This window comes from Nonomuraea sp. B19D2 (assembly GCF_040137845.1).
GTDB lineage: Bacteria > Actinomycetota > Actinomycetes > Streptosporangiales > Streptosporangiaceae > Nonomuraea.
Genome location: NZ_JBEFAK010000026.1, coordinates 1 through 112,439, shown reverse-complemented (window position 1 = coordinate 112,439; position 112,439 = coordinate 1). Strand labels below are relative to the sequence as shown.

The following is a 112,439-nucleotide window of genomic DNA, read 5'->3' as shown; positions in this document are numbered from 1 at the left end:
ACAGGATTGCCAACGCGATCGAGCCACCGATCTGGTGCGACGTGGAGAAGATCGAGGTCGCCGAGCCGTTGTCGGCCTCGTCGATCCCGGCGACCGATGCGACCGTCAGCGGTACGTAGACCACGGTCACGCCGACGCCCACGCAGACGAACCCCGCGATGACCAGCGGCAGCGGCGGTCCGGCGAGCACCGCCGCGACGATCGCCCCGAGTCCCGCCGCGGCCAACGCGAATCCGGCCCCGACCGAACGGGCGAACCCGAACCGCTGGAACTTCGCGCTGACCAGCGGTGTGACGAGCAGTGGCATCGAGGCCAGCGCCAGGAACACGTACCCGGCGTGGTCGGCGGAGAGGTCGAGCACCTGTTGCAGGTACAAGCTGCCGAGGAATTGCGTGGACACGAACCCCACCGGCAGCGCCAGGCCGAGCACAGCCGCGACCGGCACCCCGCCGCGGCGCAGCAACGCCAGGCGGAGCAACGGTTCGCGGGCCCGGCGGGTGGCCACCGCGAACGCGACGGCGAGCAGCGCGGCGACGGCGGCGCCGGCGAGTGTTGATGGCGACAGCGGCCCCGTCCGCCCAACCTGACCAGCGGTATGCACGAACAGCGCGAGCGCCGCGACCAGCAGTACCGCGCCCTTCCAGTCCATCGTCGCGCTGGTCGTGCCGGCGGTCCGGCGCGGGAAGGCGAGCAATGCCAGCGTGATGGCGAGCAGGCAGATCGGCACGTTGACCCAGAACACGGACGGCCAGCCGAGGTACGCGACGAGCAGTCCGCCGAGCAGCCCGGCGCTGACCCATCCGACGCCGCCGCCCATGGCCAGCAGGCCGAACACCCGGGACCGCTCGCGCGAGTGGGGGAAACTGTCCGCGAGCTGCGCGATGCCGGCCGGGGTGCCGATCCCGGCGCCGACAGCCTGTACGATGCGGGCGCCGAGCAGCATCGCCGGTGTGGTCGCCAATGCGCCCAGCAGCGACCCGGCGAGCAGCAGCGCCTGGCCGGTCAGAAAGACGCGGCGGCGCCCCCACAGGTCGGCGGACTTGCCGCCCAGTGGCAGTAGCCCGGCGAACGCGACCGAATAGGCGTTGAGTACCCAGTGCGCGTCGTCGGCGTCGAGCCCGACATCAGCCGACATGGCGGGCACGCCGATGCTGACGATAAGCCCGTCGACCAGCCCGAGGAACTGCGCCGCGAGGACCGCCGCGACGAGCGGTGTGCGCCTCACGTCGGCTCCCGGAACGGGTGCTGCACCGCCGTCCGCTGCCCGACGACATGGCTCGCGTACCGCGCGACGAAGGCGTCGTGCGCCGGTGTCGCCTCGTAGGCGAGGTAGTCGTCGTAGCTGTCGAAGTCCGCGACGAGAGCGAAGTCGTAGTTGTCCGGGTCCTTGCCGCCGTCCACGCCGAAGGCGTGCGCCCGCACGTACGGGTCGGCGGCGAGCAACTCGCGCAGTCCGCCGAGGAAGGCGTCGATCCGTTCATCGGTGGCGTCGTCCCGCCACCGAAACATGACCACATGCCGAAGCATCCGCAGTTCTCCTAACCCGAGCGTCTAGCTGATCCAGGGCCATCGGTCGTCGTCGTCGAGCGTGCGGTCCCGGCCGGGAATCCACCGCGTGCCGAGCGCCGAGACCCGGTCGGTGACCTCGACGTAAACCACGTCGGCGGTCCTGCCGACCGCGCGTAGCTCGTCGTCGACCCGGTTCTTCGCGGCAGTCGTGATGACCAGCGCCTCGCCATCGGCCGGCACGAACCGGGCGGCGGGTAGCCGCTCCCGCAATCGCGCGACGAACGCGGCGCTGACCCCCGGAAGCACGGTCACCGTCGCGGGATCGGCCGGGCGGAACGACGGCGCCGGGCGGGCGGGACGCGGTGGGGTGGTCTGGATGACGGCGGTGAATTCCTTCTCCACCGCCGCCGCGGCCTCCTCCACGCGCCGCCTGGCCCGTTCGGCCATGGCGGCGCGGCGCGCCTCCGGCATGTGGATCGCCGCCGGTACGTCAGGAAGCTCAGCGACCACACACTCCTGGCCGGGCGTCAGGTACCGGTCGAGTCCCGGGAACGCCTCGGTGACCAGCACCGATCCGGCCAGCGCCGCCTCGAAGATCCGGGCCGCCGCCGTGTCGGTCCAGCCGGCGAACTCGCCGCGCAGCGTGTTGAGCGTGAACCGGCTCGCCTGATAGCGGCGGAACAGCTCGGCCGGGTCCATCAGCCCGTGCGTGCGGACGTTCGGGAGCGGGCTCGATTCCGGCCAATCCCCGACCAGGGTCAGCGCCAGGCCGGGGTCGGCGGCGAGCCAGCTCCGCACGGCGGCCGCCACTCGGTCCTCTCGCGCCGAGGCCGCCGCGACGGTCACCAGCAGGTCCGACTCGACCGGCGGCGGGGCGGGCACGTCCATCAGCGACACGGCGAACATCGCCGGCGACAGGTGCCGCACGACGGCCCCGGGCCCGGCGAGTGCCGCATAGCCGTCGACCGCCCGCTGACCGCCGGCGAACAGCAGTACCCCGTCGAAGGCGCGCAGCGCCGGACCGAGATGGTGGCGCCCATTCAGGAGCGGCAGCCGGAACGGGGCGTCCGCGTCCAGATACCAGCAGCGCACTCCGTCCACTGTGGATGCCAACTCGCCGACCCACAGGTCCGCCGCCCAGTCGCCCTCACCGCCGCCGCCGAGAGCCCCGGCCCACTTCAGGACCGTGTCCCCGGGTCCCACCCGCCGGTACAGCTCGGCGCGTACCTCCGCGGGGGTGTCGCGACGTACCACGGACACCCCGCCACCAGCCCACCGGGGCGAGCCGGCGGGCAGAGGCGGCGCGATCTCGTAGACGGTGGTCGGCGCGTGCCGCCCAGCGGCGACGGCGACGGACCGGTACAGTGTCGTCCCGCCCTTGCCGACCGCCGGGTTCAGCACGGTCGGCGCGAGGATGTGGACCTCCACCGCGGGTTTCCTTACACCACTTCGACGGTCAGCGGCGTACCCGGTACGACGCCCCAGCGGCCGGAGAAGCTGCCCTGGTTGAGGCCCAGGGCAAGGGAGCCACGGCTGTTCAGGTAGACCAGCTCCGAGCCGAGCTCGACCTCGCCGAACGTCGACAGGAACGGCCACTCCGCGTCGAACGTCGCGGTCCGCACGCGTACCTTGCGACCGGCCAGCTTGTCGGTGTTGCCCAGCAGCCCGGCGGGGATGTTCGTCCACACGTTTCCGAACGCCTTGTCGATCCGCACGATCTCGCCGCGCACCACGCCGCCCTCAGCGACCGGCTGGGTGAAAGGCAGGCGCGCGAGGTCGCCGACCGGAAGCGTCCGGCCGACGTCGCCCAGCGGGAACCCGGCGGCGAGGCGAGCGGCACACGCGGCGACGATGTCCCGCCCGTACCAGGTGGCGGTGACCGTCTCGGCCATCGCGGCCGGGTTGGTGACCTCGTGGGCCGCCACCGCGGGCACGTCCTGCAGGGCGAGCGTCAGCAGCCCGTTGTTCGGCGCGACCAGCAGCTGGTCCTTCTCGTTTCGCACCACTACGGTGCGGGTTTCGGTGCCGGTCTCCGGGTAGACATAGGCGGCGATGATCGCGCCAGCCGGGAAGAACTCGGGGACGTTCGCGAGGCACAGCGCGCCCTCCCGTACGTCGAACGGGGGAACCTGGTGCGTGATGTCGACGATCCGCGCCTGTGGGCAGATCGTCAGCATCAGCCCCTTGCACAGCGAGACAGCCTCGTCGGCGGCGCCGACATCGGACAGGAACCCGATGACGCGTTGCTCCACATCAACCTCCTGGGTGTGTGCTGGTACCGCACAACCGTGCCTCGCCGGCGCGGGGCTTTCCCAGGGCCGCGACCGGACACTTACCGGTCATGTGCCAACAAACGGGCGGTGACGTCGAACGTGCCCAGCCCTCGATGTCCCACGTCTCGACCTCGACAGTGAGCTGGCGCTCGCGCCCGTCCGCAGCGGGGCCGGAGGCCGGTCAGGCAAGGGCCGAAGGACCCTGTCCACCGGAGGGCCTGCTGCGTAGCGTCATGGTCATGACCGGGGAGGACGGCCGGCCGAGGGGGTGATCGCCGGGCCTGGTCCGTGCTCAGGAGGAGATGGCGACGGCGGTGCGGTGGGTGCTGGGGTCGTCGATCGCGTGCAGGACGAAAGCGGCCAGATCGGCGCGGGAGGTCTGGGGGCCGACCTTGGCGGCGGCGCCGATGGAGACGCGGGGGTGGCCGGTGGCCGGATGGTCGGTGAGCCTGGTGGGGCGTACGGCTGTCCAGGTCAGGCCGCTGGCCGTGAGTTGGTCCTCCATGCGGGTCATGTCGGTGTAGGTGTGCCGCATGAGGTGGTGCAGGAGGCGGGCGGCCAGGCGGGTGCCGGGTCCGGCGTCGGCGGGGACGCCGAGCCCGGCCGAGGAGAGGACGAGGAGCCGGGCGCCGGGCTTGAGGGCGGAGACGATCTCGGAGGTGCCCGCGGAGTAGACGGTGGTGGGTCCGCGGCCGGTGGCGCCGAGCGCGGAGATCACTGCGTCGTGGTCGTCGAGCAGTCCCTGGAGCGAGCCGGGGATCTGGGCGTCGGCGGTGTGCAGGGTGAGCCGGGGCCGGGCGGCAGGGAGGGCTTGCGGACGGCGGGCGATCGCGGTGACGCGGTGGCCGGCGGCCAGGGCCTGCTCGACGATGATTCGCCCGGTGCGTCCCGCCGCGCCGATGACGGCGATGGAGGTCATGGGGTGGTCTTCCGGTTGCCGGTGGTCAGTGGGCGGCGGGCTTGGTGGCGGGCTGGAACTTGAAGGAGACGGCCTCCATGAGGGCCTGGTGCTTGGTCTTCTGCACGGCGGCGATGCGCCAGTGGCCGTCGGTGTCGCGGACGAGGGTGTAGGTGGCGAGCTTGCCGAGTTTCTTGGGGGTGCCCTTGGCGACCTCGCCGCGGGTGAGGACGACGGCGACATCGGCGCCGTAGCGGCGGATGTCGACGATCTCCATGACGAGCTTGGTGCCTTTGAGGAAGCTGTCGAACAGGGCCTGGTGGGCGCGGCCGATCTCAGCGCCGCCGTGGTAGACGGTGCCGACGAAGGTGACATCGGTGGCGTCGTCGGTGAAGCAGGCGCCGTAGGCCGCGCCGTCGCCGCGGTTCCAGGCGTCCTGACTGCTCTGGAGGACGGTGTGGATGGCAGCGAGGTCGGTGGTGGTGGTGTTCATGGTGGCGCCCCTCTCATGATAACTTCAAGGAAGAAGTTTGTTCCTTGAAGATTTCTCTTCGTTAAGGAAGAGATTAGGCACTGGGGGATCATGTGTCAACTCCGCAGACGCAGGCGGACGCCAGCCGTACCTACCGCCGATACCTCAGCGCGATGCTGCTGCACGGCCATGCCAGCGCCAAGGCGTGCGGCCTGGGCGCGACGGATCTGTACGCGCTGAACATCCTGGAGCTGGCCGGCCCGATGACCCCCGGCGAGCTGGGCGCACGCACCGGGCTGACCACCGGGCCGACCACCCGGCTCATCGACCGGCTGGAGGAGGCCGGCTACGTCCGCCGCGTTCCCGAGCCCGGCGACCGCCGCAAGGTGATCGTCGAACCGATCGGCAAACCCGCCGGGCTCGACCAGGTCATGGCCCCCGCCCGGCAGAAGGTCGGCGAGATCATCGCCGGCTACTCAGCCGAGCAGCGCGACCTCCTCTTCGACTACTTCGACCGCGCCGCCCAGGCCTACCAGGAGGCCGCCGAGCTGCTGCGATCCGAATCCTGAGCCACGCCGCAGAGGGGCGCCTCGACGCCCCGGCGAGCGGACATCGGGGCCCTGGGTCCGGCCTCCGCCTGGAAGCCGCCGAGCCCGGGCGGCGGCGCCGGAAGGGTCACCGCCGGTCAGAAGCCGATCAGCTCCGGTGCCCGGGCGACGCGCCGCAGCGTGCCGACCAGCGGGGGTGCGCAGCTGGGCAGGTCGAGGCGGCCCTTTCAGCACCCGCACGCCACTGCCGAGACCGGGGCGGTCAGCGGGTCGGCGGGCCGGACGACGCGTCCAGCCGCCGACTGCACCGGGAAGCCCTCGCGCACCCAGTACTCATAACCGCCGATCATTTCCTTGACCCGGTAACCCAGGCGCGCGAAGGCCAGCGCGGCCCTGGTCGCGCCGTTGCAACCCGGTCCCCAGCAGTAGGTGACGACGACCGCGTCACGCGGGACGACGAGGGCCGCCCGCTCGGCGACCTGCGCGGTCGGCAGGTGGACGGCGCCGGGCAGGTGGCCCTGTTCCCAGGACTCGGTGCTGCGGGAGTCGACCACGACCAGTCCAGGCACGCCTGCCTCCAGGTCGGCGTGCACGTCGGACACGTCGGTCTCGAAGGCCAGGCGTGCGGCGAAGTGTGCGACGGCCTCGTCGGGCCGAGCGGGAGCGGTGAAGAGAACAGCGGACATGACGTCGATGGTCGTGGAGCGACGCCGTTGTGCAACAGTGGCATGAATGTCGCTGATCGATAGGATCTCGCCATGCAGATTCCCGGGAACGGCCGCCGGACGGTCGCGGTGCTCGCGTATGAGGGCATGTCGCCCTTCGAGACCGGGATCGTCACCGAGGTCTTCGGGCTGCCGCGGCCGGAGCTGGACGTGCCCTGGTACGACCTGAAGGTGTGCGCCGAGCGCCCGGGTCCGCTGCGCATCGTGGGTGGCGCGACCGTCGACACGCCGTACGGCCTGGATGTCTTCGCCTCGGCCCAGACAGTGATCGTGCCCGGTGTCCCCGACGTGCGGGGCGCGTGCTCCCCCCAGCTGGTCGCCGCGCTGCGGCTGGCCCACGACCGGGGCGCGCGCGTCGTCTCCATCTGCTCGGGCGCGTTCGCGCTGGCCGCCGCCGGCCTGCTGGACCACCGCCCGGCGACCACCCACTGGCAGTACGCCGACCTGCTACGCCGCCGTTTTCCGCTCGTGCGGGTGAACCCCGACGTGCTCTACATCGACGACGGGGCGGTGCTCACCAGTGCCGGTAGCGCGGCGGGGCTGGATCTGTGCCTGCACCTGGTACGTCGCGACCACGGGCCGAGCGTGGCCAACACGGTGGCCCGGCGGCTCGTCATCCCACCGCACCGCGACGGCGGTCAGGCGCAGTTCATCGAGACACCGGTGCCCGACGACCTCGACGACGACCAGGTCTCCCAGACCATGACGTGGGCACTGGCCAACCTGCGGCTGGAAATCAGCATCGACACCCTGGCACGCCGCGCGCACATGTCCACCCGTACCTACCTGCGTCACTTCGCGCGACGCACCGGGACCAGCCCCACCCGGTGGCTGATCAACCAGCGCATCCAGGCCAGCCTGCCGCTGCTGGAGAAGACCACCACGCCGGTGGAGGAGATCGCCCGCACCGTGGGCTTCAAAAGCCCGATCACATACCGTTCCCATTTCGTCAAGGCGATGCGCACATCGCCCTCGGCATACCGGCGCGCGTTCAACGCAGCCGAGCCGACGGACGGCCGATAACAGCAGCGGCTCCGCAACACTCAGGCCCTTGACGCAGAAATTTCGGAAAGGGCAGCACATGAGAGGGGTAAGCAGAAGAGACGCGCTCGCCGGAGGAGCGTGCGGTTCACCAACGGCTATTCGGCCGCGCCGGTGTGCTCGCCCACCCGGTTCGCGCTGCACACCGGACGATGTCCGGGCCGCTTGCCAGGCGGGCTGGAGGAGCCGATCAGGCCTTACCGGTCGCCCCCGGCTATCGCCTTGGAGCGCCGCCGGTGACGTAGACGTTCATGCCGGTGTAGTCGAAGGTGAGGGCGAAGGGGAGATCGTCGGTCAGGGTCATGCCAGGCTCCTTGCCTCGTGCGGATGCGAGGCCACCCAACGCAAAGCCGCGTTTCCCGAGCGTTTCCCGCCGGGCGCGCGCCCCGCGACCGAAGCCGCTGAGATCATGTCAGACGACAACGGGAGGCTACGTATGCGTATGAAGCATCCGCAGGCGCTGGCCGGAATGCTGCTGTTCGTGACGGTGGCGGCGTGCGGCGGTCAAGAACCGGCGATCACGCGGGCGAGTCCTGCCCCATCGGCGCCCGAACCGACCACCACCACTCCTGCGAAGGCGTCGAAGGACTATTCCTACGAACTACGCAAGAGCGACATTTCTTGGAACGGCACAGGAGACCCGTACAACGCCATGGTCGAGCTGGACGACGGGCGGCGGGTGGCCATGCACTATCGGCGCGGCAAGGGCCTCTACGAACAGCACTTCAGCCCGCAGGCCGGCGGATGGACGAGGCCGCGCCTGATCTACGGCACGACGACCGAAGCGTGCCAGGGGATCGAACTGCGGGCCTTCGCCGAAACCGTCACGGCCACGGCGGACTTCGGCGTCTACTGTTCGGACGGCGAACCGCCACAGGAGTCCATCGCGGCCGTGGGCGTGGGCAGCCTGCGCACGTGGGACCACCACCTGACGAGAAGCTTCGACGGCTGGGAGCGGATCTCGGCGCGCGACGACGGGAAGGAGATCACCTTCAGAAACGGGTCATCCACGCTGCGCTGGAGCAGGACCGGCGGTTTCCCGAAGTAAAGCAGCATCCCCCGGCGGCGATCCCGCCGGATATGGCAGAGTGCGGGCGACGACAAGATCGAAAGGTGTGAGTCTTGGCAGCCCCCCTCGCCGCATTGATGCTGGCCTCATTACTCACCTCTCCGTCCGCCGCGCTGCCTGCGTGCCCGCAGATCTTCGGGCACGGCGGCTACCCCACCGGCGCCAACGCCTGGGAGAGGGATCAGGTACGCCAGCCGAACAACCCCACGGCCATCCGGAAATACAAGTCCTGGGGCGCGTCGGGTGTCGAGGCTGATCTGCAGCTCACCAAGGACGGCACCAAGGCCGTCATGTGGCACAACACCTGGCTGGCCGCGATGAAGACCGCCGGCATGGTCGGTCTGGTCGAGATCAAGCCGGAGGCCCGGCAGTCGCTGCTCAGCTCCAACGCCACGATCAAGTCGCGGGCCTGGGCCGAGGTGCTCGACCCCGTCAAGGAGAACCACCGGTCGCAGGAGATCATCCTGTACTCCCACGACAGCGGGCTCGCCGCCGAGCTCAAGACACGGGTGAGCGCCGCCGGCATGACGCAGGTGCTGAGTGGCGGGCCCATCTGGCCGGAGGTCACCAAGTGGGAGGAGCCGCCTCCCTCGTGGACGCTGAACGAGAACGCGTGGAAGGCGGCGCTCGAGAGCGGCGCCAAGCGGGTGGCCACCGACTACACGCCCCAGTTCAGCGCCTGGCTCAAGGGCAAGTGCCAGTGACCATGCTGCCGGAGGCAGACGCCCTGCTCGTGGTCCGCACCGGATTCTCCGATCCCGACGCGTGGCAGGCCGTCAGGGCGGCGCTCGGTGTGACGGGCGAGGAGAGCTTCGTCGAGGAGTTCCAGGACGAGGTGGCGGTCGTCGACGACGCCACCCACGCGGACCTCACGCCCGATCAGCTCCTCGGGCTGTTGCCGAGCGGCTACACCGACCCGATCCTCGTCGTCGTCGACAGCGCCGCCCTCGAGTCGGCGGAGATGCCGGTGCTGGTCGTCGACCTCGTGGAGGAGCGCGGCCGGGCGTTCCGCGTCATCCCGGCCGAACTTCCCGATATCCACAGCAATCTCTCCATCGCCAACATGGACTTCTTCGAGTTCGCCGACAACGCCGACGCCGACGGGGTTTTCCGCGGCTTCCGTTGAGGGTCCAGCCGCGGCCTACCCCGTTTCTTCTGCAGCGGCCGCCAGCAGCCGCTGCCCGAGGACGCGTGCGGCCTGCCGGAGCTCGGGGCACTTCACGATCCGGTACGGCGCCCGGATCGCGGCGAGTTGCTCGGCGTACCACACCGGATTGCCGGTGCTGCCGACCAGGCGGGTGGTCCCGGTATCGAGCGGCTGGAGCCGTCCGAGGGCGCGAGGCAGGCAACGGGCCACGGCGTCGACGGGGGCGTCGATGACGACCTCGACGTCGTACTCCCATCCGACGGCGAGATGCTCCTCGAGCGTGGCGACCGGATCGAGGTCGGCGGGTGGGTTGAAGGTGTCGTCGAGCACCTCCACTCCGCGGACCCGGTCGATCCGGTAGGCACGGCGGGCGTCCGCGGTGTGGTTCCGGCACAGCAGGTACCACCGGCCGTGGCGGACGACGACGGCCCACGGTTCGGCCTCGATGACCCACTCGGACCCGGCCTCGGAGCGGTAGTCGAGCCGCACCCGCCGGTGGTTCGAGCAGGCCTGTACGAGGGCGTTCGTGGTGTCGGGGTCAGGCCGGGCGGCGGCGCGGTCGGGGGCGGGCGCCGTGGTCCGGCGGACGGCCTCGACCTGGGCGGCCACCGGCTCAGGAAGTGCCCGAACGATCTTGCCGAGTGCGCTGCCGACCAGGTCGGTGGGATCGCCGGCCTGGTGGTGGCCGTCGAGCACCGCCATGACCAGGCCGAGGGCCTCGGCGGCGCTGAACATCAAGGGTGGCAGCCGCAGGCCGCGGCCGAGGCGGTAACCGCCGTAGGGCCCTCGGACGGACTCGATCGGGATGCCGGCCTCACGGAGGATCTCGACGTACCGCCGGGCGGCCCGTTCCGAGACGCCGAGCTTGTCGGCGAGCCGGTCCGCGGTGATGCCCGGGGTGCCCTGGACGAGCTCGAGGGCCAGCAACGCCCGTGCCGTGGGGCTTGTGTCGGGCTTCACCCTATCCCCCGCAATCCGGAAGCAGAACATCCGGAATGGAACCTAGCAGACCCGCTCGATGCCTGCCGTACCAGCAGCGTTCTATGCCGGGCCTGCGTCCCTGGCGAAGGCCGCGCGATGGGCGAGGGCCCACTGGCGGAAGGTGCGCGGCGGTGTCCCGGTCACCTTCTCCACGGTGGGATAGATCTGGGACTCGTCCAAGGTCCTGTCGCTGTAGAAGCTGAAGAAGGCTCGGATGTACTCCTCCGGCACCCGGCCGACCATGTCGGCCCTGGCCTCCTCATCCGACAAGGCGTGGAAGCGCAGGTCACGGCCGAGCACGTCGGCCAGTACGGCCAGCCGCTGCGCCGGTAGCAGCCGTTCAGGCCCGCTGAGCGGGTAGATGCGTCCCTCGTGGCCGGGATCGAGCAGGGCGCGGACGGCCACGGCGGCGATGTCGTAGGGGTCGACGGAGGCGATCGGCACGTCACCGAAGGCGTCCGCGACGACATCGCCCGCGCGCAGCTGCGGCAGCCAGCGCAGCGCGTTGGACATGAACGCGTTGGGCCGCAGGAACGTCCAGTCCAGCCCGGACTCGCGCACTGCCGTCTCCGAGCGGATCATGTACTGCGAGACGGCGTTGCGGGTGTCCGTGGACACCGTGGCCAGGCTGGACAGCAGCACCACCCGTTCCACCCCGGCCTGCCGCAGCTGGGCGAGCAGGCCTGGCATGTCGCGGTAGCCGGGCAGCAGGAACACTCCGCGGATGCCGTCGAGGGCGGCGGCGAGCGAGCCCGGCTGGTCCAGGTCGCCGACGGCCTGCTCGACCGGCAGGTCGGCGGGTTCGCGGACCAGCGCGCGCACGGGCTGTCCGGCGCGGGCGAGCGCGTGCACGACCTCGCCGCCGACGTTTCCGGTGGCTCCGGTGACGAGGATCATCGCAGCGTCCTGCCGAAGTGCGCGGCCACGGTGTCGACGGCGACGGTGACCTGGGGTTCGGTGTCGTAGAAGTCGAACTGGGTGCCCTGGCTCCAGTAGATGTCCTTGGGTCCGGCCAGCCCGGCGTGGAAGCGGCGGGCGCCGTCGGGGATGGCTGCGTCTTCGCTGTGCACGAGCAGGGTGGGCTGGGTGATCTGCGGGGCGAGGGCGATGGAGTCGTAGGTGAGCCAGTCGGGCCAGGCCATGACGGCGAACCGGTTGGGCCAGGCGGGGATGCCGCCGCGGGCGGGGTTGAGGTAGAAGTCGATGTCGTACGGCATGGCCGCGCGTGCGTCGGTGGCGCTGACGACGGGGACGTAGTCGATCTCGCCGGTCTCGTCATACCGCGACCTGGCCTCGCGCCCGATCTTGATCTTCTCGGCCACCGCCTGCGCGCCGCCGTACGCCTGCTCGCAGATGGCGGCGTCGTGCAGCCACGGGGCGACCAGAGCCAGGGACTTCACCCGGGGGTCGTGGGCGGCGTTGTCGGCCATGTACATCGCGGCCGCGCAGATGCCCAGCGCGCCCAGCCGGTCGCCCTCCACCGCCGGATGGGTGGCCAGGAAGCTGAGGGCATGGTGGATGTCGCGGACCTTGCGCGCCGGGTTCTCCACGTCGCGCGGCTCGCCGCCGGACTCGCCGAAGCCGGTGAAGTCGAAGGACAGGGCCGCATACCCGCGTTCGGCCAGGCGCTGGGCGTAGCGGTCGGCCATCAGCTCCTTGACGCTGGTCCAGGTGCCCGCCACGACCACGCCAGGCGCCTGCTCCACGCCCTCGGGCAGGAACAGGTTGCCGGTCAAAGTCACGCCGTCACTGTCAAAGGTGATCTTGTTCATGCGTACTCCAAGGTGGCTTTGGTGAGCAATCCGTCGGTGATGTCGAGCGACCTCATCGGGTGCCGTCGCTCCAGAGGGCGGTCATCACCACGCCGCTGATCCGCCAGCCGTCCCCGGCGCGTACCAGGTCGAAGCGGTAGGTGCCGCCCAGCGTCCACAAGGTGTCGTCGCTCTTGCGGTGGGTGGCCTGGACGGAGGCGGTGCACACCGCGGTGTCGCCGTCGAGGGTGACCAGGTGGTTGCCGACCAGGTGCTGGGTTGCCGTGTAGGCGCCGAGCGCGGGCTGCCAGCCGTCGATGATCTGGGCTGGGGTGAGGGTGATGGGCTCGCCGCCGTTGAGGCTGGTGTAGTCCAGCCTCACCTTGTCGGCGAACACCTCGGCCAGTTGCTCCCATTCCCGCTGGTCGGCGTGCCAGGCCAGGCGGGTGCAGGTGTCGATGACGTCGAATCGGTCCATGCGTTCAGCATGTCGGCCTCAGCCTCGGGCGCGGGAGACGGAGAAGTTGCATGCCGGGGTGCAGGAACCTGCACCCCGGGGCTCACAGCCAGGAGGGCGGCCTGGAAGCAGCTCGGCCGCCCCGTCACGGCCAGCGGCGTACCTCCGGGTCGTCCGGCTGGTCGAGCACCGACGTCTTGCGGCCCAGCAGGTGCAGGTCCAGGAAGGCGCCGACGTACTTGCGGGTGAGCTCCACTCCGCGCACCCCGTCGAGCTCGGCTCCCGGCAACCCGAGCTGTGGCTGGAGCACGCCGTAGTCACCGAACGAGGCGTGGTTGCTCCCCGCGAAGGTCAGCCAGCGCTTCCACCCGGCGAGGTTGGCCCACGACTGCGGCCAGCTCTCGTCCTTGCCCGTCGGCTCGTGCGATGTCGGATTGCCGACGAGGAGGAAGGGCTGCTTCAACGCGGGCGCGTATGGCTTGAAGGTGCCATCCAGGTTGACGCCTGCCTTGAGGCGCTTGTCCGCCTGCAGGGCGTGTGCCGTGCTGTTGCCGCCCGCCGAGTAGCCCACCATGGCGATCCGCGACGGGTCGATGGCCTTGCCCCAGCGGCCCTTGGTCAGCTGGTTCAGCGTGAAGCGGACGTCGGCCACGCGGACCGCGGCGACCTTGGCCTGGTCCTGGCCCTTGACACAGGCCAGGCAGGTGGTGGTGCGCCCGTCGGGGAAGGTGGTGGCGACGGACTCGTAGGTGTGCTCGATCGCGGCGACGAGGTAGCCGCGGCTGGCGAAGTCCTCGGCGAGCGAGGTCAGCGTGGCCCTCGGCCAGGAGAAGCCGGGTGACATGACGACCAGGGGGTGGCGGCCCTTGGTGATCGGCGCGCGTACCTTGGCGTAGGTCCTGGTGGAGGCGAGGATCTCCTTCTGCTCGACCGGCAGGTCCTTCAAGATCAGCGCGGACTCGGCCGGTGTCAGGTACGGCGCGGCCTTGCCGGTGGCCTTCCTGGCCGGGTACCAGAGCGACACCAGCAGCTCGCGCTTGTCCGCCTCGGGGTTCCACGGGTCGGGACGGCTGGAGTTGACCAGGTGCAGGGTGGTCTGGCCGACCGGCTGCTCGCCGGTGGGCGCGGGCAGGTGCGGTCTGGCATCACCGACGGCGGCGCCGGGCACGGCCGCCAGGGAAAGGGCAATGATCGCTTTCAGCATGCGGTTCACTCTGGACCCGGTCGCTGCCGCCTGGCCCGCGGCGAACGTCGATCGCCACCCCCGACTTTCGTAGGGGATGCCCGCCCCGGCCGTCGGCATAGCCTGTGACAATGACAAACGGCCTGCGGCTCATCGATCGCCACGCCCCGTGGCTGCTCGGAGTGGCGGTGTTCGCCCTGTCGATGATGTCGGTTCTCGGGCAGGTCGGCGTCGCGTCGACGCTCGCCGCACCCGTGCTGATGCCGGTGGCGCTCGCGGCTGGAGCCGCAGCGGCGCTGGCGCGCCGCTGGTTCTGGCCGTTGGCGGTGGTGGGCGCCGTGGCCTACGTCTGGTTGATGATGTGGCCCGCGCTGTTCGCGGCCTCCTACTACGCGGGGGCGCGGGGGCGGCCGCGGCGCTTTCTCGCGCTGGCCGTGCTCGCCTGCGCCGGGGCCACCGGGGTGTCCGCCGCGGCCGGCGGATACCGTGCGCTGGTGGGCGGGACCCTGCCCAACGCCCTGATGTGGGCGGCTCTGGTCGTCGCGCTGCCGCTGCTGGCCGGGCTGTGGGTGCGGGCCAAACGCGAACGGGTGGAGCAGCTCGAGCGCGAGCAGGTGATGCGCGCCGAGCAGGCCAGGACGCAGGAGCGCGCGCGTATCGCCAGGGAGATGCACGACGTCGTGGCGCACCGCGTCTCGCTGATCGTCCTGCACGCCGGAGCACTGGAACTGAGGACGGACGACGAGGGCACGGCCGAGACGGCCACGCTGATCGGGGACATCGGACGGGAGGCGCTGGCCGACCTGCGTGACGTCCTGGGCATCCTGCGCACCCGGGATGCACAGGATGCCGGGACGGAGGCGCTGAGCCCGCAGCCGACGCTGGCCGACCTGGACCGGCTGCTGGACCAGACGCGCTCGCTGGGCACCCCGGTGACCCGGCACGACGAGGGCGAGGCCAGGCCGGTGGGCGAGACCGTCGAGCGGACCGCCTACCGCGTGGTCCAGGAGGCGCTCACCAATGTGCACAAGCACGCGGGCCGGGCCCCCGCTGAAGTGTTCATCCGCTACCTGCCCGCGAAGGTCGAAGTGGAGGTGCGCAACGACCGGCCGGCCGACGGCGGCGAAGCGCTGCCCGGCTCCGGCTGGGGGCTGCTCGGCCTCCGGGAGCGCGTGGAGCTGGCCGGCGGCTCGCTGGACGCCGCTCCGGTGCCGGGTGCCGGGTTCCGCGTCCTGGCCAGGATCCCGTCGGCATGATCCGGGTCCTGGTGGTCGACGACGAGGCGCTGGTGCGGTCTGGGCTGCGCATGATCCTGGAGAGCTCCGGCGACATCGTCGTGGTCGGCGAGGCGCGCGACGGAGACGAGGCCGTGAGCGCCGTGGCCCGGCTCCGGCCGCATGTGGTGCTGATGGACGTGCGGATGCCCGGCTCGGACGGGCTGGACGCCGCCCGCCGCATCCTGGCCGATCCGGACGCGCCGAAGGTGATCATGCTGACCACGTTCGATCTGGACGAGTACGTCCATGAGGCGCTCCGCTTGGGCGCGGTGGGTTTCCTGCTCAAGGACACCCGGCCCAGGGAGCTGGTGGCCGGGGTCCGTACGGTGGCGGCGGGCCAGGCCATGCTGTCCCCCACGGTCACCAAGCGGTTGATCGGCGCCTTCGTCGAACGGGTGCCGTCACGCGCCGAGGCCGCCCGCCGCAAGCTGGCCGCGCTGACCGGCCGCGAGGAGGACGTCGTACGCGCGCTGGCCCGCGGGCTGTCCAACGCCGAGATCGGCCGTGAGCTGGCGCTGTCGGAGGCCACGGTGAAGGCGCATGTGAGCAGCGTGCTGGCCAAGCTCGGCCTGGCCAACCGCGTCCAGGCCGCCATCCTGGTGCACGACGCCGAACTGCTGTGACGCGTCAGGGCCGGTCACGCATCACTTGGTGACGTCGAACGACGCGTGCATGCCCGAGGCGTAATGCCCGGGAAAGTTACACAGCAGCTCGTACCGTCCGGGGTTCAGCTTCAGCGTCACCCAGCCCATGGAGCCAGGCGCGATGCCATCGCCCTCGCCCCCTCCGCAGTCGCGCGACGCCTCACCGAGCATGCCCGTCTCGCTCACGCGAGCATCGGACCCCACCGGCTGCTTCCCGACGACCTGCCCGTTCGCGAGCGGCAACACGACCAGTTCGTGAACCAGGGTGCCCGTGTTGGACGCACGGAACGACACGGTGCCCCCCGGAACCTTGGCCGGGGTCACCGTCAGACCCATCGGCCCCGAGGCCCTGTCGGTCAGCTTCACCTCCACCACCTTGCCGGGCAGCGGCGGAGGGGTGCACTGCCCCGCTTCCCCCGGTGCGCCGGCGACGAGCGCGGCCGTCATCGCGGCCGTCGCGGTGGCCGCGGAACACACGTTGTGAAGCCTCATCAGGCTCACCCCCCGGGTGCGCGTGCTGCTCCTCTTCCAGCCTACGAGCAGGAGCACGCCCGCCAAAAAAGATGAAAATCCGATGTCTGGTCTGTCGATCCGGTCCGGGCGAGTTCGACGCGTTGGTGAAAGTACTCGTAGGGAGGAAACGCCATGCAGAAGATCACCACGTACCTCTGGTTCGACAACCAGGCCGAGGAGGCCGCCGCGTTCTACACCTCGCTCTTCAAGGACTCCCGCATCCTGGGCGTCCAGCGCTACGGCGAGGCTGGGCCCGGCCCCGCCGGGACGGCCATGGTCGTCACGTTCGAGCTGGCCGGGCAGGGGTTCGTCGCGCTGAACGGCGGGCCGCAGTTCAAGTTCACCGAGGCCATCTCGCTCTACGTCGACTGCGACTCGCAGGAGGAGGTCGACGAGCTGTGGGCGAAGCTCACCGAGGGCGGGGAGGAGTCACAGTGCGGCTGGCTGAAGGACAAGTACGGCCTGTCCTGGCAGATCATCCCGCACCGGCTCCAGGAGCTGCTCACTGACCCCGACCCGGCCAGGGCCCAGCGGGCCATGCAGGCCATGCTCGGCATGCGGAAGATCGACGTCCAGGGGCTGGAGGCGGCCGCCGACGGCTAGAGACGGGGCAGCCGGCGGGGCTCCGTCCACCAGGCAGGCCGGGCCTAGAGGCCGAGGATCTGGGCGGGCTCGGCGATGACCTGCTGGATGATCAGCCCCGCCGCACCCAGCACGGCCGCGTCCGCGCCGATCTCCGACACCACCAGGGCGGGCGGCGTGCCGCGCATCTGCCCCAGCCGGGCCCCCAGCCCCTCCGCCACCGGCCCTTCGAGCCATGGGAACAGCGGCGCGTAGATCCCGCCCAGCACGATCCTGCCGGGGTCGAGGAGGTGGACGGCCGAGGTGAGTGCCACCCCGAGGGCGTGCCCGGCCCGCTCGCACGCCTCCAGCGCCCGCCGGTCACCCGACTCCAGCCGCTCGACCAGTGAGGTGACCGAGGACAGCGCGCCGAGCAGGGCGTCCTGCCCGGCGTACACCTCCAGGCAGCCCCGGCCGCCGCACCGGCACGCCGGCCCGTCGGGCACGACGACGACGTGGCCCAGCTCGCCCGCCAGCCCGAACGTGCCCCTGAACACCGTCCCGCCCACCACGAGCCCGGCCCCGATGCCGATCTCGCCGGACACGTAGAGGAAGTCCGTCGCCCGCGAGCCGAACCAGAGCTCGCCGAGCGCCGCCAGGTTCGCCTCGTTGTCGATCGCGAACGGCAGGCCGACCAGGTCCGGCACGCGTACGTCCCGCCAGCCGAGGTGCGGCGCGTTACGCAGCACCTCGCCCTCGACCGTGCCGGGCACCGCGAGCGCCGCGCCGATGATCCGCAGCCCGGCCTGCTCGGCCTCGGCCGTCGTCTCCTTCACGAGGTCGCGCAGGCTCTCGAGGATGTCCGCCGGGTCGGAATTGCGGTTGTCGGCCCGCCGCGTACGGCGCAGCCGCACGGCCCGGGTGAGATCGACGACGCACGCGGCCAGGTAGTCGATGTTGATCTCCAGCCCCAGCGTGGCCACCCGGTGCCCGCTCAGGCTCACCGCCACCCCCGGCCGCCCCCGCTCGCCGCCTCGCACTGCCCCGTTCTCGGTCACCACCCCCGCCTCCAGCAGGTCGGAGACCAGGCTGGACACGGTGGTCTTGGTGAGCCCCGTCAGCTCAGCGAGCGCCGCCCTGGTGTGCGGTCCTGATCGGTGGATGGCGCCCAGTACCACGGCCAGGTTACGGGCGCGCATGGAATCATGCCGGACCCCTCTTGACGCCGCCATGCCCACCTCCTCAGGATTATGTACAGATTATGGACTAATCCTGAGGAGCGCACCCGAATGTCAGCATTCACCCCGACCCCTGACGACCGCTTCACCTTCGGCCTGTGGACGGTCGGCTGGCAGGCGCGCGACCCGTTCGGCGACGCCTCCCGCCCCGCTCTCGACCCGGTGGAGACCGTGCACCGCCTGGCCCAGCTGGGTGCCCACGGCGTCAGCTTCCACGACGACGACCTGCTCGCCGTCGAGCCCGACCGGGACAAGGCCATCGCCGCCTTCAGGAAGGCCCTGGACGAGACCGGCATGAAGGTCCCTGCGGCCACCACGAACCTGTTCACCCACCCGGTGTTCAAAGACGGCGCCTTCACCAGCAACGACCGCGACGTGCGCCGCTACGCCCTGCGCAAGGTCATGCGCAACCTCGACCTGGCCGCCTCGCTCGGCGCGAAGACGTACGTGTGCTGGGGCGGGCGCGAGGGCGCCGAGTCCGACGCCGCCAAGGACGTCAAGGCCGCGATGGACCGCTACAAGGAGGCCCTGGACCTCCTCTGCCAGTACGTCATCGACAAGGGCTACGACATCCGCTTCGCCATCGAGCCCAAGCCGAACGAGCCCCGCGGCGACATCCTCCTGCCCACGATCGGCCACGCCCTGGCTCTGATCAACGAGCTGGAGCACCCCGAGAGGGTGGGCGTCAACCCCGAGGTCGGCCATGAGCAGATGGCCGGGCTCAACTTCGTGCACGGCATCGCCCAGGCACTGTGGCACGGCAAGCTCTTCCACATCGACCTCAACGGCCAGCACGGCCCGAAGTACGACCAGGACCTGATCTTCGGACACGGCGATGTGAAGAGCGCGTTCTTCCTGGTGGACCTGCTGGAGTCCCATGGCTACGACGGCCCGCTCGTCTTCGACTACAAGCCGCTGCGTACCGATGACCCCGATGACGTGTGGGACTCGGCCGCGGCGAACATGCGCACCTACCTGATCCTCAAGGAGAAGTCGCGGGTCTTCCGCGCCGACCCCGAGGTGCAGGAGGCCCTGCGTGCCTCCCGCGTGGACGAGCTCGCGCAGCCTACGCTGGCGCCGGGCGAGACCTGGGCCGAGCTGGCCAAGGACGACTTCGACCCGGAGGTGGCGGCCGCCCGTGGCTTCCACTTCACCCGGCTCAACCAGCTCGCACTCGAGCACCTCCTGGGGGTACGCGGATGACGAAACCCATCAGTGTCCAGCTCTACACCGTCAGGGAGGCACTGGCGGCCGACCGCGACACGGTGCTGAGCCAGATCGCGGAGATCGGCTACCAGTCCGTGGAGCCCTACGATCCCACGGCCGATCCCAAGGGCTTCCGCGAGGTGGTCGACGACCTGGGGCTCAGCGTGTCGAGCACGCACGCGTACGCGCTGCTGAGCAAGGAGCCCGCCGAGGTCTTCGACGCCATCGCCACGATCGGCACCGACCTGGTGATCATCCCCGGCGGCATCGCGCACGAGGAGTTCACCACGCGCGACGGCCTCTCGCGCACGGCCGACCTGCTGAACGGCCTGGCCGAGCAGGCGGCGCGGCACGGGATGCGGCTCGGTTACCACAACCACTGGTGGGAGATCGAGCCGGAGATCGACGGCCGGCCCGCCCTCGAGGCGCTGGCCGACCTGCTCGCTCCCGAGGTCTTCCTGGAGATCGACACGTACTGGGCGGCGGTGGGCGGCGCCGACGTGCCCGCCCTGCTCGGCCGCTTGGGGGAGCGCGTACTGGCGCTGCACGTCAAGGACGGGCCGGTGGTCAAGGGCGAGCCGCACACCGCGGTGGGCAGGGGCGTCATGACCGTGCCCGAGATCCTCGCCGCCGCCCCCGACGCCTGGCGCATCGTCGAGCTCGACGAGTGCGCGACCGACATTTTCGCCGCTCTCGCGGACAGCCACGCCTACCTCACCTCCCTGGAGAGCTCTTGAGCAACGGCCCCGTCGGCGTCGCCCTGGCCGGCGCCGGGAACATCAGTGGCCAGTACCTTCGCAACCTCACAGCCTTCCCCGACGTACGCGTGCTCGGCGTCGCGGACATCGACACCGAGCGGGCCGCCGCGGTCGCGGCCGAGCACGGCGTGCCCGTGTCGGGCGCCCTCGGCACCGTCCTGGCGGTGCCCGAGGTCGAGATCGTCATCAACCTCACCATCCCGTCCGCGCACGCGGCCGTCGCGCTGGAGTCGCTGCGCGCCGGCAAGCACGTGTACGGCGAGAAGCCGCTGGCCATGAACGTGGACGAGGCAACCAAGATCGTGACCGAGGCCGCCAACCTCGGCCTGCGGGTGGGCGGCGCGCCCGACACCTTCTTAGGAGCAGGGCTCCAGTCGGCCCTGCACGCCCTGCGCTCCGGCCTCATCGGCGAGCCGGTCGCCGTCACGGCGGCCACGCAGAGCCTCGGGCCCGAGTCCTGGCATCCCAACCCCGAGTTCTTCTACCAGCCGGGCGGCGGCCCGCTCTTCGACCTGGGCCCGTACTACCTGACCGCCCTGGTGTCCCTGCTCGGCCCCGTCACCCGGGTGGCGGCCGGCACGCGCAGGGCGCGCGTGCACCGCGTCGTCGGCTCGGGGCCCAAGGAGGGCAAGGTCTTCCCGGTGGACGTGCCGACGCACGTCAACGCGCTGCTCGACTTCCCCGGGACGGCCACCGCCGCCGCCACCTTCAGCTTCGACTCGCCGATCAACCGCCGGGTGATCGAGGTCATCGGCTCCGAGGGCGCCCTGTCGCTCCCGGACCCCAACACCTTCGAGGGCCCCCTGCTGGCCCGAGGGCTGCACGACACGGACTGGCGCGAGCTGCCGGTCTCCGGCACCACGGCCGGGCGCGGCATCGGCGTGCTCGACCTGGCCAGGTCGCTCCGGTCGGGCACACCGCACCGCGCCTCGGGCGAGCTGGCCTTCCACGTGCTGGAGCTCATGTCCGCCATCTCGGAGTCGGGCGAGCGCTCGGAGTTCCGGCCCATTATGTCCACCACCACCTCGCCGGAGCCCCTCCCGGCAGACTGGGACCCGCACGCGTCGACCCTCTGACGGGTTCCCCAGCCGATCCGCGGCGCCCGCCACCCGTCGGTGCGGGCGCCGCACCGACGCGCGGCGGCGCGGAGGGCGGGACGTCCGAACTCGTTGGCTTGTGCAGGAGCGAGCCGCAAGAATGGCACGATGGTGGATAGTGGCGAGACCGACTGGGTCTCCAGGTTCGCGGACGAGGTCATCTCCGAGGCGGAGCGTCGCGCGCCCGGCAAACCGGTCGTGTGCGCCTCGGGCTTGAGCCCGTCGGGCCCGATCCACCTGGGCAACCTGCGCGAGGTCATGACCCCCCACCTGGTCGCCGACGAGATCCGGCGGCGCGGCGTCGAGTGCGTGCACCTGCTGTCCTGGGACGACTACGACCGTTTCCGCAGGGTGCCCGCCGGCATCGACCCCTCCTGGGCGGAGCACATCGGCAAGCCGCTGACGTCGGTGCCCGCGCCTCCGGGCAGCGCGTACGGAAACTGGGCCGAGCACTTCAAGGCCCCCATGATCGAGGCCCTCGGGCAGCTGGGCGTCGAATACCACGGCATCAGCCAGACCGAGCAGTACACGAAGGGCGCCTACCGCGAGCAGATCCTGCGGGCCGTGCGCGAGCGCGCCAGGATCGACGCTGTGCTGTCGCGCTACCGCTCGAAGCAGGTGGAGGACTACTTCCCGTACAAGCCGTACTGCGACCTGTGCGAGCGCGACCTGACGACGGTCACCGCCTACGACGACGAGACGACCGAGCTGGCCTACACGTGCGAGTGCGGCTTCGGCGAGACCGTGCGGCTGGCCGAGCACGACCGCGGCAAGCTGGTGTGGAAGGTCGACTGGCCGATGCGCTGGGCCCACGAGGGCGTGGTCTTCGAGCCGTCCGGGGTCGATCACCACTCTCCCGGCTCGGCGTGGATCGTCGGCGGCCAGATCGTGGGCGAGGTGTTCGGCGGGCGGCAGCCGATCGGCCCCATGTACGCGTTCGTCGGCATCACCGGCATGGCCAAGATGAGCAGCTCCAAGGGCGACGTGCCGACCCCCGCCGAGGCCCTGGAGATCATGGAGGCGCCGGTGCTGCGCTGGCTGTACGCCCGCCGCAAGCCGGCCCAGTCCTTCAAGATCGCCTTCGACCAGGAGATCCAGCGGCTCTACGACGAGTGGGACGCCCTGGGCCGCAAGGTCGCGGAAGGCCGGGCCCAGCCCGCCGAGCTGGCCGCGTACAACCGGGCCGTGAGCACGGCCGGGGGCCCGCTCCAGGCGACCCCGCACCCGATCCCCTACCGCACGCTGGCCTCCATCGCCGACATCACGACCGGCGACGCCGACCAGACCCTGCGCATCCTGCGCGACCTCGACGCGATCGAGACGCTCGACGAGGCCCGGCCCCGCCTGGACAGGGCGCAGCGCTGGATCGACGGCCACGTGCCCGCCGACCAGCGCACGCGCGTGCGCGACGCGCCCGACGAGGAGCTGCTCGACTCGCTCGGCGCCGGCGAGCGCGAGTCGCTGCGGCTGCTGGCCGACGGCCTGGACGACTGGTCGCTGGCGGGCCTGACAACGCTGGTGTACGGCGTACCGAAGCTCCAGGCCGGGCTGCCCGCGGACGCCGAGGCGACGCCCGAGCTGAAGGCGGCGCAGCGGGCCTTCTTCGCCCTGCTCTACAAACTCCTGGTCGGCCGCGACACCGGCCCGAGGCTCCCCACGCTGCTGCTGGCCGTGGGCGCCGACCGGGTGCGGAAGCTGGTGGGCGCGTGAACGGCGTCGTCCTGATCACCGGCATCATGGCCGCCGGCAAGTCCACCGTGGCGCAGGCCCTGGCCGAGCGGCTGCCGCGCTCCGCCCACGTGCGCGGCGACATGTTCCGGCGCATGGTCGTCGGCGGCCGCGCCGAGATGACCCCCGAACCCACCGACGAGGCCGTCCGCCAGCTCGAGCTGCGTTACCGGATAGCGGCCAACACGGCGGACATGTATTTCGATGCCGGATTCACACCAATAGTCCAGGACATAATTATCGGCGAGTACTTGGAACGGTTTACGAAACTTATTCGCACTCGTCCCCTTCAGGTAATCGTCCTGGCGCCGAACGCGGATGAAATCGATCACCGAGAAAGATCCAGACCCAAGGTCGGATATGGCGAGGAATGGACGATTGCCCAGCTAGACGCAGTGCTCCGCACAGAAACCCCGCGCATCGGACTATGGCTCGACACCACGCGGCAAACACCTCGGGAGACCGTTGACGAGATCATTATGAGGGCCGCGGAGGCGGAGATCTTGTAATAGCGGACCAGTGCAAGGAACCGTCAAGTAACTTGCATGTGTGCGGGGCGACCTTTAGCACATGAACAAGCAGCCTTTCGCCGCGAGCGTCAGCGTCATCGTCCCCGCGATGAACGAGGCCGAGAACCTCCCCCATGTCTTCGCGACGCTGCCCGACTGGATCGACGAGGTGATCCTCGTCGACGGCAACTCGACCGACGACACCGTCGCCGTCGCGCGCAGGCTGCGCCCCGACCTCCGGGTCGTCGTGCAGACCCGGCGCGGCAAGGGCAACGCCCTCATCGAGGGCTTCCAGGCCGCCCGGGGCGACATCATCGTCATGATCGACGCCGACGGCTCGACCGACGGCCGGGAGATCCACTCGTTCGTCACCACGCTGATCAACGGCGCCGACTTCGCCAAGGGCTCCAGGTACGCTCCTGGTGGCGGCTCGGACGACCTCAGTCCGATCCGCTCACTCGGCAACAAGTTCCTCACCGGGCTGACAAACCTCCTCTACGGCACCCGCTACACCGACCTCTGCTACGGCTACAACGCCTTCTGGGCCTGCCACCTCGACGCCCTCGGGCTCAACTGCGACGGCTTCGAGATCGAGACCCTGATGAACGTCCGCGCCGCCCAGGCCGGCCTCATCATCCGCGAGGTCCCCAGCCACGAGCGCTGCCGCATCCACGGCGCGAGCAACCTGCACGCGGTGCGCGACGGCTGGCGCGTGCTCAAGACGATCATGCGCGAGCGTGCGCGAGGGGCTGCCGTGACGGCGCAGACCCAAGTTGCGCTCGCAAAGTGACATCCTTGGACAATGCGCTACATAGTGATCGGAGCAGGAGCAGTCGGCGGCACCATCGGCGCCCGTCTCCACCAGGGCGGGCACGATGTCCTCCTCATCGCGAGAGGCGCCCATTACGAGGCGCTCAAGCGCGACGGCCTGCGCCTGATCACCCCCGAGGCATCCGAGACCCTCGACATCCCCGCCGCCGACGGCCCCGTGCCGGCGCGCGACGACGACGTACTGGTCGTGGCCACCAAGTCGCAGGACACGATCGCCGCGCTCGACGGCTGGCCGGCTGATCTGCCCGTGGTGTGCGCCCAGAACGGCGTGGACAACGAGCGCACTGTTCTGCGGCGATTCGAGCGCGTTTACGGCATGTGCGTGTGGCTGCCCTCGCAGCACCTGGAGCCCGGTGTCGTGGCTGCGCACGCGCACCCGTACTCCGGCATGCTGCACGTCGGGCGCTATCCCCAGGGTGTGGACGAGCTCGCCCAGCGGATCGCCGACGACCTGAGCAAGCGCGGCCTCGTGGGCCTGGCCCAGCCCGACGTCATGCGCTGGAAGCACGGCAAGCTGATCAGCAACCTGGGCAACGCCGTGGAGGCGCTCCTCGGCCACGTTCCCGGCATGGCGGACGTGGTCGAGCGGGCCAGGGCCGAGGCCAGGGCCGTGCTGGACCAGGCCGGCATCGCGTACTCGACGCCCGAGGAGGAGGCCGAAGTACGCGGCCGCAAGGTGGACGTGCGGCCCATCGACGGCATCGCCCGCGGCGGCGGCTCGTCGTGGCAGAGCCTGGCGAGGAGCAGCGGCTCGATCGAGGCCGACTACCTCAACGGCGAGATCGTGCTGCTCGGCCGCCTGCACGGCGTGCCCACCCCGGTCAACGAGGTGCTGCGGCGCGAGGCCAACAGGTTCGCCAAGGAGAAGCGGCCGCCGGGCTCGATGCCGCTGGAGACCCTGCTGGCGCTCATCGACGGGCGTTCCGCAGCCTGATCCCGCTGAACTCGAGCGTGCTGGCGATCACCTCTTCCCAGAACGGCCAGAGGCTGGGCAGCACCCTGAGCTGGATCCCCGCCCCTTCGTGCAGCTCGAACAGATCCCCGACCCGCTCGGGCGGGCCAAGCGGCGTCACGGGGACCGTGGACACCACGGCGGTCGGCGGGTCGCCGATGGGCTTGAAGTGCTCCGCCGGGAGGCGGTAGGCGAACAGCCGCATCTCCTTGAGCGCCTGCAGCCAGCGGTACTCGACAGCGTGCACCCGCTCGCCGCATCCCGCGCCGACGATCCGGGCCGCGTCCTCCTCGGTGGTGCGCGGCCCGACCCAGGCCATGGCACGCGGGCACGCGCGCGGGAACCAGTAGTCGGGGCAGCGGTCGTGACCGACCGCCCACACGTACGCCTCCGTCAAGCTGGACGTCGGCGCCACATGCGGGACGAACCGCTTGATCGTCGGGTCCTCGGAGAAGTGGAGCACCTGCCCCGGTTCAGGCCGCATGAACGCAATCATGGCGCATACACCGGCGGTCCCGGGGAAGTTGAAGCGGGCTCTGACGACAAGAGGTGAGTTGGATGATCCTGCTTGGACTGATCTTGGTCCTGCTCGCCGGCGGCGCGATCGTCTTGGTCCTGACAGAGGACAGCGCCAGGTACATCCTGTTCGGATATACCTTCGAGCCCAATCAGGTGGAGATGTTCCTCGCGGGTGCGGCCGCCGCGGCCGTCCTGCTGCTGGGACTCTGGCTGATGGGCTCGGGCTCGCGAAGGTCCGCCAGGCGCCGCCGCGCGCTACGCGGCGCCAGGGCCGAGGCCTCCAGCCGAGTGGCCCGGCTGGAGGACGAGAAGCGAGAGCTGGAGCGGCGGCTGGAACACAGCCCCGCACCCGGCGACCGGCTCGTCGCGCGCGGCTCCGAGGACACGAGGCCGTGACTCTACTGGCGCGAGGGCAGCAGGTTGCCCTCGCGCCAGAGCGCGAAGCCGGTGATCAGCGCCCCCAACCCCTCCCAGAGCCCGACGCCGAAGAACTCGCCCGGCGCCGCCCCGGTCAGCACCAGCGTGGTGAAGACGGCGAACGTCACGAGCCTGAACGGCACCGTCCAGCGGAAGAACGGCGTGTAATTCGCCGAAGCCGCGAAAACGTAATAAACCCCCATGTTCACCGCCGCCATCGAGGAGGCGGCCATATAGACGAGCGTGTAGTCCCCGGCAGGCCGCACGTCGACCACCTCGAAACCCAGCATGGCCAGCAAGGTGTCGGGCGAGATCAGCCCCAGCAGGCCGAGCACGAAGGCGAGGAAGCCGAAGACCGCCATCGTCCAGCCGGAGAAAGAACGCGGAAGACGCACAGAAATCCTTCCAAAAGGGGGTGTAATCTGCGAGGCGATCTCATCATGCACCCGGAGGTCGCATGCCCCCCACGCGTGGCCGTCCCATCGCAGTGAAGCTTCTCGTTCTCCTGCTCGTCCCCCTGGTCTCCCTGGTGGGCCTGTGGGCGTTCGCCGCCGGCCTGACCGGCGGCGACGGTATGCGCCTGCTGGGCATCAACGACCTGGCGACCAAACTGGCCGAACCGTCGGAGCGGATCAACGTCGAGCTGCAGGACGAGCGGCTCGTGTCCGTGGATTTACTGGTCACCGGCCAGGGCGCGGACAAGGTGGCCAAGCAGCGCGATGACACGGACAAGGCCGTGGCCACGTTCCGCGCGCTGTCCAGGACCCTGCGCGACCTGCCGCCCGAGATGACCGGGCAGCTCACCGCTCTCAACGCCAAGCTCGACCATCTCGCGGACGTCCGCCGCGACGTGGACGCCGCCACCACCGCGCCGCTCGACGTGATCGACGCCTACAGCCAGATCGTGGACGCGTCCTTCCGCCTGTACGACGCCATGGTCCTGGTGCCGGAAATGGCCCTCTACAAGCAGGCTCGGGCCGTGACCATGCTGGGCGAGGCCAAGGACATGCTGTCCAGGGAGCGGGCCCTGGTCTCGATCGTGCTGTCCAAGGGCCGGGTGGAGGCCCGTGAGCACGAGGCGTTCACGGGCCTGGTGGCCACCAGGCGGCTGCTGCTCTCCCAGGCGCTCTCGCACCTGGACACCGGCCTGCGCCGGCCGTACGAGCGGCTGGTCGCCTCGCCGGTCTACAAGGAGTTCCTGGACGCCGAGGACGCCATCCGCGGCCAGGCGGCCATGAACGGCCTGCCCGCCACGGCCGCCACCTGGCCCATCGACGGCCAGAACCTGTGGGCGGCGGTCGAGCGCAACCAGACCGTGGCCGTGCAGAGCCTGGTGAAGCGGGTCACGCCGACGGCCATCGGCATGCTGGTCAAGGTCGGCGTGGCGGGCGGGCTGGGCCTGATCGCCGTCGTCGCCTCGATCATGCTCTCGCTGCGCTTCCGCAAGCGCTTGGTGGGCGAGCTGGCCGGGCTCCGCGACGCCGCCACGGAGCTGGCCGAGGTGCGCCTGGCCGGCCTGGTCAGGCGGCTGCGCACGAACGTGGCCCCGCCCACCGTCGAAGAGGTGGCCCCGGTCGAGGTCGAGACCCGCACCGCCGAGATCAGCGACATCGTCCAGGCGTTCAACGACGTGCAGTCCACGGCGGTCGAGGCCGCGGTGAGCCAGGCCAGGCTCCGGCACGGCGTCAGCCAGGTCTTCGTGAACCTGGCCAGGCGCAACCAGTCGCTGCTCCACCGGCAGTTGCTCCAGCTCGACAGCATGGAGCGGGCGACGGAGGAGCCGGCGGAGCTGGCGGACCTGTTCAAGCTCGACCACCTCACCACCCGCATGCGCAGGCACGCCGAGAGCCTCATCATCCTGTCGGGCCAGGCTCCTGGCCGCGGCTGGCGCAACCCGGTGCCCATGCTCGACGTGCTGCGCGCCGCCGTGGCGGAGGTGGAGGAGTACGAGCGGGTCGAGATCCTCCAGCCGCCGCCGGTCGCGCTGCTCGGCGCGGTGGTCACGGACGTGGCCCACCTGGTGGCCGAGCTGATCGAGAACGCCACGCTCTTCTCGCCGCCCCAGACCAAGGTGGACGTGCGCAGCGCGACCACGGCGCACGGTCTGATGATCGAGATCGAGGACCGCGGCCTCGGCCTGCCCCGCGCCGAGCTGGACGAGCTCAACGAGAGGCTGGCCAAGATGCCGGAGTTCGACCTGGCGCAGAGCGACCGGCTCGGCATGTTCGTGGTGGGCAGGCTCGCGGCCAGGCACCGCATCAAGGTCACCCTCACATCCTCCCCGTACGGTGGCCTGACCGCGATGATCGCCCTGCCCGCCTCGCTCCTGGCCGATCAGCCGGTCATGAGCGGGCGTTAGCCGCTACGACAGGACCTGGAGCAGCGCCTGCCTCCTGGCCTTGGACGGTTCGGCGATCCGCTCGACCGGCTGCCCCGTGTTGTCGAGCACGACCAGCGAGTTGTGCGCGGGGTTGCCGGTCCCGGACTGGCCGCGCGCGCCGGCCGTACGCACCACGAGGCGCCCGTCCGGCAGGTAGAAGGCGCCGATCTGCTTGCCCTTGACCGCCGGCCGCTGCTTCCTGCCCGTCGCGATGTCGAGCACGACCGGCTTGAACGAGGCGGGCCAGGTGCCGTCGCCGAGCGTCTGCGGGCTCTCCGGGAACGAGACGACCGCCTTGCGGCCGTCGGGCGACAGGCTCTGGACGTGGTTGATGTACTTGACGCCCTTGGCCGGGATGCTCTGGCCGGTCTTGGCGTCGAGCCGGTAGAGGCCGTCGCCCTGGGTGTTGTAGCCCGCGAGGTAGCGGCCGTCGGCCGACCAGGCGAGATGGCAGACGCCCGGGGAGGTGCCCAGCTCCTGCGGGGCGGCGCTGCCGTCGGCCTTGGCGGCCATGATCACGTCGCCCTGGGCCGGGTAGGCCACCCTGCTCGAGTCGGCGGACCAGACCGGGGTCAGGCACGGCGTGCCGCCCTGGAGCCCTCGCGCGAGCGTGGTGGTCCTGTCGCCCTCCCTGACCCGGAGGTCACCTTCTTCGGTCACCCAGGCCGCCTTCGTGCCGTCGGGCGACGCGGCGAACTGCGGCGTGGCACCGACCTGGGCGAGCGTGCTCCACTCGCCGTTCGTGTACCGGGTGAGCTGATTTCCGAATCCCGCGTAGACGGCGCCCGAGAGATCAGGCGTGGGCGCGGCCGACGCTGCCGGCGAGAACACCAGAACGGCGCCGAGAGCGACGCCGATCACAATGTGTGTCTTCATGACTACACATCGTGCCCGCAAGTCCTTCAAAGACGCAGGAACGGCTCGCCGAAATGAGCGGTGGCGAGAATCGCCCGCTCGGCCCTGAGCGCGCCGAGCACGTCCGCGCGGGTGCGTGCGGCCGTCTCCTGGTCGTCGTCGTAGACGTACCGGATGGCGGGGTCGTCGAGCTGCACGGGGTGGAGCACGAGGTCCCCGGTCATGGCCACCTCGCCGGCCCTGGCGATCTGGTGGCCCGGGGTGTGGCCGGGCGCGTGGTGTACGTGGACTCCCGGCGAGACCTCGGCCTCGCCCTCGACCACGTGCAGCTGATCCTTGATCGGGGTCACCAGCCGGTCGAGCACCGGGCCCGCCGCGGCGTCCAGCTCGGCCTGCTGGAGCACGTATCGCGCGTTCTCGAACGCCGGCCTGCCGTCGGTCACCACTCCGCTGGAGTGGTCGCTGTGCAGGTGGGTGAGGACGACGGTGCCGATCTCGGCGGGCGCGACGCCCGCGGCGGCCAGCTCACCCGCCAGCGTTCCGGGAACCGGCGCCCAGCTCGCGGCCGGCGAGTCCGTGCCACCGATGCCGGTGTCGACCAGGGTCAGCCGACCGGCCGCGTCGCGGATCAGATAGCAGTGGAAGTGCAGGACCCACGGCTCGTCCTGGAGCCCGGAACCGGGGAACATCTCGGCGAGCGGGCGGCGGATCGCCGCTCCCATGGGGCCCACGGCGTCGCAGAGCGGTGTCACCTCGACGCCGGACGCGGCGATTATCGGCTTATGCGGCATTCGCCCAGATTAGGCGGCTACGGGCTCGAGCGGAACGAACTCGTTCTCGAGGTCGGCGGCGTAGACGGCGCGGCAGCAGTGCGCGCACCTGTACATGATCGGGCCTTCGTCGAGCTCGTGGTGGCACCGCGGGCAGCGGTTGACGGTCTTCATGGTGCTCCCCCAAGGAGTTCTGTTTGTCCTATGGAACCCTCACCGAGTTGCAGGGGTCCTGCATGCCGCTTGACACGATGACGCTGCGTCGATGGGGGTTCTGTGCCCTCCGGTACACCGGGCGCGGTGATTTTCCTCGCAGTACGGTGCCGAGAAGAGCATTGTCACGCGCCCCGTCCCGCGACCGTCGGAGAAACTCCGAGAACGGCCCGGGAATAGCCCAAGAGGGCTAGGCGTTTACTGGGTCAGATGGTGTGGTATCTTGCCACCAAGCGTTGAGCTTCCGCTCCGCTGGTTCTTCATCTGAGTCCCGCCCCGGCTTGTCTCCAGGGCCCGACTTCCTTTCTCACCATCGCGCCTTGCTCTGGTCAGGCGCGTCTCCCCCAAAGGGGTTCACCATGTCTGTACACATTCCTGAACAGCGTGCGGACGTGCCCGTCCGCCAGGTTGCGGGCCTCCTGGACGTACGCGACAAGTCCGCGTTCATCCGGGCCGGCCACCTGCCCGGACCCGGTGACGTCCGCGTTCCGCCCGACAAGGTACGGCAGTTCGACCTGCGGCCCGGCGACCACGTCGTCGCGTCGTTCGCCGGCAACAAGCTGGCCGGCGTCACGTCGGTCAACGGCGCCGCGCAGTGGCGCGACCGGCCCAGGTTCGCCGAGCTGACACCCGTACATCCCACCGAGCGGCTCAACATCGAGACCGAGTCGCTCAGCACGCGCGTCGTCGACCTGTTCGCGCCCATCGGCAAGGGACAGCGCGGCCTCATCGTCGCGCCGCCCAAGGCCGGCAAGACCATGGTTCTGCAGGCGCTGGCCGCCGGGATCGCCCGCAACCACCCCGAGGTGCACCTCATGGTGGTCCTCGTGGGCGAGCGGCCCGAGGAGGTCACCGAGATGCGCGCCACGATCTCCGGCGAGATCTTCTACTCGACCTTCGACCACCCCGACCGCGACCACGCCGCCGTCGCCGAGCTGGCCGTCGAACGGGCCAAGCGGCTCGTGGAGTCCGGGCAGGACGTCGTCCTGCTGCTCGACTCGCTGACCCGGCTGGGGCGGGCGTACAACAACCTGGCGCCCGGCGGCGGCCGGGTGCTCACCGGCGGGATCGACGCCGGGGCCCTGTACCCGCCCAAGCGCTTCTTCGGCGCCGCCCGCGACGTCGAGGGCGGCGGTTCCCTCACCATCCTCGCCACCGCGCTGGTGGACACGGGCTCGCGGATGGACAACAACCTGTACGAGGAGTTCAAGGGGACGGGGAACATGGAGCTGCACCTCGTCCGCGAACTCGCCGAGCGCCGGCTGTTCCCGGCCGTGGACCTGGACGCCTCCGGGACCCGGCGGGAGGAGATCCTGCTGCACGCGGAGGAGCGGCAGGTGGTGTGGCGGCTGCGCCGGATGCTCACGGGCCTGGACAAGCAGCAAGGGCTCGAGGCCCTCATCGACAAGCTCCGTTCCACCCCCTCCAACGCCGCCTTCCTCCTCCAGGCCGCCGCCGCCTGACCCGGTCGGGAAGGGTCCCCGGTTCGTGGACGAGAATGGCGGCATGCTGGCCGACATCGTCGAATACCTCGTCTGCCCCGTATGCCGAGCCGACATGCGGCTTGACGCCGACGCGCTGCGGTGCGCCAAAGGGCATGCGTTCGACGTGGCAAAGCAGGGCTACGTCAGTCTGCTCGTAGGCAACAAACCCCCGGGAACGGCCGACAGTCCCGAGATGGTGGCCGCCAGGGCACGATTTCTCGACGCGGGTCACTACGCCCCGCTGCAAGACGCAGTGGCAGAAATGGTGCGAAAGTACGCCTGCGACGAGAACGTTCCAGCTAAACGTGAGTACTCCACCGAAACGAATGACGGCGCAGAGTTGAGGGCGTACCGTGGGGCGGGAGTGGAGGCCGGTTTCGGCGCAGGACCACAAGGTCTCGCGTACGAGCCGGAAATAGCCGGCGGTCGTCGCGCGGCGGGCAGGGCCGCGCCGTTGATCGTCGACGCGGGCGCGGGCACCGGGCACTACCTGGCGGCCGCGCTCAACGCGGTCAACGATGGCATCGGGATGGCGTTCGATGTGTCGAAGCACGCTGTACGCCGGGCGGCGCGGGTGCATCCCAGGGCAGGGGCGTTCGTGGCCGACGTGTGGCGCCCGCTCCCTATCAGGGACGGGGTGGCCGACGTGGTGATCGACGTGTTCGCGCCCAGGAACGGGCCCGAGTTCAGGCGGATCCTGCGGCCCGGCGGCGTCGCGGTGGTCGTGACCCCGGCCAGGCGGCACCTGAGCCCGCTCGTCGAGGAGCTCGGCCTGCTCTCCGTGGACGAGGAGAAGGAGCGCAGGCTGGCGCGCAGCCTGGAGGGCTTCGTGGAGTCGGAGCGGCGCTCGATCGATTTCGAGATGGAGCTGGGACATGACGACATTGCGCAGGTAGTCGGGATGGGCCCAAGTGCGTGGCATACCGACACGAACGACCTAACTCGGCGAATCGCGGGATTTATCTCCCGGAATGTCGCGAAAAGACAGCAAAAAGTAGCAACACAAGCATCGTTTCATCTGTCTATCTTCGAACCCGTAACCCGATCAAGATCCGTTTCTTGACGGACATGTGCGACTGGTGTTACTGATGGGGCGTTTAGTCCGAAATTCCCCCACATTCCCCAAGTATTTCCCCGGAACAGGCGTAATACTGGACGACATCCCTCGCCCGGAGGCGCGGGACATCAAAAGGGAGGGGGCGCACCGGATGAAGGCGGAGGAACGCTGGCAGGCCAGGTTCCGGGCGTCGCGCATGACGCTGCCGTCCTGGGCACGCCAGACCCCGAACCGCTCCATCTACCGCTCCAACGCCACCGGCACGTGGGAGGTCTACGCCTGGGACCGCGTGACCGGCGCGACCCGCCAGGTCACCGACCGCCCCAGGGGCACCGCGTACGCGGCCGTCGACCCCACCGGCCAGTGGATCTACTGGTTCGCCGACACCGAGGGCGACGAGTTCGGCGTGTGGTGGCGCCAGCCGTTCAACGGCGGCCCCAACGAGCCGGTCGCCCCCGACCTGCCGCCGGGCCAGCCCGGCGGCATCGCCCTGTCCGCGACGGGCGTCGCGGCGATCACCCTGGCCAGCGAGGGCACATTCAGAATCCATCTCGTACGCGACGGCGAGCCGGCCAGGCTCCTGTACGAGCACACCGAGGCCGCCTGGGTGGCCGATATGTCCCTCGACGGCTCACTAATCGCGATAAATCACGGAGAGTACGGCGACTTCCGTCATCCGGCCCTCCGCGTCGTCCGCCAGAACGGCCACACGGTGGGCGAGCTGTACGACGGCCCCACCAAGGGCGTGACCGGCCTCAAGTTCGCCCCGGTCATGGGCGACCGCCGCCTGCTCGCCCTGCACGAGCGCCGCGAGCGCCACGAGCCCCTGGTCTGGGACCCGGTGACCGGCGAGCAGCGCGAGATCTGGCTGAAGGACTCCGGCGACCTCGACGCCGAGTGGTACCACGACGGTCGCGGCCTGCTCATCCAGCGCGACCACCGCGCCCGCAGCCACCTGCACCGCTACGACCTCGCGGGCGGCGGCCTGACCCCCATAGAGACGCCGCACGGCGTGATCGACGAGGCGGTCCCCCGGCCCGGCGGCCACGTCGAGTACTCCTGGTCCAGCGCCTCGCGCCCGCCGGTCATCCGGTCCACCAACGGCCAGGTCGTGGTCAATCCGAGCGGCCCGCCCGCCCCGCCGAGCGTCCCCGTCGAGGACATGGACATCGAGGGTGAAAGCGGCCTCATTCACGCGCTGGTCTCCAAGCCCGAGGTGGGCACCGCCCCGTACCCCACGGTCTTCCTGCTGCACGGCGGCCCGACGGCGCACGACCGCGACGCGTTCTCACCCGAGGTCGCCGCCTGGGTGGACGCGGGGTTCGCGGTGGTGCGGGTCAACTTCCGGGGCTCGACCGGGTACGGCTCCGCCTGGCGCGACGCGCTGCACGGCGACGTCGGGCACATCGAGCTGGCCGATGTCGCCGCCGTACGCCAGTCCGTGGTCGATCGCGGCATCGCCGACGAGGACAAGATCGTGCTGGCCGGCTCGGGGTGGGGCGGCTATCTGGCGCTGCTGGGCCTCGGCACGCAGCCGGACCTGTGGGCGGCCGGCATCGCGGCGGCGCCGATCGCCTGCCACCAGACCGCGTACGAGGACGAGGCGGAGAGCCTGCGCGCCTACCACCGCGCGCTGCTCGGCGGCTCACCCGACGAGCACGCGGAGCGGTACGCGGCCAGCTCCCCCATCACCTACGTCGACCAGGTCAAGAGCCCGCTGCTGATCTTCGCGGGCGAGGACGACACGCGCTGCCCGCTGCGCCAGATCGAGAAGTACGTGGCCAAGCTCGCCGACCACGGGCGCGATTACGAGATCTACACTTACGACGCCATCCAAGGCTCGCTGGTGGTCTCCCAGCGGATCGCGCAGACCGCGCTCCAGCTGGAATTCGCCAGAAAGCGGGTAAATCCACAGTGATGTTTAACACATTGTAAGAAGTTGGCTGACTGGCTGCCTTGATCGTCGGTCGATCCCGTTGACAGCATGCGCCCACGCTGTCACAGGGAGGCGTCATTGAGCAGCGGGCTAGCGGGCGCGCAGCACCAGGATGGCCAGGTCGTCCTGGCTCGGCTCCGAGGCGAAGTCGGCCGCGCCCCTGCGGATGCGCTCCGCCACCGCCCTGGCCGACAGCCCCGCGCACTCGGCCAGCAGCTTGGCCAGGCCGCCCTCGTCATCGAGCAGCCGACCGCCCGAGCGCCGCTCCGTCACACCGTCGGTCACGGCCAGCAGCACGTCGCCATGGTCGAGATGCACGGTGTCGGCCTCGAACACGACCTCGTGGAAGACCCCCAGCAACGACTGCGGCGTGGTGACCGCCTCGACCTTGCCGCTCGGCTTGAGCCGCAGCGCCTCGGGGTGCCCGGCCGAGACCAGGCGCACCTCGAGCCCGGTGGCCACGGGCGTGATGTCGCCGTGCAGCAGCGTGAGAAACCTCGCGCGCTCGCCCTCCTCCAGGATCGCCTGGTTGAGCCGGCCGAGCACCGCCGCGACGCCGTACCCCTCGCGGGCCAGCAGCCGCAGCGTGTGGCGGGCCAGCCCGGTCACGGCGGCGGCCTCAGGGCCGGTGCCGCAGACGTCGCCGATCGCGAACCGCCACGAGTCGTCACCCGCCTTGAACAGGTCGTAGAAGTCGCCGCCGACCTCGTTGGTCTCGCCGGCCGGCTCGTAGATGACGCCGTAGTCGAGCCCGGGGACCTCGGGCTCGTTGGGCGGCAGCAGGCTGCGCTGGAGCGCCCGGTTGGCGGCGGCCTGCTGGGCGTAGAGCCGGGCGTTGTCCATGGCCAGCGCGGCGCGCCTGCCGATGTCCTCGGCGAACTGGATGACCTCGTCGGGGAAACGGTCCGGCCGGCCCAGGCACATCATGCCGAGGCCGCGCCCGCGCGCCATGAGCGGCACGGCGAGCACCTGCGAGTCGGACAGGTGGATGGTCGAGGTCACCCTGGTGTCGGCGGCGGCGACGTCCATGTCGGCGAGCTGCTCGCGCAGGCCGTCGATCCTGGCCTCGTCGGCGTGCCAGAGGTAGACCAGCCGCAGCGGCCCGAGAGAGCTGTCGGCGGTGTAGACGGCGCACCAGCTCGCCAACCGAGGCACCACGACCTGGGCGATGATGGCCGGAACCATGTCGGGGTCGAGAGTGCCCGCGAGCAGGTCACTGGCGTCGGCAAGGAACCCCAGCCAGTGTGGCCCCCTGGAGCTCTCCTCCAGCCATTCGGCTGCCACTCTGTCCGGGGAGCCAGGTAGCGTGAGCCTAGCCCAATGGACACGGGAATCGCCCGTGAAAGTGACTCCCCACTCTTCGACATTCGCGGAAGGAGCTTTTGGATCACCCTGGGAGAGGCTTCGCTGCCTCAACTCCACCTGTACGGCATCCCCAAAATGCTTCCAAATCACCTCAAATGGCTCGTCAGCGACCTGTTCGGCCAAGTCTCCCGCGACTTGCTCGGCGGTATGGAGCATGCCGCCGGTGGCCCACGCGGTCATCACCTCGCGCGTGAACCTCATCGCAGCGGTCACAGCGGTCTCACCGGGCGCGAACGTCGCAGCGAGCACCGCATGGGGAGAAGCAGTCATCCCAACGTGCCTACCACACTTCCCACTGACTTGGGGTAAATCCAAGGACAGGACTACGAGCTACTCATCGTGACAGACTTGAATCACTCGCCGGAGCCCGCCGCGAGTGAAGGAGGCCCCATGACCACGGCCAAGGCCGCGCCAACCCCGGAGGAGAGGACCTACACCGAGTCGGATCTCGTGCCCATCCTTGAGACGCTTTTCTCTTGGCGTGACGGTGATTTCCGGCGTCGTGTTCCTCATGCCCCTCCCGGGATCCTCAGCGAGGTCCGGCTGCTGCTCAACGAAGTGGCCGACCGCCGGGAGCATCTCGCCAACGAACTGGTCCGCGTACGCAAAGAAGTCGTCAAAGAAGGCCGGTTCGGCGAGCGGCTGACCCCTGGACCGGGTGTCGGCGCGTGGGCGGAGAGCGTCGAGTCGGTCAACCAGCTGATCGAGGCCCTGGTGAGCCCCGTGAGCGGCGCGGCCGACGTGATCGACGCGGTCGCCAAGGGCGACCTGTCGCGCCGGATCGACCTCGACCGGTCGGCCAGGGGCGAGGTGCGGCGCCTGGGCAAGGCCATCAACGGCATGGTCGACCAGCTCGCGCTGTTCAACGGCGAGGTGACCAGGGTCGCGCGCGAGGCCGGCACGGAGGGCCGGCTGGGCGGCAGCGCCAACCTCCGCGGCATGTCGGGCAGCTGGCGCGACCTCACCGAGGCCGTCAACACGATGTCGTCCCGCGTGGCCGCGCAGGTGCGCGACATCGCGGTCGTGACCACCGCGGTGGCCAAGGGCGACCTGAGCCGCAAGGTGACGGTCGACGCCGTGGGCGAGATGTTCGAGCTGAAGAACACCGTCAACACGATGGTCGACCAGCTGTCCGGCTTCGCCGAGGAGGTCACCCGGGTCGCCCGGGAGGTGGGCACCGAGGGGCAGCTGGGCGGCCAGGCACAGGTGACCGGCGTGTCGGGCGTCTGGAAGGACCTCACCGACAACGTCAACTTCATGGCCAACAACCTGACCTCCCAGGTGCGCAGCATCGCCACCGTGGCGACGGCGGTGGCCCAGGGCAACCTGTCGAAGAAGATCACCGTTGACGCGCAGGGCGAGATCCTGCAGCTCAAGGACACCCTCAACACGATGGTGGACCAGCTGTCCTCCTTCGCCGACGAGGTCACCCGGGTCGCCCGCGAGGTGGGCACCGAGGGCAAGCTGGGCGGCCGGGCCGAGGTGAAGGGCGTGTCCGGGGTCTGGAAGGACCTGACGGACAACGTCAACTCGATGGCCAACAACCTGACGTACCAGGTGCGGAACATCGCCCAGGTGACCACGGCCGTGGCCAACGGCGACCTCACCCGCAAGATCGACGTGGACGCCCAGGGCGAGATCCTCGAGCTCAAGTCGACCATGAACACGATGGTCGAGCAGCTGTCGTCGTTCGCCTCCGAGGTGACCCGGGTCGCCCGCGAGGTGGGCACGGAGGGGCAGCTGGGCGGCCAGGCGCAGGTGCGCGGCGTGTCCGGGGTCTGGAAGGACCTCACCGACAACGTCAACTTCATGGCCAACAACCTGACCTCCCAGGTGCGCCAGATCGCGACCGTGTCGTCGGCAGTGGCCCAGGGCGACCTGTCGAAGAAGATCACCGTTGACGCGCAGGGCGAGATCCTGCAGCTCAAGGACACCCTCAACACGATGGTGGACCAGCTGTCCTCCTTCGCCGACGAGGTGACCCGAGTCGCCCGGGAGGTCGGCACGCAGGGGCAGCTGGGCGGCCAGGCCCGGGTGACCGGCGTGTCGGGCGTCTGGAAGGACCTCACCGACAACGTCAACTTCATGGCCAACAACCTGACCTCGCAGGTGCGTAACATCGCCGAGGTCACCACGGCCGTGGCCAACGGCGACCTCACCCGCAAGATCGACGTGGACGCCCAGGGCGAGATCCTGGCGCTGAAGACCACCATCAACCGCATGGTGGACCAGCTGTCGTCGTTCGCCTCCGAGGTGACCCGAGTCGCCCGAGAGGTGGGCTCCGAGGGGCAGCTGGGCGGCCAGGCCCGGGTCGAGGGCGTCGAGGGCACGTGGAAGCGGCTCACCGAGAGCGTCAACGAGCTGGCCGGAAACCTCACCACCCAGGTGCGCGCCATCGCCACCGTGACCAGCGCCGTGGCCCGCGGTGACCTGACCCGTTCGATCGCCGTCGAGGCGAAGGGCGAGCTGGCGGAGCTGAAGGACAACATCAACTCGATGGTGGCCAACCTCCGCGAGACCACGCAGGCCAACCAGGAGCAGGACTGGCTCAAGTCCAACCTGGCCCGCATCTCCAGGCTGATGCAGGGCCACCGCGACCTGCTCGAGGTGGCCAAGCTGACGATGAGCGAGCTGACGCCGCTGGTCTCGGCCCGCTACGGCGCCTTCTACAGCATCGACCCCGAGGGCGACCACGAGCTGGTGCTGATCGGCGGGTACGGCGTACGCCCCGACAGGGGGCCGCGCCAGCGGTTCGCGATCGGCGAGGGCATCGTCGGGCAGGCGGCGGCCGAGGGCCGGCACATCATGCTCGACGACGTGCCGCCGCAGTTCATCACCATCGACAGCGGGCTCAGCCAGTCCACGCCCGCGCAGATCGTGGTGCTGCCGATCCTGTTCGAGAACAGGGTGCTCGGGGTGCTCGAGCTGGCCTCGTTCACGCCGTTCGGCGAGGTGCACCTCGACTTCCTGCGCCAGCTCGTCGAGACCATCGGTGTCACGATGAACACCATCATCGCCAACTCCCGCACCGAAGACCTGCTGACCGAGTCCCAGCGGCTCACCAGGGAGCTGCAGGAGCGCTCCGACGAGCTGCAGCGCCAGCAGGAGGAGCTGCGCAGGTCCAACGCCGAGCTGGAGGACAAGGCGGCCCTGCTGGCCAAGCAGAACCGCGCGATCGAGATCCAGAACTTCCAGATCGAGCAGGCCCGCCGCACGCTGGAGGAGCGCGCCGAACAGCTCGCGGTGTCCTCGCGCTACAAGTCCGAGTTCCTCGCGAACATGTCCCACGAGCTGCGCACGCCGCTCAACAGCCTGCTGGTGCTGGCCAAGCTGCTGACCGAGAACGCCGAGGGCAACCTGACCTCGCAGCAGGTGGAGTTCGCCCGTACGATCCACAGCGCGGGCTCGGCGCTGCTCCAGCTCATCAACGACATGCTCGACCTGTCCAAGGTCGAGGCGGGCCGGATGGACATCCACCCGATCCAGGTGTCGCTGCCGAAGATGGTCGACCTGCTGGAGGCCGCGTTCGCGCCGCTGGCGCAGGACAAGGGGCTGTCGTTCACCGTCGACGTCGAGTCCGACGTGCCGCAGGAGCTGCGCGCCGACGAGCAGCGCCTGCAGCAGGTGCTGCGTAACCTGCTCTCCAACGCGGTGAAGTTCACGCCGCGGGGCGAGGTGAAGCTGCGCGTCTCGATGGCGCCGCCCGGAGTCGACTTCGACGACGACAGCCTGCACGAGGCCGCCGATCTGCTGGCCTTCCAGGTGATCGACACCGGCATCGGCATCGCGCCCGACAAGCGGGACGTCATCTTTGAGGCGTTCAGGCAGGCCGACGGCACCACGAGCCGCAAGTACGGCGGCACGGGCCTGGGCCTGGCGATCTGCCGCGACATCGCCAGGCTGCTCGGCGGGGAGATCCACGTCGACAGCGAGCTGGGCAAGGGGAGCACGTTCACGCTCTACCTGCCGGCCTCGTACACCGGTCCGCTGGCCGTGAGCGACGGCGGCGCGGCGCGGCGGCAGCTGATGACGGCGCCGTCGGAGGAGCCGGCCGCGACGGCCACGCCGGAGCCGCCGATGCCGCTCGACCTGCCGATGCCGGAGCTGGTCGAGCCGCCGGTGGAGACGCCCGTCCAGTGGCAGGGCGACGACCCGCTCAGCGGCGCCAAGATCCTCATCGTGGACGACGACATCCGAAATGTGTTCGCGTTGACCAGCGTCCTGGAGCGACACGGTTCCACGGTCGTCTACGCTGAAAACGGTCGGGAGGGGATCGAGCAGCTCGAACGGAACGAGGACGTCGCGCTCGTGCTGATGGACATCATGATGCCGGAGATGGACGGCTGGGCCACGACCTCGGCCATCCGGCGCATGCCCCAGTTCGCCGACCTGCCGATCATCGCGCTGACCGCGAAGGTCATGCGGGGCGACCGCGAAAAGAGCATCGCCTCGGGCGCGTCCGACTACGTACCCAAGCCGGTCGACGTGGACCGCTTGCTCGAGCGCCTGCGCGGCTGGCTCAGCCGCGGGCGCGGCTCCACGGCCGATTCATCAGCCTCATCAGCCGAAGGGTCGTGATCGATGCCGGATCGAGCCAAGATCCTCCTCGTTGACGACCGCGAGGAGAACCTGATCGCTCTCGAAGCCATCCTCAGCTCCCTCGACCTGGTGCCGGTGCGCGCCAGGTCGGGCGAGGAGGCGCTCAAGGCGCTGCTCAACACCGAGTTCGCGCTGATCCTGCTGGATGTGCGGATGCCCGGCATGGATGGTTTCGAGACGGCCGCGCACATCAAGCGGCGGGAGCGGACCCGGAACATCCCGATCATCTTCCTGACCGTGGTGGACAGCGCGCCCGACTACGCCTTCCGCGGCTACGCCGCCGGGGCGGTCGACTACCTGACCAAGCCGTTCGACCCGTGGGTGCTGCGGGCGAAGGTGTCGGTGTTCGCTGAGCTGTACAACATGAACAAGCGGCTGGCCGAGCAGGCGTCCATGCTCCGCGACCGCCTGACCGGCGAGCTGCCGCCCGGGGCCGGGGATCACGCGTCGGTGCTGCCCGAGCTCTCGCGGCGGCTGACGGCCGTGGAGGACGAGCTGGCCCGGGTGCGCGAACTGGCCCGCAAGTCCCAGGACCCGGCGCTCGCCGCGCCGCTGTCCGACCTGACGGACCGCCTCACCCACCTCCGCGCCGGCTTCGACGCCTTGTCCTGACCGGCCCCCCGGGCACCGCCGAGGCCAACCCGCCGCCCCGGGCACCGGGTCGGCGCCCAGGGAATCAGGGGCGGCAGCCCGACAGCCTTCGCCTAGCAGTTCTTGTCGTGGTGGGGCAGGTGCCCGGTGGTCAAGGTGCCGGTTCGTCGGCCTCAGGTGGCTTGAAGAAGTCCTGCGGTGAGGGTGGTGGCAGGGTGGTCGGCGATGGGCGTAGTCCGTCGATGAGCAGGGCGAGGTAGCGCCTGCGGTCCTCGCCCTGGGGATCGCCCGGGTGCACTGTGGCCATGCTCATGACGGTGAGCACGGTCAGGTCGCGCGGTAGAAGTTCCGGTCGCACCACGCCGGCGTCGATGGCCCGGCGCAGCATGGGTTCGATGGCGCGCATGAAGTGCTGCGTGCTCTCGTTCGCGAACGTCACGAACTCGTGGGCGAGTGAGATGATGACCCGCCGCCGGGCGAGGACCTCGGTGACGGCCTCGAGCATCCCGGTGAGGTCCTGCCACGGGTCGTCGGTGTGCACCGCTGTGATGGGCTGGAGTTCGGTGGTGAGGACGTGGTCGAAGACAGCTCGGACGAGCTGGTCGCGCGAGCGGAAGCGGCGGTAGACCGTCATCACGCTCACGTTCGCGCGTGCGGCGATCTCCTCGAGCGTCGCCTGGGGCCCGATCTCCTCGAACGCCAGGACCGCGGCGCCGACGATTCGCTCATGGTTGCGGGCTGCGTCGGCTCTCACCAGGTCACCCGGAGCGAGTTCAGTCCGTAGACGCTGCTGAAGACCCGGAAGTCGATCTGCTCGTCCGCGAGTGCGAGGTTGGGGAAGCGGCGCAGCAGGGCCGGGAAGGCGATGCGCATCTCCATGCGGGCCAGCGGAGCGCCGAGACAGTGGTGCACGCCGTGGCCGAAGGCGATGTGTCCGGGGGCGCCCCGGGTGATGTCGAGGGCGTCGGGATTCTCGATGTGGCCACCGTCGCGGTTGGCGGCGGGCAGCGAAAGGAGCACCAGCGATCCCGCGGGGATGACGTGGCCGGCGATCCGCACCTCGGTCGTGGTCGTGCGCGGTGACGGCGAGTGCACGATGGACAGCCAGCGCAGCAGTTCCTCGATGGCGGGCTCGGCCCGCGCCGGATCCTCGCGGATCATGGCGAGCTGCTCCGGGTGTCGCAGCAGGGCCAGGGTGCCCAGACCGAGCATGTTGGAGGTCGTCTCGTGCCCGGCGAGCAGCAGCAGGCCCGCGATGCCGATGAGCTCGTCGGTGCTGAGGTCGTCGCCGTGCTCGCGTACCAGCATGCCGAGCATGTCCTCGCCCGGGTCAGCCTGCGCGCGGGCGACCAGGCCGGCCATGTAGGCGCGGTTCTCCCGCAGCACGGCGGTCTGTTCCGCCATCGGCAACGAGATGTCCAGCAGGCGAACGGAACGGTCCTGGAACTCGGCGCGGTCGGCGTACGGCACACCCAGCAACTCGCAGATCACCAACGACGGCACCGGCAACGCGAAGTTCGACACCAGATCGGCCGGCTTGCCGGCCCGCTCCAGGCCGTCCAGCGCCGCCTCGACGATCTCCAGGATGCGTGGCTCGAGCCGGCGCATCCGACGGATCGTGAACTCCGGGGTGAGCATCCGCCGCAACCGTGTGTGCTCCGGCGGATCGAACGCGAGCAGAAACCCGGCCCGCAGCTTCTCCTGCTCTTCCTCGCTCATCTCACCGGCTGCGGCGAACGGTGTCATTGCATTGCTGAACCGGGTCGGATCCGAAAGCACCTCGCGAACATCCTCGTGGCGGAGGACCAGGTACGCGGGCTGGCCGAACGGCGTCACCACCCGCACGACGCCCTCACCATCCCGGGCCCGAGCCAGCTCCTCGACCGGGTCGAGCCCGTTCCGCCGCATCTCCAGCGACAACTCCGGCGCCTCCGTCATCGCCCATCCCCCTTCATGATCGTTCCGTTTGCCTAACGTACCAGATAAGTGAAAGGCTACCTAACACTTAACGGTCGCGCAGATTGGATCGACGAAGGACTCATGGGGGGCCTGCGTCTCCTCGGGCGCAACGCACCGGCCCAGACGAAACTCCCGCGGTCAAGCACTCACTCAATGATCTGGTACGTGGACCCGCTGTGCCGGTGTCGTGCTCGGCCACGACATGGGCCAGGCGGCCGGGCATTGGCGGCAGGCCCTCTCCATGCAACGCCAGCGGTGAACTCCGGCAGGCCGGGAGGGAGCGCTCGCCGGTCAAGGGGCGAGGGCGGTCAGTGGCGGGCGCGTTCCAAAGCGTCCCAGAAGCCGCGCCGCAGCGCGTGCCGTACCTCATCGTGCAGCAGGAAGTCGATCGGCAGCGAAGACCCCTGCAACAGCCGCGCCTCCAGATCGGAGGGCATGCGCGGCTTGCGCGCCAGCACGGCCTCCAGCCACAGCGCGGGCGCGTCGCGGGCGACGGACTCGCCGAAGTCGTGCCCCTCCCGATGGGCGGACTTGACTGCGTCCGACAGCGTGGTGGCGCCGGCGGTGGCGGCGGAGGGAGGGTTGACGGGCGCGGGCTGCGGCCCCGTGTACGGCCCCAGCTGCGAAGGCTGGTAGCTCCCGCTGGACGGCGCGGCGAACTGCCCGGTGCCGGCCGACTGCGACTGCGACTGGATGGGCCCGGTGACGGGAGCCGAGGACGGCGGCGTGGCCGGTGGCTGCTCGGGCTGGTAGTTGGAGTATGTCGGCAGCGCGGGCGGCGAGGACGACTGCCCACGCCCGGACGACGACCCGTTCGACGAGGGCTGGGACGGCGTGGCGGAGGAGGAGCCGGCGGCGTGGCTGCCGCTGGAGGGCGGGATCTGGGGCAGCGACGGGGGAAGGGACGGCTGGGCGGGCGGCAGCGAGTGGGCGGCCTGCCCGTTGCTGACCGGCTGGTGGCCGTTGGACGACTCGGTGGCCCCGGAGACCGGGCTGACGTAGGGGCGCAGGTGTACGGCGCCCAGCTCGACGAGGTCGTCGCACTCCTGCCGCAACGAGCGCGACACGGCCCAGCCGCCCTCGGCCGCGACGTGGATCACGCTCACCCTGATGCCGAGGTCCTGCGCGTCGCACACGACCTGCGCGAGATCCTCATCGCCGCTCACCACCACCGCGTCGCAGATGGCGTTGTTGCGGGCGAGCGTCATCAGGTCACGATGGACCTGGGCGTCGACGCCCTCGCGCCGGCCCGGCCGGATGCGCGACAGTCTGAGCTTGAGTCCCGGTATGTCGGCCAGCGCGTCGTGCTCCGGCGTGCGGCGGCCTTCGACCGTCGCCTCGTACCAGTAGCACCGGAGCAGCGGCAGGCCGGTGCGCTCGCGCGACAGGCCGGTCATCAGCTGGAGCAGCCCGGGATAGTCCCAGGCAACTGCTTCGCGATGACGCGTGCCGTGCACGGCCATCGCTCCATCAGCCAGCAGATAGCCGGCGTCCACGAACAGCGCACAGCGATCCACTAGCACCCGCCCCTTTCCTGGTGGTCCGACCTTGCTGGCTCTGCACCGTCAGAGACCGGACTCGGCGGCCCTCTCTCAGGGTAATGAAAGCAGGTGATCGCGCGAGGGTTAATCCAGACGATTCGGCCCCAGCCCGCTAACGCACCAAACCGATGAGGAAGATCGTACCAGTTTGTCCAGATTGTGGTCACGATCGCGCACGCACGCTCAACGCGGCCGCTCCGAACAGGACGACGTCCTTGTCTGTGGCGATCGTCAGCCCCGGATCCACGCCGAGCTCGGCGCTGATCGTATCGACGTCGACGCCGAACGTCATCTCCGCCGCGCCACTCGACGACTCGTCGAAGACGTTGGCGGCGTCCCGATCACCGCCCACCGGGGCGAGCGCGCCGGAGCCGAGTGAGACCTTGTCGCCCCGGAGATCGGCGTCCCCCTCCCACGTCACCAGCTCGACCCTGGCGGGCGAGGCGGCCGGGCGCAGACCGCCGAGCGGCAGGTGCACCCGTCCCGCCGCGCCTCCGACCACGGTGGCCGCGTCGAGCACCACGGCCTGGCTGTACGGCTCCGCGGGATCGGTGACGATCAGCACCAGGCTCCAACCGGCATGCCTGGACACCCCTTCCTCCAGCGGCGCGTCGGCCGCCCACCACGTGCCGTGCCTGCGGGAGGCGGCGACCAGCTCGCTGACATCGGCGTACGCCTGGTAGACGGGCCCGAGCGGCAGGTCGCGGACCGCCACGTCGCCGGGCTGAACCGTCACGTATTCGCGCCGCCCCGGCGGCCGGATCTTGATGGGCCCGGCCTCCGCGGTGCTCGCCGACCAGTAGAGCCCGGCCCACACGACTTTGCCGCCCTTCGGCAGGGTCAGCTCGGCTCCGCTGGACGCGTGGGTGCCGGGGTCGTTGTCCCGGTCGAGCACGGTCATCGACCAGAGGTCGTTGTCGCGCTGGCCGCGCTGGCGCCGCCTGGCCTCCAGGCAGCCCTCGCGATCCTCGGGGCAGCTCAGCAACGAGTTGCCGATCGCCCTGACGGCCACCCTCCCGTCGGTGGCGAACCTGGCCGGCGCGCCCGCCAGCCGTACGCCCTCCTCGGCCTGCGCCTTGACGCGCAGCGAGCCCGCGTCGATCCGGACGGCGGGCGCCGCGCCCTCCTGTGCCTCGCCGGACACCCGGACCCGCAGGAACAGCGCCGTACCCTGCCCCGCCGCGAGCGGCGCCCTGGCACACCGCGCGCCGCGTGCCGCCGGGCGGCACGACCAGCCGTCCGCGGTGCCCGCGGTGCCATGACGGCCGCGCCGCGCGGGCGGGATGAGCGCCACGCCCGCCGGCAGGTAGACGAACGCCGTCAGCCTCTCGCTCGCGGCCTCGCCGTAGTTGCGCAACCGCATGCCGACGATGCCGGGCCGGGCCCGTACGAGTGATCCGAGCGCGTCGATCGTGGCGCGCAGCCGCGCCTGGGCCGGCGGCTTGCTCCTGACCGGCGCCGGGGGCACCCTGGCGGGCTCCTCGCTCTGCCGCGGCACGGGCACGGGTTGCACGGAGGCGGGCGCCCCGGCGACCGGCGCGGCGGCGGCGGGCTTCCTGATCGCCTTGCCGTCGGAGACCAGCAGGAGCCCGGCCGCCACGGCCATCGTCACGGCGACGCCGCCGGCCATCGCGGCCTGCTGGTGCCTGGGCGCCCGCCGCAGCCGGCCGAACACCCGCAGCAGCCCGCCCGCGCCGCCGCCCGCCACGGCCGACTTGGCCAGCGCCGCCGCGTACCCGCCGAAGACCGGCCCCACGATCAGCGGGCCGACCATGACGCGTAGCCCGCGGTTGACGTCGGTCAGCTCGAGCAGGACCCCGTGGCACTCCTCGCAGCCGCTCACATGCTCGTCGACGTCTTTGGCGTCGCGCCTGGTCAGCCCGTCCCGGACGTACGCGCCCAGCTTGCCGAGCACGGGACGGCAGTCGTGCCGCGGCGGCGAGCCGAGGTGTATCTGCAGGTACGCCTGCCGCAGCGCCTCCCGCGCCCGGTACGCGAGCGCCGCCACGCCGTTGGCGGACAGGCCCAGCAGCGGGGCCACCTCGGCCGGCCTGCACCTCTCCACCTCAGTGTGCCAGAGCACCGCCCGCCACCGCTCGGGCAGCGACAGGAACGCCCTGGCGATCAGCGACTTCTCCAGCCCGACGAGTGAGGGATCGACGAACGGCACCCCCGGGTCGTACTCCCCGATCTCCCCCGTGGTCATCTCGCCGCTCTCGAACCTGGAGCGGTCGTGGACCGTGCGCCGTACCACGGTCAGCAGGTAGGTGCGGAAGCCGGACTCGGGCCCGCCGCCCCTGCCGACCAGATCGAGGATCTTCGTGAACGACTCCGCGACCACGTCCTCGACCTCGACGCGCCTGACGAACTGCTTGGCCAGCGCGCGGGCGGCGGCGGCGTGGCGCTCGTAGAGCAGCCCGTAGGCGGCGGCGTTGCCCTCTCTGACCGCCTGAAGCAGCTCTGCGTCGCTTTGCGGCGATTCGACACCCATAGTGACCTCACGATTACGCGGAGTTGCCCGCGCATTCATTCCGCACTCCGGGTCGTGACTAAACCGCGCCCGCGCCTTTGCCTCCGAGTCGAGACCTTCGAGCAGGCCCATAAGCTTGGACGCATGACGGATCGCGACAACCTGCTGGCCGAGATCAAGAGCAAGGCCGTCGTCCACGGCAAGGTCATCCTCTCCTCCGGCATGGAGGCCGACTTCTACCTCGACCTGCGCCGCATCACGCTCGACGGCGTGGCCGCGCCCCTCGTCGGCAAGGTGATGCTCGACCTGACGGCGGACCTGGAGTTCGACGCGGTCGGCGGGCTCACGCTGGGGGCCGACCCGGTGGCGGTCGCGATGCTGCACGCGGCGGCGGCGCGCGGGCGCACGCTCGACGCGTTCGTGGTGCGCAAGGCGCAGAAGCAGCACGGCCTGCAGCGCAGGATCGAGGGGCCCGAGGTGAAGGGGCGGCGCGTGCTGGCCGTCGAGGACACCTCCACGACGGGCGCCTCGCCGCTGACGGCCGTGGAGGCGCTGCGCGAGGCGGGAGCCGAGGTGGTGGCCGTGGCGACGATCATCGACAGGGGCGCCAGGGAGCGCATCACCGGGGAGGGCCTGGAATACCGCTCGGCCTTCACCCTCGAAGACCTCGGGCTCTAGCCGCCCGTGCGCCGGCCACCTGCGCTCTAGCCGCCGGGGCTCTTGACGGTGAACGCCTCGCGCCGGCCCTCCTCGCCCGGCTCCCTGGGCGTGCCGTTCTCAGTGATGCGGACCGTGCCCGCGTCACTGAGCACGACGTCGAGCTCCGGCTCGAAGTAGCTGGCCTCTTCGCCCCTGCTCATCTCGCGGTACTGCAGCACGTCGCCGCCCGGCACGCGTACCGTGACGATGGGGCAGGTCTCGGCGACGCACTCGATGCGCACGGTCGGCACCCGCGCGGTGGCCTCCGGGACCGGGCCGGTCGTGGCGGAGACGGCACGCTCGCGCTCCTGCGTCGCGCCGGACGAGCCGAGCAGCGCGCGAGCGCCGATGACCAGGAGCGTCACCACGGCGCCCGCGGCGAGGACGGCGAGCGCCAAGCGGGCAAGGCCCATCGGATCTGACCTGTGGCGTCCCACAGTCGGCAGCGTACCCCGGGTAACCCCCCGGTTTCAGGGTCAGTGCACGCGGTGGTGCTTGCCGTTGGGCTCGGGAATGTTGTTACGCTCTCGCCGCTTCTTGATCACCTCGACGATGATCGGGATCAGCGAGATGAGCACGATGAGGAAGACGCCCGGCAGGATGTACTTGTCGATCGCCTTGGGATCGACCTTGCTGCCGAGGAAGTGGCCGAGCAGGAGCAGGCTCTCGACCCAGACCAGGCCGCCGACGACGTTCCACAGGAAGAAGCGCTTGGCCGGCATCTCCAGCACGCCCGCGACGGGATTCATGAACGTGCGCACGATCGGCACGAACCTGGCCAGGATCACCGCTTTGGCTGGACCGAACTTCTCGAAGAACTCCTCGGCCCTGACGACGTGCTCCCTCTTGAACAGCCGCGAATCGGGCTTGTCGAAGAGTTTGCGGCCGAACCTGGCCCCCAGGAAATGCCCGAGTTGAGCGCCCGCGATGGCGCACAGCGGCGTGCCGATCAGCAGCACGGGCAAGGAGAGGGGCTCGATGTCCATGCCCCGAGCCACCGCGGCCGAGCTGAAAATCCCCGCGGCCACCAGCAGCGAGTCGCCAGGCAGGAAGAACCCGAGCAGCAAACCGGTTTCGGCGAAGATGATCGCGAGAACGCCGATCGTCGCGAAAGCCCCCAACATGGTCAGCCACCACGTCGGGTCGAGGAGATTCCAGAGCCAGTCCACGCCGAGAGCCTACCCGTGCAGCGACGAATGCGTCGTATCTACCACACGGGGTAGTGACCCGGAATACTGGGCCTGGCGCGAAGCCGTTACTTCTCAGGGAGATGAATCATGCCTATTGCGACTCCAGAGGTCTACGCTGAGATGCTCGACCGGGCCAAGGCCGGCGGATTCGCCTACCCGGCGATCAACGTGACGTCGTCACAGACGTTGAACGCCGCCCTGCGCGGCTTCGCCGAGGCCGAGAGCGACGGCATCATCCAGGTCTCCACGGGCGGCGCCGAGTTCCTCTCCGGCGCGAGCGTCAAGGACATGGTCACGGGCGCGACGGCGCTGGCCGAGTACGCGCGGGTGGTGGCCGCCAAATATCCGGTCACGGTGGCGCTGCACACCGACCACTGCCCGAAGGACAAGCTCGACGGCTTCATGCGGCCGCTGATCGACATCTCCCTCGAGCGGGTGTCCAAGGGCCTCGACCCGCTCTTCCAGTCGCACATGTGGGACGGCTCGGCCGTGCCGCTCGACGAGAACCTGGAGATAGCCAAGGAGCTCCTCGAGAAGTGCGCCAGGGCGCGGATCATCATGGAGATGGAGATCGGGGTCGTCGGCGGCGAGGAGGACGGCGTCGTCGGCGAGATCAACGAGAAGCTCTACACGACCCCCGAGGACGCGCTGGCCACCGCCGAGGCGGTGGGCCTCGGTGAGAAGGGCCGCTACATCCTGGCGGCGACGTTCGGCAACGTGCACGGCGTCTACAAGCCGGGCCACGTCAAGCTGCGGCCGAGCGTGCTGAAGGAGCTTCAGGACGCGGTCGGGACCAAGTACGGCAAGGACAAGCCGTTCGACCTGGTCTTCCACGGCGGCTCCGGCTCGTCGCTCGAGGAGATCCACGAGGCGATCTCGTACGGCGTCGTCAAGATGAACATCGACACCGACACGCAGTACGCCTTCACCAGGCCGGTCGCGGACCACATGTTCCGCAACTACGACGGCGTGCTGAAGGTGGACGGCGAGGTGGGCAACAAGAAGGCGTACGACCCGCGCTCGTACGGCAAGGCCGCCGAGGCCGGGATGGCCGCGCGCGTCGTGGAGGCCTGCGAGAACCTCAAGTCGAGTGGGACGAAGATCTCCTAGCGCCTTCGGCGGCCCGGCGGGTATGACTTGTCGTATGGATAACCTTCTCGCCGGGCCGCCCCCGACCAACCTGCCGGACCTGCCCGAGGCCAGGGAGGCGCTCGAATCCGGCGCCAAGGCCGCCGACGTGGCCGCCCGCTTCCCCGCCCACCCGGCGGCGTGGGCGGCGCTCGCGGAGGAGTACTTCGCGCAGGGGCACGCCGTCACCTCCTACGCCTTCGCCCGCACGGGCTACCATCGCGGGCTCGACGCGCTCCGCCGCAACGGCTGGAAGGGACACGGGCCGATCCCTTGGGAGCACGAGCCCAACCGCGGCTTCCTGCGCTGCCTCTACGCGCTCTCCAGGGCCGCCCAGGCGATCGGCGAGAAGGACGAGGCCGAGCGGTGCCTGCAGTTCCTGAAGGACAGCACGGAGACCGGTTACGACGCGCTCACCAAGGGCTAGCGTTCGCTGTCTTGGGACGAATAGGCACGTTCGGGTAGTCTCTCAACGCAAGAGCCCCTGTCGCGCTTGCGCCAGGGGTTTCGATTTGTGCACGGGAGACAGAACCATGCCGGCTGCCGTTCTCGTTGGCGCCCAGTGGGGCGATGAGGGCAAGGGCAAGGCCACCGACCTGCTCGGTGGCGACGTCGACTACGTCGTCCGCTATCAGGGTGGCAACAACGCGGGTCACACCGTGGTCATCGGGGACCAGAAATACGCGCTCCATCTCCTACCCACGGGAATCCTGTCGCCTGACGTGGTCCCGGTGATCGGCAACGGCGTGGTCATCGACCCGGGCGTGCTGCTGAGCGAGATCGACGGGCTGGCCGCGCGGGGCATCTCCGCCGAGCGGCTGCTGATCTCCTCGAACGCGCACCTGATCATGCCTCACCACAAGGCCCTGGACAAGGTCACCGAGCGCTACCTCGGCAAGGCCAAGATCGGCACCACCGGTCGCGGCATCGGGCCCGCATACGGCGACAAGGTCGCCCGCATGGGCGTACGCGTCCAGGACCTGCTCGACCCCGGCATCCTGGCGAAGAAGATCGAGGTCGCCCTGACCGAGAAGAACCAGGTGCTGACCAAGGTCTACAACCGGCGCGGCATCGAACCCGCCGCCGTCCTGGAGGAGTACCTCTCCTACGCCGAACGCCTCAAGCCACACATCGCCGACACCTCGCTGGTGCTGTCCAAGGCGCTGGACGAGGGCAAGTTCGTGCTGCTGGAGGGCGGCCAGGGCACGCTGCTGGACATCGACCACGGCACCTACCCCTTCGTCACGTCCTCCTCGCCCACCTCGGGCGGCGCCTGCGCCGGCGCCGGCATCCCGCCGAACCGCCTCACCAAGATCATCGGCATCCTCAAGGCGTACACCACCCGCGTCGGCTCCGGCCCCTTCCCCACCGAGCTGACCGACGAGGTGGGCGAGTGGCTGCGCCAGACGGGCGGCGAGTACGGCGTCACCACCGGCCGCAACCGGCGCTGCGGGTGGTTCGACGCGGTCATCGCCCGCTACGCGACCCGGATCAACGGGATCACCGACTACTTCCTCACCAAGCTGGACGTGCTGTCGGGGCTGGAGCGGATCCCGGTGTGCGTCGCCTACGAAGTGGACGGGGTACGGCACGACGAGATCCCGATGACGCAGACGGACTTCCACCACGCCGTTCCGGTCTACGAGGAGCTGCCGGGGTGGCAGGAGGACATCACCAGCGCCAAGTCCTTCGACGACCTGCCGCCCAACGCTCAGGCGTACGTGCGGGCGTTGGAGGAGATGAGCGGCGCCCCGATCTCGGCCATCGGCGTCGGCCCCGGCCGCGACCAGACCGTGGTGGTGCGCTCGCTCGTCTGATTCCGCTGATTCCGCGCCACCTCGTTCGCTTTACTACCTGATTTGCCCCTGTCGGCCGTGATATTGACAGAGGGCACGCACGGTACGGGAGGGGACGCGGTGACGCTGCTCGCGGGTCGCTATCGGTTGCAGTCGCAGCTCGGCGAGGGCGGCATGGGCACGGTCTGGCGGGCGACGGACGAGCTGCTCCAGCAGGAGGTGGCGGTCAAGGAGGTCAAGTTACCGCCGGACCTCGACGAGGCCTCGCGGACCGAGCTGACCGAACGCACGCTCCGCGAGGCACGTGCCGCGGCGCGGCTGCGTTCCCACCCCTCCATCGTCACGGTGCATGACGTCGTTCTCGACGGCGGGCGGCCGTGGATCGTCATGGAACTGGTCCGCGGCCGCTCACTCGAGCAGGCCGTACGTGACGACGGCCCGCTGCCGCCGCGGCAGGTCGCCGGGATCGGCCTGCGGGTGCTCGACGCCCTCATGGCCGCACACGCGTCGGGCGTCCTGCACCGGGACGTCAAACCCGCCAATGTCATGCTCACCGACGACGGGCGGGTGCTGCTGACCGACTTCGGCATCGCGACCATCGCCGGGGACTCGGCGCTCACCCAGTCCGGGTTCCTGACCGGCTCGCCCGGCTACATCGCCCCGGAGCGCCTGCGGGGTGAGACCGACGGCCCGGCCGCCGACCTGTGGTCGCTCGGCGCCACGCTCTTCACGGCGGTGGAGGGCGGCCCGCCGTTCGCCGGTCCGAACACGGCCGCGGTGCTGGCGGCCGTGCTGATGCAGGAGCCCGCCCCGTTCCGCCTGGCCGGACCGCTCGCCCCTGTGCTGGCCGTGATCCTGGGCAAGGACCCGGAACGGCGCTGCCTTCCTGACGAGGTGGCCCGCTCGCTGGAGGCCATCTCGCGGGGAGGGACCGCAACCGCCCCGGCCCTGAGACGAAAGCCCCCCAAACCTGCACGCTCTCCTCAACGCACCCGAATCAAGATCGCCGTGGGCGCCGTGCTGGCGGTGGTGCTGCTGGTGGCGGCCACGGTCGTCGTCGTGCCGTACCTGTTCCCGAACGTCGTCCGCGTACTCGGCTTCGCGCTCTCGCCCAAGGTCACCTACTCGGTGCCGACCTGGACATTCCGCCCGCCGACGGCCGCCACACCGAAGATCACCAAGGAGTTCGAGGCGTGTGACCTGCTGACCAGCGTCCAGGTGCGCTCGTTGCTGGGCGGTTCGGCCCAGCGCCGATGGATATCCGACAACGCCTGCTGGTGGAACAAGGGGGACGGCACCGGGCTGAACCTCATGTCCATGAGCTCCACCTGGGGTGGCTCCACCTATTTCGACCAACTGGTCAAGACGATGAAGGACGAGCCGAAGCGCGTCCCGGGGACCAAGCTCCGCCAAGGGCCGGACGTCGGCGACGAGGCGTACAGCTTCACCCAGAAGCTGGCTTGGGGGCAGCTCTACCGGACGCAGATCTCCTTCCACGTGTCGAATGTCTGGGTGATGCTCACCGTCACCCACCGGCGGCCCGGCTTCGCCACCGCGGACCGGGCGGCCAAGCTCGTCGCGGCGGCCATCGACAAGTACCGCTAGCACGTGCCCTGGTTGATGCCTCATCCTGCCGGGCCTCATAAAGTTGGGTCATGCCTCGTTTCCGCCAGATCCTGGACACCATGGCCGCCTACAAGCCGGGCAAGGCCGTAGTGACCCCCGACGGCCGGTCGTACAAGCTGTCCTCGAACGAATCCCCGTACGACCCGCTGCCGTCCGTGGTCGAGGCCATCGCCGAGGGGGCGCGGCACATCAACCGCTATCCCGACCCGGGCGCGGTCAAGCTGACCGAGGCCGTCGCCGAGCGGTTCGGCGTGCCGTTCGAGCACATCGCGCTCGGCGCGGGGTCCGTCACGGTGGCGCAGCAGCTGTTCGAGTCGGTCGGGGAGCCCGGGGTCGAGGTCGTGTACGCGTGGCGGTCGTTCGAGGCGTACCCGCTGCTGGCCGACCTGGCCGGGGTGAAGTCGGTCCAGGTGCCGCTGGCCGGGGAGGACCACGACCTGGACGCCATGGCGGAGGCGATCAACGACAACACCCGCATGGTGTTCGTCTGCAACCCGAACAACCCCACCGGCACCGCCGTCCGCCGCGGCGCGCTGGAGGCGTTCCTGGACCGGGTGCCCGAGCACGTGCTGGTGGTGCTGGACGAGGCCTACCGCGAGTACGTGCGTGACGAGGACGTCCCCGACGGCCTCACCCTCTACCGCGACCGGCCGAACGTCTGCGTCCTGCGTACGTTCTCGAAGGCGTACGGGCTGGCGGGCCTGCGGGTCGGCTACCTGGTCGCGCACGAGCCGGTGGCCACGGCCGTGCGCAAGACGATCATCCCGTTCGCGGTCAACCACCTCGCCCAGGTGGCGGCCGTCGCCTCGCTCAAGGCCGAGGACGAGCTGCTGGAGCGGGTCGAGCGGGTGGTCAAGGAGCGCACGCGGGTCCGCGAGTCGCTCATCGCCCAGGGCTGGACGGTGCCGCCCACCGAGGCGAACTTCATCTGGCTCAGGCTCGGCGAGCGCACCCTCGACTTCGCCGCGGCATGCGCGGTCGAGGGAGTGGCCGTGCGGCCGTTCGCCGGGGAAGGCGCCCGCGTGTCGATCGGCGACCCGGAGGCCAACGACGCGTTCCTCGCCGCGGCGAGCGCCTTCCGCGGCTGATCAGCCGCGGCGGCCCTGGCCCGCCTACACGCCGCGCTGCTCGACCGCGGGGTGTGGTTCCTGTCCACCGCGCGCACCGAGGCCGACGTCGCCGCCGCTGTCGACGTCTTCGAGGACGCGCTTCGGTCGCTTCCGCTCGGTTGAGATCACCAGAGCCACGCCCACCAGGATGATCACGCCGCCGACGAGCACCTGGGTCGTGATCGGCTCGTGCAGCACGAGCGCGCCGAGCGCGACGGCCACGGCCGGGTTGACGTAGGCGTAGGTGGACACCAGCGAGATGGGGGCGTTGCCCAGCAGCCACGAGAACGCGGTGAACCCGATCAGCGACCCCACCAGGACCAGGTAGGCCAGCGCCAGCCAGGATCTGGTGGTGACGGCCGACAGGTCGAGCCGCTCGCCGAGCCCGGTGCCGAGCACCAGCAGCCCGGCGCCGCCCACGACCATCTCGACGGCGCTGGTGGCGAGCGGATCGGCGGGCATCTCGATCCGGCTCGACAGGAACGAGCCCACGGACCATGAGACCGAGGCGAGCAGCACCACCACGATCCCGACACCGCTGCCGCCCTCGGCGCCGGTGAGCGACAGTGCCGCCACCCCGCCGAGCCCGACCAGCACGCCCGCGATCGTGAGGGCCTTAGGACGGTCGCGCACGGCGAACCTGAACACAACCAGCCAAAGCGGCACCGAGGCCACCAGAAGCGCTGCCAGGCCCGTGGAGATGTACTGCTCGGCCACCGCCACCATCCCGTTGCCCAGGGTCAGCAGCAGCACGCCCACGAAAGCCGCGCCGAGGAACTGCCTGCGCGACATCCTGAAGGCCGACGGCCCCGACCGCACCAGCAGGAAGCCGGCGAGCAGGGCGGCGGCGGTGATGAACCGCATGGCACCGTGGAGCATGGGCGGTATCGACTCGATCGCGATGGCGATCCCGAGGTAGGTCGACCCCCACACCACATAGACGATCGCCAAGGCGCCCCACACCAGGAGCGGAGCACGGGTGTCAGTGGTGTTTGCCCTCATGGCTGATGACAATACAGGTCGACTCCGACATCATCCGGCGCGTATCAGACCTCGAACACCGGCAGACGGGCGTCCCCTGCGCCCGCTGACGTCCCGACCCGCAACGCCGGACGCGCCTGCCCGAAACCATCAGGATCGCTACCACAGCCTCCGGTCTCCGACCAGGGCAGATCTTCCCGAGGACGTGGAGTTGGGCGAAAGCGCGGCGGCCCGGCCAGAAACGCACACACCGAGAAGGCGCGACTCGACGGACTCGAACGGACGGTCGGCGCCAGAAAATTTGGCGCCCCCGTCCGAATCTCGTCGATCGGGGGCGCTCAGAACATACCCGCATCTACACGGGTCAACCAATTACTTCACCGAGTCAATGCGGGAGTTCGCAAAAATGACATCCGTTGTCAATGTCATCGTCTGCCCCGCTTCATGACAAACCCCTCTATCGCCCCATGAGGCACGGTGAGCCCGCTCAGTCCCGTACGAGACGGTTGCCGGCGAATGCCGAGGGCCCGCCGCCACAAGACGACGGGCCCTTATCACGGCGCTCTCCCGGATGAATGGCTCAGCGGGGGCCGAGTTTCTCCACGATCAGCCGGTACAACTGGCGCGGACGCCCGGGCTGGGGCGTGCGGTTCGGCGGGAGCGGCCACGCGAGTCCCTCGTCAACCAACGTGCGCAGCAACCGCCGGGCCGTGCGAGGTGTGACCCCCAGCATCTTGCCCGCCCCCTCGGCGTCGACCACTGTGTCTCCGCCCTCCAGCTTGGCCGCCAACCGGGCCAGCACCTCCACGCCCTTCGGCTTGAGTGCGGCGGATCCGGCGGGTGGCATGCGGGGGGCGGGGATGAGCGCGCGCCCCTCCCGGTCCACCGCGAACCCCTGCGCCTGCTTGCCCGCCTGCGTGCGGGCCAGCGCCGCCCGGGCGTGCGACTCCGCGTCGTGCGTCGTACGCCCCATGCCCACGCCGACCTCGACCGCCAGCCCCAGCTCGTCCCTGATCCTGCCCGCGAACGGCAGCACCCTGAACCCGTCCGTCGCCGACACGATCGAGCCTCTGGTAGCGGTAACCAGGTAGCTGTGATCGTCGATGGGCCAGACGGTGGCGTTCATCCGGTTCGCCTCCTGGACCAGGAGCCGGTGCAGCGACAGCCGCAGCTCGTCGCGCCAGTAGCGGGGCGCGGCGCGACGCACAGGCTCGCGTAACGTCGGCACCTCCACCAGCACCACCGTCAGCTGCGACTCCTCCAGCCGGTGATGCGCCCCCAGCAGCGCGGCCGTGTGCAGCGCCGTGCGGACCGCCCCAGAGGTCGGCCTGATCCTGATGACCGGCACGCCCGCCGTGTGCAGGCGCTCGGCCACCGCGGGCAGGCACGTCAGCGCTCCCGAGGTCGCGCCCTGCCTGACCAGGCGTTCGTGGTAGGCCGCGATCGTGCCGGTGGCACCCGGCTCGTCGCGGCTGTGCACGTCCGTGGCGGGGATGCCGAGGTCGGTGTACGCCTCCTCGACATCGGCCCTGCTGACCACGTCGATGCTGACCCGCTGGGGATCGATGCGGGGGTCGAGCGCGGCCTTGGCCAGCGCCGCCACCAGTGCTGCTCCGCCGAGTTGCACGTACGTCGCGGGCATCGTCAGCACGCCGGAACGCCTGGCCAGGTCATAGGGGACCGGGCTGGCGAACAAGCATGCGTCGACTCCGGGACCGAGCCGCGTCACCTTGTCGGGCGCCTCCTGCTCGTCGCGGTATGCGGCCGCGACAAGGCGACACGGCAGCGGCGCCGCGGCGTGACCCATCAGCATTACTCGCTCGACCAGGTCGTGGGGTCCGACCACGCCGATGGTTAGGTCCGGTGTCATAGCGCCCGGGCGTGACACTCGGGAAGTTTCTTCGGCCCTATCGACCAATGTTCGTCCCATCCTGCCGTCCATTGCAGTGCTCTCTTTTGGAACGATCGCTCGCGAGGGCCATAATGTCACGCCCGACTTTTCCGGAAAGCCGTTGATGTTGACCGCCCGACAAGATGTCCTAGCAGCTCAACGAGGTTTTTCCACCTTTTTTAGCGCTCTGAAATCTCTCGTGTAATGTCCGCGCCGAGCGCGCGCATTCGGGCGGCGAGATGCGCGTGGCCGCGATCGATCAGGTATCCGGAGTCGATCACGGTCTCGCCCTCGGCGGCGAGCGCGGCGAGCACCAGGGCGATGCCTGAGCGGAGGTCGTGGGCCGTCACCTGGGTCCCGGTCAGCGGCGTCCTGCCGCGCACGATGGCCCGGCTGCCCTCCACCTCGACGTTCGCGCCCATCTTGTTCAGCTCTCCGGCCAGGGCGAACCTGCCGTCGAAGATGCGCTCGTGGATGTAGCTCGTGCCGTCGGCGAGCGCGGCGACGGTCATCATCGGGGACTGCAGGTCGGTGGCGAAGCCGGGGTAGGTGTCGGTGATGATGTTGATCGGCCGCAGCGGGCCCTCGCACCGCACCTGCAGCACGGCGCCCTGGCGGGCGAACTCGACGCCCATCTGCTCCAGCTTGTAGCGGACGACGCCGAGGTCGAGCCCCGTCCCCACGAGGCTCAGCTCGCCGCCGGTGATGGCCGCGGCCATCGCGAACACGCCGGCGTCGAGCCGGTCGGGCATCACCGTGTGCTCGACGGCGTGCAGCTCCTCCACGCCCTCCACGGTGATGAACCCCGTGCCGCCGCCGCTGATCCGCGCGCCCATTTTGGTGAGCATGTCGATGACGTCGAGCACCTCGGGCTCCAGGGCCGCGTTCTCGATCACCGTCGTGCCCTTGGCCAGGGCGGCGGCCATGATGAGGTTCTCGGTGCCGGTGTGTGACGGGGTGTCGAGGTAGAGGGTCGCGCCGGTCAGGCCGGACGCCTTGACGTGGATGACGGTGTCGCCCTCGTCCACGATGGCGCCCAGCCGCTTGTAGCCGAGGTAGTGGAAGTCGAGGTTGCGGCTGCCGAGGTTGCAGCCGCCGACGCCCTCCACGACCGCCTCGCCCAGCCGGTGGAGCAGCGCGGGGGTGAACAGGACCGAGCCGCGGAACCGCCTGGCGATCGCGGCGGGCAGCACGGGGCTGTCCACCCTGGAGGCGTCGATGACCAGCGTGCGCTCGGACTCGTGCAGCTCGACGTACGCGCCGACCGCCTCGGCCAGCTCGACCGCGCGGCGGACGTCTTCGATGATCGGCACGTTGCGCAGGACGGTGCGGCCCTTGGCGGCGAGCAGAGCCGCACCGATCATGGGTAGCACGGCGTTCTTCGCGCCCTGGATGAACGCGGTTCCACGCAGTGCGTTGCCACCGCGCACGCGGTAACGGACCATTCGTGCGGCTCCTTGAATTCAGCGGTGAGGCTCGATCGGGCCAACAGTAGTCGCTTACACCACATGGCCCAGCCGAATCATCCGCTAAAGGAAGCCCCCGTGACGCGCTCATATGCTTCTAGGTATCGCTGCCTTGTGCGCTCGACCACGTGGTCAGGAAGGGGAGGTGGGGGGTTTCCGGAGGATTTGTCCCATCCCGATTCGGGCGATAGTAGCCAATCGCGTACAAATTGCTTGTCAAAAGAAGGCTGCGCGCGACCGGGTTGCCACTGGTCGACCGGCCAGAAGCGCGACGAGTCAGGCGTCAGCACCTCGTCACCCAGCGTCAGCACCCCGTCGGCGTCCCAGCCGAGCTCGATCTTGGTGTCGGCCACGATGATGCCGCGCTCGCGGGCGATCTCCGCGCCGCGCGCGTAGACGGCCAGGGTGATCCGCCGCAGCTCCTCAGCGGTCTCCGGGCCGACCTCCTGGACGACCTGCTCGTACGAGATCGGCTCGTCGTGCTGCCCCACGGGCGCCTTGGTGGACGGCGTGAAGATCGGCTCCGGCAGCCGGGAGCCGTCCTCGAGCCCCTCCGGCAGGCGGACGCCTGAGACCGTGCCGTCGGCGCGGTATTCGTTCAGTCCCCCGCCCGCGAGGTAGCCCCGCGCCACGCACTCGACCTGCACCATCCGCAGCGGCCGGCACAGCACGCTGCGGGCGTCGTCGCCGGGCGCCACGACATGGTTGGGCACGATGTCCTTGAGCTGGTCGAACCACCACAGGGACATCTGCGTGAGGATGGCCCCCTTGTCGGGGATCTCGGGCTCCAGCACGTGGTCGAAAGCCGAGATCCGGTCGGAGGCGACCATCAGGAGCAGGCCCTCGTCGGTCTCGTAGAGGTCGCGGACTTTGCCGGAGTGCACGAGTTTCATCGGGCGATGTCCGTCCTGTGGAAGGAGCCGCGCAGCTCGATCCGGCCGACCAGATCGTAGGCCGCCTGGCGCGCGCTCTCCTGGTCGGGGCCGTGGCCGACCACGTTGAGCACCCGGCCGCCGTTGGAGACCACCTCGTCACCCTGCCGCTTGGTGCCGGCGTGGAGGACGTACGCGTTCGCGGTCTCCTGCAGCCCCCTGATCACGTCGCCCTTGACCGGCGCCTCAGGGTAGTTCTCCGACGCGATCACCACGGTCACGGCCGAGCCGTCCTTGAACACCGGGTCGAGCCCCAGCTCGCCGGTCGCGCACGCCATCAGCAGCCCGCCCAGCGGCGTCTCCAGCCGGTCGAGCAGCACCTCCGTCTCCGGGTCGCCGAAGCGCGCGTTGAACTCGACGACCTTCGGCCCCTTCGAGGTCAGCGCCAGCCCGACGTAGAGCACGCCCTGATAGGGCAGGCCACGCCTGGTCAGCTCGCCGATCGTCGGGTGCACGACCTCCCGCATGACCTGCTCGGTGAGCCCTTCCGGCGCCCACGGGAGCGGCGTGTAGGCGCCCATGCCGCCGGTGTTGGGGCCCTCGTCGCCGTCGTAGGCCCGCTTGAAGTCCTGCGAGAGCTGCAGCGGCACGGCGGTGCTCCCGTCGCACAGCGCGAACATCGACACCTCGGGCCCGTCGAGGAACTCCTCGATCACCACCCGCTCGCACGCCCGCGCGTGCGCCAGCGCCTTCTCCCTGTCCTCGGTGACGACCACGCCCTTGCCAGCGGCCAGCCCGTCGTCCTTGACCACATACGGGGCGCCGAACTCGTCAAGCGCGGCGGCCGCCTCCGCCTCCGTGACGCAGCTCCTGGCCCGCGCGGTCGGCACGTCGGCCGCGTTCATGACCTCCTTGGCGAACGTCTTGGAGCCCTCGATCATGGCGGCGTCCCTCGACGGCCCGAAGCACGCGATGCCCGCCTCGCGCACGGCGTCGGACACGCCCGCCACGAGCGGCGCCTCCGGCCCCACCACCACGAGATCGACCCGCAGCCGCAGGGCCAGCTCGGCCACCTGCCCAGGGTCGAGCGGATCGACGGAGTGGACGGTCGCCACCTCCTCGATGCCCGCGTTGCCCGGGGCACAGTGGAGCTCGCTGACCTGGGGATCGAGCTTGAGTGAACGGCACAGGGCGTGCTCACGCCCTCCGGAACCAATGACTAGAACGCGCACGCGACCCATTGTCGCAGGCCCGCCGCCCGGCGCACGCGAGGGTGCTCGCCCACACCGTTCGCCGGAATAGCACAGGAACTTTGTCGACTTCCACCTGAGTCGAGGCCTTCCCTGCGAGTATCGTCAAGTAAGTTCACCCGCCTGTGGTAAGTTAGGGCGGCTTCGCGGCGTCCCAATGTGATTGGAGGTGGTCCGGGATGAATCCTGGTGATCCCAGCAGTACGTGCTCGCACACGTACATCCTGCATACCCCCGACCACTCCAATCCGGCAGCCTGATCGTGCCTCCACGCATTCTGTGAGGTGACTTTTCGTCGCGCGTGGAGCGTGCCAGGTCGGGCGGAAAGGGACTGCCATGCGCTCGTCCACGCTTTTCCGTCGCATCAACCGTCACCCTGTTCGTCCTCGTACCGGGCTTCAGCTCGCCGATTCAGTTCGTGAGGTCTGTGTGCCCCCCGTCGACTCCATCGTCGAGTACGGCGCCTACATCCAGGGCAAGAAGGTCGCCGCCTCCGGCATCGTCGAGGCGCTCGACCTCGTACGCGAGCACAACAAGACCTCCGACGGCGCCAACGCGTTCGTCTGGGTGGGTCTGCACGAGCCCGAGTCCCCCGAGGTGGAGTGGCTCTCCGAGGTGTTCGGCCTGCACCCGCTGGCCGTGGAGGACGCCGTCAAGGCCCACCAGCGCCCCAAGGTGGAGCGGTACGGCGAGTCGCTGTTCATGGTGCTCAAGACCGTTTCCTACCTCGACCACAACGAGCTGACCGCCACCAGCGAGATCATCGCCACCGGCGAGATCATGGTGTTCCTCGGCGTGGACTTCGTGGTCACGGTGCGCCACGGGGAGCACTGCCCGCTCACCTTGGTCCGCGAGCGCCTCGAGGACAAGCCCAAGCTGATGAACCGCGGTCCCGCCGGCGTCCTGCACGCCATCTCCGACCACGTCGTCGACCAGTACCTCCAGGTCGCCGACCTCATGCAGCTCGAGCTGGAAGAGGTCGAGGCGACGGTGTTCGCCGACGTCAGCTCCCGCGACATCAACCGGATCTACCAGCTCAAGCGGGAGATGCTGGAGATGAAGCGGGCCGTCACCCCACTGCTCTCCCCGCTGTCCGCATTGCCGCAGCGCCGCGTCATCCCCAACGACATGCGCGAATACTTCCGCGACGTCGGCGACCACCTCTCCCGGGTGTGCGAGCAGGTCGAGGCCTCGAACGAGCTCTGCAGCTCGATCCTGCAGGCCGCCCTCGCCCGCTCCAACGCGCTGGCCAACGAGGACATGCGCAAGATCTCGTCCTGGGTCGCCATCCTGGCCGTGCCGACGATGATCGCCGGGATCTACGGCATGAACTTCGACTTCATGCCGGAGACCAACCAGGTCTGGGGCTACCCCGCGGTGCTGGGCGTCATGGTCACCGCCTGTGTGCTCCTGCACCGGGGCTTCCGCAAGAACGGCTGGCTCTAGACCCCCACCGGCTTCAGCGGGCCCACGGGCTCGGGCAGCTCCAGCCCCCGCTCCCGCCAGAGCTCCCGCATCCGGTCGGGATAGTCGGTGACGATCCCGGCCACCCCCAGGTCCAGCATCCTCGCCGCCAGGCCGGTCTCGTTGACGGTCCAGACCGCCACCTCGAGCCCGGCGGCGTTCGCCTGGGCCATCAACGCCTCGTCCACCATGATGTGCTCGGGCGAGAGCGTCGTGGCTCCGGCGTGCCGGGCCGCGGCCGGTATGTCGTCACCCAGGTCGTCGTGCCAGTGCAGGGTGTCCAGCTCGATCAGCGCGAACCGCCGCGCGCCAGGGGCGAGCCTGGCGGCGTGGGAGATGATCCGCCAGTCGAAGCTGAGGATGGCCACGTTGCCGAGCCTGCCGTGCCGGTCGAGCTCCTCGACGACCAGCTCGGTGAAGAGCTCGGGGTCGGGCGTCAGCTCCGGCCTGGTGGGGTCGGACTTCAGCTCGACGTGCAGCCGTACGCCCTCCGCCTCGTAGGCGTTCACCAGCCCCAGCACCGCGCCGAGCGTCGGCATCCTGGTCTCGGGCATGGGGATCTGCGTCAGCGCGAACGGGTCGTCGGGATGGCGCGGCAGCCGTACGCCCACGTCGAGCGTGCGCAGCTGCGCCAGCGTCAGGCCGTTGATCGGCTTGCCGACGTACGGGAACAGTGGATCGTCTGCCTTGATCGGCCGCCGGTCGGCACTGGTCACGGCGGAGACCGTGAGGTCGTGCGTGAGCACGAGGCGGCGATCGGCGGTGAGGGCGACGTCGAGCTCGAGCGCGTGGACGCCCAGCTCCATCGTGCGGCTCATTCCCGGCAGGGTGTTCTCCGGCCAGAGGCCCCGAGCTCCCCGGTGACCATGTATCTCAACGCGCACAACGGGGACCCTACCTGGCTCGGGGCACGACTAGGCGGTGCCACGCCGTGTCCTTTTTATCCTGCTACGCCCCGGTCGTCTGTCGGGGGCAGACCATAAGCTGGGCATCATGACGGAGGTTCTCAAAACTGCCCATCCCGCAACAGTCCGGGCCTGGGTGGACGGCTGGGTGATCTCCCGCAACGCCCCTCGTCCCGTGCCCCAGCCGTGGGGCCTGCGAGTGGACGTGGGCCTGCCCGGCCACGTGTCCCGCCACATCGTGACCGCTCCGGCCCCCGGGATCCTCCACCATCTGACCGGCACCATCACGACGCCGGGCACGTGGCTGAAGCTCTGCGCCTCCGCCTCCGCCGTCGCCCCGCTCCTGCCGGAGCGGTGGGTCGTCCAGGATCCGGAGTTCATGATGACGGTGTCCCTGACCCGCAGGACGCCCCTCGTCCCCGCCGGCTACACGCTGGCCGTCACGACCCGGGCCGGCGTCACGGCGGCCCGCCTGCTGACGGCGGCGGGCGAGGTCGCGGCCAGGGGTCAGTTCGCGCTGGCGGGTCGCACGGCCGTCGTGGACCAGGTGGAGACGGCGGGCAACCACCGCCGCCGCGGGCTGGGCACGGTGGTCATGCAGACTCTGGCGAGCACGGCGGCGTCGATGGGGGCGCGCACGGGCGTGCTGGTGGCCACGGCGGAGGGCCAGGCCCTCTACGAAACCCTGGGCTGGACCCTGCACACCCCGATGACCGCCGCCGTCCTGACGACCCCCTAGCCCATGCCGGTGATCTCGCCGCAACAGGCGACCGGCTCGCTGTGGTGCGGGGCTATTCCTTGAGACTGCGGAGCATCGGAGGGTGGAGGAGCTCGGCGGTGCCGCGGCGGTAGAGCTTGGCCGGGCGGCCGCCGTCCCGGGTCGTCGTGGCGCCCGTCTCCACCAGGAAGCCCTCCGCCTTGGTGACCTTCCTGTGGAAGTTTCTGGGGTCCAGCGAGCGGCCCCAGACGATTTCGTAGACGCGGCGCAGATCCGCCACCGTGAACTCCGGCGGGCAGAAGGCCGCGCCCAGCGACGTGTACTCCAGTTTGGCCCGCGCGCGCTCGATGCCGTCCTGCATGATGCGGCGGTGGTCGAAGGCCATGACGGTGAGGGAGTCGACCGGCTGCCAGCTCATGTGGGCCTTCTCCGAGGCCGGGAGGTCGGGGGCCAGGCCCAGGTAGGCGACGCTCAGGACTCTCTGGCGGGGGTCCCGGTCAGGGTAGCCGTAGGTCTGGAGCTGCTCCAGGTGGACCGGGGCGCCCGGGAGGCCGGCCCGCTCCGCGAGGATGCGCTGGGCGGCGGCCGGAAGGTCCTCGTCCAGCTGGATGAAGCCCCCCGACAGGGACCAGCGGCGCAGGAACGGGGGATTGTCGCGGCGCCACACCAGAGCGCTCAGAGCCTGGTTTCGCACGGTGAGCACGACCAGGTCGACGCTGACCGGGATGCTCGGGACCATGCAGGCACGTTACACGCAGTCGCGTGCAGGGAGCGAACCGTCCCTAAGTGACGATCCGAACGTGCAGCGGCTCCGTCGACACCTGGCCCGCCGGGCCCTTCACGGTGATCTTGACCCACTCGCCCGCGGGCACCTGCGTCCAGTCGAACGGCACCCACGCCGTGGACATCCCCTCGGGAAGCTCCTCGATCGGCTGCTCGTCCAGCCACCCCACCGCGGACACCACCAGATCCTTGGTGCCCCCGGACCACGTGATGGTGACGGTGCTGTCCTTGAAGTTGTAGCCGCGCACCTCCACCCCGTCCTGGATGTCACGGCCCCGCCTGATGGCGTCCACCGCGATCGGGCGCCGCCAGTCGGTGATGATCTCCTTCTCGAGGGAGGGACTCCCGCATGTCATGAAGTCGCTCCACATATAGGAGACGACTTTCTGGACATAACGCCCAGCCATCGTGACGGCCGCGTCCAGGCGCTTCTTGTCCGTCTTGCCCCGGGTGCCCTGCGCGGCGCACGGTTCCTTGCCCGACGGCTCGAACGCCTCCACGTTCGCCCACAGGTCCACCTGGTAGCCGGCCTTGACCATCTCCTCGCGGGCGACCGACATCTCGCGGTAGTAGTCGCGCGTGGAGCCGTGGTACGCCGTCGCGTACGTCGACTCCCCCACCACCGGCCGCAGCCGCTCGTCCACCTCGTCGTCGCGCTGGTCCGGCCAGAACAGCCCCACCTTGCCGGTCCCCCGGCTGTCCTGCGGCGCGATGATGCCGACCCCCGTCTTGGCCAGCGCCTTGAACGCCTCGGCCACCTGACTGGGCGTCTGGCCGAAGGGCACCCGCTTGCGCGCGTCCATGTAGGGGCTGATCAGGATGGGCTTGCCCCCGAGCTCCTGCTCCACGATCGTGTGCTGGTCGGCGTACACCTCCAGCGTCGGGTTCGTGGCCAGGGTGTCGGCCATCTGGACCTCGAACGGCTGGTAGACGCCTCCCAGCGACTTCCGGTCGGCGAAGCGCGCGCCGTAGTCCTGCAGGATGCGCCGCGTCAGCGTGGTCAGCGTGCCGAGATGTTTCTTGTTCGCCCTGGTCTCCATCTTGGGGTCGCGCGGCGCCAGCGGCAGCGCGGGGAAGATCTGCATGCCGAACTGGTCACCCAGGTCGAGCAGCTCCTTCAGGCTGTCCTTGGGCGACCCGGCCACCAGGATCATGTCGTACGCGGTGGCCCGGCTGGAGAAGTCGCACGTGGCGTCGTCCGAGCCGTCCGGCTGCGTGATGAGCCGGTAGTAGATCCGGTTGCCCGCCTTGATGGGGTGCTCCATCTGGGGACAGCGGAACAGGCCGGGACTGAACGACTCGTCGGTGCGGTAGACGTACGTGCGGCCGATCCTGTTGCCCTGGTTGGCCTCGCGCAGGTCGCGCTCGGCCGCGTCGCGGCAGGTCAGCCCGTCCTCCTCGCACGCCTTGTAGAGCGAGTCGAGCTCCCCGTCCCTGGTCAGGATCTCGCCCGACTCCGAGACGGTGCGGAACTGCAGGCCGTACCCGATCCTGATGATCGTGTCGCCGCCGACGTCGTGGATCTCCTTCAGCTGGGTGCGCCAGGTGCAGGGGTTCGACTTGGGCATGATCCAGTAGCCGGTCACGGCGTACGGGGCCCGCTCCTTGGTCTCGAACGTTCCACAAGGGTCGGTGAACTTCGTCACCTTGGGCGTCGGCGCGGTGTGCGCCGCCTTGGGCGTTTGCGAGGCGGCGGTCGGAGGCTTGTCCGACGAGGACGGCAGCACGATGATCACGGTGGCGACCACCGCGAGAATGGCAAGGCCAGCGGCCACGAAGAGCCAGCGCACGTCAGAACCGCCCTCGATGGATTACCGCTTGACCCCGGCCCAGGACTCCAGCTGGGCCACGAAGCGCTTGGCCGAGTTGGGCCAGTGGTGGTTCGCGCGGGCGGCCGCGTAGCCGCGCGCGCCCTGCGCCCGCCGCTCGCGTACGTCGTCGCGCAGGGTCAGCACGGCCTGCGCGACGGCCTTGGGGTCCTCCCAGGGCACCACGACGCCGCTGTCATAGCGCTCCACCAGCTCGACGGCGCGCGGCGACGGGGTCGTGATGACGGGGATGCCGTGCGCCATGTACTCCACGATCTTCGTGGGCATCGAGTGGCGGTAGTTGGGCTCGTCGTGCAGCAGTGACAGACCGGCCAGTGCCCCGTCGAGCCGCTTGAGCGCCTCGTCGTTGGGCATGAAGTCGCGCCACTCCAGTAAGCCCTCGGTGACGGCCTGGTTGAGCATGGGACGGCTCTGCGGGTCGGCGTACCCGATCAGCTCCACGGCCACGCGGTACGGCTGCAGCAGCTTCGCCACCTCGACGGCCTCGAACACGCCCCGGGCCCTGGACAACCAGCCGAGGTAGACCACCCGGTCGTCACCCGGAGGCGTCACGGAGTCGGGCACCCAGGTCTCGTTGGGCACGATCAGGTGGGCGTGCTTGAACCGGCCCGCGTACGCCGTCTCGGCCAGCAGCAGGTGCATGTGGCGCTCCGCGGTGCCCTCGAGCATCCGGGCGAGGAAGCGCACGGGAGGCCGCAGCGGCGCGGGCAGCCACGGCTTGAGCGAGAGCGTGGCGGGGGTGTCCTCGTGCACGTCCCACACCACGGGCGGCCTGTTGCGCACGCCCCAGACCGCGAACAGCAGCTCGGGGTCGTGGATGAGGACGAGGTCGACCTTGTTGCGCATGCGCTTGAACAGCCGCCGGGCGGCCCACACGGCCGCCATCCGCTTGCGCTGCGCGGCGCGGGGAAGATCGACGCCGGTTACCCAGGGTCGCGGGACGACGCCGTGCGCGGTGAATGAGGCGGCGTACGTGACCTCATGACCGGCATCCACAAGGGCACGAATCTGCCTGTGCAGGATTCGAGCATCCTCGGGGTTATGCACCACCGTCATGACGAGCACGTGCACTGCGCGCAGCCCTCCGTCGCTACAGCCGCTCGACCCGTTCACCCTCGGTGAGCACACCGCGGGTGTCCAGCACGAGCCTGGCCTTCGCCTCGACCATGTCGAGGTCGAACGCGGCGTGCTGCTGCAGGAGCAGCGTCACGTCCGCGTTGATCACGGCCTCGGCCAGATCCTCCTCACGCGGCACCGCAGTGCCGTCTACCGACCACTCCTTGACATACGGGTCCGCGAACGACAACTCGGCGCCCAGTTCCAGCAGCGCACGCGCCACGGGGAGCGCCGGGGTCTCGCGCTCGTCGGCGATGTCCGGTTTGTAGGTGACGCCGAGCATAACGACTTTCGCGCCGTTGACGGGCTTCTTATGCCTGTTAAGCAGACGCTGAACGCGGGCCACCACGTACGACGGCATCCGCTCGTTGATCTCCTGCGCCAGCTCCACGAACCTGAACGGGTAGCCGAGCTTGCGCACCGTGTACGACAGGTACGACGGGTCCACCGGGATGCAGTGCCCGCCGACGCCGGGACCCGGCAGGAACTTCTGGAAGCCGAACGGCTTGGTGGCCGCGGCCTCGATCGACTCCCACAGGTCGATCCCGAGCTCGTCACAGAAGATCGCCATCTCGTTGACGAGAGCGATGTTGACGTGCCGGTAGGTGTTCTCGAGCAGCTTGGCCATCTCGGCCTCGCGGGTGCCGCTGACCGGCACCACCTGCTCGATGAACTGCCCGTAGAACGCCGTGGCGCGGTCGCGGCAGGTCGCCGTGTAGCCGCCCACGACCTTGGGCGTGTTGCGCAGCCCGAACTTGGGGTTGCCCGGGTCGATGCGCTCGGGCGAGAAGGCGAGGTGGAAGTCCTCACCCGCGACGAGCCCCGAGCTCTCCAGCAGCGGCCTGGCCACCTCGTCGGTGGTGCCCGGCCAGGTGGTGGACTCGAGCACGACGAGCGTGCCCTTGCTCAGGTTGCGGGCGACGGTCCTGGTGGCGCCCTCCACTGCGGACAGGTCCGGGCGGTGGTCCTCGTCCAGCGGGGTGGGCACGCATATGACGATCGTGTTGCTTCTGGCCAGCACGGTCTCGTCGAGCGTGGCGCTGAACCCGTTGGCCAGCATGTGCTCGAGGTCGGCGTCGGTCAGGTCATCGATGTAGGACTGCCCGGCGTTGAGCGCGTCGACCTTGGCAGGGTCGACGTCCACGCCGACGACCCGCAGGCCGGCGTTCACTGCCTCCTTGGCGAGGGGCATGCCGACGTAGCCGAGGCCGATGACAGCCAAGTCGATTTCTGTCACAGCAGTGCCTTAGAGAGCCGGAAACAACACTTCATGGTCGCAAAGGTTATCTCAAGTCCACCTAGCTCACGCCTAATGCGACCGAACCCGTCACAAGTGACAGCCAACATGAAGGTCATCATTAGGTAAGAGAGCGGTATAGAGCACGGTAAGTCTCGGCAACGCGGCTCCAAGTCCGCTTGGCCGCCACTTCCGCCCGGCCGGCCTCCCCCATCTCAGCGCGCCGCGACGGGTCCTCCCTGAGCCCGGCGATGGCCTTGGCGAGTTCGGCCGGATCGCCCGGCGGGACGAGGAGCCCGGCGCCGTCGGAGCCGACGAGCTCGGACAGCGCGGGCAGGTCGCTGAGCACGACCGGCTTGCCGAGCGCCATCGCCTCGACGGGTTTCAATGGCGTAACAAGTCGGCACACCCGCAGGTCCTCGCGCGGACAGGCGAAGATGTCGATGGCGTCCTGCGCCTGCAGCGCCTCTTCGGGGCCGACCCGGCCCGGCAGGATGGCGTTGTCGAGGCCCAGCTCGCCGACCAGCGCCAGGAGGTTGTCGCGCTCGGCGCCGTCGCCCACGATGAGCACCCGCACGGGCGTGCCCTCGTCACGCAGCAGCGCGGCGGCACGCAGGAGAGTGGCGAATCCCTCATAGGCCACGATGCTGGACACCGAGCCGACGACGATCTCGCCGGGCGCGATGCCGTACGCGTCCCTGAACGACGCCCCGTCGTAGTGGGCGGTCAGCAGCGAGTCGTCGACGGCGTTGGGCGCCAGGTGGATCTTCTCCCGGGGCACGCCACGCTCGACGATCTCCGTGGCCATGGTCTCGGCCAGCGTGACCACGGCGTCCGCCGCGCGCATGAGGAACGCCTCGCGCTCGCGCTGGAGCACGTGCCGCTCGCTGCCCACGCGGATCGGGTCGCGCGAGGCCCAGGTCTCCTCCAGGAAGCCGCGTACCTCGTAGACGAACGGCGTGCCCGTCCTGTCGCGCACGGCGTGCGCCACGGAACCGTTGCGGTGGTCGGTGGCGGCGTGCAGGACCTGCGGTTTGAGCTGTTCGACGAGCTTGGTGACGGCGTCGGCGCCCTTGACCATGCGCCCGCGCATCTCGAACGGCATCTCGCCGTGCCCGTCGGGCAGCAGCCGGTAGTAGGGGATGCCGTCGATCTCCTCGAACGGCGACGCGTCCGCGTGCCCCTGGAACATCGGCCAGCCCCAGCTCGAGGCCACGTGCGGGTCGAGCCCCGCGGCCTTCTGCGAGCTGACGATGCGGTGGGTGCGGACGGTGTACCCGGCCTGCGTGTACGGCAGCGCGTTCGTGACCAGGTGCAGCACCCGCCCCTCGACCCGGTCCGTGACGGCCACCTTGGGGCCGGGCGGGATCGGGTCGGGGCTGATCGCGGCCAGCTCACCCCGGTAGTAGGCGGCCCTGCGCTTGACGAACGGGTACTTGGTGTGGGCTTCGAGCACCTCGGCGGCCTCGCTGACCCGGCCGGCGTTCCACAGCACCTTGGCCTCGTTCCACGGACCCTTGACCACCCGCATGCCGAACTTGCGGACCATGCGCCGGGCCCGGCGCGCGGCCGGCCAGGCCACGCTGCCCACGACGGGGCGCAGCCGGGGCGGGAGCGCGTCGGCCGCGGCCTGGGCCACGCGGACGGGGTCGGACTTGACCTTCGTCACGACGACGCGGGAGACGATGATCGGGTGCTGGACGAAGCCTTTGAGAAGTCCACCGACGCCGGCACGGGCGGACTTCGCGGAAACCTTTGAGGAGTCTTGACGACTGGCGTCGGATGCCACGCGGTGACCGTACCATAGGCAACGTTTTTCCCCTTCCGCTATGAAAGGCGAGGTCAATGAGGGAGAACCCCCTGGTCCTGCACGTATTGGGTGCTCGTCCCAATTTCGTGAAAGCGGCCCCGGTGGTGCGGGCACTCGGTGAACTCGGCGTGCGGCAGGGCATCATCCACACTGGTCAGCACTATGACGCGCTGATGTCGGACGTCTTCTTCGCCGATCTCGGACTGCCGGAGCCAGTGGCGAACCTGGGGGTCGGCTCCGGCACGCACGCCAAGCAGACCGCGGCGCTGCTCGTCGGCCTGGAGGAGATCGTCCAGGAGCAGGACCCCGACCTGGTCGTGGTCTACGGCGACGTGAACTCCACGCTGGCCGCGATCCTGGTCTGCGCCAAGCTGGGCGTGCAGACCGCGCACGTGGAGGCGGGGCTGCGCTCGTTCGACCGGGGCATGCCGGAGGAGGTCAACCGGGTCGTCACCGACGCGCTGGCCGACGTGCTCTTCGCCACCTCGCCCGAGGCCCTGTCCTACCTGGCGAACGAGGGCGTGCCCGCGTCCAAGGTGCACCTGGTGGGCAACCCCATGATCGACAGCCTGTACTCCGCGCTGCCGTCGCTTGACCCGGCGCCAGTGGTGGAGCGGCTGGGCATACCGGCTCGTTATGCCGTGGCGACCCTGCACCGGCCGGCCAACGTGGACACGCCGGAGGCCGCCAAGGAGCTGGTGGACGCCGTGCTGGAGGTCTCGCGGCAGATCCCGGTCGTGGTGCCGATCCACCCCCGCGGCAAGGCGCGCCTGGCCGCGGCGGGCCTCGTCGACGGCGAATCGATCAAGGTGGTCGACCCGCTCGGCTATGTGGACTTTCTCTCACTCGTACGCGGCGCCGCCCTGGTCGTCACGGACTCCGGCGGCGTCCAGGAGGAGACGACCGTGCTGGGCGTCCCGTGCCTGACCCTGCGCCCCAACACCGAGCGGCCGATCACGATCACGCATGGCACGAACCGGCTGGTCACGCCCGCTCTCCTGCCTGCCGCGGCGGAGAAGGCGCTGGCCGACGGCGCCGCCACTCCCGCCGGCGAGCTGCCGGTGCTCTGGGACGGCCAGGCCGGGCTGCGGATCGCCAGGGTGATCTCCGCCTGGCTGAAGGGGGACAACCTCGCCCCTGCTTCTCAGGCCAAACGCCCCGAATAGCGGACGTATCCGCCGTAACATGACTTTCCTCCGCTAAGCGATAGGCGTACCACCATGGCCGAAACCCCCGAAGAGCCCACGTACCAGCGACTCGGCCCCGTCAACTGGCTGCCCGAGGAGCGCAAGCTCGTCGAGCGATTCGAGGCTGAGGTCAGGGAGCTGCGGAGGCGGCTGGAGATCGCCGAGGCGAAGGCCGCGTACGCGGCCTGGAAGCTCGAGGCCACGCAGGCGAAGCGGACGTTCAAGCTGGGTGAGGCACTGGGCTCGAAGAGCCCGGGCAAGATCGTCCAGGCGGTCCGGTCGAAGGAGAAGGCGCCCAAGCCGCCCACCCCGGTCACCGAGGCGATCGAGACCGCCAACAACCGGCCGCCGCTGGTCGAGGTGCCGCCGGTGAAGTGGCCGAAGGGGCCGGTCAACAGGCCCGACCTGAAGGTCGCGGTGATCCTGGACGACTTCTCCAGGATGGCCTTCAAGTACGAGTGGGACCAGATCGAGTTCGGGCTCAAGGACTGGCCGGAGATCTTCGCCGAGAAGCGGCCCGACCTGCTGTTCTGCGAGTCGGCGTGGCACGGGAACCAGGGGCGCTGGCGCTACCAGATGACCGGCACCAACGCGCCCAAGGAGCCGCTGCGCGACCTGGTGGCCTGGTGCAAGCAGGAGGGCATCCCGACGGTCTTCTGGAACAAGGAGGACCCGCCGAACTTCGACTTCTTCATCGACACGGCCAAGCTGTTCGACTACGTGTTCACCTGCGACGGTGACATGCTGCCGAAGTATCGGGAAGTTCTGGGACACGATCGGGTTGATGTGCTGCAGTTCGCCGCCCAGCCCCGCGTGCACAACCCGATCCAGCAGCGGCAGGGCCGACTGCACGACGTGGTCTTCGCCGGGATGTACTTCCGCGACAAGCACCCAGAGCGCCGCGAGCAGATGGAGACCGTGCTCGACCCGATCAGGGAGCTGGGCCTGCACATCTTCGCGCGCAACGGCGAGGTGGACGAGAAGTACGCCTGGCCGGAGAAGTACCGGCCGCACATCGTGGGCGAGCTCCCGTACGACCAGATGCTGGCCGCGTACCGGATGTACAAGGTCTTCCTCAACGTCAACTCGGTGCTCGACTCGCCGACCATGTGCGCCCGCCGGGTCTTCGAGCTGTCCGCCTGCGCCACGCCCGTCGTGTCGGGGTGGTCGCGGGCCGTCGAGGAGACCTTCGGCGACCTCATCCCCATCGCGCGGGAGCCGGTCGAGTCGTACAACCAGGTGCTACACCTGATCAACAGCCCCGAACTGCGGGCCAGGATGGGGCACCTGGCGCTGCGCGAGGTCTTCGACAAGCACCTGTTCTCGCACCGGGTGGACCAGATCCTGCAGAACCTCGGCCACCAGGTGCGGCCCAGGTCGCGCTCGATCTCGGTCGTGCTGCCGACCAACCGCGCCGCCCAGATCGAGCACGCCATCTCCTCCGTGGCCCGCCAGATCCACCGGCCACTCCAGCTCGTCATGGTGCTGCACGGGCTGGACATCGACCCGGTGGTGGTCGCCGACAAGGCCCGCATGGCGGGCATCACGGACGTCGTGGTCCTGCCCGCCGACGCGTCACTGTCGCTCGGCGCGTGCATGAACCTGGGCATCGCCGCCGCCGACGGCGACCTGATCGCGAAGATGGACGACGACAACCTGTACGGCGACCATTACCTGTCGGACCTGGTGCGCGCGTTCGACTACTCGGACGCGGAGCTGGTCGGCAAGGGGGCGCACTACGCGTACTTCGAGGGGAGCAACACGACCATGCTCCGCCTGCCGGGGCTGGAGCACCGCTACTCCTTCCTGGTCCAGGGCGGCACGTTCCTCGGCAAGGCCGACATGTTCCGCTCGTACGGCTTCGCGGACATCACGCGTGGCGAGGACACCCACCTCGTGCGGCGGCTGAAGGAGGACTCCGTCAAGATCTACTCGGCGGACCGGTTCAACTTCGTCTACTGGCGCAGCGCGGACGCCTCGATGCACACCTGGCAGGCGGACCACATCAAGCTGACCCGCAACGCCCAGTTCTCCTTCGTCGGCCGCCCTGACGACCACGTCCTCATCTGACGCGCCGGCGGCGCGGTCAGCGGGTGACCCGTGCCAGGTTCTGGTCGGCCAGCCGGGCCAGCTCGAACAGCCCCTGCGGCTTGACCCGCTGACCGACCACGAGCATGGTCATGATCAGCGACCCTCTTCTGATCATGACCGAGCCGATCTGCGCGTTCTTCTTGCCACCCTTCGCCGTGGTGAGGTAGGCCCGCGACTCCTCGCCTCTGGCCGGCATGGCGAGGGTGCGGGTCTTGTAGGTCACCTGCGTGCCGCCGACGTCCGCGGTGTATGCGGCGCACTGCTGGGGCAGCGGCGCGGGGAAGACCACGGCGGGCAGCGACACGACGGCCTGTGTGATGGAGCCGCGGGCGGCGGCAAAGGCGATCACCGCCGCGGGCGCCTGGGCGACGTCGGGCTTGGCGGGGTCGAGCTGGGCCGCCCCCGCGCACTCCGGCCGCTGCAGCTTCGCCTGGCGCACCGCCTCCAGGCCCTGCTGGGTGGACTTGAGCGAGCCGAACGCGCCCATCTCGGGCCCGTACGCGACGCGCATGCCCTTGGGCACCGGCAGCAGGGCCGCACGCAGCCTGGCAGTGTCGGCGGACGCCTGTGGCCCGGGCAGCTGCGTGCCCGTGGGGACCGCCGACGGGGTGGTGGTGCCACCGGAACATCCGGAAATGGCAACCATACTAAGCAATATGCCGGAAACAGCCTTCAGCATGAGCTCTCCAATTCGCTCTGGCGGCATTTTTCAAAACGCTAGAGGAAGTGAAGAGTAAGGAAACGGGTAACGCCGCTATTCGCGGGATTCAGTGGTTTTATGAATGATTTCCGGCTCTGCCCCGTTTGGTGATCCGCCGTTGAGCAGCGCCCTGGCCAGGCCCAATCCGGCGCCGCCGAGCGTGAGCGCCTTGGCGAGCATTTCCTCGACGCCCTGAGCGCCGTTCAGCACCACCATGTGATCGACGTTTCCGAACGCCTTCGCGCCCGCCTCGACGATTTCCGGCCAGCGCTCGGCGAGTTGCTGCGCGACGACCGCCTCCTGGTTGCTCGCCAGCGCCTCCGCCCGGGCTTTGATGGCCTCCGCCTGTGCCAGCCCTTTGGCCCTGGCCGCGTCCGCCTCGGCCATGCCGCGCAGCCTGGTCGCCTCCGACTCCGCCTCGCCGGCGATCTTCGTGGCGGCTCCTGCGGCCTCGCCGCGCAGCCGTACCGACTCGGCCTCGGCCGCGGCGGCCAGCTTGATCTGGGAGGCCTGCGCGGCGGCGCGCAGCTCGGTCTCCTTCGCCTCGGCCTCCGCCTGCGCGATGCGCGCGTCCCGCTCGGCCTGGGAGAGCGTGACGGTCTCGTACGCCTTGGCGTCGGCGGGCTTGCGCACCTGCGACTGGAGCCGCTGCTCGGCGAGCTTGGCCTCCAGTTCTGCGGCCTTCGTCTCCTGGACGACCACCTCCTGGCGGGCGGTCGCCTCCGACAGCGGGCCCGCCTGGCGGGAGGTGGCCTGGGCCTGGTCGATCTCGGCCTGGTAGGCCGCCTCCTTGATGCGGGCGTCCCGGCGGGCGGCGGCCATGTTGGCGACCGCGACCTGCTCGGCCTCGGTGGCCTCCTGGTCGCGCTGGGCCTGGGCGATGCGGGCGGTGGCGGCGACCTTGGCGGCGTGCGGCTTGCCGAGGTTGACGATGTAGCCGGTCTCGTCGTCGATCTCCTGGATCTGCAGCGAGTCGACGATCAGGCCCAGCTTGCTCATCTCGTCGGCGGCCGATGCCCTGGTCTCGCTGGTCAGGCGCTCGCGGTTGAGGATGAGGTCCTCGATGGTGAGGTTGCCGATGATCGAGCGCAGATGGCCGGTGAACAGCTCGTGGATCGCACTGGTCATGAAGTCCTGCTGGTCGAGGAAGCGGCGGGCGGCGTTGGCGATGGAGGACAGGTCGTCGCCGACCTTGTAGATCACCACGCCGCGGATGTGCACCGGGATGCCCTGCTGGGTGACGCACGAGACCTGGAGGTTGGCGGCCCTGGTGTCGAGCCGCAGCCGCCTGGCCGCCTGGAACCCCGGCAGCACCGCCGTGCCCTTGCCGGTGACGATCTTGAAGCCGAGGCTGTCCACGCCGCCCTCACCCCGGCGGCGGGCGCCCAGCCCGGAGATGATCAGGGCCTCGTTGGGCTCCGCGACCCGCCACACGGCCTTGAACAGCAGGATGATGACGACGGCCGCGAGGATGACACCGGCGGCGGCGATGTAGAGCTCGGGGGACATCGGAGGGCCTCCCTCAGACGAGTGCTCTGGCCACGTAGACCGTCCGCGGGGGGAAGTACTCGACGACGATCACGATGGAGCCGATGCCGAACTCCTCGTCGGGCACGCTGGGATGGGCGTAGAAGGCCTCCACGCCGCCCCTGATCGGGATCATGACCTCGCCGACGAGCCCTGGGCCGATCTTCCCCGTGACCCTGCCCTGCTTGCCGACCACCGGACTCCCCCCGCTCGCGATATTCCGGACGCTACTCCAAACGGGCATTCGCGGTAATAGCCCGGCAAATGTTTCCCGAAGCGCTGCGCGCCGCTCGGCCGGCTTTTCGCCCGTCTGCTGATGATCGCGCCATGAGCTCCACTCCGCGAGACCTCATCACGAACCATCCCATTTCCCGCCGCGACTTCTTCGACGGGATGGCTCTGGGGTGCATAGCAGCTGAGCTGCCTCGTGGGACCGCGCACTCCCCCGAGCCATTCACTGTGCGCGGCGGGGCGGCGGAGGCGCTCAGCGTGCCCCACGCGCTGCGGGACGGGCGTTTCTGGCGGCACGCGGGCTCGCCCGAGCCGACCGGCGAGAGCTACGACCTGGTGGTGGTCGGCGGCGGGACGAGCGGGGTGAGCGCGGCGCACGAGTGGCTGCGGCGGCGCCCCCGCGACGGCGTCCTCATCCTCGACAACCACGACAGGATCTCCCTTCCCCGCCCGGCCCGCTTCGGGCCGGCGGAGGACGGCGTGATGTGCGACCGGGAGAGCTTCGGGTCCGACACCCTGGTCAGGCTCACCTCCGGCTGGATCGCCCGGTTGCCGGTCGCCGAGCGGGCCAGGCAGGACCTGCTCATGCTCCACCGCGACCCGCCCGACTGGTTCCCCGGGTTGTCGGCCGAGGAGAAGCAGGAGCGGCTGGCGGAGCTGACCTACTCGCGGTTCCTGCTGGAGGTCTGCGGGGCGCACCCCGACGCCGAGCGGTTCTGCCGGACCATGTCGTGCCGGGCGTGGGGGTACGACACGCGGGCGTTCGGGGCGATCGACGCCTGGGGCACCGGGTACCCGGGGTTCGGGGGCCTGGGGCTCGACCGGGGCAAGCCGTCGCGGTTCAACTCGCCTGCCGTGCGGGAGGGGCCGGTCGGGGCCGCACCCCTGCCGCTGGACGGCCGGGTGCTGGTCCGCCCGTCCAGCCCGGTGGTGTCGGTACGCGACGGGGCCTCCTCGGCGACCGTCGGCTACTTCGACGGCCACCGGGTGCTGACCGTCGAGGCCGGGGCGGTGATCCTGGCCTGCTGGAGCTCGGTCATCCCGTACCTCGTGCCCGACCTGCCCCGCGACCAGCGGCGGGCGCTGAGCCTGGCCGTCAGGGTGCCGCTGCTGCACGCCACGGTACGGGTGCGCGACCCGGGCGTGTGGCGGCGGGTCGGCGTCCGCCGGGTCCGCTGGACCGGCGCGTACTGGTGCCTGTCAGAGCTCGAACCGCCGTCCGGGGTGCGCCTGCTGGCCACGCCGTGCCGCGCGGAGCTGGGGCCGGACAAGGGCTCGGTGGCGGGCAGGCAGGAGCTGTTCAGGACGCCGTACAGCCATCTGGAGCACACCGTACGCGACCAGCTCGACCGGCTGCTGGGCCCCGGCGGCTTCGACCCGGCCAGGGACATCGAGGCGATCACGGTCGACCGCTGGGGTCACGGGAGAGCGCCCGAGTACTGCCGGCCCTGGCACACGTTCTATCCGGACGGGCCGTTCCCCGCGGACGCGGCGCGCAGGCGGTTCGGCCGGATCGCCATCGCGGGCTCCGACTCGGAGCCGGGGCCGGACGGCGCCGTCACGGCCGCCGTGCGCGCCGTGGCGGAGCTGGCGCGGCCGTGAGAGCGTGATCTCGCTGGTCGCACTGCCTCACCGTGGGTGGGGACCGCTGGAGCCCCAAGAGCTTGTCCCAATAATCACGGTAATGAACGTGTTCCTCCCACTGCGCCGGAAGCATAAACGATGCTAGTCTCCTATGCGATCTTCCGGAGGTGTATTTACACACGGTGTGGAAATGCCCCGGACTTGAGGTTGGGACATGGGCTCGCGAAACCGGTCAATTCGGTTCAAGATCTTCTTATTGCTGCTGCTACCGCTCCTGTCTCTGAGCGCGCTCTGGGGTTTCGTCCTCAACCTCACCATGGGCGACGCCCAGTCACTGCTCCGCGCGAACACCCTGTACCAGACTCTCGGCCTCACCTCCACCGACCTGGGACTACAGTTGCAGGCCGAGCGGGCGCGCTCAGCGGAGACGCTCACTACGCGTAAACTCACCACGGCCCTCGGCGCCCAGCGCGCCCGCACCGACAGGTCCGTCACCGACTTCAAACTGGCCGTCATGGAGGCCGGCAGCGCGGTCGGCGACGACCTGCGCCGCCCCCTCGACTCCCTTGACTCGACTCTCGACCGGCTCGGCCGGATCAGGGCCGACATCGACGGCGGCCTCGGCTCCCGCCTCGCCGGTCTCAACGAGTACAACCGCATCCTCGACGCGATCTTCACCCTCTACGACCACCTGGTCTCCGTCTCCGACCTGGCGCTCTTCCAGCAGGCCGCCTCGCTGCAGGCCATGGGCATGGCCAGGGAGTACATCGCCAGGGAGCACGCGCTCATCATCGGCGCCATGGCCGACCACCGGCTCACCCAGCCCGAGACGACCGCCTTCACCGAGTACGCCGCCTCCAGGAAGTTCCTGCAGGCGCGCGGCCTGGCCGGGCTCGACGTGCAGTTGCGCAAGCCGTACGAGGAGGTCTTCGCCACCGAGCCGTTCCTCGGCTTCGCCACCATGGAGGCCCGGATCGCCAGGACCGGCGCCCCGCCGCTCGCCTCCGACGGCTGGAACCAGGCGGTCGACCGGCTCACGTCCCGGCTCGACCAGCTCGGCTCCACCTCCGGGGCGATCCTGGCCGCGCGCGTGTCCGAGGCCGCCACCTCCACCATCGTCAAGATCTCCATCGCGGGCGGCCTCGGCTTGATCGCGGTGCTCTCGTCGATCATCATCTCTGTACGCTTCGGTCGTCGCCTGGCCGGAGAGCTGGCCGGGCTGCGTGCCGCCGCGGTCAACCTGTCGCAGACACGGCTGCCCGACATCGTCGAGCGGCTGCGCAGGGGCGAGGACGTCGACGTGAAGAAGGAGGCCAAGGCGATCAAGGTGAGCGGTTCCGCTGAGATCACCGACGTGGCCAGGGCCTTCGGCTCCGTGCAGCGCACCGCCGTGCGGGCGGCGGTCGGCCAGACGGCCCTGCGGCACGGGGTCGGCCAGGTCTTCCTCAACCTCGCCCGGCGCAAGCAGGGCCTCCTGCACCGCCAGCTCGCGCTGCTTGACGGCATGCAGCGCCGTACGCACGACCCTGACCGGCTGGAGGAGCTCTTCCGCCTCGACCATCTGACCACCCGCATGCGCCGGCACGCGGAGAGCCTGATGATCGTCTCCGGGTCCGCACCCGGGCGGGCGTGGCGCAAGCCGGTGCCCGTGATCGACATCGTCAGGGCCGCCGTCGCGGAGGTCGAGGACTACACCAGGGTGCACGTCGAGAACATGCCGGCCGGCGCGCTCGACGGGACGGCCGCGGCCGACATCACCCACCTGGTGGCCGAGCTCGTCGAGAACGCCACCATCTACTCGCCGCCGGACACCACCGTCCAGGTGCGCGGCGACCTGGCGAGCAACGGATACGTCATCGAGATCGAGGACCGCGGGCTCGGGCTGTCGATCAGCGAGTACTCCGAGTTCAACACGCTGCTGGGCGCGCCGCCGGAGTTCGACCTGGCCGACAGCGACCGGCTGGGCCTGTTCGTGGTGGCCACGCTGGCGGAACGGCACGGGATCAAGGTGGTGCTGCGGCGCTCGCCCTTCGGCGGGACGTCGGCCGTCGTGCTCGTGCCGCGCTCGATGGTGACCGAGCAGGCGGCGCTGGCCGCGGGCGACGGCAAGGCCGAGCTGCCGAGCCGTACGCGGAAGAAGGCGCTCGCCGTGGTGACCTCGGGCACCCACGCGGGGCTCCCCAGGCGGGTTCGCCAGGCCAACCTGGCGCCGCAGCTCAGGGAGGAGCCCGCCGAGCCGGAGTCGCGTGGGCTGGAGCGCCCTGCAGAGCAGGAGCCGCAGCCCGAACGCTCTCCCGACGAGGTCAGGGACTTGTTCTCCGCCTTCCAGCGGGGAACCCAACGCGCCCGAGAAGAAGCCTCTGAGGAGGGGCCATGATAAAGGGGGATGCATGACTGCGCCGACCACCAACACCGGTGAGCTGAACTGGCTGCTGGACGACCTCGCCACGAGGGTCGCCGCCGTCCGCCAGGCGGTCCTCTTGTCGACCGACGGCCTGGCCGTGGGCTACTCCAAGGGATTGTCCAGGGAGGACGCCGAGCATCTGTCGGCTGTGGCGGCCGGGTTCCAGAGCCTGGCCCGTGGCACCGGACGCCATTTCGGCGGCGGCGACGTGCGCCAGACCATTGTGGAGATGGAGTCGGCGTTCCTGTTCGTCACGGCGGCGGGACAGGGCACCTGCCTGGCCGTGATCGCCGATGGGAACGTGGACGTCGGCCACATCGCCTACGAGATGGCGATGCTGGTCAAGCGGGTGGGCCAGCACATCAACACCAACCCGCGCGCTGGAGCGTCATGAGCGATAGCCCGCAGTGGTTCGATGAGGAGGCGGGGCCAGTCGTCCGGCCCTATGCTCTCATCCGCGGTCGAACGCATTCCTCAGGGGACGCGTTCGACCTCGTGGCGTCCGTGCGCGCCATCGGCGACCCGCCGGGCGAGCTCGGTCCCGAGCAACAACTCATCCTGCGGGCGGCTCGTAACCCGATCTCGGTGGCCGACCTGGCCGTCGAGCTCGACCTGCCCGTCGGCGTCGTCCGGGTCCTGCTGGGCGACCTGCGTGACCACGGCCTCATCTCGGTGACGTCGCCCTCCGCCGGAGGGTCGCGGTCGAATGAGCGCATTCTCAAGGAAGTGATCAATGGACTCCGTGCTCTCTGAGGACCCCGTCGCGCTGAAGATTCTCATCGCGGGAGGGTTCGGCGTCGGCAAGACCACACTGGTCGGCGCGATCAGCGAGATCAAGCCGCTGCGCACGGAGGAGGTGCTCTCCGACCGCGGGATCGGGGTCGACGACCTCGACGGCGTGGAGGCCAAGAGCACCACGACCGTGGCGATGGACTTCGGCCGCATCACCATCCGCGACGGGCTGGTCGTGTACCTGTTCGGGACGCCCGGGCAGGAGCGGTTCTGGTTCATGTGGGATGAGTTGTCCCACGGCGCACTGGGCGCGGTCGTGATCGCGGACACGCGGCGGCTGACCGACTGCTTCCCGTCCCTCGACTACTTCGAGCAGCGCGGCACGCCGTTCGTGGTCGCCGTCAACTGCTTCGACGGGGCCGCCAGTCACAGCGTGGAGGACGTGCGCATCGCGCTGGACCTGGACGACGACGTGCCCATCATGCTGTGCGACGTGCGGCGGCGGGCCTCCGCCAAGGAAGTCATGATCACGCTGGTCGAGCACTCCCTGCGCACGCTGACCTCGGCCAACTAGCCGCCCGGCGAAGCTCGGGCGGCCCGCCTAGAGCGCCCTGAGGCCGTTGATCACCTCTCGGAGGAGGCTCTCCGCGGGCGTGGCGGCCTTGTCGCGCGGCGGGCGCACCGAGATCAGGCCGTGCTCGAGCAGGTCCCCCAGCAGCACCCTGGCGACGGCGACCGGCAGGCCCAGATCCGAGGCGATCTCGGCGACGGGCCTGGCCTGGCCGCTCACGGTGCTCAGCAACCGCCGGTGCTGAGCGCTGAGCTCGGCCTTGGCCGGGATCGGCGACCCCGTCGAGACTATGGTCGCCAGCAGGTCGAGCGTGGAGGAGGCGGCTGGCTTGGTGCGCCCGCGGGCGACCGCGTACGGCCGTACGACGGGCCCTGCCTCCTCGTCGATCCACTCGTGCTCGCGGCTCACGGCTGAGTTCCCCCATCCTGCTCACTGTCCTGCCGCCCGCGCTGCCAGCCCGACTGGAGCGAGGAGAGCAGCGCCCTGGCCTCCTCGGGCGAGCGCTCCTCGACCGGTGACGCGGGCGGCGCCTGCTTGAGCCGCTGCGGCAGGCCGGTCTGCCGTTCGCGCTGCGGCAGGCCCGTATCCCTCTGCCGCTGGCGGCGGGGCAGGCCCGAGTCCTGCTCGGGCGGTTGCGACAGCTGCGGGGGCTGCTGTTGCGGCAGCCCGTTCGCCGTCTGGCCGCCAGCGCGCCTGCTGGTGCGGACGCGGCGCGGAAGCTCGCCCGGCCCGGTGGGCTCGGACCGTACGACCGACACCGAGACGGACTCGAACTCGATCGGCTGCACCGGCGGGGTCACCATCGGCTCGACCAGCGAGCCGGGCAGGAGCACGATGGCCGTGGTGCCGCCGTACGGTGAGGGCTTGACCGTCACCCTGACGCCGTGCCTGGCCGCGAGCATGCCGACCACCGCGAAGCCGAGCCGCTCGGTCTGCGAGGGGTCGAACTCCGGCGGGCTGGCCAGGCGGTCGTTGATCATCCGGCGGGTGGCGTCGTCCATGCCCAGGCCGCGGTCCTCGATCTCGACGGCGAAGCCCCTGCCGACGATCTCGCCGCGTACGGAGACCTCGTTGCTGGGCGAGGAGAAGGAGGCGGCGTTCTCGATCAGCTCGGCGAACAGGTGCATGAGGTCGGCCACCGCCGCGCCCGAGACGCCGCACTCGGTCATCGGGTAGACGCGTACCCGGGTGTACTCCTCGACCTGGGCGGCGGCGCCGCTCAGCACGTCCTCGATCGGGATGACGCCGCGCCACCTGCGGCCCGCCGCGCCGCCCGACAGCAGCACCAGGCCCTCGGCGTGGCGGCGCATGCGCGTGGTCAGGTGGTCGAGCCTGAACAGCCGCTCGAGCGCCTCCGGCTCCTCCGTCTGGCGCTGCATCTCGTCCAGCATCCTGAGCTGGCGCTGCAGCAGCGACTGGCTGCGCCTGGCGAGGTTACGCAGCGCCTCGGACACGCCCTCGCGCAGCCTGGCCTGCTCGACGGCCGCGTCCACGGCCGTGCTCTGCACGCTGTCGAACGCCGCGGCCAGGTCGCTGACCTCGCTGGTCGCGTTCGGGCCCACCGTGATGGGCGGCGCCTCGGACGCGATGTCCACCTTCTCGCCGCTGCTCAACTTCGCCACGACGTCGGGCAGCCTGATGTCGGCCAGGTCCAGCGCGGTACGGCGCAGTCCCCTCAGCTCCTGGGTGAGCCTGCGGCCGACCCTGACGGAGATGACGACGGAGAACACGACCGCGATCAGGCCGAGCAGGCCCGCCACGACGGCCTGCACCACGATGCCCACGCCCGCGGGCTCCATCCTGGCCAGCAGCTTGTCGCCGGTGCTCCAGACGGCCTCTCTGTACTCCTTCTGCAGCGGATCGGCCACGCCCCGCCAGAGCTCGACGTCCATCGGCTGGCCGGAGATGTAGCTCTCCAGCAGGTTCTCCATGGTGCTGTAGCGCGGGGAGTAGTACAGCTTCTCGAACGGTGCCCGCAGCTCGTTGTCGAGGTTGGCCAGCGCCTTGGGGAACAGGTACGTCCTGGTGCTGTCGAGTCCGGCCAGCAGGTGGAGGTCGGAGTGCATGGCCATCCGGCCGTTCGCGGCCACGATCAGCGCGTGCTCCCGGCTCAGGAGCTCGCGCACCTCGTCGGCGGCGATCAGGCCCTGCGCCTGGAGCGCCAGCTCCAGGTCGGTGCTGACCAGCATCCGGGTGTACAGCAGGTGGATCTCGTCGGAGACCTTCGCGTACTCGGTGACGAGGGTGCCGGGGGTGAGTTTGCGGTCATCCACCTTGCGCCGGATGTCCGGTATCCGGTCGACCGCCTCGAACACCGACTGGAGCTGGGTCCTCATGTCCTGCGTGAGCGCCGACTGCACGTCCTCGGCCGTCGCCTGCTCGCGCAGGTTCTTCCTGTTGGTGTCGACCTTGGCCCTGGCCTTGCTCAGCACGTCGGGGGCGGTGACCACGCCTGCCATCTGCTCGGCGGAGGCGAGCCGCTCGGTCTGGAGGTTGGAGATCAGCCCGTCGGCGTTGTTGATGACGCCCGTCCAGATCGTCTCCACCTTGAGCAGGCTCGTCGCCTCTCCCAACGTGGTGCTCGCGGCGAAACCCCAGAGCGCGATCAGGGAGATCAAGGGGATGACGAGCAGCGTCGAGATCTTGAATCTGATGGATCTGCCCGATGCCATGACACCCGCTCCCGGATAGAAGATCGCGGGAGAGAATAGCACCGATACAGATGGTTTTAAGATCGACTCGCGATAAATCTGTGATATGTCAGGAAATTCGTACCTTGTGCGCTGGTCGGACGGCCGCTCGGGCGCCATGCCAGCCGGGCCAGCCACACGGCCAGCACGCCCAGCAAGGTCACCTCGGCCCCCAGCAACAACCGCTCCACGAGCCCGATCATCACCCGGTCCCCCGGCATGGCCACGTACGTGATCGCCAGCAGCCCGAACCCCCCGGCCAGGGCCACCCACTCCACCACCCGGGCCACAGGCTTCCAGCGTGCGTCTGAGCCCAGTCTGGGCACCAGCAGCGCGCCGGCGGCGGGCAGGCTGACGAACGCCGCGACGGACACGTACCGATGCACCTGCGCCGCCAGATCGAGGTCCGCCCCGATGGGTGTGGTCGGGACCAGCGCCGCCACCACGAGCGCACCCGACCACACCCCGAGCAACCACTCAGGCATCCCCCGCACCGGCGCTCCTGCCGCCCGCAGCCCCGCCAGCAGCGCCAGTGACCCGATGCCCAGGACCGCCATGGCGACCTCCGTGACGCCCCCGCGGTCGGACACGGCGTATTCGCTGATGGTCACGTTGAGCGGGTCCAGGTAGGGGTCGGGCCCGAACTGCCCGACCCCTACGGCGACCACCGAGAACAGGATGGAGGCGCAGGCGAGCAGGGGGTAGAGCCTCTTCACTGCGGTCATGAGGCCACTTTCCCGCCCGGGAACCCTCGCTCACATCCGGCTCCGTCCCCGACCCGCCCCTGACGCGACCCTGAGTTCCTATTGCTGGATGACCGAGAGGACGTTTCCCGCCGGATCCGTGAACCAGGCGATGGGCGGCCCTTCGGTGCGGAGAACGCCCTTGGAGTCCTGCGGGAAGCCCTCGTAGCGCTCGAAGCGCACTCCCCGCGCCGTCAGCTCGTCCACCGCCTTGTCGATGTCCTCGACCGGGAAGTTGAGGATCGTGAACGTCGCCGGGGTGTGCTGCTCCTTCGGGTAGACGAGGATGTCGGTGCCGCCCGCGATGTGCAGCGTGAGCATCCCGTGCTCCTCCGAGACGCGCAGCCCCAACGTCTCGCCGTAGAACCTCTTCGCCGCCGCGGTGTCGTCCACCGAGAACCCGCTGAACGCCTTCGTCGTTTCGAACATGATCGCCTCACATGGCCGCGAGGTGGGCCTCGCTGAGCTGGATGATCTGCACGTAGTTGCCGTCCGGGTCGATCGCGGTGGCGAACAGGCTGCCGTCACGGTCCTCGAGCGGTGCCAGCCACGACGCGCCCGCCTGCTCCATGCGGGCCGCGACGGCGCGGGCGTCGGCCACGTGGAAGTTCAGTATCGCTCTGCCGGGCTCCGGATTCTTGTCGCTCACGTCCTCCCGCGTGTCGATGAACAGGAAGAACTCGCCGAACTTGAGCACCCCGTACTGCTGGATGTCGGTGTTCTCCTCGGGGTCCAGCGCGGTCACGTACCAGGTGCGCAGGCGCTCCGGGTTGGTGCTGGCGAGCAGCATGCCGCCGACGACGGGTCGCTTCATCGCGAACTCCTCACTGGTGGGTCCGAATCTCTTCGACAGGGGCAGACCAGGCGAGGCGCGAAAAGTCATCGGTGATCCGGGCAAAAAACAGCCGCGCCGCGTGCCCGGGTCGGCCGAGGCACGCGGCGCGGGGTTTCGGTCAGCGGAGCCGACAGGGGGCTCAGCCGGTGCGGAGCGTGAGGCCGTACACGCTCAAGATCTCATTGACGGGCTGGTGGTACGTCGTGCCGCCGACGGTGCAGTTGCCCGAGCCGCCCGAGGTCACGCCCTGGGCCTGGCTGCCCGAGATGAACGAGCCGCCCGAGTCGCCCGGCTGGGCGCACGCGCTGGTGCGGGTCAGGCCGGTGACGGTGCCCTGCGGGTAGGTGACGGTGGCGTTGTGCTGCTGGATGGTGCCGCAGCGCCAGCCGGTGGTCGAACCGGAGCGGCAGATGGACGAGCCGACCGCGGCCTGGGTGGAGCCGCGGACGATCACCCTCGAGCCGCCCGAGCCGCGTACCCACGGCTGCGGGGTGTTGCCGGGGGCGGCGACCCAGGCGTAGTCGTTGCCCGGGAAGGACGAGCCCTGGAAGGTGCCCGTCGGGTTGGTGGTCCGGCTTCCGGCCCGGCCGCAGTGCCCGGCGGTGACGAAGCCGGGGGTGCTGCCCCTGGTGACGGAGAAGCCGACGCTGCAGCGGCTGGAGCCGATGTAGTACGGGGCGCCGCCGATGATGTCGATGAACGGCGTGGGCCGCTCGGCCGTCGCCGACACGCCGACCGCGTTACGGTCCACGCCCGCGGCCGTGGCCAGGGCCTCCGCGGCCTCCACCGTGGGCGCCTGGATGGCGACGGTGTTGGTCTTCACGTCCACGTACCAGAGCGCGGCCGCGGCCTTGGCGCGCCTCGGGGCCTGGTCGACCTGCTGCATGATCCCGTTGAGCTGGGCGAGCGACCGCGCGACCACGACCGGCTGCGCGCCGTGCGACTCGATGGTGGCCGTGGTGCCGGCGTCGGTGGTGGCGACCAGGAGCTTGGAGGCGTCGTCGTTCAGCCAGGAGCCGCCGTACGACGCGCCGAGCTGGGCCGACAGCTTGGCGTCCGTGGCCGCGGCGCGTTCCTCGTTGGCCAGCCGGGTGAGCACCTGCTGCTCGGAGAGGCCGAGGTCCCGTTCCAACGCGTCGATCACCGAGGGCGGCGGGGTTGGGGAGGCGGATTGAGGTGCCGGGTCAGCTGCTGCGGGGCTGAGGGGGGTGGCCAGGCAGGCGGCGAGGATGGCGCCGCCAACCAGCGCACAGCGCTTACTCAACATGTGCACTCCTCGGGTGGGGGTGCTGTCAAGCTAACGTTTGCTACGGCTCCTGCCAGCATGCCAAAGCGCCTCTATTTCGGTATTATGGGGGCTTTTCGGGCATGGGTTCGAATCGGGTTCTGCCGCCTTAACCCGGAGCGATCATGACGGCTAATGTAACAGCACTGTCAGATCGGAAGGGTGGACATATGAATCCGTACGACAAGGGGATGCTGGACCTCGGCGACGGCAACCTCGTGTACTGGGAGGTGGCGGGCAATCCCGCGGGCAAGCCGGCCGTGGTCGTGCACGGCGGGCCCGGCTCAGGGGCGGGACGGGGCTGGTATCGGAACTTCGACCTCGACGCGTACCTGGTGGTGCTCTTCGACCAGCGTGGATGCGGCAGGAGCAGGCCGAACGTCAGCGACTGGGCGGTGGGCCTCGAAGCCAACACCACGCATCACCTGGTCGCGGACATGGAGCTGCTGCGGGAGCACCTCGGGATCGGCAAGTGGATGGTGTTCGGCGGATCGTGGGGGGCGACGCTGGGGCTCGCGTACGCCGTACGACACCCGGACCGGGTCTCCGAGGTCGTGCTGTTCGGGGTCGGCACCACCACCAGGCGCGAGGTGGAGTGGATCACCCGTGAGATGGGGCGGATCTTCCCCGAGGAGTGGGAGCGGTTCAGGGACGGCGTGCCCGAGCAGGACAGGGACGGGAACCTGGCCGACGCGTACGCCAGGCTGATGAAGCATCCGGATCTCGCGGTGCGCGAGAAGGCGGCCGTCGACTGGTGCGAGTGGGAGGACCGGCACGTGCGACTGCTTCCGGGGCTCGAGCCGGACCCGAGCTACGAGGACCGGGACTTCCGCGTGACGTTCGCGCGCCTGGTCACCCACTACTGGCGGCACGCCGCCTGGCTGGGGGACGACGAGCTGCTGCGGGGCGTGGCGGGGCTGGGCCACGTACCCGGGGTGCTGGTGCACGGGCGGCTGGACGTGAGCACGGCGCTGGAGACCGCGTGGCAGCTGTCACGGGCGTGGCCCGGCTGCGAGTTGATCGTGCTCGAGGACGGAGGCCACGGTCCAGGGCTGTCCGACACGCTCGCGGCCGTGACCGACAGGATGGCCGAGCGGACTTGCTAGGCGGACTTGGCCTCCGGCAGCGGGATCCACTTGTGCGCCCACGTCACCAGCTCGTCCAGCACGGGCCGCAGCTCCTGCCCCATCTCGGTCAGGTGGTATTCGACCCGCACGGGTGACGTGGCCAGCACGCGGCGCTCGATGAGCCCGGCGGTCTCCAGCTCGCGCAGCCGCCGGGCCAGCATCGTGTCGTTGATGCCGGGGATGGCCGACTTGAGGTCGGCGTAGCGGTGGGCGCCCTTGAAGATCATGTGGATCACCGCTCCCGACCACCGGGCGCCGATCAGTTCCAGAGCGATGTGAAAGCGGGTGCACACCGAGTTCAGGCTCACACTGAAGATCCTAGCATTTGCTCAGAAATGTAAAGCTACTCAATAATGTTGAGCAAGCGTCTCACTGAGCACAGGAGTTGAAAGATGAGCAAGCCCGTCCTGCAGATCATCGTCGCCAGCACACGTCCGGGTCGCGCGGGTCGTCCCATCGCCGACTGGTTCCACGGCAAGGCCGTGGACTCGGGGCTCTTCGAGGTGGAGCTGATCGACCTGGCCGAGGTCGGGCTCCCGTTCCTGGACGAGCCCAACCACCCCAGGCTCAGGCAGTACGTGAACGCCCACACCAAGGAGTGGAGCGCCACCGTCGACCGGGGCGACGCTTTCGTGTTCGTGACCCCCGAGTACAACCACAGCTTCAACGCCGTGCTGAAGAACGCGCTCGACTACCTGCACCATGAGTGGCAGCACAAGCCGGCCGGTTTCGTCAGCTACGGAGGGGTCTCCGGCGGCACCCGCGCCACGAACAGCCTGCGCCAGGTCACCAGCACGCTGCGGATGATCCCGGTGCTCGAGGCGGTGAACATCCCGTTCTACACGCAGTTCCTCGGCGAGGACGGCAAGGTGCACCCCAACGACATCATGGAATCCGCGGCCGACGAGATGCTCGCCGAGCTGGCCAGGCTGGCCGGCGCGCTGCGCCCGATACGTCAGGGCTGAGCTACGCTGCGGGGCGTGGCGCTGGCTGTGAGTGTGGTGGTCCGATACCGCAAGGCGGTGACGTACGGCGTGCACGCGCTGCTCGCCGCCCTGGAGACCGCGGGGGTCGAGCACGAGCTGAGACTCGGCACGACTCCCGAGGAGACCGCCGAGCACATCAGGGCCAGCGAGGCCGACCGGGTGCTCGTGCTGTGGTCGTTCTACTCGCCGGACGCCGAGGCCATGGCCGCCGAGCTGGCCACGGTCAGGTCGCTGAGCGGTGACCGCGGGCTGCACATAGCGGGGGCGTGCACGCCACGGCCGAGCCGCAGCAGGTCATCGACGCGGGCTGGGACCTGGCGGGGATAGGTGAGGGCGAGTCCACGATCATCTCCCTCGTCCGCGCTCTCCAGCAGAACGAGCCGCTCACCTCGGTCCCGGGGCTGGCGGTCAAGGACGGTGACGGCGTCGCCCTGCGCACCAGGCCGGCGCCGCAGCTCCCGCTCGACGCGTACCCCTCGTTCCTGGGCAGGAAGGGGCCGATCGAGATCACCCGCGGCTGCCGGTACACATGCCGTTTCTGCCAGACGCCGTTCATGTTCGGCGGGCAGTTCCGCCACCGCTCGGTCGCCAGCGTGCGCGAGCACGTGCGCGGGATGGTCGACAGGGGCCTGCGCGACATCCGCTTCATCACACCGACCTCGCTCTCGTACGGCTCCCCCGGGCCCGATCCCGACCTCGGCAAGGTGGAGGAGCTGCTGGCCGGGGTCAAGGAGGAGCTGCCGCCGAACGGCCGGGTGTTCTTCGGGAGCTTTCCTTCAGAGGTACGCCCGGAGCACGTCACACCGGAGGCCATGCGCCTGCTCAAGCGCTACGTAGCCAACGACAACCTGATCATCGGCGCCCAGTCGGGCTCCGACAAGGTGCTGGCCGCCTCCGGGCGCGGCCACGACACCTCGCCGGTGCGCGACGCCGTCAGGATCGCGGTCGAGCACGGCTTCCGGCCGAACGTCGACTTCATCTTCGGCATGCCCGGCGAGACCGAGGATGACCAGGCTGCTTCCGTCAGGCTCGCCTCAGACCTGGCCGAGCTGGGCGCCCGCATCCACACCCACACGTTCATGCCGCTGCCCGGCACGCCGTGGCGGGACGCCGAGCCCGCGTTCATCCCGCTGGCGACCATGAGCGAGCTCGACCGGCTGGCACAGCGCGGCGACGCCTACGGGCACTGGCGCAAGCAGGCCGAACACGCCGTACGACTGGCCGAGACGGCCAAGGCGTACCCGCGTCGGGCGCGGCGGCGCCGCGCCACCGGCTAGTCGTCCTCGTCAAAGGTGTGCAGCACCCGCTCGAACGCGTCACTGACGGGCCGCAACGCCTGCGCGAAGGCGTTGACCAGCGGACCGAAGATCTCCGTCATCTCGGTCATGAAATCGGGACTCTTGCTCTCGGGAGGCGCCCAGCGCATGGCGTCCGCGCTCAGCGTCTCCCATTCGTCGACGACGCCGTCGATGGCGTCGAGCACATGATCAGGATCGGTTGGCATGACCGTTCTCCGTGGAAGAAGGGCCGTATACCACCCACGGTACTTCAGGCCGGGATCGAGACCCCCACTCCGCCACGGGTCTGCCCGCCGAACCTCTCCTTGTCGGCGCTCAGGTCGAGCGGACGGACGCCGGCGCGCGAGGCGAGGATCTCCTCGGTGAGCAGCGAGGCCGGCACCAGCCACGACACCTCGAACTCCAGCCCGTCCGGGTCCTTGGCGTACAGCGCCTTCGTCGTGCTGTGATCGGAGGCGCCCACCAGTGCGCCCAGCTCGGCCAGTTTGGCCGCGACGCGCTCCAGCTCGTCGAGGGTGTCGACCTCCCAGGCCAGGTGGTAGAGGCCGACGGACGTGCGCCCGGCCGGCGAGGGGGCCGCGTTCGCGCCGATCTCGAACAGGCCCAGGTCGTGGTCGTTCGTCGAACCGGGAGCCTGCAGGAAGGCCGCGCCCCGCATGCCCATCACCACCTCGAAGCCGAGGGCCTCGCGGTAGAAGGCGACGCTGCGTTCCACGTCACGGACGTAAAGGACCGCGTGGTTGAGTCGCTGGACAGGCATGGCTTTCCCCTTTCTGCCGAGTCCCGCGGTCAAGTATATGAGAGTTCAACTAAATTGGCCGCATGACGAGATGGCTGGATGCGGACGAACAGCACACCTGGCGGAACTTCCTGGCGGCGACCCAGCTCATCAACGAGGCCCTCGACCGCCAGCTCCAGCGGGACGCGGGCATGCCGCACACGTACTACATGATCCTCGTGGCGCTCTCCGAGGCGCCCGGACGCTCGATGCGGATGAGTGAGCTGGCAGCCAGGGCGCAGAGCTCCCAGAGCCGTCTCTCGCACGCCGTCGCCCGCCTGGAGGAGCGCGGGTGGGTCAACCGCGAGCGCTGCCCCTCCGACCGGCGCGGCAATTTCGCCGTGCTCACGGACGACGGGTTCGCCGCGCTGGCCGCCGCCGCGCCGGGGCATGTGGAGGAGGTACGTCGGAGCCTGTTCGACGTGCTGACGCCCGAGCAGGTACGCCGGCTCGACGAGATCTGCGTCGCGGTCCGCGAGACGCTGGAGGGGTGATCCGCGCGCCGTACAGGGCACGCGCGTCGTACGGGACACGCGGGAGGGTGATCCGCGCGTCGTGCGGAACACGCGGGGGGCCGAAGCGAGAAAGTGTCGGGCCGAGGCCGTACCGTTCTCCGGGTACCCGACGAAGGAGAGGCCGATGCACGACACCGAAGAGGCGCTGTTCAGGGCGGTCCACGGCATTGCCGGGCGGTTCGCCGGCCAGCCCGTGCCCGTGGTGATGGAGGCGCTGCTGCGCCACCTGCCCAAGGCGCCCGGCCTCGAGGTGGCGGAGATCCGCAAGATCGCCGAGGAGATCAGCGTCGGGCGCGACCCCTCGGGCTTGTGAACTGCTGATCGTCAGGGGAGCATCGAGACATGTACGAGCCAACCCCTGAAGATCGATTCACGTTCGGTCTGTGGACGGTCGGCTGGCAGGCGCGCGATCCGTTCGGGGACGCCGCCCGGGCGCCCCTCGATCCCGTCGAGAGCGTGCATCGGCTGGCCGAGCTGGGGGCCTACGGCGTCACATTCCACGACGACGACATGCTCGCCGTCGAGCCCAATCGCGACCGGGCGATCGCGGCCTTCAGGAAAGCGCTTGCCGAGACCGGGCTGAACGTGCCCATGGCCACGGACGACTTCGATCCGGAGGTGGCCGCCGCGCGCGGATACCATTTCACGCATCTCAACCAGCTTGCGCTGGAGCACTTGTTAGGAGTTCGTGGGTGACGCTGGTCGCTGGGGTCGATTCCTCGACGCAAAGTTGCAAGGTCGTCATTCGTGACGCGAAGACGGGCGCGCTGGTGCGGCAGGGCCGCGCGCCGCATCCCGACGGCACGGAGGTGCATCCGTCGCACTGGTGGGCCGCGCTGTTGCGGGCCCTCGAGGAGGCCGGCGGGCTGGCTGATGTGGCGGCCGTCAGCGTGGGTGGGCAGCAGCACGGCATGGTCTGCCTGGACGAGTCCGGAAATGTCGTACGCGATGCCCTGCTGTGGAACGACACCCGCTCCGCCCAGGCCGCCACCGACCTGATCGCGGAGCTGGGCGGGCCGGAGGCCTGGGCCACGGCCGTCGGGTCGGTGCCCGTCGCCTCGTTCACGGTGACCAAGCTGCGCTGGCTGGCCGAGCACGAGCCGGACAACGCCGCCCGTACCGCCGCGGTCTGCCTGCCGCACGACTGGCTCACGTGGCGCCTGGCCGGCGCGCTCGCCTCGGGGACCTTCTCCCCCGACGCTCCCACGCCGCCGATCGACCAGCTCACCACGGACCGGGGGGACGCCTCGGGGACGGGCTACTGGTCACCGGTGACGGGGACGTACCGCACGGACCTGCTGAAGCTGGCGTTCGGGGCGGTCCCGCGGCTCCCCCGGGTGCTGGGCCCGGCGGACGCGGCCTTCGAGGGAGGCACGGTCCTGATCGCTCCGGGGACGGGCGACAACATGGCCGCCGCACTCGGGGTGGGCGCCCGGCCGGGTGACGTCGTGGTGTCGCTGGGCACCTCCGGCACGGTGTTCGCGGTCGCGGAGTCCCCCAGCGCCGACCCCACCGGCGCGGTGGCCGGCTTCGCCGACGCCACGGGCCGCTTCCTTCCCCTTGTGTGCACGCTCAACGCCGCCCGCGTCATGGACGCCGCCGCCCGCATCGCCGGGGTCGGCCTCGACGAGCTGAGCGATCTGGCCCTCCAGGCGCCACCGGGGGCAGGCGGTCTGACGCTCGTTCCGTACCTCGAGGGCGAGCGCACCCCCAACCGCCCCACCGCGACGGGCTCCATCCACGGGCTGACCCTGGCCACCTCGACCCCCGCCCACCTGGCACGCGCGGCCATCGAGGGCATGCTGTGCGGCCTCGCCGACGCTCTCGACGCGCTGCGCATGAAGCCTGAGCGGGTGCTGCTGATCGGCGGCGCCGCCCGTTCGGAGGCGGTCCGCCGCATCGCCCCCACGATCTTCGGCGTCCCGATCACGGTGCCGCCACCGGCCGAGTACGTCGCCAACGGCGCCGCCCACCAGGCCGCCACGCTCGTCACTTCGCCGGACTGGCGGTCGGAGCAGACGGAGACGTACGAGGGGGACGCCGTTCCGGAGATCCGCCACCGCTACGCCCGCGCCACCACCCGCATCTTCGACTGAGCCTGTGCCGCGGCCCGGCCGCTGACCGGCGGTCGGGCCGAAGCCGGAGCAGTCATGCGGCATCGAGCGCAGCATTACGGGTTCATCAGCGACTCCAACCACGAGAAAAAGGCGTTGACCCATTCGGCGAGCCACTGAGGACCGGCGCTGACGATGACAACCGCCGAGACGATGAACGCCGGGATGACGACGACGTAACCGAGGATGAGCCCGGCCACCGCCATGCCATGCCCAGGCCTGATGCCGCGCTTGGTCTTCCGGGCGGCCACGTGCCCCAGGACGATGGCCACGATGGACGGGATGCCGAACAGGCACCAGCTGCCCAAGAGCCCGATGATCCCGAAGATGAGGCTCGCGACGGCGACACCCGACGTGGGCTGCGGAGGCATGTGCTGATGGCGCTGATCGCCGTCCCCATAGGGAACGTGCATGTCCTGCTCCATCCCTGAAGGAATGTCAGTCGCCACAATCCCTCATCGCACTCTGGCGATCAAGAGCAAAACCGTTAGAAGACGGCGTCGGTCTACGGGCGATCGGACGTCGCAACGGCCTATTGATTCCTGCGCCGGAATGCGGCGGAGGGGTGCATCGTCAGGCAGCCAGCAACGCAGGTTCCTGTTCCGGGGTCGCGGCAGGCTTCTCCGGGAGATAGGCGGCGCGGGTGAGCAGCACCTGCGCCACGCTCGCCTTGAGCAGGGCGGCAATCCGGACCACCGGCACCAGGGTCAGGGCGAACAGGGCGCCCACCGCCGTGGTGACGACCACGAACATCGTGGGGGTGTCGGGCAGCCCCAGCCACTGCAGCCCTTCGCCGGCGCCGGGGATCCGGGCGATGGCCCAGCCGTAGATGGGGAAGGTCAAGCCGGCGACGGCTCCGGCCCACCACACGGCGGTGAGGACGAAGGCGGCCAGCGAGAACGGCAGCGCGATGATCCCGTACAGCAGGTCCATCCATGCCTGTCCGCTGGTCAGCGGGTTCATCGCGCGGCGGAACCAGCCCGCGCCCTCAGGGGCGGGCGCGTACGACGGGCGGGCGACCGGATGGCCGAGCACACCGGGCAGGGCGACGCGTTCGAGATCGGCGAGGTGGCGCGATGCGGCGGCGGTCGCGGCGAGCACGGGCAGGCCGACGAAGGCGACGGCGCTGCCGAGGCCCGCCGAGACGCCGGCGACGGTGGTGGTGAAGGAGGCGACGGCCAGCGGGAGGCCGAGCAGCGTGTAGCGGGTGTCGGTGGCGAGACGGCGCTGGAGTGCTCCTGGAAACCGTTGCAGCCCGTCGAGGGAGCCGACAGAGTGAGGGCCGCCGGCTGCCGATCCTGTCAGCCGCGAAGCAGATTGAGGATGTGCGGCCAGGCCGCGGCTCCGAGCTCGGCGTCGGCGACAGCGTCACCGCCGTAAAGAAAACGCGGCGACGCGGCCGCAGGGCCTTCCCCTGGCAGACGCGGACGATGCCCGGCTTCGGCCAGGCTGATCAGCCGAGCTGTACGACCAGCGGTGCGGCGACGGGCGACAAGTCGCTCAGCGAACGGGAGGGAAGGCCACATCTCATCGTCCCCTCCTGCCACCAGCAGCACGTCAGCCCTGCTCTCCTCGACAGGGATCTCGGCGGTGCGCACCATGTCGGCGAACGTCCGTTCGCTGCGCTCGTACCAGCCGCGAATAGCCACCGGACCGTTCGCCGGTTCAGCAGCGGTCCAGTCATCGTCGTATGGGACGAACGGCAGCGGCTGTCCCTTCCATGTCCAGGACGACCGGTAAGGGCGCTGCTGCCCATCTCGCCCCGGGCCGACATTCCCCCACACCACCGAGGTAGGCGATATCGCCACGACGCCGTCAACCCGCGGGTCACGGATGGAGGTGAGCAGGGCGGCCTCCGCCCCCTTGGACGCCCCCAGCAGGCAGATGCGGCACACTCCGGTGGATTCGAGCAGATCGATGGCGGAGACGAAGGTCTCCAGAGGAATCTCGCAGATGCCCGGTGACTGTCCGGGACCGCCGAACCATCGAATCGACATCGCGGTCATCCCCTGCCGGGCGAGGAGACGAGCCCTGTCCCGTTCGACACGACCGCTCGACCCCGCCAGAACAAGGACGCCTGTGTGACTGAGAGGGCGTGGAGTGATGAAGACGCCTTCCCACGGCTCGGTCAGTTCCCGCTCATCCATGTTCACCCCCACGGCACCGCACTCTACTGGGGCGCGCGCCACCGGCCGGCGGGCCTGCCCTCGCTCGCCCGGTATCGCCAACACGAGGTGAAATCCGCCTGAACGCCAATGATCTTGGCTGGACGGACCTCAGGTCGCATCCCTAGCCTGGGAGACCATGGATTTTCTGCATGAATTCGTGGCGTTGCGGGAATCCGCCACGGCCGCGAATGGGCTCGTAAGCGTAGAAGTGGACGGCACCTCCGACCTCACCGAGTTGAAGCTCGACCCGCGGGCCCTGCGGCTACCCGCGACCGAGCTGGCCGAGGCGATCAAGGAGGCATTCGGCCGCGCCCGCGAAGCGGCCCAGGAAAGGGCCACCCAGGCCATGCCCGAGGTGCTGAAGCAGGACCCGCTGGAGCTGAACGACCTGATTGAAAAGGTCAAGGCCGACACTCAAGCGGACATGAACGAGCTCCTCTCCACCGTCAACGGGCTCACCTTGCGCCTGGATCGCTTGATGCAGCAATGAGCGAGAAGTTCGACGGAATCCAGGTGGCCTTCGGCTCCCGGGTCCGTACCGCCGAAGGCTTGACCGAAGTCGCCGACCGCCTTGTGCAGGCAGTCACCCTCGCGATGCCGGGTGTGGCTCGATGCGTCGGCACACGTGACGAGCTGAGCGATGAGTTCGACGCCGAGTGCGCCGGTCTCACCGATCAGCTGGGGCAGCACTTCGAGAGCGTTGTCACCCAGCTGCGCGGCATGGCGGCCAAGCACGTGGTCTCGGAACACACCTACGTCCAGGCCGAACACGCCAACGGAGGAGCATCGTGAGCGGGGAACTACCCGAGAGCCTACGTTGGGTCCACAGCTTGATCGCTGACGTGGCGCCGTTAGGGAGCCATGGCGACGACCTCAACCGCCTCCAGGGGGCCTCGTCCTCTCTGGACGTCGCCACCGAGGCCAAGAATGGCCAGACCGGCACGAACGAGGCAGTCTCCCATGTTCGCACGGCGGGCAACCTGAGCGACGACATGACGGCCTCCGAGGACCACGTGCGAGTCGCCCAGGCCGAGGCGGACAAAGGCGGCGTGGCTGCCGCGGTGTCCGGCACGGCCACGATGCTCCTGGTCGTCTTGAAGGTGGTCTGGAGACTGTACGTCATCGCCGCCCTGATCTCCCTGCTGATCGCGATCGCCCGCTACTTCGCCTTCGGCCCTGCGGTGGGTTCGGTGGGAACCAGGTCGTACATCGCGTATCTGAGAGAGAAGATGCGAACGGCGCTCGCCGGCATCAAAAAGAACATCCGCCACAACCCAGTCGCCGCGTTGAAACACGCGAAAGCCTTGCTCAGTGCCGGCGCGAGAAGAAACGTGGGAACGGTCACGTACATCACGGGCTTGGCCAGCATCCCCGCCTTCGTCACGGCGGGGCTCGCTGTCCCTTGGGACAACAATGAGGAAGCCCGCGACCTCACCGAGCAATCGCTGAGGCAGACGGAGGAAGGCCGCGCAGCACTCGCCTACGCCAGGGACCACAACATCACCGTGACCTACAGGAACGGGCTCAGCTCGGATGACCTGAGGTCCAGGTACTATCCCAACACCAACATGCTCATCCTCGGCGCGGAGGGCTTCGGCAGCTGGGAGCGCCCGCACGATCTCGCCGAGGACTTCATCCGCCACATCGATGTGGCCAAGGGGAACGACGGCCGTTTCACCGAAGATGAGCAATCGCGGGACGCGGCATGGTATCGCCTTCACTACGCACGGCCCGACGCCGACACCTACGATGGCCGCGGAATCAATCCGGACAAGTTCAACTGGCCATACGCCCAGATCAACCAGCTGTTCGATTTCAGCTGACCACTTCGCAGACGTTCACGTTCGCGACCTTCGCCCATGATCGTTGACGAGATGCGCAGGCCGGTCGGCGCTCCCGCGGCGGCAAGACGGATGCTCCGCCGGGAGAGCGGTCGTGCCTGACGAGCGCCCGGCCAGGATGCTATATATGAAATGCCATAAAGGTCACAGCTGTTGAGGCGGGCACATGGCTTCCGAAGGCGAGGATCTCCGTGGTTTCGGGGAGGCGGCACGCGGGCTGGTGGGCGCCACGGTCGGCGCCGACGGCCTGCTCGAGCGCGTGCGCATCGCCCCGCGGGCGCTCCGGCTCGATTCCCACGAACTGGAGGAGCAGGTGCTGGCCGCCGTGCGGGCCGCGCAACAGGACCGGCTCGCGCGAGTCGGGGAGCCAGCCGACGACCTGCCAGCCGCCCTCGCGCCAGAGACCATGGCGAAGCGGCTTGACGAGTTCGAGGCCGAGGCACTGGGCCGTTTCTCCCAGGTGAACGCCTCGCTCGACGAGCTACTGCGGCGACTGGAGGGACCGTGAGCGAGATCCCGGACATAGTGCACGACAACGATGGGCGGGCCAGGTCCGGGCGCGCGGTGCAGGCGCTGGTCGACGAGCACGAGGAGTTCAACCGGTCGCTGGGCGCCGCCGCGGCCGCCGCCGCGCTGCTGCCGTACGTCGGGGTGGCGCTGGAGGCGCTGCTGCGGAACATGCTGGAGGAGTCCGAGGACCTGCACGGTCGCACCCGCCTGGCGGCCGACGGGCAGATCGTGATGGCCAGTGGCAACGCCGCCACCGAGCTTGCCGTCATCCAGCACGCCGAGGCCGTGCGCCCGATGCAGGCATGAGCGACGACCCGCTGGTCGCGATGGGCGCGCCGCTCCTGCCGGTCGAACGGCCGCGCGACGTACCGGCCGGCGACCATCTCACGCTGCTGGCGCGGGGCGCGGGCTTCCACCGCGACCGGGAGGCCGAGCTGGCGGTCGCCCAGCGGCCCGCCCGCGAGGAGGCCGGCCCGGCGGCGCAGGCGTTCGACGCGCACGCGGCAGGCACCGCCGCGCGAGCCGCCGACCTGGGCCGGCGGATGGATATCGCGCACGGCGGAGTCGAGGCGGCGGCGCTGGTCGCGGCGGCGGGCGGGGCGGCCTACCTGTTCTACGCCGCTTACGCCGGCATCGCCCGCCAGGTCGCCCCCCAGTCGGTGCCCGCCGTGCAGTCCGCCGCCCTGCGCACCGACGGCCAGATGCAGCTGGCCATGCGCAAGATCGTCGACGCGCTCGGCCGTCTGAAGAAGCATCCGCCACGGTCGGGCGGGGCGGGCGGCGGGCCGACCCCCGAGAACATCGTCCGGCTGCACCTCGGCGCGGTGCGCGGCACGCTGGAGACCGCGCAGCGCGCTGCCAATGAGGCACGCAGGACGCTGGAGGTGAACCACGTCCGCATAACGGACAAGATCGTCGCCATGCGGCTCCGCCACCCGCTCGACTTGAACGACTACACCGTCCGCTACACCGGCGACTGGAACCGGCATCCCTTTCTGTCGCCCGCCGACCGGGAGGCCATGGTGGCCGCCCGCAACAGCCTGCGCGAGCAAACCGAGCTGGTCGGCCACGCGGGAGAGCGGCTCGGGTTGGCCCGCCGCCAGATCGACGACACTCTGGCCGTGACGCGCCGCGAGGAGGCCGCGGGCTTCCACCAGTTCCGGTTCGAGGCCGACGGCCTGGCCGGGGAACACGAGCGGCTGAGCGAGCGCCTGCGGGTGCTCGCACAGCGCTACGACGGCCGGGGAGACGCTCCCGGCTAGGCGGGCGAGGTGGTCGGGTCGTTCAGGAAATCCTCGGTCACTCACAACTGACCACGACCAAGCGCTACACCCACATCACAGCGACACTTTCAACAGAGGCAGCAGCTCGCATGGGCCGCGCACTCTGGGGCCAACTGCGACTGGAAACGCAACCGGGCGGGCTTTCGGATCATGAAGATCGGGGAGTCCGCCCAGGTCATTGATAGCAGGGTGCCCGGGACTCGAACCCGGAACCTATGGATTAAAAGCCGACAGAAATTATGCCGAACCCTGCCGCACCATATTTTGATCTATCGCTCTGTCGGCAAATGTCGGTATCCAGAATGTCCAAGGATGTCGCCCGGCGGTATGCCGAATCAGGTGCCGATGCGGGGTTCCTTGGCCGTTCCTATTCGCATTAGATTTACGAGCTGCTGTCCTCGCACCCCGGAGAAGGGTTTGATCAGGCACTCGACCCATGCCGTTCGCCGCCGGCCCGAGCAGCTCCGCTGCATACTGTCCCGTCCCGGTCACGGCCCCCGGGCAAATCGCCGACCTGAACACACGCCGCCGAGACCGGCTCGACTAAAGGCGTTGCGGTCAATGTGGTGTCCCGGCTGTTGTAGCGCTCCGACTCCTCGGCGTAATCATCTTATGTCCATCATTATCGGGTGGGGCAGAGGTCCGGGTGGCTTATCGCGTCTCCTTCGTCGCGTTCGGCCAGGATAAGGGCCTGTTCGGCCTGGTGCGCGGCCGCTTCCAGTCGCAGCGGGGATGAGCCGGCCTTTTTCACGTTCATCTCGCCTGGCTTCGCGCAGATTCCGGTTGGAGTTGAGTGAAGACCGTGGGTGCTGTTACCTTCGCACGGTGGACGACAGGCGTGCACGGGCGGAGATAATCGAGAATTTCGCGACTACCCTGCGAGAACTGCGCAACGCGGTCGGTAATCCACCTTTCCGGGAGATGTCCGGCCGGTCGGGGGCGATTTCCCACACGACGTTGCACGAAGCCACGAAGGGTAACCGGCTCCCGAGTTGGGAGACCACCGTCGAGTTCGTCAAGGCGTGCAACGCGGACCCGGCCGCGTACCGCGAACTCTGGGAGAGAGCGAACAGGGCGGTCAGATCGGCGAGCGCCGGGAATCCCGCAATGCGCGTGGACACCTCGGTGGACCGTCCGTCTGGTGGACTCGCAGCCTCCACCACAGGCGCCGCGGAGCTTCGTGCCGTGCACCTCGCCAGCGGGTCGCAAGCGCCCCGGTCGGCTGGCGAGACCTCGGCATTCGTGCATACGCCGCCGCCACCGTCCGACGAGCTCGCGGGCGACGTCCAGCCTCCGCTCCCTGCGCCGGGGAGCAGCGGGCGATTACGGCTGACCCGCCCGGCCGCGTTCGTGGCGGCGGCTGTCATCATGGGGGCAGCGGCCCTCGTCGTGGCCGCCGTCAATCGCGGCTCCACGCCCGACGGAGACAGCCTGAACCCGACCGGCAGCCCATCGACTGCCGCGCCGTCGATTGCCGCGCCGTCCCCAGCCGATTGCCCAGTACGTTCGACCAACCCGCCTTGGGCCCCGCCGTTGCACAAGGGTGATGCGGCCGTGTTCATTAAGGATGTCACGCTTGCCGACTGCACGCGCGTCGGTCCCGGCAAGACCATGACCAAGGTGTGGCGGCTCAAGAACGCCGGGGCCGTGCCATGGAAGGGATATTCGCTGCGTCGCCTCGACCTCACACAGCAAGCTGATCAATGCCAGACCATCCCCGACGTGCCGATCAAGGACACGCAACCTGGCGAGACAGTCGACATCCGGACCGTCATCACCACGCCCAAGAAGCCGGGCTTGTGCTACGTGCGATTCAAGATGGTGGACGCTTCTGGAGCGGTCGTGTTCCCCGGAAGCCGGCCGATCAACTTCCAGATCATCGTCGATGGACGCTAGTTCCCCGCCGTGCGTGACACGGCGGGGAACCAGGGTCGGACGGTCTCAGGGAGGTCAGGGGCTGAGAACGATCCCCGTGTAGTAGTGCTTGAGGATCCTGGAGTAGCTCCAGCCCGCTCTGGCCTTATCGCGAGAGCCGTTCTGCGACATCCAGTCGCCGGCGACCCAATTGCCGCACGCCGTCGTCGTAGCGCAGTATTGAGCTCGGAAGATCTTCCCGTTGCGAGTCAGCCGGGTGCCCCAAGTCGCGTCCACCGCGGCGCTCGTCACCGCCTTCGCGGAGCCGGGCTTGTACACCTGACTCGACGTGTGGTCGTAGACGTCGAAGCACTGGCCGCTCGCCGTCTTGCGGTTGGAGTGCAGCGCCCAGTACCAGCCGAAGTTCTTCACGGCCACCGCCCCGGCCTTGAGGGACTCGCTCGGCCAGCTCGACACCCACTCGTTGGGCAGGACGTTCTTGACGTAGGTCTTGAACTCCACCCGCTCCACGCGATCGAGGGACTTCCGGTACACGAGGATCGTCGTGGGCAGCTTGGTGTCCGTACCGTCGGTCTTGCACCCGGTCGGCGGTGCGGAGCTCAGGAACTGGTGCGAGGCGTTCTGGTTCTTGAGGGTGGGGTTCAGGTTGCCTTTGGCGCCTGGGGCGAAGTCCTGGTAGGTGCCGGTGTGGCCGCTGTTGTAGTAGACGCGGACGGTCTTGCTGCTGCGGTTCCAGACGGAGGCGGCGGCGTTCTTGATGCATTTGCCCTTGCCGTCGCCGGGGCCCTTGAAGTCGTAGCAGGAGGGCTGCGTGGTGGCGTAGTCGTCGATCGATCCGGTGAAGTCGGAGACCGATCCTTGGTTGTTGCTGTTGAAGTAGTAGCAGAACTCGCCGGTCTGGCAGATGCCGTCGCGGTTCGCGGCCGAGGCGGGCGAAGCAGTGGCGAGGACCGTCCCGCCGAGCGCCATCGCGGCGGTCGCCGCGGCGAGCCGCGAGATCAGCCGGACAGTTCGTAAAGGCACAGTTGTCTTCCTCTTCTTGTCAGTGGCCGCGAAGCGTTATCGAATGCTGTAGCCCTGGGAGGTCCAGAACGAGGTCGGGTTCGGGTTGTCCAGGTGCGGGTCGCCGACGCTCTTGGCCGCACGCGTGTACCGTCCGGGGCGCATCTCGACGTGGGTGTGTGCGGATGAACGGCTCGACACTCCACGCCACGACTCGGTGGCGATGACCTGGCCGCGTCTGACCTGCTGGCCCACGCGCAAGGAGGACAGCGGAGCGGAGTGCAGGTAGATCACCGTCTTGTTTAATGTGGCGTTGTAGATGGCGATCGTGGAGAGTCCCGCCCTGCCGGTGTATCCGCGTGCAACGTTGATGACCTGGCCCGCCACCAGGGCGTGAACATTCGCGCCCACGCCGCGGGCGATGTCGATGCCTTCGTGCCGGCCGGAGGTGGAGGTGTAACCGTCGAAGCCACAGGTGATCCTGCCGCTGGCCGTGTAGAGGGAGAACGACATGTTGCTGCGCGCCGATGATGACGGGCTGAACTGGTGCGAGGCGTTCTGGTTCTTGAGGGTGGGGTTCAGGTTGCCTTTGGCGCCTGGGGCGAAGTCCTGGTAGGTGCCGGTGTGGCCGCTGTTGTAGTAGACGCGGACGGTCTTGCTGCTGCGGTTCCAGACGGAGGCGGCGGCGTTCTTGATGCATTTGCCCTTGCCGTCGCCGGGGCCCTTGAAGTCGTAGCAGGAGGGCTGCGTGGTGGCGTAGTCGTCGATCGATCCGGTGAAGTCGGAGACCGATCCTTGGTTGTTGCTGTTGAAGTAGTAGCAGAACTCGCCGGTCTGGCAGATGCCGTCGCGGTTCGCGGCCGAGGCGGGCGAAGCAGTGGCGAGGACCGTCCCGCCGAGCGCCATCGTGGCGGTCGCCGCGGTGAGGATCCTGGTGAGCGTTCTCATGCTGTTCTCCTTCTTTTGCGGAGCCTGGGTTTCGGACTTTTTGCGGAGCCTGGGTTTCGGATGGATGAGTCAGCGGCGCTGGTACTCCTCCCAGGTGCGGATGGTCACCTTCGGGCCGTCGTCCGGGCCACGGCCGGCGAGTCCGTTCAGGCCGAGGTAGTAGTCACCGATCTGGTGCTGGGCCGGGCTGGAGAGGCTTGTGTCGCTGATGGCAGCGGCGTGGATGTGCCACGGCCAGTCGTCTTGCTGGGGGCTACGCAGCCATGCGGCGAAGCCGACAAGGCGCAACGCGCGGACGACCGCTTTGCGGGTGGCGGAATTCATCCCCTTTACCGAGATGTCGACGACGCCGCCGCCGTCGTGGGTGCCCGCGGACGTGGGGTCGCCGCCGGGGTTGTACGAACCCTGATCCAGCTTGAGGTCGCGGCCGAGCAGCCGCTTGGCCTCCGCCAGCATGCTTCGCGTGCGGGCGTTGATGACGAAACCGCCGGTGGACACCCGGGTGCCCGGGTCGATGATGTCGGTGACCTTGAAGCGGCCGGTACCGAGCCTGGTGAGCGACGTCTTGCCCGGCAGGCCGTTGGCGTCGAGACCACTGAGGCCGAGCGACTTCTGGTAGTTCGCGTAGGCGGCGACCGTGGTGGTGCCGAAGTAACCGTCCACCCACTTCGCGTCGAGAAAGCGTCGGTCACGCAGCGCCTGCTCAACGAGGAGCACGCTGGCCTTGGCGCCCGGGGTCAGCGTGCTGTCGGGCCGCCGCGGGTCGATCTGGGCCGCCTTGACCGCGGCTTCCATATTCAGGCTGGGAAGGGCCTCAGCGTCAGCCTTCTGTGCCGCCGACGCCTCGGACACTCCAGTCAGCGAAGCGAACAGGACGGCCGCCATGAGGGCAGCGGCGCATGAGGGCAGCTTCATCGTTACTCCTGGTTCAGGGGCTGTGGCGATTCCTGTGTGGCGGAATCCAACGTTTCTGTTCGCCCACGTGTCCGGTAGAAGATCGGTGTTGTCAGCCTGTTCGACAGGCTCCTCCGTACGGGCGTACGCGCCGTTTGACAGGTGATCCGATGGCGAGAAACGCCAGCTCAAACCGAGTTATGAGGCGGTACATGGGCTGGCGTTCGTCCGAGATGCCCCACAGATGCGTGAGGCGGCCACTTACGAGGGCGGCTCGGTTCCCGAACGCTCCGCGAACGGCCGGCGGGTCCCGTTGCCGCCCGATGTGGGGCTTGCGTAACTGAGACCGATATGGCCGCACTGCAGCAGGCCGACGACTTGCGGGCTCAACTGGCTGCGGTCGGGAACCGGCTGCGGAGTCCGGCCATCAGGAGCGGCTGCGGCGGCTGGTGGCCGACGACCGGCTCCGACACGAAGGGAACGGGCTTTGCGCGAGCGCCGGCCGCTCAGCTCATGGCTACGCACAACTCAGCGAGCACGAAAGACCTCTGCTAGCCGCCGAGGCGGATGATCCCCCGCGTGGCCGCCACGGTCACGGCGGCGGTGCGGTCGTCGACGTCGAGCTTGGCGAAGATGTGCAGCAGGTGGGTCTTGACCGTGGCCTCGCTGATGCACAGGTGGGCGGCAATGGCCTTGTTGCTCATCCCCTGGGCGACCGCGCCCAGGACCTCGATCTCCCGGCCGCTGAGGGCGCCGGGCGCGTCGGCGCGCGCCCACGACAACACCCGGGTCGCTATCGCCGGCGACAGGGCGCTCTCCCCTCGGGCCGCCGCCCTGATGGCGTCGAACAGCTGCTCACGGTGGGTGTCCTTGAGCAGGTAACCGATCGCTCCGGCGTCGATGGCACGGGAGATGTCGCTGTCGGTGTCATAGGTGGTCAGGACGATCACCCTGGCGTCAGGGTCGTGCTCGCGGATCCGGCTGATCGCTGTCGCGCCGTTGAGCTCGGGCATCTGCAGGTCCATCAGCGTGACATCCGGCCGCAGGTCACGCGCCAGCCGTACCGCGTCCGAGCCTGAGACCGCCTCGCCGACCACCTCCAGATCGTCCTGGGTGCCGAGCATCGCCCGGATGCCGTCACGGACCACCGGGTGGTCGTCGGCGATCAGGACCCGGATCGCGCCCCGCGCGGTCATCGCGCCACCACCGGGAGGCTGGCCACGATCGTGGTGCCCTCCCCGGACGCGCTTTCCACGAGGAGCGTGCCGCCGAGCTGCTCCATCCGCTCAAGCATGATCTGTAGGCCGTGGCCGGCGGTGGCCCGCTCGGGATCGAAACCGTCGCCGTCGTCGTGGACATCCAGCACGACCAGGTCCTCCATGTACGACAGGGTCAGGGTGACCTGCTCGGCGTGGGCGTGGCGGCGGGCGTTGGCGACCGCCTCCTGCGCCACCCGCAGCAGTTCCACCTGGATGTGCGCGTCCAGGGGCCGCAGCGCCCCGGTGATCACGGTATGTGCGTCGATGCCGGTCTCGTCGGACAGCCGGCCCGACAGCCGCCGCAGCGCCTCCGGCAGGCCGCCGTCGTCGAGCTCGCCGGGCCGCAGCGCCCGCACCACGCGGCGGCTTTCCGCGAGGTTCTCCCTGGCCGCCCGCAACGCCTGGGTCAGGTGCCGGTCGTCCGGCAACCGCTCCTGCGCCGCCTCCAGCAGCATCACCACGCTGGCGAACCCCTGGGTCAGGCTGTCGTGGATGTCGCGAGCCAGCCGCTGCCGCTCGGCGGCCACGCCCGCCTGCCGTTCGGCCGCCGCCCGCGCCTCCTGAGCGGCCTGCAATTGGTCGATCAGCTCCTTGCGCTCGGCGCTCTGCCGGGCCACCGAATAGAAGTACCCGACCGAGGTGGCCGCGCTGATCGCGATCAGCGCGGTGATGACGATCTCGGTCCAGGTGAACGACCCGCCTTCGTGGTAACTGTGCCACAACCAGCCCCCGGCGCACGACAGCACCGCGACCAGCCCAATGCGCACGGCGTCCATGCAGTACGGCACGAGCACACTCAGGCAGACCACCATGAAGGACGAGTCGATCGCGAACAGCCCCAGCCAGAGCAGCCCGCCGCCGACCATGTACGGCAGGGGCACTTCACCCGCGGGAGGCGTGCGCAGCACGAACCACACCGCATACCAGGCGGCCAGCCCGGCCACGAGCGCCACCGGCAGGACCTGACCCACCTCCATCAGCGGCCCGGCCGAGGTCAGCACCAGCCACGAGACGAAGAAGGCGTGCTGCCACCGGCGCCGGGACCGCTCCCAGGACTCCACAGCACAGACGATAATCAGCCACCCGCCGGTCCGGCATCAACCAGTCGACTGACCCGGTGATCGGTGTCCCGCTCGATGTGCGCGCAGCCGCACCGGAGCAAGACTCGACGGCGTGACAGCCATCCCCAGTCCGTCTCAAGCCGTCTGGTACCTAGGCCCGCTGCCCATCCGCGCCTACTCCCTGCTCATGGTGCTCGCCGTCGCCGTCGGCATCTGGGTCACCCAACGCCGCTGGACGGCCCGGGGCGGCGAGCGTGGCGTAGTAGGGGACATCGCCACATGGGCCGTGCCGTTCGGCCTGGTCGGTGCGCGGATCTACCACCTGGCCACCGACTGGCAGCAGTACTTCGGTCCCGGCAAGGACCCCCTGCGCGCCTTCGCGATCTGGGAGGGCGGGATCAGCATCTGGGGCGCCGTCGCCGGCGGCGCGCTGGGCACGTGGCTGGCCTGCCGCCGGCGCGGCATTCCGCTGCGCGACTTCGCCGACGCCGTCGCGCCCGGGATCGCTCTCGGGCAGGCGATCGCCCGCTGGGGCAATTGGTTCAACCAGGAGTTGTACGGCAGACCGACCACCCTGCCCTGGGCGCTCGAGATCGACCCCGCCCACCGACCGCCGGGCATGGAATCCACGGCCACCTACCACCCGGCCTTCCTTTACGAGTCGCTGTGGAACCTGGGTGTGGCCGGACTCGTCCTCTGGGCCGAGCGGCGCTTCCGGCTGGACCGTGGCCGGACGTTCGCCCTGTACGCCGCGGCCTACACCACCGGCCGCGCCTGGATCGAGTGGCTGCGCGTGGACCCCGCCCCTCTCATCCTGGGGCTGCGCTTCAACGTCTGGACCGCGCTGCTGGTCTTCGCGGCGGCGGTCGCCTACCTGACCGCCACCCGGCAGACGCCGACCACTGACCCCCGGCCTGCGGGACGAGGTTGACCGGGCTCTCGGCGCCCGCCGCCCAGAGTCCAACGGGTCAGTCACAACCGCGCTTACCCACCTTGGCGACCCGATCTCGGGCTTCAGTCGGCGCCTGACGAGGCGATTCGACGTATGGCGGCTGACTATCTCGCTCGCGAGGAGATCGAGGATCTCCCGGACATCAACCTGTTCGTCGCCAACTTCCGCGATATGGGGATGCATCGGGAGAAGCGCGAGGGCTCGTAGGATGCGAGACCCGAGCACTCTGCACGTGAGAACGGCCTGCAGAAACGAACAGGCCCCTTGGCGCATCTTGACGTCTAGGTTGGAAGATTTCGGGCCGCATTGCTCTGAGCTGCTGAGCCGCAGGTCAGTGGCTTTGCGGTGGTCGCCATGAGTCCCCGTGATTCCCCGTTGCTGTCTGGTCGGCGCGGTGCTGGCCGAACAGGCCGGCGAATAGGTCGAAGCCCGCCGCTACATGGGCCTGGACATCCTCCCAAGCCCGCGTCCGGGTGACCCGCCATCGACACACCAGCCCAGAAGCCACTCCCGTGGATACTTACCGCTTAACCTGCAGAAACAGGATCACGCGGAGATCGATTCATACGCCACGTCCGTGGACGTGACCTCGACACCTCGGCGCTGCTGCACGATAAGCATCCCTGATAGCCCCTACAGAAATCATCGTTGGTGGTGAACCTGATCGGCAGAGCAGAATGCCCACATGTCTAGTTCCACAGGCCCTCAGGCCGACACCACCCGTCATCCCCGCGAACATCTGACTGTGACGCCTTCTCCAGAAGCTTTCCGCATGGCCAGAGCCGACGGGAATGAGCGCCTGCGCAGCAGCGGGTCGCTGTTCGAATCCTTCTTCTCGTTGGACGGAGCAGCGTACGCGCCCGGCGCCCTGCCCGTCTCGGTCAAGGAGCTGCTCGGCCTCGTGGTGTCCGTGATGAAGGACTGCGAGGAATGCGTCTACTACCACCTCGAACGATGTGACGAAGAGCGGGTGGCTCGTGAACAGGTGCTTGAGGCGCTGCAGATCGCCCTTGTAGGAGGCGGGTCGGTCACCATTCCGCTCCTTCGCCGAGCCGTCTCCTTCATGGAGGAACTTCCGACCCTTGGCGAAGGGAGAGCGTGAGTTAAGTGCATGTGGAAGCGGAGATGTCGGGCCTCATTTGGCGAGTCGCGTAGCAAATGAGGGCTGCAGGACGCGCATGTCGAACGGGGACTGGCGTCTCAAGATGAGCCGTACAAGAACTGCGGAGCTGGGCCGCCACGCAGCGGGCCGATACTTGATCGTCGGTGCACCGGCCATGTACACGCCGCCTACCTGTTTCTCGACCAGGAAGTCGCCCGGCATGGAAGGCTGCTTGTCGAGCCAGGTCGTGATGTCCTGCACCGCGCGGTCGGCCTCGCGCTCGATCTGGTCGAGCTGGGCCGTGGCCTCCTCGCAGAGCTTCTCGGCCAGCTTCTCCCGGTGCTCGACGGGAAGCCGCTCAACCCCGACTACGTCTCCCGCCACTTCATCACCCTGTACGGCCGCGCCAAGCTGCCGCCCGTCAGGTTCCACGACCTCCGCCACGGCGCGGCCACAATGCTGCACGCGGTGGACGGCTAGCAGCCGGAATCCTCCGACAGGAACATGTGCCACCCCCAGATGGCTGGGCCAAGACCTTCACCGACCCTCGCCTCTGCGCCGCCATCGTTGATCGGTTGACGTTCGGCGGCAATATCCTCGAGACCGGCAACCCAGTCCTACCGACTCGCACAGACCAAGGCACGAGCCGAAGCGCACGTTGGCTGCGGACCGGGTCCAGTGAAGACACGGGTAACGCCGACCATGGATGGATCTTGAAGACGCCGGCCTGAGCAGACGGCAGATCGCACGTACACCCGAGCATAGGCCCGACTTCACCAACTTGATCTTGTGGCCGTACCTCAGCTGGACCTGCCGTCTGCCTCAAGGCCGACTGCGCGCCCAGGCGTTTCAGGCACCCACGATCAGTTCAGACCGGTGAGATCGTACGCGACGTCGGCCACTCTGATCGCGCGGACCTGGGGGTCATCGATCAGAGCGCGGAGGTCGCCGACGCGGGCGTGCTGGGTGACATAGGCGTACGCCATGCCATCAGCGGCCGACTCGCGCAGCAGCTTCAGTCCGAGTCCGAACTTCTCCAGGTTGACTGCGTCATGATCGCGTAGGCCTCCGACCCAGCGACGAAACCCGGCCAACCCGTTCTGGGGTAGTTCGCCGGAGGCGAGCTGCGGGGCGTCGCCTTGTGGCGCGTCGACCAGTGGAGTGTCCAAGCGCCAGCTGATCGGGGTCCCGCCGATCCGCCCGTCGTAGATCGCCATCTCCGGTGGAACATCTCCGTGTCGCTGGACGAACGCCGAGAACTCGCTCTCCCCCAACGGCTTGGCGAAATCGACCACCGCCAGGGCGTACATCGACTCGGGCAGCCGGTCCAAGATCCTCTTAGTGTCCGCCTTGCTCGGCGGGGCATCCGTGCCGACCGAGTCGAGCGCCGTGAACAGGGGCGTCTCCTTGATGAAACCCGGAGGCGGCCATTCGACCCGCCCGAACTGGTTCTGGCTGATGGTGAAGACGGCGCCGCCGGAGAACTCATTCGACGAGGAGTATCCCCCGGCCCGGAGCGGGGTGAGCCGCACGGTGAAGGAGAGTGAGAACGCGGTGGTGTCGCAGCATCGCATGGCGTCGCTCCTGTAGCCGGGGTTGGCGACCTCTAGGGCCGTGCCGAGCACGTTCAGCATGCGGTCGTCCCGGTCGCCGCGCCGCTGGATCCACTGGGCTCCCAGGTTGAGCAGCAACACGACCACGAGCAACATCACGGCGGCAGTGAGGGCGGTGCGCAGCACCCCCCGCCGTACAGCTCGTCTCGTCCTTCCTGCGTCGAAGTCCGGAATCGCGGGGATGTCTTCCTGTTCGGTCATCGGTGTCCTCCATAGATTTCGGCGAAGGCGGCGCGGGCACGCCACAGGGCGGTTTTGACCGACGAGACGGAGCGGCTGGTCATTGCGGCCACCTCCGCCAGGGAGAACCCGTCGAAGTAGACGAGCGTGAGCAGCTGGCGCTGCCGCTCCGGCATGCGGTCCAGCACGTCGCGGACCGCGATGGCGTCCTCGGCGAGCTCGGGGATGCCCAGAGCGTCGGGCGAGGGCAGCGGGAGGGAGATCCGGCTGCGCCGTGCGTGGTCGAGGAGGACGTTGCGGGCGATGGCGAGCAGCCACGCGGCCGGGGACTCGCCGCGCCAGCCGAGCATCGCACGAGTGGCCTTGACGAACGTCTCCTGAGCAAGATCTTCGGCGAGGTGCGGGTCACGGGTCCGGCGCATGAGATATCCGCAGACCAGATGCCAGTGTTCGCGATAGAGCTGCTCGATACGGCTGCCGATGGCGTCCTCCGCGAACGGGATGTCGTCTTCACACCATCACAGACGAAGCCATCCGCCCCATGGTCACATCCGAATTCGTACCGCTGCACAGTTCGGCAGCTCAAGATGACTTATGGCCGGCATTACCCGGATCTCGGCTGGACCCGAAGACCATCCTGCGCCCGCTTCCGCGTGATCCCGGCGGAGCGGGCGCTGTCATTTCTCACCAACATTTCGCCCCAGGTTGATCTTCAACTGCTGTCAGAACTCAGGATCTGGCTCAATGTCCGTGAAGCGGTGACGATATGTGATCGCGTCGCTGGGGCAGGCGATAGTCAGGTTGATCGCGATTTCGTAACTCGATACACAGTAGAGCGGCCGCGTCGTCATGATCCGGTTCATCCCGGAACTGATCATCACGAGCGGCCGCGAGGTCATTGTGCAGCATGCCCAGGCAGGCGAGGAAGCCTGTTGCGTTCTTCTGTTGTTCCCGCATCT

General features: G+C 69.5%; 114 protein-coding genes and 1 pseudogene (1 of these 115 running past the window's edge). 54 read left to right on the top strand and 61 right to left on the bottom strand.

Annotated features, from left to right (window positions below; translation table 11 throughout):
• The 6 genes from ABN273_RS37235 to ABN273_RS37210 form a co-directional block, all read right to left on the bottom strand.
• Positions 1-1,225: the 5' portion of an MFS transporter gene (locus ABN273_RS37235; RefSeq protein ID WP_349453824.1), read on the bottom strand. The gene continues 173 nt to the left of window position 1, outside the view; 1,225 of the gene's 1,398 nt are visible here — the first part of the coding sequence; it begins with the start codon at positions 1,223-1,225; the stop codon falls past the left edge of the window.
• Complete coding sequence (locus tag ABN273_RS37230) at positions 1,222-1,515, bottom strand: Dabb family protein (protein ID WP_349453823.1); 294 nt, start codon at positions 1,513-1,515, stop codon at positions 1,222-1,224. The genes ABN273_RS37235 and ABN273_RS37230 overlap by 4 nt, the downstream gene beginning before the upstream one ends.
• A 36-nt stretch (positions 1,516-1,551) precedes the next feature.
• Positions 1,552-2,937, bottom strand: coding sequence for a glycosyltransferase family protein (locus ABN273_RS37225; protein ID WP_349453822.1), 1,386 nt, complete (start codon positions 2,935-2,937; stop codon positions 1,552-1,554).
• 11 nt (positions 2,938-2,948) lie between these two features.
• Entirely contained in the window at positions 2,949-3,761 is an 813-nt protein-coding gene (locus ABN273_RS37220; protein ID WP_349453821.1) for an SAM hydrolase/SAM-dependent halogenase family protein, read from the bottom strand.
• Between the two features lie 313 nt (positions 3,762-4,074).
• Positions 4,075-4,701, bottom strand: a complete 627-nt coding sequence (locus tag ABN273_RS37215; protein WP_349453819.1) for an NAD(P)-dependent oxidoreductase — start codon at positions 4,699-4,701, stop codon at positions 4,075-4,077.
• A 25-nt stretch (positions 4,702-4,726) separates the two neighbouring features.
• Entirely contained in the window at positions 4,727-5,173 is a 447-nt protein-coding gene (locus ABN273_RS37210; RefSeq protein ID WP_349453818.1) for a YybH family protein, read from the bottom strand.
• A gap of 92 nt (positions 5,174-5,265) precedes the next feature.
• Here ABN273_RS37210 and ABN273_RS37205 point away from each other — a divergent pair, with 92 nt between their 5' ends.
• Positions 5,266-5,721 (top strand): MarR family winged helix-turn-helix transcriptional regulator, encoded by a 456-nt coding sequence (locus ABN273_RS37205; protein WP_349453817.1) that lies wholly within the window; start codon positions 5,266-5,268, stop codon positions 5,719-5,721.
• A 206-nt stretch (positions 5,722-5,927) separates the two neighbouring features.
• Here the strand turns inward: ABN273_RS37205 and ABN273_RS37200 are convergent, their stop codons facing one another.
• Positions 5,928-6,386 carry a rhodanese-like domain-containing protein gene (locus ABN273_RS37200; protein ID WP_349453816.1) on the bottom strand — a complete coding sequence of 153 codons (459 nt, stop codon included), beginning with the start codon at positions 6,384-6,386 and terminating at the stop codon, positions 5,928-5,930.
• Between the two features lie 72 nt (positions 6,387-6,458).
• Between ABN273_RS37200 and ABN273_RS37195 the strand changes: the two genes are divergently transcribed.
• The 4 genes from ABN273_RS37195 to ABN273_RS37180 all read left to right on the top strand — a co-directional run bounded on the left by ABN273_RS37195 (position 6,459) and on the right by ABN273_RS37180 (position 9,661).
• On the top strand, positions 6,459-7,448 hold the full coding sequence (locus ABN273_RS37195; protein ID WP_349453815.1) for a helix-turn-helix domain-containing protein: 990 nt from the start codon (positions 6,459-6,461) through the stop codon (positions 7,446-7,448).
• A 454-nt stretch (positions 7,449-7,902) separates the two neighbouring features.
• Positions 7,903-8,514 (top strand): hypothetical protein, encoded by a 612-nt coding sequence (locus ABN273_RS37190; RefSeq protein WP_349453814.1) that lies wholly within the window; start codon positions 7,903-7,905, stop codon positions 8,512-8,514.
• A 74-nt stretch (positions 8,515-8,588) separates the two neighbouring features.
• Positions 8,589-9,239 (top strand): PI-PLC domain-containing protein, encoded by a 651-nt coding sequence (locus ABN273_RS37185; protein WP_349453813.1) that lies wholly within the window; start codon positions 8,589-8,591, stop codon positions 9,237-9,239.
• A gap of 2 nt (positions 9,240-9,241) precedes the next feature.
• Positions 9,242-9,661, top strand: coding sequence for a DUF6924 domain-containing protein (locus tag ABN273_RS37180; protein WP_502911187.1), 420 nt, complete (start codon positions 9,242-9,244; stop codon positions 9,659-9,661).
• A 15-nt stretch (positions 9,662-9,676) separates the two neighbouring features.
• Here ABN273_RS37180 and ABN273_RS37175 read toward each other — a convergent pair whose 3' ends face one another.
• From ABN273_RS37175 to ABN273_RS37155, 5 genes are all read right to left on the bottom strand, one after another.
• Positions 9,677-10,642, bottom strand: a complete 966-nt coding sequence (locus ABN273_RS37175; RefSeq protein WP_349453811.1) for a helix-turn-helix transcriptional regulator — start codon at positions 10,640-10,642, stop codon at positions 9,677-9,679.
• 81 nt (positions 10,643-10,723) lie between these two features.
• Positions 10,724-11,560 carry an NAD(P)H-binding protein gene (locus tag ABN273_RS37170; protein WP_349453810.1) on the bottom strand — a complete coding sequence of 279 codons (837 nt, stop codon included), beginning with the start codon at positions 11,558-11,560 and terminating at the stop codon, positions 10,724-10,726.
• A complete protein-coding gene (locus tag ABN273_RS37165; RefSeq protein WP_502911186.1) occupies positions 11,557-12,465 on the bottom strand; it encodes an alpha/beta hydrolase in 909 nt (302 codons plus the stop codon). The genes ABN273_RS37170 and ABN273_RS37165 overlap by 4 nt, the downstream gene beginning before the upstream one ends.
• A 22-nt stretch (positions 12,466-12,487) precedes the next feature.
• Complete coding sequence (locus ABN273_RS37160) at positions 12,488-12,892, bottom strand: nuclear transport factor 2 family protein (RefSeq protein ID WP_349453808.1); 405 nt, start codon at positions 12,890-12,892, stop codon at positions 12,488-12,490.
• Between the two features lie 124 nt (positions 12,893-13,016).
• Positions 13,017-14,075, bottom strand: coding sequence for an alpha/beta hydrolase family protein (locus ABN273_RS37155; RefSeq protein WP_349453807.1), 1,059 nt, complete (start codon positions 14,073-14,075; stop codon positions 13,017-13,019).
• 110 nt (positions 14,076-14,185) lie between these two features.
• Here ABN273_RS37155 and ABN273_RS37150 point away from each other — a divergent pair, with 110 nt between their 5' ends.
• Positions 14,186-15,310 carry a sensor histidine kinase gene (locus ABN273_RS37150; RefSeq protein ID WP_349453806.1) on the top strand — a complete coding sequence of 375 codons (1,125 nt, stop codon included), beginning with the start codon at positions 14,186-14,188 and terminating at the stop codon, positions 15,308-15,310.
• Complete coding sequence (locus ABN273_RS37145) at positions 15,307-15,954, top strand: response regulator (RefSeq protein WP_349453805.1); 648 nt, start codon at positions 15,307-15,309, stop codon at positions 15,952-15,954. The genes ABN273_RS37150 and ABN273_RS37145 overlap by 4 nt, the downstream gene beginning before the upstream one ends.
• 21 nt (positions 15,955-15,975) lie before the next feature.
• On the opposite strand, the gene ABN273_RS37140 is transcribed toward ABN273_RS37145, so the two are convergent.
• A complete protein-coding gene (locus tag ABN273_RS37140; RefSeq protein WP_349453804.1) occupies positions 15,976-16,467 on the bottom strand; it encodes a hypothetical protein in 492 nt (163 codons plus the stop codon).
• A 153-nt stretch (positions 16,468-16,620) separates the two neighbouring features.
• Here ABN273_RS37140 and ABN273_RS37135 point away from each other — a divergent pair, with 153 nt between their 5' ends.
• On the top strand, positions 16,621-17,091 hold the full coding sequence (locus ABN273_RS37135; protein ID WP_349453803.1) for a VOC family protein: 471 nt from the start codon (positions 16,621-16,623) through the stop codon (positions 17,089-17,091).
• A 44-nt stretch (positions 17,092-17,135) separates the two neighbouring features.
• On the opposite strand, the gene ABN273_RS37130 is transcribed toward ABN273_RS37135, so the two are convergent.
• Positions 17,136-18,281 (bottom strand): ROK family protein, encoded by a 1,146-nt coding sequence (locus tag ABN273_RS37130; protein WP_349453802.1) that lies wholly within the window; start codon positions 18,279-18,281, stop codon positions 17,136-17,138.
• Between the two features lie 57 nt (positions 18,282-18,338).
• Between ABN273_RS37130 and xylA the strand changes: the two genes are divergently transcribed.
• From xylA to ABN273_RS37095, 7 genes are all read left to right on the top strand, one after another.
• Complete coding sequence (gene xylA / locus ABN273_RS37125) at positions 18,339-19,490, top strand: xylose isomerase (protein ID WP_349453801.1); 1,152 nt, start codon at positions 18,339-18,341, stop codon at positions 19,488-19,490.
• Entirely contained in the window at positions 19,487-20,230 is a 744-nt protein-coding gene (locus tag ABN273_RS37120; protein ID WP_349453800.1) for a sugar phosphate isomerase/epimerase family protein, read from the top strand. The genes xylA and ABN273_RS37120 overlap by 4 nt, the downstream gene beginning before the upstream one ends.
• Positions 20,227-21,327, top strand: a complete 1,101-nt coding sequence (locus tag ABN273_RS37115; RefSeq protein ID WP_349453799.1) for a Gfo/Idh/MocA family protein — start codon at positions 20,227-20,229, stop codon at positions 21,325-21,327. Before ABN273_RS37120 ends, ABN273_RS37115 begins: the two co-directional genes overlap by 4 nt.
• Before the next feature lie 129 nt (positions 21,328-21,456).
• On the top strand, positions 21,457-23,058 hold the full coding sequence (gene lysS / locus ABN273_RS37110) for a lysine--tRNA ligase (RefSeq protein ID WP_349453798.1): 1,602 nt from the start codon (positions 21,457-21,459) through the stop codon (positions 23,056-23,058).
• Positions 23,055-23,585 (top strand): AAA family ATPase, encoded by a 531-nt coding sequence (locus ABN273_RS37105; protein WP_349453797.1) that lies wholly within the window; start codon positions 23,055-23,057, stop codon positions 23,583-23,585. Before lysS ends, ABN273_RS37105 begins: the two co-directional genes overlap by 4 nt.
• A gap of 61 nt (positions 23,586-23,646) precedes the next feature.
• On the top strand, positions 23,647-24,375 hold the full coding sequence (locus tag ABN273_RS37100; protein ID WP_349453796.1) for a glycosyltransferase family 2 protein: 729 nt from the start codon (positions 23,647-23,649) through the stop codon (positions 24,373-24,375).
• Positions 24,376-24,387: 12 nt separating this feature from the next.
• On the top strand, positions 24,388-25,350 hold the full coding sequence (locus tag ABN273_RS37095; RefSeq protein WP_349453795.1) for a ketopantoate reductase family protein: 963 nt from the start codon (positions 24,388-24,390) through the stop codon (positions 25,348-25,350).
• Here the strand turns inward: ABN273_RS37095 and ABN273_RS37090 are convergent.
• Positions 25,325-25,852, bottom strand: coding sequence for a DUF6886 family protein (locus ABN273_RS37090; protein WP_349453794.1), 528 nt, complete (start codon positions 25,850-25,852; stop codon positions 25,325-25,327). The two genes, ABN273_RS37095 and ABN273_RS37090, sit on opposite strands and share 26 nt — an antisense overlap.
• Positions 25,853-25,926: 74 nt before the next feature.
• Here ABN273_RS37090 and ABN273_RS37085 point away from each other — a divergent pair, with 74 nt between their 5' ends.
• The gene (locus ABN273_RS37085) at positions 25,927-26,283 is read left to right on the top strand and encodes a hypothetical protein (RefSeq protein ID WP_349453793.1); all 357 of its coding nucleotides are present in this window, start codon (positions 25,927-25,929) and stop codon (positions 26,281-26,283) included.
• Between the two features lie 2 nt (positions 26,284-26,285).
• Here ABN273_RS37085 and ABN273_RS37080 read toward each other — a convergent pair whose 3' ends face one another.
• Complete coding sequence (locus ABN273_RS37080) at positions 26,286-26,699, bottom strand: hypothetical protein (protein ID WP_349453792.1); 414 nt, start codon at positions 26,697-26,699, stop codon at positions 26,286-26,288.
• Between the two features lie 92 nt (positions 26,700-26,791).
• Here ABN273_RS37080 and ABN273_RS37075 point away from each other — a divergent pair, with 92 nt between their 5' ends.
• Positions 26,792-28,663 (top strand): sensor histidine kinase, encoded by a 1,872-nt coding sequence (locus ABN273_RS37075; RefSeq protein ID WP_349453790.1) that lies wholly within the window; start codon positions 26,792-26,794, stop codon positions 28,661-28,663.
• Between the two features lie 3 nt (positions 28,664-28,666).
• On the opposite strand, the gene ABN273_RS37070 is transcribed toward ABN273_RS37075, so the two are convergent.
• The 3 genes from ABN273_RS37070 to ABN273_RS37060 are packed head-to-tail and all read right to left on the bottom strand — an operon-like array spanning position 28,667 to position 30,483.
• Complete coding sequence (locus ABN273_RS37070; RefSeq protein WP_349453789.1) at positions 28,667-29,560, bottom strand: TolB family protein; 894 nt, start codon at positions 29,558-29,560, stop codon at positions 28,667-28,669.
• A 26-nt stretch (positions 29,561-29,586) separates the two neighbouring features.
• Positions 29,587-30,330, bottom strand: coding sequence for an MBL fold metallo-hydrolase (locus tag ABN273_RS37065; RefSeq protein WP_349453788.1), 744 nt, complete (start codon positions 30,328-30,330; stop codon positions 29,587-29,589).
• 9 nt (positions 30,331-30,339) lie between these two features.
• On the bottom strand, positions 30,340-30,483 hold the full coding sequence (locus tag ABN273_RS37060) for a hypothetical protein (protein WP_349453787.1): 144 nt from the start codon (positions 30,481-30,483) through the stop codon (positions 30,340-30,342).
• A 398-nt stretch (positions 30,484-30,881) separates the two neighbouring features.
• On the opposite strand from ABN273_RS37060, the gene rho reads away from it, so the two are divergent.
• From rho to ABN273_RS37045, 3 genes are all read left to right on the top strand, one after another.
• Positions 30,882-31,985, top strand: coding sequence for a transcription termination factor Rho (gene rho / locus ABN273_RS37055; RefSeq protein ID WP_349453786.1), 1,104 nt, complete (start codon positions 30,882-30,884; stop codon positions 31,983-31,985).
• A gap of 25 nt (positions 31,986-32,010) precedes the next feature.
• Entirely contained in the window at positions 32,011-33,069 is a 1,059-nt protein-coding gene (locus ABN273_RS37050; protein ID WP_349453785.1) for a putative RNA methyltransferase, read from the top strand.
• Positions 33,070-33,214: 145 nt separating this feature from the next.
• Positions 33,215-34,981 (top strand): S9 family peptidase, encoded by a 1,767-nt coding sequence (locus ABN273_RS37045; RefSeq protein WP_349453784.1) that lies wholly within the window; start codon positions 33,215-33,217, stop codon positions 34,979-34,981.
• 108 nt (positions 34,982-35,089) lie between these two features.
• Here the strand turns inward: ABN273_RS37045 and ABN273_RS37040 are convergent, their stop codons facing one another.
• Complete coding sequence (locus ABN273_RS37040; protein WP_349453783.1) at positions 35,090-36,283, bottom strand: PP2C family protein-serine/threonine phosphatase; 1,194 nt, start codon at positions 36,281-36,283, stop codon at positions 35,090-35,092.
• 471 nt (positions 36,284-36,754) lie between these two features.
• On the opposite strand from ABN273_RS37040, the gene ABN273_RS37035 reads away from it, so the two are divergent.
• Positions 36,755-40,942 carry a HAMP domain-containing protein gene (locus tag ABN273_RS37035; protein ID WP_349453782.1) on the top strand — a complete coding sequence of 1,396 codons (4,188 nt, stop codon included), beginning with the start codon at positions 36,755-36,757 and terminating at the stop codon, positions 40,940-40,942.
• 3 nt (positions 40,943-40,945) lie between these two features.
• Positions 40,946-41,575 carry a response regulator gene (locus tag ABN273_RS37030; protein ID WP_349453781.1) on the top strand — a complete coding sequence of 210 codons (630 nt, stop codon included), beginning with the start codon at positions 40,946-40,948 and terminating at the stop codon, positions 41,573-41,575.
• A 130-nt stretch (positions 41,576-41,705) separates the two neighbouring features.
• Here the strand turns inward: ABN273_RS37030 and ABN273_RS37025 are convergent, their stop codons facing one another.
• From ABN273_RS37025 to ABN273_RS37010, 4 genes are all read right to left on the bottom strand, one after another.
• Complete coding sequence (locus tag ABN273_RS37025; protein WP_349453780.1) at positions 41,706-42,308, bottom strand: TetR/AcrR family transcriptional regulator; 603 nt, start codon at positions 42,306-42,308, stop codon at positions 41,706-41,708.
• Complete coding sequence (locus ABN273_RS37020) at positions 42,305-43,492, bottom strand: cytochrome P450 (protein ID WP_349453779.1); 1,188 nt, start codon at positions 43,490-43,492, stop codon at positions 42,305-42,307. The genes ABN273_RS37025 and ABN273_RS37020 overlap by 4 nt, the downstream gene beginning before the upstream one ends.
• A 329-nt stretch (positions 43,493-43,821) precedes the next feature.
• Positions 43,822-45,030 (bottom strand): NYN domain-containing protein, encoded by a 1,209-nt coding sequence (locus tag ABN273_RS37015; protein WP_349453778.1) that lies wholly within the window; start codon positions 45,028-45,030, stop codon positions 43,822-43,824.
• A 187-nt stretch (positions 45,031-45,217) separates the two neighbouring features.
• The gene (locus tag ABN273_RS37010; protein ID WP_349453776.1) at positions 45,218-47,545 is read right to left on the bottom strand and encodes a sigma-70 family RNA polymerase sigma factor; all 2,328 of its coding nucleotides are present in this window, start codon (positions 47,543-47,545) and stop codon (positions 45,218-45,220) included.
• A 123-nt stretch (positions 47,546-47,668) separates the two neighbouring features.
• Here ABN273_RS37010 and pyrE point away from each other — a divergent pair, with 123 nt between their 5' ends.
• Positions 47,669-48,202, top strand: a complete 534-nt coding sequence (pyrE, locus tag ABN273_RS37005; protein ID WP_349453775.1) for an orotate phosphoribosyltransferase — start codon at positions 47,669-47,671, stop codon at positions 48,200-48,202.
• Between the two features lie 26 nt (positions 48,203-48,228).
• Here pyrE and ABN273_RS37000 read toward each other — a convergent pair whose 3' ends face one another.
• Together ABN273_RS37000 and ABN273_RS36995 are read right to left on the bottom strand one after the other, a co-directional pair.
• On the bottom strand, positions 48,229-48,636 hold the full coding sequence (locus ABN273_RS37000) for a hypothetical protein (protein WP_349453774.1): 408 nt from the start codon (positions 48,634-48,636) through the stop codon (positions 48,229-48,231).
• A gap of 63 nt (positions 48,637-48,699) precedes the next feature.
• Positions 48,700-49,392 (bottom strand): DedA family protein, encoded by a 693-nt coding sequence (locus ABN273_RS36995; RefSeq protein ID WP_349453773.1) that lies wholly within the window; start codon positions 49,390-49,392, stop codon positions 48,700-48,702.
• Positions 49,393-49,500: 108 nt separating this feature from the next.
• On the opposite strand from ABN273_RS36995, the gene fbaA reads away from it, so the two are divergent.
• The 5 genes from fbaA (at position 49,501) to hisC (ending at position 55,051) form a co-directional block, all read left to right on the top strand.
• Entirely contained in the window at positions 49,501-50,523 is a 1,023-nt protein-coding gene (fbaA, locus tag ABN273_RS36990) for a class II fructose-bisphosphate aldolase (protein WP_349453772.1), read from the top strand.
• Between the two features lie 34 nt (positions 50,524-50,557).
• Positions 50,558-50,968, top strand: coding sequence for a DUF3151 domain-containing protein (locus ABN273_RS36985; protein ID WP_349453771.1), 411 nt, complete (start codon positions 50,558-50,560; stop codon positions 50,966-50,968).
• Between the two features lie 106 nt (positions 50,969-51,074).
• Positions 51,075-52,358: an adenylosuccinate synthase gene (locus ABN273_RS36980; protein WP_349453770.1), complete on the top strand. Its 1,284-nt coding sequence runs from the start codon at positions 51,075-51,077 to the stop codon at positions 52,356-52,358.
• Positions 52,359-52,457: 99 nt separating this feature from the next.
• Complete coding sequence (locus ABN273_RS36975; RefSeq protein ID WP_349453769.1) at positions 52,458-53,942, top strand: serine/threonine-protein kinase; 1,485 nt, start codon at positions 52,458-52,460, stop codon at positions 53,940-53,942.
• A 50-nt stretch (positions 53,943-53,992) separates the two neighbouring features.
• Positions 53,993-55,051, top strand: a complete 1,059-nt coding sequence (gene hisC / locus ABN273_RS36970) for a histidinol-phosphate transaminase (RefSeq protein WP_349453768.1) — start codon at positions 53,993-53,995, stop codon at positions 55,049-55,051.
• Positions 55,052-55,075: 24 nt separating this feature from the next.
• On the opposite strand, the gene ABN273_RS36965 is transcribed toward hisC, so the two are convergent.
• The 5 genes from ABN273_RS36965 to purD form a co-directional block, all read right to left on the bottom strand.
• Positions 55,076-56,074 (bottom strand): EamA family transporter, encoded by a 999-nt coding sequence (locus ABN273_RS36965; protein WP_349453767.1) that lies wholly within the window; start codon positions 56,072-56,074, stop codon positions 55,076-55,078.
• Between the two features lie 559 nt (positions 56,075-56,633).
• A complete protein-coding gene (locus tag ABN273_RS36960) occupies positions 56,634-57,923 on the bottom strand; it encodes a transcriptional regulator (protein WP_349453766.1) in 1,290 nt (429 codons plus the stop codon).
• Positions 57,924-58,123: 200 nt separating this feature from the next.
• Positions 58,124-59,389 (bottom strand): UDP-N-acetylglucosamine 1-carboxyvinyltransferase, encoded by a 1,266-nt coding sequence (gene murA, locus ABN273_RS36955; protein ID WP_349453765.1) that lies wholly within the window; start codon positions 59,387-59,389, stop codon positions 58,124-58,126.
• Positions 59,390-59,466: 77 nt separating this feature from the next.
• A complete protein-coding gene (locus ABN273_RS36950; protein ID WP_349453764.1) occupies positions 59,467-60,303 on the bottom strand; it encodes a phosphoribosylaminoimidazolesuccinocarboxamide synthase in 837 nt (278 codons plus the stop codon).
• Positions 60,300-61,514: a phosphoribosylamine--glycine ligase gene (gene purD / locus ABN273_RS36945; protein ID WP_349453763.1), complete on the bottom strand. Its 1,215-nt coding sequence runs from the start codon at positions 61,512-61,514 to the stop codon at positions 60,300-60,302. Before purD ends, ABN273_RS36950 begins: the two co-directional genes overlap by 4 nt.
• Positions 61,515-61,961: 447 nt before the next feature.
• Here purD and corA point away from each other — a divergent pair, with 447 nt between their 5' ends.
• Complete coding sequence (gene corA / locus ABN273_RS36940) at positions 61,962-62,978, top strand: magnesium/cobalt transporter CorA (RefSeq protein WP_349453762.1); 1,017 nt, start codon at positions 61,962-61,964, stop codon at positions 62,976-62,978.
• On the opposite strand, the gene ABN273_RS36935 is transcribed toward corA, so the two are convergent.
• Positions 62,975-63,880, bottom strand: a complete 906-nt coding sequence (locus tag ABN273_RS36935; protein ID WP_349453761.1) for a glycerophosphodiester phosphodiesterase family protein — start codon at positions 63,878-63,880, stop codon at positions 62,975-62,977. The genes corA and ABN273_RS36935 overlap by 4 nt on opposite strands.
• A gap of 109 nt (positions 63,881-63,989) precedes the next feature.
• On the opposite strand from ABN273_RS36935, the gene ABN273_RS36930 reads away from it, so the two are divergent.
• Positions 63,990-64,640, top strand: a complete 651-nt coding sequence (locus ABN273_RS36930; RefSeq protein ID WP_349453760.1) for a GNAT family N-acetyltransferase — start codon at positions 63,990-63,992, stop codon at positions 64,638-64,640.
• Between the two features lie 52 nt (positions 64,641-64,692).
• On the opposite strand, the gene ABN273_RS36925 is transcribed toward ABN273_RS36930, so the two are convergent.
• From ABN273_RS36925 to ABN273_RS36905, 5 genes are all read right to left on the bottom strand, one after another.
• Positions 64,693-65,358, bottom strand: coding sequence for an NUDIX hydrolase (locus ABN273_RS36925; protein WP_349453759.1), 666 nt, complete (start codon positions 65,356-65,358; stop codon positions 64,693-64,695).
• 43 nt (positions 65,359-65,401) lie between these two features.
• On the bottom strand, positions 65,402-67,177 hold the full coding sequence (locus tag ABN273_RS36920; protein WP_349453758.1) for a DUF4434 domain-containing protein: 1,776 nt from the start codon (positions 67,175-67,177) through the stop codon (positions 65,402-65,404).
• A 36-nt stretch (positions 67,178-67,213) separates the two neighbouring features.
• Positions 67,214-68,302 carry a glycosyltransferase gene (locus ABN273_RS36915; protein WP_349453757.1) on the bottom strand — a complete coding sequence of 363 codons (1,089 nt, stop codon included), beginning with the start codon at positions 68,300-68,302 and terminating at the stop codon, positions 67,214-67,216.
• A 19-nt stretch (positions 68,303-68,321) separates the two neighbouring features.
• Positions 68,322-69,584 (bottom strand): nucleotide sugar dehydrogenase, encoded by a 1,263-nt coding sequence (locus ABN273_RS36910; protein ID WP_349453756.1) that lies wholly within the window; start codon positions 69,582-69,584, stop codon positions 68,322-68,324.
• Positions 69,585-69,705: 121 nt separating this feature from the next.
• A complete protein-coding gene (locus tag ABN273_RS36905; protein WP_349453755.1) occupies positions 69,706-71,373 on the bottom strand; it encodes a glycosyltransferase family 4 protein in 1,668 nt (555 codons plus the stop codon).
• A gap of 56 nt (positions 71,374-71,429) precedes the next feature.
• Here ABN273_RS36905 and wecB point away from each other — a divergent pair, with 56 nt between their 5' ends.
• On the top strand, positions 71,430-72,560 hold the full coding sequence (wecB, locus tag ABN273_RS36900) for a non-hydrolyzing UDP-N-acetylglucosamine 2-epimerase (RefSeq protein ID WP_349453754.1): 1,131 nt from the start codon (positions 71,430-71,432) through the stop codon (positions 72,558-72,560).
• A gap of 54 nt (positions 72,561-72,614) precedes the next feature.
• Positions 72,615-74,651, top strand: a complete 2,037-nt coding sequence (locus ABN273_RS36895) for a glycosyltransferase family protein (protein WP_349453753.1) — start codon at positions 72,615-72,617, stop codon at positions 74,649-74,651.
• A gap of 16 nt (positions 74,652-74,667) precedes the next feature.
• Here the strand turns inward: ABN273_RS36895 and ABN273_RS36890 are convergent, their stop codons facing one another.
• The 3 genes from ABN273_RS36890 to ABN273_RS36880 form a co-directional block, all read right to left on the bottom strand.
• Positions 74,668-75,318, bottom strand: a complete 651-nt coding sequence (locus tag ABN273_RS36890; protein WP_349453752.1) for a hypothetical protein — start codon at positions 75,316-75,318, stop codon at positions 74,668-74,670.
• Positions 75,319-75,426: 108 nt separating this feature from the next.
• The gene (locus ABN273_RS36885; protein WP_349453751.1) at positions 75,427-76,881 is read right to left on the bottom strand and encodes a flotillin family protein; all 1,455 of its coding nucleotides are present in this window, start codon (positions 76,879-76,881) and stop codon (positions 75,427-75,429) included.
• A gap of 13 nt (positions 76,882-76,894) precedes the next feature.
• Positions 76,895-77,095, bottom strand: a complete 201-nt coding sequence (locus tag ABN273_RS36880) for an NfeD C-terminal domain-containing protein (RefSeq protein WP_349453750.1) — start codon at positions 77,093-77,095, stop codon at positions 76,895-76,897.
• A 131-nt stretch (positions 77,096-77,226) separates the two neighbouring features.
• Here ABN273_RS36880 and ABN273_RS36875 point away from each other — a divergent pair, with 131 nt between their 5' ends.
• The 5 genes from ABN273_RS36875 (at position 77,227) to ABN273_RS36855 (ending at position 82,424) form a co-directional block, all read left to right on the top strand.
• Entirely contained in the window at positions 77,227-78,732 is a 1,506-nt protein-coding gene (locus ABN273_RS36875) for a hypothetical protein (RefSeq protein WP_349453749.1), read from the top strand.
• Positions 78,733-78,970: 238 nt separating this feature from the next.
• The gene (locus tag ABN273_RS36870) at positions 78,971-81,091 is read left to right on the top strand and encodes a sensor histidine kinase (protein WP_349453748.1); all 2,121 of its coding nucleotides are present in this window, start codon (positions 78,971-78,973) and stop codon (positions 81,089-81,091) included.
• A gap of 13 nt (positions 81,092-81,104) precedes the next feature.
• The gene (locus ABN273_RS36865) at positions 81,105-81,512 is read left to right on the top strand and encodes a roadblock/LC7 domain-containing protein (RefSeq protein ID WP_349453747.1); all 408 of its coding nucleotides are present in this window, start codon (positions 81,105-81,107) and stop codon (positions 81,510-81,512) included.
• A complete protein-coding gene (locus ABN273_RS36860; protein ID WP_349453746.1) occupies positions 81,509-81,871 on the top strand; it encodes a DUF742 domain-containing protein in 363 nt (120 codons plus the stop codon). The genes ABN273_RS36865 and ABN273_RS36860 overlap by 4 nt, the downstream gene beginning before the upstream one ends.
• Positions 81,852-82,424 carry a GTP-binding protein gene (locus ABN273_RS36855; RefSeq protein ID WP_349453745.1) on the top strand — a complete coding sequence of 191 codons (573 nt, stop codon included), beginning with the start codon at positions 81,852-81,854 and terminating at the stop codon, positions 82,422-82,424. The genes ABN273_RS36860 and ABN273_RS36855 overlap by 20 nt, the downstream gene beginning before the upstream one ends.
• A gap of 27 nt (positions 82,425-82,451) precedes the next feature.
• Here the strand turns inward: ABN273_RS36855 and ABN273_RS36850 are convergent, their stop codons facing one another.
• The 6 genes from ABN273_RS36850 to ABN273_RS36825 all read right to left on the bottom strand — a co-directional run bounded on the left by ABN273_RS36850 (position 82,452) and on the right by ABN273_RS36825 (position 87,956).
• Positions 82,452-82,829 carry a DUF742 domain-containing protein gene (locus ABN273_RS36850; protein WP_349453744.1) on the bottom strand — a complete coding sequence of 126 codons (378 nt, stop codon included), beginning with the start codon at positions 82,827-82,829 and terminating at the stop codon, positions 82,452-82,454.
• Positions 82,826-85,093 carry a sensor histidine kinase gene (locus ABN273_RS36845; RefSeq protein ID WP_349453743.1) on the bottom strand — a complete coding sequence of 756 codons (2,268 nt, stop codon included), beginning with the start codon at positions 85,091-85,093 and terminating at the stop codon, positions 82,826-82,828. The genes ABN273_RS36850 and ABN273_RS36845 overlap by 4 nt, the downstream gene beginning before the upstream one ends.
• A gap of 56 nt (positions 85,094-85,149) precedes the next feature.
• On the bottom strand, positions 85,150-85,836 hold the full coding sequence (locus ABN273_RS36840) for a DUF998 domain-containing protein (protein ID WP_349453742.1): 687 nt from the start codon (positions 85,834-85,836) through the stop codon (positions 85,150-85,152).
• 78 nt (positions 85,837-85,914) lie between these two features.
• Complete coding sequence (locus tag ABN273_RS36835; RefSeq protein ID WP_349453741.1) at positions 85,915-86,283, bottom strand: VOC family protein; 369 nt, start codon at positions 86,281-86,283, stop codon at positions 85,915-85,917.
• 7 nt (positions 86,284-86,290) lie between these two features.
• A complete protein-coding gene (locus ABN273_RS36830; protein WP_349453740.1) occupies positions 86,291-86,668 on the bottom strand; it encodes a VOC family protein in 378 nt (125 codons plus the stop codon).
• 160 nt (positions 86,669-86,828) lie between these two features.
• Positions 86,829-87,956 (bottom strand): S1 family peptidase, encoded by a 1,128-nt coding sequence (locus ABN273_RS36825; protein ID WP_349453739.1) that lies wholly within the window; start codon positions 87,954-87,956, stop codon positions 86,829-86,831.
• A gap of 188 nt (positions 87,957-88,144) precedes the next feature.
• Here ABN273_RS36825 and pip point away from each other — a divergent pair, with 188 nt between their 5' ends.
• Positions 88,145-89,080, top strand: a complete 936-nt coding sequence (gene pip, locus ABN273_RS36820) for a prolyl aminopeptidase (protein WP_349453738.1) — start codon at positions 88,145-88,147, stop codon at positions 89,078-89,080.
• On the opposite strand, the gene ABN273_RS36815 is transcribed toward pip, so the two are convergent.
• Entirely contained in the window at positions 89,077-89,409 is a 333-nt protein-coding gene (locus ABN273_RS36815; RefSeq protein WP_349453737.1) for a winged helix-turn-helix transcriptional regulator, read from the bottom strand. The genes pip and ABN273_RS36815 overlap by 4 nt on opposite strands.
• Before the next feature lie 84 nt (positions 89,410-89,493).
• On the opposite strand from ABN273_RS36815, the gene ABN273_RS36810 reads away from it, so the two are divergent.
• From ABN273_RS36810 to ABN273_RS36800, 3 genes are read left to right on the top strand one after another with little or no spacing between them, the layout of a single operon-like run.
• Complete coding sequence (locus tag ABN273_RS36810) at positions 89,494-90,066, top strand: NADPH-dependent FMN reductase (RefSeq protein WP_349453736.1); 573 nt, start codon at positions 89,494-89,496, stop codon at positions 90,064-90,066.
• A gap of 15 nt (positions 90,067-90,081) precedes the next feature.
• Positions 90,082-90,414, top strand: coding sequence for a hypothetical protein (locus ABN273_RS36805; RefSeq protein ID WP_349453735.1), 333 nt, complete (start codon positions 90,082-90,084; stop codon positions 90,412-90,414).
• On the top strand, positions 90,354-91,364 hold the full coding sequence (locus ABN273_RS36800; RefSeq protein ID WP_349453734.1) for a TIGR04013 family B12-binding domain/radical SAM domain-containing protein: 1,011 nt from the start codon (positions 90,354-90,356) through the stop codon (positions 91,362-91,364). Before ABN273_RS36805 ends, ABN273_RS36800 begins: the two co-directional genes overlap by 61 nt.
• On the opposite strand, the gene ABN273_RS36795 is transcribed toward ABN273_RS36800, so the two are convergent.
• Both ABN273_RS36795 and ABN273_RS36790 read right to left on the bottom strand, forming a co-directional pair.
• On the bottom strand, positions 91,361-91,591 hold the full coding sequence (locus ABN273_RS36795) for a hypothetical protein (protein WP_349453733.1): 231 nt from the start codon (positions 91,589-91,591) through the stop codon (positions 91,361-91,363). The two genes, ABN273_RS36800 and ABN273_RS36795, sit on opposite strands and share 4 nt — an antisense overlap.
• 44 nt (positions 91,592-91,635) lie before the next feature.
• Positions 91,636-92,145, bottom strand: coding sequence for a VOC family protein (locus tag ABN273_RS36790; RefSeq protein WP_349453731.1), 510 nt, complete (start codon positions 92,143-92,145; stop codon positions 91,636-91,638).
• A 62-nt stretch (positions 92,146-92,207) separates the two neighbouring features.
• Between ABN273_RS36790 and ABN273_RS36785 the strand changes: the two genes are divergently transcribed.
• The 4 genes and pseudogenes from ABN273_RS36785 (at position 92,208) to xylB (ending at position 94,774) form a co-directional block, all read left to right on the top strand.
• Positions 92,208-92,657, top strand: coding sequence for a MarR family winged helix-turn-helix transcriptional regulator (locus ABN273_RS36785; protein WP_349453730.1), 450 nt, complete (start codon positions 92,208-92,210; stop codon positions 92,655-92,657).
• 145 nt (positions 92,658-92,802) lie between these two features.
• Positions 92,803-92,991, top strand: coding sequence for a hypothetical protein (locus ABN273_RS36780; protein ID WP_349453729.1), 189 nt, complete (start codon positions 92,803-92,805; stop codon positions 92,989-92,991).
• Between the two features lie 29 nt (positions 92,992-93,020).
• Positions 93,021-93,278, top strand: a pseudogene (locus tag ABN273_RS36775) (xylose isomerase); the annotation flags it as partial.
• Positions 93,279-93,370: 92 nt separating this feature from the next.
• Entirely contained in the window at positions 93,371-94,774 is a 1,404-nt protein-coding gene (gene xylB, locus ABN273_RS36770) for a xylulokinase (RefSeq protein WP_349453728.1), read from the top strand.
• A 74-nt stretch (positions 94,775-94,848) separates the two neighbouring features.
• Here the strand turns inward: xylB and ABN273_RS36765 are convergent, their stop codons facing one another.
• From ABN273_RS36765 to ABN273_RS36755, 3 genes are all read right to left on the bottom strand, one after another.
• A complete protein-coding gene (locus ABN273_RS36765; protein WP_349453727.1) occupies positions 94,849-95,205 on the bottom strand; it encodes a DUF4190 domain-containing protein in 357 nt (118 codons plus the stop codon).
• Between the two features lie 160 nt (positions 95,206-95,365).
• Positions 95,366-95,989 (bottom strand): sensor domain-containing protein, encoded by a 624-nt coding sequence (locus ABN273_RS36760; protein WP_349453863.1) that lies wholly within the window; start codon positions 95,987-95,989, stop codon positions 95,366-95,368.
• Between the two features lie 104 nt (positions 95,990-96,093).
• Positions 96,094-96,951 carry an acyl-CoA thioester hydrolase/BAAT C-terminal domain-containing protein gene (locus ABN273_RS36755; protein WP_349453726.1) on the bottom strand — a complete coding sequence of 286 codons (858 nt, stop codon included), beginning with the start codon at positions 96,949-96,951 and terminating at the stop codon, positions 96,094-96,096.
• Positions 96,952-97,096: 145 nt separating this feature from the next.
• Here ABN273_RS36755 and ABN273_RS36750 point away from each other — a divergent pair, with 145 nt between their 5' ends.
• The 7 genes from ABN273_RS36750 (at position 97,097) to ABN273_RS36720 (ending at position 102,490) form a co-directional block, all read left to right on the top strand.
• On the top strand, positions 97,097-97,450 hold the full coding sequence (locus tag ABN273_RS36750) for a YbaB/EbfC family nucleoid-associated protein (protein WP_349453725.1): 354 nt from the start codon (positions 97,097-97,099) through the stop codon (positions 97,448-97,450).
• Positions 97,447-97,752: a hypothetical protein gene (locus ABN273_RS36745; protein ID WP_349453724.1), complete on the top strand. Its 306-nt coding sequence runs from the start codon at positions 97,447-97,449 to the stop codon at positions 97,750-97,752. Before ABN273_RS36750 ends, ABN273_RS36745 begins: the two co-directional genes overlap by 4 nt.
• A gap of 38 nt (positions 97,753-97,790) precedes the next feature.
• On the top strand, positions 97,791-98,783 hold the full coding sequence (locus ABN273_RS36740; protein ID WP_349453723.1) for a hypothetical protein: 993 nt from the start codon (positions 97,791-97,793) through the stop codon (positions 98,781-98,783).
• Between the two features lie 184 nt (positions 98,784-98,967).
• Positions 98,968-99,309, top strand: coding sequence for a YbaB/EbfC family nucleoid-associated protein (locus ABN273_RS36735; RefSeq protein WP_349453722.1), 342 nt, complete (start codon positions 98,968-98,970; stop codon positions 99,307-99,309).
• The gene (locus ABN273_RS36730) at positions 99,306-99,617 is read left to right on the top strand and encodes a hypothetical protein (RefSeq protein ID WP_349453721.1); all 312 of its coding nucleotides are present in this window, start codon (positions 99,306-99,308) and stop codon (positions 99,615-99,617) included. The genes ABN273_RS36735 and ABN273_RS36730 overlap by 4 nt, the downstream gene beginning before the upstream one ends.
• Complete coding sequence (locus ABN273_RS36725) at positions 99,614-100,573, top strand: hypothetical protein (protein ID WP_349453720.1); 960 nt, start codon at positions 99,614-99,616, stop codon at positions 100,571-100,573. The genes ABN273_RS36730 and ABN273_RS36725 overlap by 4 nt, the downstream gene beginning before the upstream one ends.
• An 846-nt stretch (positions 100,574-101,419) precedes the next feature.
• On the top strand, positions 101,420-102,490 hold the full coding sequence (locus ABN273_RS36720; RefSeq protein WP_349453719.1) for an NBR1-Ig-like domain-containing protein: 1,071 nt from the start codon (positions 101,420-101,422) through the stop codon (positions 102,488-102,490).
• A 54-nt stretch (positions 102,491-102,544) separates the two neighbouring features.
• Here the strand turns inward: ABN273_RS36720 and ABN273_RS36715 are convergent, their stop codons facing one another.
• The 5 genes from ABN273_RS36715 to ABN273_RS36695 all read right to left on the bottom strand — a co-directional run bounded on the left by ABN273_RS36715 (position 102,545) and on the right by ABN273_RS36695 (position 107,633).
• Complete coding sequence (locus ABN273_RS36715) at positions 102,545-103,492, bottom strand: SpoIID/LytB domain-containing protein (protein ID WP_349453718.1); 948 nt, start codon at positions 103,490-103,492, stop codon at positions 102,545-102,547.
• A gap of 36 nt (positions 103,493-103,528) precedes the next feature.
• Complete coding sequence (locus ABN273_RS36710; RefSeq protein ID WP_349453717.1) at positions 103,529-104,419, bottom strand: peptidase inhibitor family I36 protein; 891 nt, start codon at positions 104,417-104,419, stop codon at positions 103,529-103,531.
• 69 nt (positions 104,420-104,488) lie between these two features.
• Positions 104,489-105,304 (bottom strand): peptidoglycan-binding domain-containing protein, encoded by an 816-nt coding sequence (locus tag ABN273_RS36705; RefSeq protein ID WP_349453716.1) that lies wholly within the window; start codon positions 105,302-105,304, stop codon positions 104,489-104,491.
• Positions 105,305-105,864: 560 nt separating this feature from the next.
• The gene (locus tag ABN273_RS36700; protein WP_349453715.1) at positions 105,865-106,509 is read right to left on the bottom strand and encodes a response regulator; all 645 of its coding nucleotides are present in this window, start codon (positions 106,507-106,509) and stop codon (positions 105,865-105,867) included.
• Entirely contained in the window at positions 106,506-107,633 is a 1,128-nt protein-coding gene (locus ABN273_RS36695; protein ID WP_349453714.1) for a sensor histidine kinase, read from the bottom strand. Before ABN273_RS36695 ends, ABN273_RS36700 begins: the two co-directional genes overlap by 4 nt.
• Before the next feature lie 112 nt (positions 107,634-107,745).
• Here ABN273_RS36695 and lgt point away from each other — a divergent pair, with 112 nt between their 5' ends.
• Together lgt and ABN273_RS36685 are read left to right on the top strand one after the other, a co-directional pair.
• Positions 107,746-108,564: a prolipoprotein diacylglyceryl transferase gene (gene lgt / locus ABN273_RS36690; protein ID WP_349453713.1), complete on the top strand. Its 819-nt coding sequence runs from the start codon at positions 107,746-107,748 to the stop codon at positions 108,562-108,564.
• A 793-nt stretch (positions 108,565-109,357) separates the two neighbouring features.
• Positions 109,358-109,687, top strand: coding sequence for a carboxymuconolactone decarboxylase family protein (locus ABN273_RS36685; protein WP_349453712.1), 330 nt, complete (start codon positions 109,358-109,360; stop codon positions 109,685-109,687).
• A 33-nt stretch (positions 109,688-109,720) separates the two neighbouring features.
• Here ABN273_RS36685 and ABN273_RS36680 read toward each other — a convergent pair whose 3' ends face one another.
• From ABN273_RS36680 to ABN273_RS36665, 4 genes are all read right to left on the bottom strand, one after another.
• A complete protein-coding gene (locus ABN273_RS36680; RefSeq protein ID WP_349453711.1) occupies positions 109,721-110,131 on the bottom strand; it encodes a hypothetical protein in 411 nt (136 codons plus the stop codon).
• Between the two features lie 419 nt (positions 110,132-110,550).
• Positions 110,551-111,501: a hypothetical protein gene (locus ABN273_RS36675; RefSeq protein ID WP_349453710.1), complete on the bottom strand. Its 951-nt coding sequence runs from the start codon at positions 111,499-111,501 to the stop codon at positions 110,551-110,553.
• Positions 111,498-111,950 carry an RNA polymerase sigma factor gene (locus ABN273_RS36670; RefSeq protein WP_349453862.1) on the bottom strand — a complete coding sequence of 151 codons (453 nt, stop codon included), beginning with the start codon at positions 111,948-111,950 and terminating at the stop codon, positions 111,498-111,500. Before ABN273_RS36670 ends, ABN273_RS36675 begins: the two co-directional genes overlap by 4 nt.
• 271 nt (positions 111,951-112,221) lie before the next feature.
• Positions 112,222-112,439: hypothetical protein (locus tag ABN273_RS36665; RefSeq protein WP_349453709.1), on the bottom strand; the 218-nt coding region annotated here is incomplete at its 5' end.

Bases quoted from the DNA above. Each gene is read 5' to 3' on its own strand.
- ABN273_RS37215 (WP_349453819.1), bottom strand. From the start codon at position 4,701: ATGACCTCCATCGCCGTCATCGGCGCGGCGGGACGCACCGGGCGAATC.
- ABN273_RS37210 (WP_349453818.1), bottom strand. From the start codon at position 5,173: ATGAACACCACCACCACCGACCTCGCTGCCATCCACACCGTCCTCCAG.
- ABN273_RS37200 (WP_349453816.1), bottom strand. From the start codon at position 6,386: ATGTCCGCTGTTCTCTTCACCGCTCCCGCTCGGCCCGACGAGGCCGTC.
- ABN273_RS37195 (WP_349453815.1), top strand. From the start codon at position 6,459: ATGCAGATTCCCGGGAACGGCCGCCGGACGGTCGCGGTGCTCGCGTAT.
- ABN273_RS37190 (WP_349453814.1), top strand. From the start codon at position 7,903: ATGCGTATGAAGCATCCGCAGGCGCTGGCCGGAATGCTGCTGTTCGTG.
- ABN273_RS37180 (WP_502911187.1), top strand. From the start codon at position 9,242: ATGCTGCCGGAGGCAGACGCCCTGCTCGTGGTCCGCACCGGATTCTCC.
- ABN273_RS37170 (WP_349453810.1), bottom strand. From the start codon at position 11,560: ATGATCCTCGTCACCGGAGCCACCGGAAACGTCGGCGGCGAGGTCGTG.
- ABN273_RS37160 (WP_349453808.1), bottom strand. From the start codon at position 12,892: ATGGACCGATTCGACGTCATCGACACCTGCACCCGCCTGGCCTGGCAC.
- ABN273_RS37155 (WP_349453807.1), bottom strand. From the start codon at position 14,075: ATGCTGAAAGCGATCATTGCCCTTTCCCTGGCGGCCGTGCCCGGCGCC.
- ABN273_RS37150 (WP_349453806.1), top strand. From the start codon at position 14,186: ATGACAAACGGCCTGCGGCTCATCGATCGCCACGCCCCGTGGCTGCTC.
- ABN273_RS37145 (WP_349453805.1), top strand. From the start codon at position 15,307: ATGATCCGGGTCCTGGTGGTCGACGACGAGGCGCTGGTGCGGTCTGGG.
- ABN273_RS37140 (WP_349453804.1), bottom strand. From the start codon at position 16,467: ATGAGGCTTCACAACGTGTGTTCCGCGGCCACCGCGACGGCCGCGATG.
- ABN273_RS37135 (WP_349453803.1), top strand. From the start codon at position 16,621: ATGCAGAAGATCACCACGTACCTCTGGTTCGACAACCAGGCCGAGGAG.
- ABN273_RS37130 (WP_349453802.1), bottom strand. From the start codon at position 18,281: ATGGCGGCGTCAAGAGGGGTCCGGCATGATTCCATGCGCGCCCGTAAC.
- xylA (WP_349453801.1), top strand. From the start codon at position 18,339: ATGTCAGCATTCACCCCGACCCCTGACGACCGCTTCACCTTCGGCCTG.
- ABN273_RS37120 (WP_349453800.1), top strand. From the start codon at position 19,487: ATGACGAAACCCATCAGTGTCCAGCTCTACACCGTCAGGGAGGCACTG.
- lysS (WP_349453798.1), top strand. From the start codon at position 21,457: ATGGTGGATAGTGGCGAGACCGACTGGGTCTCCAGGTTCGCGGACGAG.
- ABN273_RS37100 (WP_349453796.1), top strand. From the start codon at position 23,647: ATGAACAAGCAGCCTTTCGCCGCGAGCGTCAGCGTCATCGTCCCCGCG.
- ABN273_RS37095 (WP_349453795.1), top strand. From the start codon at position 24,388: ATGCGCTACATAGTGATCGGAGCAGGAGCAGTCGGCGGCACCATCGGC.
- ABN273_RS37090 (WP_349453794.1), bottom strand. From the start codon at position 25,852: ATGCGGCCTGAACCGGGGCAGGTGCTCCACTTCTCCGAGGACCCGACG.
- ABN273_RS37085 (WP_349453793.1), top strand. From the start codon at position 25,927: ATGATCCTGCTTGGACTGATCTTGGTCCTGCTCGCCGGCGGCGCGATC.
- ABN273_RS37070 (WP_349453789.1), bottom strand. From the start codon at position 29,560: ATGAAGACACACATTGTGATCGGCGTCGCTCTCGGCGCCGTTCTGGTG.
- ABN273_RS37065 (WP_349453788.1), bottom strand. From the start codon at position 30,330: ATGCCGCATAAGCCGATAATCGCCGCGTCCGGCGTCGAGGTGACACCG.
- ABN273_RS37060 (WP_349453787.1), bottom strand. From the start codon at position 30,483: ATGAAGACCGTCAACCGCTGCCCGCGGTGCCACCACGAGCTCGACGAA.
- rho (WP_349453786.1), top strand. From the start codon at position 30,882: ATGTCTGTACACATTCCTGAACAGCGTGCGGACGTGCCCGTCCGCCAG.
- ABN273_RS37045 (WP_349453784.1), top strand. From the start codon at position 33,215: ATGAAGGCGGAGGAACGCTGGCAGGCCAGGTTCCGGGCGTCGCGCATG.
- ABN273_RS37035 (WP_349453782.1), top strand. From the start codon at position 36,755: ATGACCACGGCCAAGGCCGCGCCAACCCCGGAGGAGAGGACCTACACC.
- ABN273_RS37030 (WP_349453781.1), top strand. From the start codon at position 40,946: ATGCCGGATCGAGCCAAGATCCTCCTCGTTGACGACCGCGAGGAGAAC.
- ABN273_RS37020 (WP_349453779.1), bottom strand. From the start codon at position 43,492: ATGACGGAGGCGCCGGAGTTGTCGCTGGAGATGCGGCGGAACGGGCTC.
- ABN273_RS37010 (WP_349453776.1), bottom strand. From the start codon at position 47,545: ATGGGTGTCGAATCGCCGCAAAGCGACGCAGAGCTGCTTCAGGCGGTC.
- pyrE (WP_349453775.1), top strand. From the start codon at position 47,669: ATGACGGATCGCGACAACCTGCTGGCCGAGATCAAGAGCAAGGCCGTC.
- ABN273_RS37000 (WP_349453774.1), bottom strand. From the start codon at position 48,636: ATGGGCCTTGCCCGCTTGGCGCTCGCCGTCCTCGCCGCGGGCGCCGTG.
- fbaA (WP_349453772.1), top strand. From the start codon at position 49,501: ATGCCTATTGCGACTCCAGAGGTCTACGCTGAGATGCTCGACCGGGCC.
- ABN273_RS36985 (WP_349453771.1), top strand. From the start codon at position 50,558: ATGGATAACCTTCTCGCCGGGCCGCCCCCGACCAACCTGCCGGACCTG.
- ABN273_RS36980 (WP_349453770.1), top strand. From the start codon at position 51,075: ATGCCGGCTGCCGTTCTCGTTGGCGCCCAGTGGGGCGATGAGGGCAAG.
- hisC (WP_349453768.1), top strand. From the start codon at position 53,993: ATGCCTCGTTTCCGCCAGATCCTGGACACCATGGCCGCCTACAAGCCG.
- ABN273_RS36965 (WP_349453767.1), bottom strand. From the start codon at position 56,074: ATGAGGGCAAACACCACTGACACCCGTGCTCCGCTCCTGGTGTGGGGC.
- ABN273_RS36960 (WP_349453766.1), bottom strand. From the start codon at position 57,923: ATGACACCGGACCTAACCATCGGCGTGGTCGGACCCCACGACCTGGTC.
- murA (WP_349453765.1), bottom strand. From the start codon at position 59,389: ATGGTCCGTTACCGCGTGCGCGGTGGCAACGCACTGCGTGGAACCGCG.
- ABN273_RS36950 (WP_349453764.1), bottom strand. From the start codon at position 60,303: ATGAAACTCGTGCACTCCGGCAAAGTCCGCGACCTCTACGAGACCGAC.
- ABN273_RS36930 (WP_349453760.1), top strand. From the start codon at position 63,990: ATGACGGAGGTTCTCAAAACTGCCCATCCCGCAACAGTCCGGGCCTGG.
- ABN273_RS36925 (WP_349453759.1), bottom strand. From the start codon at position 65,358: ATGGTCCCGAGCATCCCGGTCAGCGTCGACCTGGTCGTGCTCACCGTG.
- wecB (WP_349453754.1), top strand. From the start codon at position 71,430: ATGAGGGAGAACCCCCTGGTCCTGCACGTATTGGGTGCTCGTCCCAAT.
- ABN273_RS36895 (WP_349453753.1), top strand. From the start codon at position 72,615: ATGGCCGAAACCCCCGAAGAGCCCACGTACCAGCGACTCGGCCCCGTC.
- ABN273_RS36890 (WP_349453752.1), bottom strand. From the start codon at position 75,318: ATGGTTGCCATTTCCGGATGTTCCGGTGGCACCACCACCCCGTCGGCG.
- ABN273_RS36885 (WP_349453751.1), bottom strand. From the start codon at position 76,881: ATGTCCCCCGAGCTCTACATCGCCGCCGCCGGTGTCATCCTCGCGGCC.
- ABN273_RS36875 (WP_349453749.1), top strand. From the start codon at position 77,227: ATGAGCTCCACTCCGCGAGACCTCATCACGAACCATCCCATTTCCCGC.
- ABN273_RS36865 (WP_349453747.1), top strand. From the start codon at position 81,105: ATGACTGCGCCGACCACCAACACCGGTGAGCTGAACTGGCTGCTGGAC.
- ABN273_RS36860 (WP_349453746.1), top strand. From the start codon at position 81,509: ATGAGCGATAGCCCGCAGTGGTTCGATGAGGAGGCGGGGCCAGTCGTC.
- ABN273_RS36855 (WP_349453745.1), top strand. From the start codon at position 81,852: ATGGACTCCGTGCTCTCTGAGGACCCCGTCGCGCTGAAGATTCTCATC.
- ABN273_RS36845 (WP_349453743.1), bottom strand. From the start codon at position 85,093: ATGGCATCGGGCAGATCCATCAGATTCAAGATCTCGACGCTGCTCGTC.
- ABN273_RS36840 (WP_349453742.1), bottom strand. From the start codon at position 85,836: ATGACCGCAGTGAAGAGGCTCTACCCCCTGCTCGCCTGCGCCTCCATC.
- ABN273_RS36835 (WP_349453741.1), bottom strand. From the start codon at position 86,283: ATGTTCGAAACGACGAAGGCGTTCAGCGGGTTCTCGGTGGACGACACC.
- ABN273_RS36830 (WP_349453740.1), bottom strand. From the start codon at position 86,668: ATGAAGCGACCCGTCGTCGGCGGCATGCTGCTCGCCAGCACCAACCCG.
- ABN273_RS36825 (WP_349453739.1), bottom strand. From the start codon at position 87,956: ATGTTGAGTAAGCGCTGTGCGCTGGTTGGCGGCGCCATCCTCGCCGCC.
- pip (WP_349453738.1), top strand. From the start codon at position 88,145: ATGAATCCGTACGACAAGGGGATGCTGGACCTCGGCGACGGCAACCTC.
- ABN273_RS36810 (WP_349453736.1), top strand. From the start codon at position 89,494: ATGAGCAAGCCCGTCCTGCAGATCATCGTCGCCAGCACACGTCCGGGT.
- ABN273_RS36795 (WP_349453733.1), bottom strand. From the start codon at position 91,591: ATGCCAACCGATCCTGATCATGTGCTCGACGCCATCGACGGCGTCGTC.
- ABN273_RS36790 (WP_349453731.1), bottom strand. From the start codon at position 92,145: ATGCCTGTCCAGCGACTCAACCACGCGGTCCTTTACGTCCGTGACGTG.
- ABN273_RS36785 (WP_349453730.1), top strand. From the start codon at position 92,208: ATGACGAGATGGCTGGATGCGGACGAACAGCACACCTGGCGGAACTTC.
- ABN273_RS36780 (WP_349453729.1), top strand. From the start codon at position 92,803: ATGCACGACACCGAAGAGGCGCTGTTCAGGGCGGTCCACGGCATTGCC.
- ABN273_RS36765 (WP_349453727.1), bottom strand. From the start codon at position 95,205: ATGCACGTTCCCTATGGGGACGGCGATCAGCGCCATCAGCACATGCCT.
- ABN273_RS36750 (WP_349453725.1), top strand. From the start codon at position 97,097: ATGGATTTTCTGCATGAATTCGTGGCGTTGCGGGAATCCGCCACGGCC.
- ABN273_RS36745 (WP_349453724.1), top strand. From the start codon at position 97,447: ATGAGCGAGAAGTTCGACGGAATCCAGGTGGCCTTCGGCTCCCGGGTC.
- ABN273_RS36735 (WP_349453722.1), top strand. From the start codon at position 98,968: ATGGCTTCCGAAGGCGAGGATCTCCGTGGTTTCGGGGAGGCGGCACGC.
- ABN273_RS36725 (WP_349453720.1), top strand. From the start codon at position 99,614: ATGAGCGACGACCCGCTGGTCGCGATGGGCGCGCCGCTCCTGCCGGTC.
- ABN273_RS36710 (WP_349453717.1), bottom strand. From the start codon at position 104,419: ATGAGAACGCTCACCAGGATCCTCACCGCGGCGACCGCCACGATGGCG.
- ABN273_RS36705 (WP_349453716.1), bottom strand. From the start codon at position 105,304: ATGGCGGCCGTCCTGTTCGCTTCGCTGACTGGAGTGTCCGAGGCGTCG.
- ABN273_RS36700 (WP_349453715.1), bottom strand. From the start codon at position 106,509: ATGACCGCGCGGGGCGCGATCCGGGTCCTGATCGCCGACGACCACCCG.
- ABN273_RS36685 (WP_349453712.1), top strand. From the start codon at position 109,358: ATGGCCAGAGCCGACGGGAATGAGCGCCTGCGCAGCAGCGGGTCGCTG.
- ABN273_RS36675 (WP_349453710.1), bottom strand. From the start codon at position 111,501: ATGACCGAACAGGAAGACATCCCCGCGATTCCGGACTTCGACGCAGGA.